Genomic DNA, 107,302 nt, shown 5'->3' with positions numbered 1-107,302 from the left:
CGGCCACCTCCAGGTCGTCGAAGTCGTCCAGGGTCTGGAACGGATAGTTGGTCATGCCCAACTCCTCGCCCTGGTAGAGGAACGGCGTGCCGCGCTGGGTGAGGATCAGGGTGTTGAGGACCCTGGCCGAGCGCTCGACCCAGGCCGGGTCGTCGTCGCCGAAGTGCGAGACCGAACGCGGATTGTCGTGGTTGGACAGGAACACCGTGTTCCAGCCGAACGGCCCGGCCGCCTGGTCCAGCTGGGTGTAGAGCGCCTTCAGCCGGGGCAGGGCCCAGGTCGTCTTGCGCCAGCCGTCGATGTCCATCCGCACGATGTCGAAATTGATCACCAGGTCCAGCTCGCGGCGGCGGCTGTCGATCAGGTCGCGCGCCTGGTCGGGCCGCACGCCGAACGCCTCGCCGACGGTCATCGTGTCGTAGTGGTCCAGCACCTCGCGGCGCATTTCGCGCAGGTAGTCGTGCAGCCTTGGCCCGGCGGCGTAGACGAACTGCGGGGCGTGCAGCTCTTCCGGGGTCAGGTCGGGCAGGCCGGGCGGCTTGGAGATGAACGGGATCACGTCCATTCGGAAGCCCGACACCCCCTTGTCCAGCCAGAACCGCATCAGGTCGTTGACCTCTTGCCGGACTCTGGGATTCTCCCAGTTCAGGTCGGGCTGCTTGGCGGCGAAATAGTGCAGGTAGTACTGGCCCGAGCCCGGATCGAAGGTCCAGGCCGGGCCGCCGAAGAAGGCGGGGTAGTTGTTCGGTGGGCCGCCGCCAGCCTTGCCGTCGCGCCAGATGTAGTAGTCGCGATAGGGGGTGTCGCGGCCCTGGCGGCTCTCGACGAACCAGGCGTGCTCGTCGCTGGTGTGGTTGACCACCAGGTCGATGATCAGCCGGATGCCCCGCGCCTTCATCCCGTCCAGCATGGCGTCGAAATCGGCCATGGTCCCGAACTGGGCCATCACCTTGCGGTAGTCGCGGATGTCGTAGCCGTTGTCGGCGTTGGGGCTGTCGAAGTGCGGGCTCAGCCACACCACGTCGACCCCCAGGGCCTTCAGATAGTCCAGCCGCGCCGTGATCCCCGCCAGGTCGCCCACCCCGTCGCCGTCGGTGTCGAGGAACGAGCGCGGATAGACCTGGTAGACGACCGCGTCCTTCCACCAGGGGCGGTCGATGGCGGCTTCGGTGGACGGCGTCGGTTGGTCATCGTGCACGATCGGTCTCTCCCAGGCGCCTTGGCCGAGATGACGCTAACCGATTTTCGCAACGGGGTTAGTGGCGGAGAGGGTGGGATTCGAACCCACGGTGCCCTTCCAGGCACGCCGCATTTCGAGTGCGGTACATTCGACCACTCTGCCACCTCTCCAGGGGGTCTTCGAGGCCGCCCGGGGGCGCGCCTTGAGTGAGGGCGGGATACCTAGCGGCGTCGCCCGAAGAGCGCAAGAGCCTGTGACAAGCTTTTGTGTCGCGGGGCGCGGTTTCCCGCTTCGGGCCCGGCCGGACCTAGGCCTTGGGGTAGAGAACCATCTGGGTGCAGCGGAAAAGCGCGATGGTCTTGCCGGTCGCCTCGGCGGTGACGGTCGCGTCCCAGACCTGGGTGTTGCGGCCGCCATGCACCAGGGTCGCCGCGCAGGCCACGCCGCCGCCCTCGCGCACCGTGCCCAGGAAGTTGGACTTCAGCTCGATGGTGGTGAAGCCGTTGGCGCCGTCGGGCAGCGACACCATGCAGCCGTAGCCGCAGGCGCTGTCGGCCAGGGCGATGACGCTGGCGGCGTGCAGGAAGCCGTTGGGAGCCATGTGATGCTTGGCCACCGTCATGCGGCCGGTCACGCGTCCGGGGACCGCCTCCCGCCATTCCAGGCCCAGGAGGCCCGGCAGGTTGTCGGCCTGGGCCGCGGTCAGTTCGGCGCTCTTGTCTTCGGCCACGGCGGCGGCTCCCCGGTTTTGGTGCGTCAAGTTGTTCGCGTGCGAAGCATCTAGACGCCAGGACCGGCGCGAGGCAAGTGAGTTTTTAAATGGAACTGATATCGACGGGCGGGAAGCGCTTGCCATCCTCGCCCCGCGGCGGCAGGCGGAAGGCGCGGACGCCGACCTGCAGGGCCGGGGCGGCCAGCGGGCCGGGCGAGGCCACGACGGCGGCGCGGCGGGCGACGAAGGCCTCGGCCGGGACGGCGTCGCCGGCGTCGATGTTGCGGGCCTTCTGGTCGGCGACGGTGGTGTTCCAGGCGTCGGCGTCGGCGCCGGTCTGGCCGACCAGCAGCCGGGTCTGGGGCGGCAGGCCCAGCAGGCGGCGGGCGGCGGCGTGCTGGCCGGCCGCGTCGGCGCCCGGGGCGGCGCTGTCGTCCAGGCCCTGGTCCGGCGGCAGCAGGGCCGAGCCGGCGAACACCACGTCGCCGATCTGGTAGGCGGTGGCTCCGGGCAGGCGGCCGGGCAGGGCGATGGCGGTGATCTCGACGCCGCCCATCGGCAGGGCCTCGCCGTCCTGGGCCAGCTTGTCAAAGTCCCAGCCGTCCAGGTCGACGCCGTCGTCGCCCAGCACGGGGACCAGGCGCCGGAGGCTGTCCAGCACCGGGGCGCCGATACAGATCGAGGCGCCGGTCTCGTATTTCAGGTGGCCGGCCGCCGACAGGTGGTCGGTGTGCAGGCCGGTTTCCAGGATCCAGGTCGGGCCCAGGTCCCTGGCGCGGACGTCGGCGATGATGGCGTCGACGAAGCGGGTGTCGACGGCCTGGGTCAGCGGGTCGTAGTCCAGGACCGGGTCGACGAACGCGCAGAGCAAGGTGGCCGGGTCGGCGATCAGATAGGTCACCCGCCCGGTGGCGGGATGGTGGAAAGCGGTGATTTCCGGCTGCATAGATCGGTCCGATGACGCCTTGAGGCGCGCACCTTGACCGCAAGCTCTTAAGTATCGGCGAACAAGACTATGTCGTCGCGACGATCGGTCTCGGTCTTCGCCTAGGGGCGGTCGGTCGCGGCCGCGCAGCTCTTGTCGCCGCGCATCTGGGTCACCCAGACCGGCTCGACATAGCGGTCTCCGTCGCGGAAGCCGGGGGCGCAGCCGTCCGGCGTGTCGGACTTGGAGCGTCCGCCGCCGCCGCGCATGTCCAGCGACAGGGCCAGGGACTGGGACGTTCCGCCGCGCCGTCCCCAGCCGTAGCCGTATCCGTCGCCATAGCCGCCGTAGCCGCCGCCGTAGCCGCCATAGCCGCCGTAACCGTAGCCGCCGTGCTTGCCGAAGTCGGTCTGGCTGACGGCGACGCCCAGGGTGCCGGTCTCGCCGATGGGGATTAGGCTGGAGACATAGCCGCTGCGATAGCCGCCCGTGCCGACGCTGACGCCCATCTCGCCGTGCACCTGGCGCTTGCCGTCCTTGTCCAGGGGGTAGCCGTTGACGTCGAGCTCGGCGCGCGGCGCATAGTGGATCGGATCGCCCTGGACCGGCGGCGCGTCGGCCATCCAGGCCGACAGCGGATCGACGGCGGCCGGCTTGGCGCGTTCGGCCGCGTCGCGGGCCTGGGCGTCGGCCTTGGCCTTCTCCAGCTCGGCCTCGGTCGGCGGCCGGGTGGCGCGGGCGGCGGCGGTGGTCACCACCTCGTCGTCGGCCGAGCGGGCGAACGCGGCGGCGGGCAGGGCCAGCGGCCCCATCAGAGGCAGGGCGATCAGGGCGGCGAGGGCGATGCGGGACGCGAACATGGACGAAACCTCCGACCCCGCCACAGTGGGCTCGATCTGTAACCGAATTAGGGCCTGAATGTATCGGCCAGGCAAGGTCTAGCTGGGGGCGCGAGCAGGGGCGGCTCGTAGCGACCGCGCTTTGACGTCGCTGCGGTCTGGCGGTGGACGCGTTCAATGTCAGCTATGGGGTGGTTAGCTGTCGTAGCAGAATGACGGGCCGAGCCGCTCGGCCGAGATCGTTCTGTGCACCGTCACCATTGAACGATGCAGTCCCATGTGGCCCGCGCCGCCAAATGGATGGTACGTCCTGCGACCGACAAAAGTGACCAGGATCGGCTGCACCGTATAGCAGTCCCCATTGCTCAGGCTCTTCTCCATGAGCGCTCCCAGACGCGGCTGATCGACCCACTCCAGCCAGTCTGTCGCTTCAGGGGCTGGGTGCTCCCTCGGTATCGCGGTTGCGCCTTCGATAAAGGTCGAACCTTCGAACTCGTAGAGCCAGACACCAGAAAACTGCCGGGTTTGGCCGCCGAAGCCTCCGTCCGAGCACGACGAAAGCGCTAGGCCAAGCGCGACTAGGCCGATCCATCTGAAGGTCATGGTTGAGCTAACCACGTTTCCCGAAGCCCTGTAAGAGACGGGAGTTGAACGTCCGCCATGGGTCGAAGCGGCCTCGGAATCACAAAGCCTCAAGGGCCGCTTCCAGCGCCGTCATGTCCGGCGGCAGGGGGGTCTCGAACCGCAGGGTTTCGCCGGTGATCGGGTGGACGAAGCCCAGCACGGCGGCGTGCAGGGCCTGGCGGGAAAAGCCGATCTCGGTCAGGGCCGCCTTGACCGGCGCGGCCGGGGCGCCGGCGCCGTAGACCGGGTCGCCCAGGCAGGGGCTGCCCTTGCTGGCCAGGTGCACGCGGATCTGGTGGGTGCGGCCGGTCTCCAGCCGGCAGGCGACGCGGGCGGCCAGCGGCTTGTCGCCGCCGAAGGTCCGCTCCACCCGATAGTGCGTGATCGCCTCGCGGCCGCCCGACTTCAGCACCGCCATCTTCTTGCGGTCGCCGGGCGAGCGGCCCAGCTGGGTGGTGATGGTGGCGGCCGGCGGATGCGGGGCCCCGCGGACCAGGGCCAGGTACATGCGGTCGATGTCGTGCCGGGCGAACAGGGCCGACAGCCCCTGGTGGGCGGCGTCGGTCTTGGCCGCCACCATCACGCCGGAGGTCTCCTTGTCCAGCCGATGGACGATGCCCGGCCGGGCTACCCCGCCGATCCCCGACAGGCTGGCCCCGCAATGGAACAGCAGGGCGTTGACCAGGGTGCCGGTCTCGCAGCCGGGGGCGGGGTGGGCGGCCATGCCGGGCGGCTTGTCGATGACGATCAGGTGGGCGTCCTCGTAGAGCACGCGCAGCGGGATGTTTTCCGGCTCGGGCTCGGCGGCGACCGGCGGCGGGACCCGCACCTGGTAGACGCCCGCCGGAGCCTTGGCCTTGCCGTCGGCCATCGGGCGGAGCTCTCCGCCCTCGACGACCAGCGACACCTGGCCGGCGGCGATCAGGGCCTGCAGCCGGGCTCGCGACAGATCGGGGGCGGCGGTCGCCAGGGCCTTGTCCAGCCGCTGGCCGGCCAGGTCCGGGCCCAGGTCGATGCGCACGATCTCGCCGGCCGCTCTTCCCCCCAGGTCGAGGTCCGGAGCGTCGAGGTCGTCGACCTCGTCGTCGAGCGTCAAGATCGGGTCGGGCGAGGGGATCAAGGCGTCTTCACGGCTCCGTCGCGGGCTGTCGCGTCGCGGATGTCGCCCGCGTCCGATGGGGATAGTCGATGCGCGCGTCCCGCACCACCGTCGTCATGACCGGCGCCACCTACGCCGCCAAGCGGATCCCTCATAGGAAAGGGCGGTCACGCCCGAAGTTTTCGCGCGGACTTCAGGGGCCTTCGCTGGACAGGCGCCGTCATCCTACTGTTGTCTCCGCAGGCTAACGCACGAGAAGACCAAGCGGCGCCGTGAGCCCCCGGGGAGTTGAGCATGACCATCGACAGACGCAGGGCCCTGGCCCTCTTCGGCCTGGGCGGCGCGGGCGCGGCCGGCGAGGCGATGGCGGCGGCCAAGCCCCGGGCCTATTTCGCCGGCCGGACCGCCTTCCTGCACGGCGTCGCGTCGGGCGATCCACTGGAGGACCGGGTGGTGCTGTGGACCCGGATCACGGCCGAGGCGACCACCGCCCCGATCGCCGTGCGCTGGGACGTGGCGACCGACGCGGCGTTCAAGGCCATCGTCCGCCAGGGCCAGGCCACCGCGGTCTCGGGCCGCGACTACACGGTCAAGGTCGACGTGACGGGCCTCAAGCCGGCGACGGACTATTTCTTTCGCTTCCGCTACGTGAAGAACGGCAAGCCGTTCGGCAAGGGCGTCGGCGGCCGCACGCGCACCCTCCCCAAGGGCCCGACCCCGGACGTCGTCCTGGCCGTGGTGTCGTGCGCCCTCTACCCCAACGGCTATTTCAACGCCTATGACGCCGTCGCCAAGCTGCCGCGCGTCGACGCCGTGCTGCACCTGGGCGACTACATCTACGAGTACGGCGCCGCGCCCGGCGACTACGGCATGGCCTCGCCGACCGCCAAGACCCGCGTGCCCGATCCGCCGCGCGAGCTGCTCAGCCTGGAGGACTACCGCCGCCGCCACGCCCTCTACAAGACCGACCCGGCCCTGCAGGCCGCCCACGCCCGCGCGCCGTGGATCGTGGTCTGGGACGACCACGAGACCGCCGACAACAGCTGGATCGGCGGGGCCGAGAACCACCAGCCCGCCACCGAGGGCGACTGGGCCAAGCGCAAGGCGGCCGGGATCAAGGCCTATTACGAGTGGATGCCGATCCGCGAGCCGGTGGCCGGGACCCTGCCCGAGGCGTCCTGGCGCCGCTTCCAGTTCGGCGACATCGTCACCCTGATGATGACCGAGACCCGGCTGACGGCCCGCACCCATCAGCTGGACTACGGCCGCGACCTGGCGGGGGCGGACGGCAAGCCCGACATGGCCGCCTTCGCCGCCAAGCTGGCCGACCCCGACCGGCGGATGATGGGCCAGGGCCAGGAGCAATGGCTGGCTCGCGAGATCGACGCCTCGATGAAGGCCGGCACGGCCTGGCAGGTGCTGGGCAACCAGGTGGTGATGGCCCGGGTGGTCCCGCCCGACCTGAAGGCGACCATGGGCGAGGCGGCCTATGGCGCCCTGCTGTCCAAGCTGCCCGACTATGTCGCCAAGCCGGTCGAGGAGAGCCGGGGCCTGTCCCAGGCCGGCCTGCCCGGCAATCTGGACGCCTGGGACGGCTATCCGGCCGACCGGGCCCGGGTCCACGACATCTTCAAGGCCTACAAGGCCCGGCCCATCGTGCTGTCCGGCGACAGCCACGCCTTCTGGGTCAACGAGCTGTGGGACGACGCCGGCGCCGCGCGGGTGGCGGCCGAGTTCGGGGTCACCTCGGTGACCTCGCCCGGCTATGGCGACTACCTGCCCGGCGCGCCGCTGGACCAGGCCTATGCGGCGCGCAACAAGGAGGTGAAGTTCACCGACCAGGCCTCCAAGGGCTTCCTGCTGCTGACCCTTGAGCACGGCAAGGCGACCGGCGAGCTGGTCGCCGTGTCGACGATCCTCGATCCCCAATACCAGACGCGGGTGCTGAAGCGCTTCGTGGTGACGCCGGGCGACGGCGGCGGGGTCAAGGCGCTGGCCGAGGGGTGAGGTTCGTACTCGATTCAAGCCCACCCACAGTTGTCATCCCGGAAGCCTCGCAGAGGCTGTCCGGGACCCAGGGGACTGGGCTGATGCGTTGCGGTTCGCCTGAGTCCCGGCCTTCCGCTTCGCTCCAGCCGGGATGACAACATCTGGATGGGCTCCGCTCGCGCCCCTTCAGCCGATCCGCATGGACAGCTCGACGTCATCGGCGAACGGCGTGGACAGGTAGCCCGACGCCGGCGAGCGCACGCGCGCCAGGTAGTCGGGACTGTAGTCGGCGTTGTCGGCGACGATCAGGGCCCCCGGCCGCAGGCGGCTTTCCACCAGGTCCAGGATGTCGGGATACAGCGCCTTGGCGCCGTCCAGCAGCAGCAGGTCGATGGTCTCGGGCAAGTCGACGCTCAGCGTCTGCAAGGCGTCGCCCTGGCGGATCTCGACCAGGTCGGCCAGGCCGCCGGCCGCCAGGTTGCCCCGGGCCCGCTCGACCTTGGACGGCTCGAACTCGCTGGTGATCAGCACGCCGCCGCCGTTGTCGCGCAGGGCCGCGGCCAGGTAGAGGGTCGAGACGCCGAACGAGGTCCCGAACTCGACGATCGTGCGCGCGCCGCCGCCGCGGGCCAGCATGTAGAGCAGCAGGCCGGTCTCGCGCGAGACGGGCAGCGGGAAGTCCTTCATCTGGCTGTAGAAATCGAGATAGTCGGTCTTGCTCTGCATCAGGCGCCGATGCTGTTCGACCGACAGGGCCGCCGCCAGGGGACTGTTCATCGGCGAGGCGGCGTCGGCCTCCGCGAACAGGCGATCCAGCAGGGGCGCCACCGGGGCGGTGGTCAGGGTGTTCATGGGAAATTCCGGTCTCAAAGGCGCGTCCTTGCGCCGCCTCGAAAAATGCGACTAATTCGTCAGATTGACTATTCGCATCGCCCAAGGCCCCGATGACCGAGCGCTCAAGCCCCCGGATTTCCTCACGAAAGCAGCCTCGCCAGGCCCGCTCGACAGAACTCGTTTCCGCCATTCTGGAGGCCGCTGTTCAGGTTTTGGCCAAGGAGGGCGCGGGGCGCTTCACCACGGCGCGGGTGGCCGAGAAGGCCGGGGTCAGCGTCGGCTCGGTCTATCAGTACTTTCCCAACAAGGCCGCGATCCTGTTCCGGCTGCAGAGCGACGAATGGCGCCAGACCACCCATCTGCTGCGCGCCATCCTTGAGGACGTCGACCGCCCGCCGTTCGAGCGGTTGCGCACCCTGGTCCACGCCTTCATCCGCTCCGAATGCGAGGAAGCCGAAATGCGCGTGGCGCTCAACGACGCCGCTCCGCTCTATCGCGACGCGCCCGAGGCCCAGGACGCCAAGGCGGCGGGCGCCGACATCGTCCAGGGCTTCCTGCGCGAGGTGCTGCCCGGAACCTCGGAGACCCGCCGGGTCCTGGCCGGCGACCTGATCAAGGCCACGCTCAGCCAAGTGGGCAAGGCCTTCTCGGAGACGCCGCGAACGCAGGCCGAGATCGCGGCCTACAGCGACGCCATGGCCGACATGTTCCAGGCCTATCTGCGGGAGCTTGGCGGGTCCCAGGGGCAAGATCCAAATCCATCCCCGCCGTTGTCATCCCGGCTGTAGCGAAGCGGAAGGCCGGGACCCAGGACCACCGCAGTGCGCCGGCCCCTGGATCCCGGACAGCCTCTGCGAGGCTTCCGGGATGACAACGGGGTTTCGGGTCTCTGATTTCTTTCGGATATTCCGCCACTCAACGGAGCAAGCCCCGGCGCCCCTACCGCCGCTCCAGCGCGATCCGCACCCCGAACGCCACGAAAACCCCGCCGGTCGCCCGGTCCAGCCACTGGACCACGCCCGGCCTGCGCAGGGCCTTGGCGATCGGGGCGGTGGCCAGGATCAGGCCGCCGGCCCAGGCCAGGCCCATGACTACATGCATCGCGGCCAGCAGCAGGCCGAAGGCGGCGGGGCTGGCGCCGGTCGGGATGAACTGCGGCAGGAACGACACGTAGAACACCCCGACCTTGGGGTTCAGCAGGTTGTTCCAGAAGCCCTTGGCCAGGGCCGCGGCCAGGCCGCCCGACGGCGGGGTCTCGCCGGCGCCGGTGTCGAAGGCGACGCGCGGCTTGCGCAGCAGGTTGACGCCCAGCCAGACCAGATAGGCCGCGCCCGCCCACTTCAGGATCGTGTAGGCGGCGTGCGAGGCCACCAGCAGGGCGCCGGCCCCGAACGCCGCCGCCGCGCCCCAGGCCAGGCAGCCCAGGCCGATCCCGACAGCCACGGCGGCCGCGCGCCGCCAGCCCTCGGCGGCGGCCGTGCGCAGCACCAGGGCGGTGTCCAGGCCCGGCGTGAGGGTCAGCAGGCCGGCGGCGACGGCGAAGGTGATCAGGGACTGGGCGGTGGTCATGCCGACCTTGTCCGCCGCGTCTCGGCTCGAGGCAAGCGCTCAGCCCGCGATGCGGCCGATGGCGGCGGCGATCGCCTGCCAAGCCGGCGATTCCGCGACCGGGACCTGGGTCAAGTGCAGCACCAGCATGGCCGCTCCGCCGATCAGATAGACCGGATGAGGACGACCGCGGGTGCGCCAGTCGACCCACATGGCCAGGAACAGCAGCAGGTCGCCCAGCAGGGCCGGCGGGACGGCCACGAAGACCGGCGGCGCGCCCACCAGGGGCAGGCCGGGCGGCGGGGTCGGCGGCGGCCCGCCGTGCGGGGCCAGGAAGGTCAGGAACCAGCGGGCGATCGGCGCCCCCAGCATCGAGATCGTGGCCAGCAGCAGCAGGCGCTTGTGGGTCTCCGGCCGGCTGATGTTGACGATCGCCAGGACGAACAGCACGGCGAAGAAGCCGATCCCGCCCATGCTGACCCAGGCGAAGGCGCGCACCTGGTGGGCCAGGCCCTCGGGCTGGCCGGGCAGCGAGGCCTGGGCGACCCGCAGCGAGACGACGGCGGTGACCACGAACACCATGGCGGTGGCGATCGCCACGCCCAGCAGACCCCAGGTGCGGTGGGCGACGGTCTTTCCTTGGGCCACCAGCCAGGTCTGGGCGCAAAACAGCGCCATCCACGAGAACAGCACCAGGCCGTGGATGTGGACCAGCGGCTCGGCCCTGAACCTGCCCTGGGCCATGGGCAGGAAATAGGTCGGCATGAAGCCGAGCACGGCGATGGCCAGGCAGGTCAGCGCCATGGCGAAATAGAATTGGCGCGAGACGTTCGCCCGCGCACCGGTCTGCAAAGCCGCTTCGGCCATGTCCGCCCCCTCGAAACCCCGAAGCGACAATGACACAAATCCAGGCGCGCCCGCAATATTCGTCGAACGCCGTTCCCTGGGGGTTTCTTGACGCGGTCTGCACGCCCCCTGGCCGCCGGCTCCACGCGGGCGACCCAGGATGGCGCGATGAGAAGAGTCCTAGGCCTCGCGCTCGACCAGCCGGTCGTTCTCCCAGACGCGGTAGAAGCACGAGCGGAAGCCCACGTGGCAGGCGCCGCCGTCGCCTTGCGGGCGGACCTTGATCAGCACCGCGTCCTGGTCGCAGTCGATCCGCAGCTCGGTGACGACCTGCAGCTGGCCGCTGGTCTCGCCCTTCTTCCACAGGCTGTTTCGCGAGCGGCTGAAATAGTGGGCGATCCCGGTGTCGAGGGTCAGCTTCAGGGCCTCGTCGTTCATCCAGGCGAACATCAGGATCTCGCCGGTGTCGGCGTGCTGGGCGATGGCGGCGACCAGGCCGTTGGCGTCGAAGCGCGGCGTGATGGTCGTACCGCGCTCCAGGGCGGTCTTGTCGGCGGCGGGCGGGAAGATCTGGGAGGTCATGGGCGCAGATATGGCGCCCCTTGGCCGGGCGTCAAAGCCTGGATCAAGGAACAGGTCGCGGCGTTGGACGCCTGGGCGCGGCCGTGGGCCGAGCGCTCGCGCCTCAACGGCTGGGCCCACGAGTTCCTGCTGTTCGGCCTCAAGCAGGCCTGGGCCTGCCTGTTCGGCGGCTTGATGCTGGCGCTGATCGTGGGAACGCACCTGTGGTGGCCCGCCCTCTTTAAAAGTGGGGGCGCGCCGCTGGCGCGCTACGACTTTCTCGTCCTCGCCGCCCTGGCCATCCAGATCGCTTTGCTGGCCCTGAGGCTGGAGCGCTGGGACGAGGCGGCGGTGATCGCGGTCTTCCACGTCGTCGGCACGGTCATGGAGGTGTTCAAGACCGCCCACGGCTCGTGGATCTATCCCGAGCCCGGCCTGCTGAAGATCGCCGGCGTGCCGCTGTTTTCCGGCTTCATGTACGCCTGCATCGGCAGCTACATCGCCCGGATCTGGCGACTGATGGACTTCCGCTTCGTACGCTATCCGCCGATCTGGACGACCTGGGTCCTGGCGGTGCTGGCCTATCTGAACTTCTTCACCCACCACTATGGGCCCGACATCCGGATCGGCCTGTTCGCGGCCTCGGCGGCGCTGTTCGGCCGCACCTGGGTGGTGTTCACGCCCGACCGGAGGCCGCGCCGAATGCCGCTGCTGCTGGGCTTCGGGCTGGTCGCCCTGTTTATCTGGCTGGCCGAGAACCTGGGCACCCTGGCCGGCGCCTGGGCCTATCCCAGCCAGCGCCACGGCTGGCATATGGTCTCCCCCGGCAAGCTCGGCGCCTGGTACCTGTTGATGCTGCTCAGCTACGTGCTGGTGACCGCGGTGCATCGGCCCGCTCCTCCCCCTGTGGGGGAGGTGTCGGCGCAGCCGACGGAGGGGGGAGTTCGCTGATGTGGGTCTACGCCCCCCACCGGCGCCTTCGCGCCGCCTCCCCCACAGGGGGAGGAGCGTTACTTCCAGATCGGCTTGCCGTCCCCCGGCAGGCCCAGCCGGGCCCACTTCTCGCTGACCGCGTCGATCACCGCCTGGTCCATGCGGATCTCGTTCCCCCATTCGCGATGGGTCTCGGGCGGCAGCTTGTCGGTGGCGTCGAGACCGATCTTCGACCCCAGGCCGCTCTCGGGGCTGGCGAAGTCGAGATAGTCGATGGGGGTGTTCTCGATCACCGTGATGTCCCGCGCCGGATCCATCTTGGTGCTGATCGCCCACATCACGTCCTTCCAGTCGCGGGCGTTGATGTCGTGGTCCACGACGATCACCCACTTGGTGTACATGAACTGGCGCAGATAACTCCAGACGCCCAGCATCACCCGCTTGGCGTGGCCCGGATAGGCCTTCTTCATCGACACCACCGCGATGCGATAGGAGCAGCCCTCGGGCGGCAGCCAGAAGTCGACGATCTCGGGAAACTGCTGGCGGATCAGCGGGATGAACACCTCGTTCAACGCTTCTCCGAGCACGGACGGTTCGTCCGGCGGCCGGCCGGTGAAGGTGGTCAGGTAGATCGGGTCCTTGCGCATGGTGATCGCCGTCACCTGGAAGACCGGGAACTTCTCGACGCTGTTGTAGTAGCCGGTGTGGTCGCCGTACGGCCCTTCGTCCGCATACTGGTCGAGCAGCACGTGGCCCTCGATGACGATCTCGGCGTGGGCCGGGACCATCAGCGGCACGGTCTTGGCCGGGACGAGGTCGACCTTGGCCCCGCGCAGCAGGCCGGCGAACTGGTATTCGGACAGGGTGTCGGGCACCGGCGTCACGGCCGCCAGGATGGTGCCGGGATCCGCGCCCAGCACGGCGCAGGCGGGCAGGGGTTCGCGGTTCCCCGCCTTCTTGTGACGGGCGTAGTGCTGGGCCCCCCCGCGGTGGGCCAGCCAGCGCATGATGCAGCGGTCCTTGCCGATCACCTGCATGCGGTAGATGCCCAGGTTGAAGTCGTCCTCGCGATCCTTGCCCGGGCCCTTGGTCACCACCAGCGGCCAGGTGATCAGCGGCGCCGGTTCGCCGGGCCAGCAGGTCTGGACCGGCAGCTGGGTCAGGTCGATCTGGTCGCCGGTCAGCACCACCTCCTGCACGGGGGCCTTCTTCACCGTGCCCGGCCGCATGGCCATCACGGTCTTGGCCAGGGGCAGCATGTCCAGGGCGTCCTTCAGGTCCTTGGGCGGCTGGGGCTGACGCAGGAAGGCCAGCAACTCGCCGACCTCGCGCAGTTCGCCGGCCGTGGTGCGCGGCTCGCCGCCCAGGGTGACGCCCATGGCCACCCGCTTGACCGTGCCGAACAGGTTGGCCAGGGCCGGCATCGGCGAGCGCGACCCGTCGGGCAGGAGGACGTGCTCGAACAGCACCGCCGGCCCGCCGGTCGCCAGCAGGCGCGTCTGGATCTCGGTCATCTCCAGCACGGTCGAGACGGGTTCGCTCACCCGCACCAGCTCGCCCTGCGCCTCGAGGACGTCGATGAATTCGCGAAGCGAGCGATAGGCCATGCGGGCGGACTCCTGAACGGCGCGGAACCTAGAGGCCGCCCCGCCCCCCGGCAAGGTCGCGCCGGCAAGCTCGACCCTAGGCGCCGCGCCCACGGCGTGATCTCTGGCCCCACGACATTCGAGGTTGCAGCAAGATGACCGACGCCCTGAACGAGACCGCCCCGTCCGATCCCCGCGCCGTGCGCCGCGCGACGATCCTCCGCCTGGCCACCGGCCTGGCCCAGGGCCTGCTGTTGTACGGCCTCTGGCAGGCCGACCAGTCCAAGATCTGGCCGGCCACCCAGCGCGAGCTCTACGGCGCCCTGCTGATGGTCGTCCTGTTCACGCCGTTCGTGGTGCTGGCCGGGGCCTCGGCCCTGCGCTGGCGCACCCTGGCGGCCTGGAAGGGCGTGGCGGCCGTCGTCGTCGCCGGCCTCGGCGCCTATGGCGTGTGGAGCGGCGACCCGGCCGCCAAGGGCGTCGACGCCCTGGGACCGCAGACCTTCTTCGCCGTCGCCGCCCTGGTCTTCATCGGCCATCACCTGGTCGAGCCGGCCGACCTGGAGCGGCGGCGGATCGCCCGCTATCCGACCTATTTCGACGTGACCTGGAAGCACGGGGTGCAGGGCGCGCTGTCGGTGGGCTTCACCGGGGCCTTCTGGCTGCTGCTGTTCCTGGCCGCCGCCCTGTTCAAGCTGATCGGGGTCGAGGCCATCGACAAGCTGATCAAGCACGAGTGGTTCAGCTTCCCCGCCACCACCGTGATGTTCGCCGCCGCCGTCCAGCTGACCGACGTCCGGGCCAACCTGGTGCGCGGCGTGCGGATGGTGGCCCTGACCCTGCTGGCCTGGCTGCTGCCGCTGATGGCCCTGATCGCCGCAGCCTTCTTGGCTACCCTGCCGTTCACCGGGCTGGAACCGCTGTGGAAGACGAAAAGCGCCACGGCCATCCTGCTGACCGCCGACGCCTTCCTGATCCTGCTGGCCAACGCCGCCTACCAGGACGGGACCGAGACGACCGCCGCGGTGCTGCGGTGGGCGGCGCGGCTGGCCGGCGTGCTGCTGGTGCCGATCACCGTACTGGCCGCCTATGGCCTGAGCCTGCGGATCGGCCAGTACGGCCTCAGCCCCGACCGGATCATCGCCGCCGCCTGCGTGCTGGTCGCGGCCGGCTACGCGATCGGCTACGCGGTCGCCGCCGTACGGCCAGGGACCTGGATGAAGGCGCTGGAGGCCACCAACATCGCCATGGCCTTCGTGGTCATCGCGGTGCTGCTGGCCCTGTGCACGCCGATGGCGGATCCGAGACGGCTGTCGGTGAGCGACCAGGTGGCGCGGTTGGACAAGGGCAAGGTGAAGGCGGCTGACTTCGACTACGAGTTTCTGCGCTTCGACTCGGGGCGCTTCGGTCGCAAGGCCTTGGATCGCCTGAAGGTCAATTCCGACGCGGTCGTCGCCCAGCGGGCAAAGGTCGCGGACGCGCTGGAGTACCGCACCGGTAACGGCCGCAGGACGCCGGTCGTGGCCCATCCCCGCATTAGCTTTTATCCGAAGGGCGCTCAGCCTCCGGCGGGCTTCGTCACGCTGTACGGACGTGAGAGCTCGGACGATTGTTTGTTGGGCAACTCCGAATGCGACGCGCGCCTGCTCGACCTGACCGGCGACGGCCGGCCCGAGGTTCTGATCACCCACGGGTGGGAGATCGGAGTCTATGGCGCGGGCACGGATGGCGCCTGGCGCAGGCTGGGCGGCTTCCAGCCTCAGTGCGGGAGCGTCGACACCCGCGCGGCAATCCGCGACGGCACTCTGAGTCTGGCCCCGCCGGCGATCCAGAACCTGGTCTCCCCCAATGGCTCGATGCGCTTCGAGAGAGACTACGGACCTTGTCCGCCGGTGGCCGGGAAGTAGCCGAGCAGCAGCGGAGAGGCTCGTCGCTTCGCAGCGGCCGAGGACACGCTGCGAGGGCATGTCCCCGATCCGGATCTAACCCACGCCCTCGCTCACCGCATTCAGCCGCGCATAGACCCCGCCCGCCGCCTTCAGCTCCCCGTGCCGCCCCTCCTCGACCACGCGTCCGTTCTGGAACACCAGGATGCGGTCGGCGCCGCGCACGGTCGACAGGCGGTGGGCGATGACGATCGTGGTGCGGCCGTGCATCAGGGCCTCGGCGGCCTCCTGCACCTGGCCCTCGGTCTCGACGTCGAGCGAGGAGGTGGCCTCGTCCATGACCAGGATCGGGGCGTCGGTCAGGAAGGCGCGGGCGATGGCCACCCGCTGGCGCTCGCCGCCCGACAGCTTGATCCCCCGCTCGCCGACCAGGGTGTCGTAGCCCTGGGGCAGGCGCAGGATGAAGTCGTGGGCGCGGGCCTTCCTGGCCGCCTCGACGACCTCCTCGTCGCTGGCGTCGGGACGGCCATAGGCGATGTTTTCGCGCAGGGTGCGGTGGAACAGGGCCGGGTCCTGCGGCACCACGGCGATGGCGCGGCGCAGGCTGCCTTGCGTCACCTGGGCGACGTCCTGGCCGTCGATGACGATCCGCCCGCCCTGCAGGTCGTGCAGCCGCTGGACCAGCTTGACGAAGGTCGACTTGCCCGAGCCGGTCGGCCCCACCAGCGCCACCCGCTCGCCCGGCGCGATCTTCAGCGAGAAGTGGTCGTACAGCGGCGCCCCGGCCGACTTGTAGCGGAAGGTGACGTCCTCGAAGGCGATGGCGCCCGGGCCGCGCTTGAAGTCCGGCGCGCCGGGCGCATCGGCGATCTGCGGCGCCAGGCCCTCCCAGGCGGCCAGGTCCTCGGTGTCGTCCAGGCCCTTCTGCAGCATGCGGATGTTCTCGCCCATGTTGCGCAGATAGCCGCTCATCAGCAGGAAGGCGGTGATGGCGAAGGCCACGTCGCCGGGCGTGGCGGTTCCCTTGGCCCAGGCGTGGATCATCGCCGCCGTCAGCCCGCCCTGCAGCAGCACCAGCAGCAGGTTCTGGCCCAGCCAGACATTGGTGAACTTGTGCCAGGTGACCATTACCGCCTCGCGCCAGGCGGCGGTGACCTGGGCGACCTGGGCGCTCTCGCGCGCCTCGGCCCCGAAGCTCTTGACGGTGGGGTTGGAGGTCACCGCGTCGGCCAGGCTGGCGCCGATCCTCGAATCCAGGGCGTTGGACTTCAGGTTGGCGGGCCGCACATAGCGGGTGGTGACCACCAGGTTGACCGTGATGTAGGCGGCGACCACGACCAGGGCGACGATCCCCGCCAGGGGCTGGCGCAGCAACAGCATCACCGACAGCCCGACCAGCACGATCAGGCTGGGGGCCAGCCAGATGGTCACCGCGTCGGTGACGCTGTCATAGCCCCACATGGCGCGGGTCAGCTTGCGCACCGTGGCGCCGGCGAAGCTGTCGGCGTGCCAGTCGGACGAGAAGGCCTGGACGCGGGCGTAGCCCTCGTTGGTCATCTCCTCCATGTTGCGGGCCGCCAGCGGGATCCAGAACCGCATGGCCAGGTTGCGGATCAGCGAAAAGCCCAGATAGACCCCGACGAAGGCCGCCCAGGCGCCCCAGGCCGCGTCGATGGCCGACGGGCCCTTGGTGATCGTGTCGATCAGCCGGCCGGAGGCCCAGGGCAGGGCCAGGTCGAAGCAGATCGCCATCAGGGTCAGGCCGACGCCGGTGAAGAACAGCCCCTTCCGGCGCAGCCAGAAGCGCGCGATGAAGCCCAGCACCCTGGCGTTGCTCAGGGCGCGGCGGGGAGCGCCGGTCTCATCCTCGTCGATCTGGTCGGTCATAGTGGAGGACAGATAGGCGCTCCACCTCCTGGACGCGAGCGGCGGTTCTCAAGCCTGTTTCGAACTGTGGCTTCGGCGCCGCCCGCCGCCGAACGGCCGCCAGCGCAGGTACCAGCGGATGGCCGGACCGACGATCGGCGTGCGCAGCAGCGGCCGCACGGCGTGGGGTCGGGTCTTCAGGAAGCACATCACCGCGCCGATCCAGAACACCGTGGTCGGCAGGCCCGGCGTGACGATGCCGACCGCCCCGATCGCCACCAGCACCGCGCCCAGACCGTCCAGCGCCCAGTGGACCGGGCGGGACAGGCGCTTGCGAGGCGGGCGGGGGGCGGCGGTCATCGGGCTGGAATGTGGGGGATCAGGGGCGAAACGGGAAGACGCGGATTGCACCCTCTCCCGGAGGGGAGAGGGAGGGACCCGCGCCGCAGGCGTGGGAGGGAGAGGGGTGACGCCCTGTCCGGTTTCACGCAGACGCCCTGCCGGCGCGCCGTCGGACTCGGTAGCCCCTCACCCTCCCACCGCTCCGCGGCGGGCCCCGCCCTCTCCCTCTGGGAGAGGGTTCAGAGAGGTCGATGCTCGGCGTTCAGCGAACAAACCCTCGCGATTTCAACGCCCTGAACTTTCTCGACCCGATTTGGTCCTCACCCCTTCCGACCGCGTCCATACTGATCTCACCTGAAGGCATGGGGAGGGCGCACGTACGGCGACCGATGCGGCCTTCGGGGGTGGTCGAGCGGGAAGGCCTTGTCCGCCGTGTCTCCTCGGAGATGTCCAGGTCGGTTCGGAGCAGGTTCGCCTCAGTCGCGACGAAACTCCGGCGCCTGGAGAGGCGGATAGGGCCAGCAGGCATGGGCTGAAATCGCCCATGCGGTCCAGGACGGAGCCAACGTCCTGCCCGTCGGGGGCCTCCATCGGAGCGGGTTAAAAATCCGCGACCCGAAGGCTTCCGGATAACGGCCGCGCGAAGCGCTCGAACTTCGTCGAAACGGTACTCAAAAACTGCAAATCATCCGGGCGAGGCCAGGGCGCTTCGCACCCTTCCCGTCAACTCAGCCGCGAAAGGTCGAGGTCGCCGCCTCATGGCTGGGGACAGGCGCATGCGCCTGTCCCCGTCCGCGTCCAAGATCCCCCGTGGGGGAGGTGGTCCGGAGGGGGCTTGCCGCGCTACGCGAACCGCAGGTGGCTCAGGGTGTCGCCGCGCAGGCCGGCGCGGATGCGGCCGCCGAACTTCGTGCCCGAGGTCAGTCGCGACACCATGCCGGCGTCGCCGGCTCGGTCAAAGGCCCGCGCCGCCGCGGTCCACAGGGCGGTGGTCACCGGATGCGGCGCCACGACGCCGGCGGCCAGGCCGAGGACCAGCAGGGCCCAGGCTTCCACGCGGTCGGCCAGGAGAGCGAGGGACGGACGGATCATCGGAAGCCTTTCGGAACTTGAAGAGAAGGGCCGCCGCCCCGGGGGGAAGACGGCGCCCCTCCTCGGGCTGGCGAACCGGCTGGAGGGGGCCGCCGTTTCGCTGAACACACCTTGGCTGGCGCCGTTCGATCAATCCAATTGATCGTTTTTCTCGGCGAGATCGGAAAACTCTATGCTGGCGTTTGGGCATGGTTGCGCGAGGCGGGAGCCGGGGGCTAAGCCTTGGCCATGAGTTCGCCCGACACCGCCATCCTGCCCGACGCCGCCGCCGGCAACTGGGTCGACCGCCATGCGCCGCCGGCCCTGCGACCTTGGCTGAAGCTGGGTCGGTTCGATCGGCCGGCGGGGATCTGGCTGCTGATGCTGCCCGGCTGGCAGGGCATCGCCCTGGCGGCGGCCGGCCAGGGCCGGTGGCCCAACCCGTGGCTGCTGATCGCCTTCTTCGTCGGCGCGGCCCTGATGCGGGCGGCCGGCTGCGCCTTCAACGACATCGTCGACCGCGACTTCGACGCCCAGGTCAGCCGCACGGCCCTGCGTCCCATCCCCGCCGGCCTGATCAGCGTCAAGCAGGCCTGGGCGTTCGTGATCGGCTGCTGCCTGGTCAGCTTCGGGATCCTGGTCTGCCTGGGCTGGCTGGCCATCGGGCTGGGCGTCGCCTCGCTGGCCCTGGTGGCCGCCTATCCGTTCATGAAGCGGATCACCTGGTGGCCCCAGGCCTGGCTGGGCCTGACCTTCAACTGGGGCGCGCTGCTGGGCTACGCGGCGGCCACCCATCGACTCGATTGGTCGGCGGCGCTGCTCTACGCCTCGGGCCTGTTCTGGACCCTGGGCTACGACACGATCTACGCCATCCAGGACATCGAGGACGACGCCCTGGCCGGGGTGAAGTCCTCGACCCGCCGGCTGGGGGCGCACGTCCAGAAGGGCGTGCTGGCCTTCTATGTCGCCTGTTTCGTGCTGGTCGTCGCGGCGGCCTGGGTCGGGGGGCTGGGGCCGCTGTTCCTGCCCCTGGCCGCCCTGGTCGCCGTCCACCTGTCGCGCCAGGCGGCCCGGGTGCGGATCGACGACCCGGCCGGGGCCCTGGCCCTGTTCAAGTCCAACGCCCAGGTCGGCTTCGTGCTGTTCCTGGCCCTGGCGGCGGGGATGTGGAAACCGCCGGGGCTGTAGGGATCCGGCTCTGCGAGCCCCCACAGCAAGGCGGTTGTCATCCCGCCTCGGGCCGCGTGAGCGGCCCGCCTAACGGCGGACTGGGCGCGAAGCGCGAAGATCCGGGACCGACGCGTGAACGCGGCGCTTGCGGCGGTCCCGGATCGGCGCTCGGCGTTGCCGAGCTTGTCCGGGATGACAGGTTTTTCAGAGCTAATCCGTGGGCGATCGCTCTGCCCGGAGGCGCGGCCGGCCTCAGAACGGCCCGTTGCGATAGATCCGCTCCAGGCCGCGTTCCAGCTCGCCCAGCCGGCGGTCATAGGCGCGGTTCAGGCAGGCGCGGTTGGCGCCGCAGCCCCGGCGGTCGCGCAGCCACTGTTGCTGGGCGTCGATCAGGGCGCCGCGGCCGCCCATGGCCAGGGTGCGCCTGTTGACCTCGTAGAGCACCGACATCCTCACGTCCTTGTCGTTCAGGGCGGTGTTGGCGCAGACCGCCTTCTCGTCGGGAGCCCGGGCGCGATTGCAGTCGAAGCTGGCGGCCCAAGACAGGTTAGGGACGGCCGCCATGGGCAGGGCGAAGGCCAGGGCGAGGGCGGTCAGGATCAGGCGCATGAGGAGTCTCCGAGAGCAGCATGACGTCGGGTCATTCTGTAAGCCGGACGCTGAATGTGGCATGATCGTTCCATGGCCGTCGCGTCCCGCATCAAGCCGCAGGAACTGTTCACGCCGCAGGAATGGGCGCCGCTGTCGGCGCGCTCGTCGTGGCGGGGCCTGCTGATGGTCGCCCACGCCTGGGCGGTGATCGTCGCGGCCGGCGCGCTGTTCGTGATCTGGCCCAATCCGCTGACCTACATCCTGGCGGTGATGCTGATCGGGGCCCGCCAGCTGGGCCTGGCCATCCTGATGCACGAGGCCGCCCATGGCGGACTGCATCCCAACCTCAGGATCAACGACTGGGTCGGCGAATGGCTGTGCGCGGCCCCGACCGGCGCGTCGCTGGCCAAGTACCGACCCTATCACCTGACCCACCACAAATACGCCCAGCAGGCCGAGGATCCGGACCTGGTGCTGTCGGCGCCGTTCCCGACCACCCGCGCCTCGCTGCGCCGCAAGATCGTCCGCGACCTGACCGGCCAGACCTTCTTCAAGCAGCGGTTCGGCCCGCTGCTGGGCAAGCTGAAGGCCGACCAGCCGAAGGGCGCGATCTTCAGCGGCGAGGTGGGGCGGCAGGCGCCGTTCCTGCTGTGGAACCTGGGCCTGCTGGTCGCGCTGAGCGCCATGGGCCTATGGTGGGCCTGGCTGGCGCTATGGATCGTGCCGATGGCCACCTGGTTCCCGCTGGTCACCCGCCTGCGCAACATCGCCGAGCACGCCCTGGTGGCCAAGGACGAGCCCGACCCGTTCCGCCACGCCCGCACCACCCGGGCCAACTGGATCGAGCGGGCCTTGATCGCGCCCTACCACGTCAACTTCCACGCCGAGCACCACCTGTTCATGCACATGCCGTGCTGGAACCTGCCCAAGGCCCACCGGCTGCTGGCGGCCAAGGGCCGGACCGGGGGCATGCTGACCGCGCCGGGCTACCTGTCGGTGCTGAAGGCGGCGTCCAGCCGCTCGCCGGCCTAGGGGCTAGGACCGGGCCGTGCTCTAAGCCGCCCATGATCGAAGCCACCCTCGCCGGCCGCCGCGCCTTCATCCTGGAGAACACCCGGCTCCAGGCCCCGCCGCACACGCCGGAGCTGCGGCTGCACCTGGCCGACGAGATCACCCCGATCTGGACGCTGACCGAGGAGGCCCTGGCCGAGATCGGCCTCCCGCCGCCGTTCTGGGCCTTCGCCTGGGCCGGCGGCCAGGCCCTGGCGCGCCATATCCTCGACAACCCCGAGATCGTCGCCGGCAAGCGGGTCATCGACTTCGCGTCCGGCTCGGGCCTAGTGGCCATCGCGGCGATGAAGGCCGGGGCGGCCAGCGTGCTGGCGGCCGACATCGACGTGTTCTGCGAGGCGGCGATCGGCGTCAACGCCGCGGCCAACGGCGTCGAGGTCGCCTTCACCGAGGTCGACCTGCTGGGCGCCCCGCCGCCGCCTGCCGACGTGCTGCTGGCCGGCGACATCTGCTACGAGCGGCCGATGGCCGAGGCGGTCATGGCCTGGCTTGGCGTGGGGCGGACGGCGGGCGCGACGGTGCTGATCGGCGATCCGGGTCGCACCTACTTCCCCAAGGACGGGCTGGTGAAGCTGGCCGAATACCAGGTGCCGACCACGCGGGAGCTGGAGGACATGGCCGTCAAGCGCACCAGCGTCTGGACTCTGCCCTGACGGCGGTCTAGAACATAAGAAGAACAGATTGAGGGCCGCGACCATGCGCGAAGACGGCAAGATCGACTATATCGAATGGCCCGCCGGCGACCTGCCGGCCACCAAGACCTTCTACACGAAGGCCTTCGGCTGGGCGTTCACCGACTATGGTCCCGACTACGCGGCCTTCGAGGGCCAGGGAACCGACGGCGGGTTCTGCACGCCGCAGGAGGGCTCGACCGACCGGCCGCTGGTGGTGCTCTACGCCCACGACATCGAGGCCATGCTGGCCCGAGTGACGGCGGCGGGCGGCGTGGTCACCCGGGCGATCTTCAGCTTTCCCGGCGGCCGCCGCTTCCACTTCACCGACCCGTCCGGCAACGAGTTGGCGGTGTGGAGCGAGGGCTAGGGTCTTCGGGTTCGTCCAGCCCCGCGCGCCTATCGTCGCCGTCCCGGGCGGAACAACAAGGCCCGGGACGACGGAGGAAAGGACGGAGCGCCGTTCGCCGAGCCTACCAGTCCTGGTGCACCTCGCCGGAGCCGGCGACGTTGGAGGTCAGGACGGCGGGCTTGCTGGTCAGGTAGACGTCGCCGCTGCCGGCCACCTCGATCTCGGCCGCGCCATGCGGGGCGACGTGGGCCTCGCCGCTGCCGGCCAGGGCGATCTTGGCGTCGCCGGTGTCGAGGCCGCGCAGGTCGGCCTGGCCGGAACCGGAGACCCGCAGGTCGACCTTCCTGGTCTTGCCCTGGGCGTCGACGTCGCCGCTGCCGTTGATCTCCAGCACCAGGTTCGGCTGGTCGTAGGCCTTCAGGTGAAGGTCGCCGCTGCCGTTCAGGGTGAAGGCTCGCACGCCCGGGGCGACGATCTCGACCGACAGGCGGTCGCCGTCGCGGTTGATGTGCACGCCGTGGCCGTGGATGGAGATCGAGCCCTCGCCGCCTTCGCCGTCGCGCAGGGCCAGGCGGCCGTTCTCCAGGGTCACCCGGTCGACCAGGCGCTGGGGCCCGACGACCTTGACGCTGGCGCCCGCCCCGGGCGCGGCCTGGGTGAAGATCACCTCGGCCGGCACGTCGATCTGCAGGGCGTCCGAGCCGCTCCAGGCGACATCTCGCGTCGTGGTCTCGCCGTTGTCGGCCTCCGACGAACCGGGCCCGATATGGACATGGTCGTTGTCGTCGTTGACCTCGATGTTCCAGTCGGCCGGGAAGGTCCAGCCGTGCTGCATGATGTCGCGACCGCCGAGCGCGAAGGCCCCGGCGAGGCAGCCGACGAACAGCACGAAGCTGGCGACGGCGACGATGGTCAGGTTGCGGATCATGGCGGTCCCCTCAGACCTGGGTTTCGATGGCCGGCTTCAGCAGCCGGTAGTGGAGGCGGCCGTACCAGATCAGCCCGTTGACCAGGCCGATGGTCAGCAGGGTGGTCACCGCGGCCAGGGCGGTGGCGCCGGCCATCAGGGCGATGCCCAGCAGGAAGGCCACGGCGGGGCCGCCGGGCGGTCCGGCGAACGGTCCCACGGTGGTCACCACCCCGCCGGCCACGAAGACGCCGATGGCGGCCATGAAGAAGGCGAACAGCGTCCCCAGCGCGCCCATCAGCAGGGGCAGCAGGAAGATGATGTCGATCGCCCCCAGGCCCACGACCGCGAAGATCGCGCTGGCGGCGGCCGAGGGGTTCTTGGTCTCCTCCCAGCGCTTGACGCCCTGTTCGGCGCGCTGCTCGCGGGCCAGGCGCTCGGGCTCGCCCAGGGCGGCGGCGACTTCGCTTTCGCTGCGCCCGGCCTCCTGGGCGTCGTTGAAGTGGGCCTCGTAGTCGGCGACGATGTCGGCGATCTGGGCGGCGGGCATGCCCGCCAGCCCGCGCTTGAGGCGGGTGAGGAATTCGGCGCGCGTCATGCGGCGGCTCCCAGGATGTTGTCGACGGCGGAAACGAAGGCCGCCCATTCGGCCTTCTGGGCCGTGAAGCTGGCCCGACCCGCCTGCGTCAGGCGGTAGTACTTGCGCGGCGGGCCGCTCTGGGATTCCACCAGATAGGTCTCGACCTGGCCGTCCGACTGCATGCGGCGCATCAGCGGATAGATCGTCCCTTCCCCCATATCGATGTCCTTGGCGAGCTTGCTGGCGATTTCGTAGGCGTAGCTGTCGGCCTTCGACAGCAGGGCCAGCACGCACAGCGCCAGCACGCCCTTCTTCAGTTGAACTTCAATGGCTTCCGTCACGGCGTCCGCTTCTTTGCTTCTGGCCCGTTGCTGAGCACTCTTGTGACGCAAGGTAGTGTCCAATGCAAGGTAGCTGTCATTACATGTTAGTAATGGTACGTAGCCGCAACCGCGCCGAAATGGCGGTTGTTGAGAGCGGTTCTCAGGTTGGGCGCCTCGGGTCCGCGCAAGGCGTCCGGGCGAACGCCTCAGGCGCTTGGCAACGGGGATTGGAGCGCGTATGCACGCCAGCGACCGGCCAGAGACGCCGGGACCAGCGCTCGATTCCCGTCGCCTGACGAAGTCGATTGCCTAAGTCCCGTGTCGCTGGTCGTATTGTGCATGTCGGCGCGGCGTGGGTTGATCGCGACGCCAAATCGCCGCCGAAACGGGCCGTGAGGGATATGAAGGCGCAAATTCAGGGGATGCGGCGGAAGTTGACGGGCGTAGCCGCCGTCGCCGCCACGACGATGGCCCTTTCGGGCGTGTTCGCGGGGCAGGCCCTCGCCAAGGGCGCCGAACTGCTGGGTCAGCCGACCCCCGGCGCCTACGATCTTCAGAAGGCGGCCTCGCCCCTGAAGTACGAGGCGATCGCCTTCCACAACCACATCCTGATGCCGATCATCACGCTGATCACCCTGCTGGTGCTGGGCCTGCTGATCTGGATCGTCATCCGCTACAACGCCAAGGCCAACCCGGTCCCGGCCAAGTTCAGCCACAACACCACCGTCGAGATCATCTGGACGATCGGCCCGGTGCTGATCCTGATGATCATCGCGATCTTCTCGTTCCGGCTGCTGTTCGCCTACAACGACATGCCCAAGCCGTACCTGACGGTGAAGGCCACCGGCTACCAGTGGTACTGGGGCTACGAATATCCCGACCAGAAGATCAGCGAGATCACCTCGGTGCCGCTGAAGAAGGAAGAGGCCGACGCCAAGGGCGTGCCCTACCTGCTGGCCGCCGACAAGCCGATGGTGGTGCCGGTCAACCAGGTGATCCGCGTGCAGGTCACCGGCGCCGACGTGATCCACTCGTTCGCCCTGCCGGCCTTCGGCCTCAAGACCGACGCCATCCCGGGCCGCCTGAACGAAACCTGGTTCAAGGCCGACACGATCGGCGTCTATTACGGCCAGTGCTCGGAACTGTGCGGCGTCGACCACTCGAACATGCCGATCGAGATCCATGTCGTCAGCCAGCCCGACTTCGACGCCTGGGTGAAGTCGAAGACCTCGCCCGCGCCGGCCGCGACCGCCGCCGCCGCTCCGGCCCCCGCCGCCGGCGCTCCCGCCGCCGCGACGCCGGCCGCCGCCCCCGCTTCCGCTCCGGCCGCGGCTCCCGCCGCGCCGGCGGCCTAAGATACGATTGCAGGATTAAGTCCGATGGCTCACGCCGCTGACATCGATCACCACGACGCGCACGACGACGCCGATCACAAGCCGCCGTTCTTCCAGCGCTGGTTCTTCTCGACCAACCACAAGGACATCGGCACGCTCTACATCCTGTTCGCCATCATGGCGGGCCTGGTGGGCGGCGCGCTGTCGGGCCTGATCCGCTGGGAGCTGGCCGAGCCGGGCATCCAGATCTTCGGTCCCAACTCGTCGATCAGCCTTCTGGGCCTCGTCGAGCAGTCCAAGCACGGCTACAACGCGGTGGTCACCGCCCACGCCCTGATCATGATCTTCTTCATGGTCATGCCGGCGATGATCGGCGGGTTCGGCAACTGGTTCGTGCCGATCATGATCGGCGCGCCGGACATGGCCTTCCCGCGGATGAACAACATCTCGTTCTGGCTGCTGGTCGCCGCCTGGTGCCTGCTGCTGACCTCGATGTTCGTCGACGGCGGCCCGGGCCGCGGCTTCGGTGGCGGCTGGACGATCTATCCGCCCCTGTCGACCACCGGCCACACCGGTCCGTCGATGGACCTGGCGATCCTGGCCCTCCACCTGGCCGGCGCCAGCTCGATCCTGGGCGCGATCAACTTCATCACCACGATCTTCAACATGCGCGCGCCGGGCATGACCCTGCACCGCATGCCGCTGTTCGCCTGGTCGGTGCTGATCACCGCCTTCCTGCTGCTGCTGTCGCTGCCCGTCCTGGCCGGCGCCATCACCATGTTGCTGACCGACCGCAACTTCGGCACCCACTTCTTCGACCCGGCCGCCGGCGGCGACCCCGTCATGTTCCAGCACCTGTTCTGGTTCTTCGGTCACCCGGAAGTGTACATCCTGATCCTGCCGGGCTTCGGCATCATCAGCCACATCGTCTCGACCTTCTCCAAGAAGCCGATCTTCGGCTATCTGGCGATGGCCTACGCCATGGTCGCCATCGGCTTCGTCGGCTTCATCGTGTGGGCCCACCACATGTACACCGTCGGCATGAGCATCAACCTGCGCGCCTATTTCGTGGCCGCGACGATGGTCATCGCGGTGCCGACCGGCGTGAAGATCTTCTCGTGGATCGCCACGATGTGGGGCGGCTCGATCAGCTTCAAGACGCCCATGCTGTGGGCGATCGGCTTCATCTTCCTGTTCACCGTCGGCGGCGTGACCGGCGTGGTGCTGTCGAACGCCGGCATCGACTACAGCCTGCACGACACCTACTACGTCGTCGCCCACTTCCACTACGTGCTGTCGCTGGGGGCGGTGTTCGCCATCTTCGCCGGCTTCTTCTACTGGTTCGAGAAGATGTGGGGCGTGAAGTACAACGAGCACCTGGGCTGCGCGCAGTTCTGGATCATGTTCGTCGGCGTCAACCTGGTGTTCTTCCCGCAGCACTTCCTGGGCCTGCAGGGCATGCCACGCCGCTATGTGGACTATCCGGTCGCCTTCGCGCACTGGAACTACGTCTCGTCGGTCGGCTACGCGATCACGGCCGTGGGCGTGGTGGTGTTCCTGGTGATCCTGCTGGAAGCCGCCATCCGCCGCCGCAAGGCCGAGGCCAATCCGTGGGGCGAAGGCGCCACCACCCTGGAATGGACCCTGTCCTCGCCGCCGCCGTTCCACCAGTTCAGCGACCCGCCGGTCATCAAGGCCGATAGCCACTGAATCTGGTAGACTAGACACGCAAAACGGGGGGCGCGGGCCGGATGAGAATCCAGTCCGCGCCCTTCGCCCATCAGAAGACCCGAACCCTTAAGTAAAATGGCCCGTTCCCCCGTCGCAACGCCTGGAGACGTCCTGACCCCCGAGGAGGCGACCGCCACGGTCCGCCATGCCCGTTGGCAGGACTATTTCCAGCTGATGAAGCCGCGGGTGATGTCGCTGGTCGTCTTCACGGCCCTGACGGGGCTTCTGGCCGCCCGTACCCCGATCCATCCGCTGCTGGGCGCGGTGGCGGTGTTCTGCATCGCCGTCGGGGCCGGGGCCTCGGGCGCGTTGAACATGTGGTACGACGCCGACATCGACGCCAAGATGCGCCGCACGCGCGGCCGGCCCGTGCCCATGGGCCTGGTCAAGGGCGAGGAGGCCGCCACCCTGGGCGTGGTGCTGAGCCTGTTGTCGGTGATGCTGATGGGCATGGCGATCAACTGGCTGGCCGCCGGTCTTCTGGCCTTCACCATCGTGTTCTACGCGGTGGTCTACACCATGTGGCTCAAGCGCTGGACGGCGCAGAACATCGTCATCGGCGGCCTGGCCGGCGCCTTGCCGCCGGCCATCGGCTGGGCGGCGGCCACGGGCCATGCGCCGCTGAACGCCTGGCTGATGGTGCTGATCATCTTCCTGTGGACCCCGCCGCACTTCTGGGCCCTGTCGCTGTACATCAGCACCGACTACGCCAAGGCCGGGGTGCCGATGCTGCCCGTGGTCAAGGGCGCCAAGGAGACCCGCCGGCAGATCCTGCTCTACAGCCTGGTCCTGATCCCGGTCTGCGTCGCGCCGGTGTTCACGGGCCTGGGCGGCTGGCTGTACCTAGCGGTGTCGGGCCTGGGCGGGCTGGTGTTCCTGACATTGGCCTGGCGGGTGTTCGCCAGCACGGCCGGCGACGCCGCCGACCCGCGCCCGGCCGACCGCGACCTCTACGAAGTGGGCGAGACGGCCGAGAAGCGGGGCAAGCCGGTGGGCGACGCCAGGCACGCCCGCAACCTGTTCGCCTTCTCGATCCTCTACCTGTTCGCCCTGTTCGCCGCCCTGCTGGCCGAGGCGGTGCTGGGCCTTAAAGTCCTGGAGCTGCCGCTATGACCCCGCCGCGCAAGGACGACCCGGCTCACAAGGCCCGCAGCGGCCGCAACATCGCCCTGGGCCTGGGCCTGGCGGCGTTCGTCATCCTGGTGTTCGTGGTCACCGTCGTGAAGTTGGGAGGCAATGTTGGGCCCCACTTCTAAGGACGACCTGTCGCCTGAAGATCGGGCCAAGATCGAGGCCGACAACCAGGTCGGCGTCGGGCCCCGGCCCAAGGGACGCGGCCACCTGAAGGTCGCCGTGATCTGCGGCCTGGCCTTCTTCGGCATGGTCGGGGCGGCCTATGCGGCGGTGCCGCTGTACAAGCTGTTCTGCCAGGCCACCGGCTTCGACGGCACGGTGCGCAAGGCCGTGGCCAAGCCGACCAAGGTGCTGGACCGCAAGGTCGAGATCCGCTTCGACGCCAATGTCCGCACCCTGCCGTGGGACTTCCAGCCGATGCAGACCAGCCAGCAGGTCCGCATCGGCGACACGGGCCTCGCCTTCTTCAAGGTGACCAACAAGGGCGACAAGCCGATGACCGGCCGGGCGCTCTACAACGTCGTGCCCGAGCAGGCGGGGGCCTATTTCCAGAAGCTGGAATGCTTCTGCTTCTCCAACCAGACGATCGAGCCGGGCCAGACGGTCGAGTTCCCGGTCGTCTACTTCGTCGACCCCGGCTTCGTGACCGACGCCGACACCAAGGACAAGTCGACGATCACGCTGTCCTACACCTTCTTCCCGGCGGTTGCTGACGCGGCTGGGGCGAAACAGGCGGCGACGACGCCGCGCATCGTTCAACCCCTTGGCGGCAAGCCGCCGAGGGCGCTATAGCGTTTCACACAGGGCGCGTCGGCAGGGGGAACCGGGTCGATGCGCCGGATTTACAGGGTGAGAGCGTGAGGGCGGCCGGCAACGGCTTCCCCTCGGCGATCACGCTCTTGAGGGATTAAAGGGTTAGCACGCACATGGCCCACGGCGCCGTCAAACACGACTATCACATCCTGCCCCCCAGCCCGTGGCCGTTCGTCGGCTCGGCCTCGGCCACGCTGATGGCCATCGGCCTGATCGCCTGGATCAAGGGCGGCGTCTTCGGCATCGAGAAGGGCCAGTGGTGGCTGTTCGCGACCGGCTTCGCCGGCGTGCTCTACACGATGTTCGGCTGGTGGCGCGACGTGGTGAAGGAAGCCAACGCCGGCGACCACACCCCCGTCGTCTCGATCGGCCTGCGCTACGGCATGGTGCTGTTCATCGCCTCGGAAGTGATGTTCTTCGTGGCGTGGTTCTGGATCTTCTTCGAGATGGCCCTGTTCCACCACCACCGCACCCTGTCGGGCATCGAGGAAGTCCGCGCCGCCTGGGCCACCTGGCCGCCGGCCGGCGTCGAGGCCGTCTCGCCCTGGCACCTGCCGCTGGTCAACACCCTGACCCTGCTGCTGTCGGGTACGACCATCACCTGGTCGCACCACGCCCTGCAGCAAGGCGACCGCAAGGGCGCCAAGTGGGGCCTGATCCTGACCATCCTGCTGGGCGCGCTGTTCACGACCATCCAGATCTACGAGTACAGCCACATCAACCACGAGCACCTGTTCTACTCGGAAGCGGCCGCCAATTCGGGCCTCTACGGCTCGACCTTCTTCCTGGCCACGGGCTTCCACGGCTTCCACGTGTTCGTCGGCACCCTGTTCCTGATCGTCTGCCTGATCCGGCTGATGAACGGCGCCTTCACCCCCAAGCAGCACTTCGGCTTCGAGGCCGCCGCCTGGTACTGGCACTTCGTGGACGTGGTCTGGCTGTTCCTGTTCGCCTTCGTCTACGTGATCTTCGGCGCGAGCCACTAGGTTCGACGCCCCGAGAGGGCCCGGATCGGGGACAGGCACATGTGCCTGTCCCCTTTTCTGTTTCTGGACTGGATTGGGGACAGGCGCATGCGCCTGTCCCCGTCCGCGTGTTGCGGTGTAAGGAAGAGGCCCATGACCCAAGTGAACCCCTATTTCGCCGGCGCGACCGGCCGCTGCCCGCACTGCGGCGAGGGGATGCTGTTCGACGGGTTCCTGAAGGTCTCCAAGACCTGCGAGGCCTGCGGCTTCGACCTGGGGGCCTATGAGACCGGCGACGGGGCCTCGACCTTCGTGATCCTGATCGCCGGCGCCCTGTGCGCGTTCGGGGCGCTGTTCTCGATGTTCGCCTTCAACTGGCCCGTCTGGCTGCTGCTGGTGGTCTGGCTGCCGGTCACCCTGGTCCTGTGCCTGGGCCTGATGCGACCGGCCAAAGGCCTGATGGTCGCCGCCCAGATCGCTAACAAAGCCTCCGAGGCCGGCCGCCACGATGTCTGACGCTTCCATCCAGAAGGACCGCCGCTTCCCGATCGGCCTGACGATCGCCACCCTGGTCGCCTTCGCCATCCTCTGCGGCCTGGGCGTCTGGCAGGTGAAGCGCCTGGCCTGGAAGCAAGACCTGCTGGCCCGGATCGAGGTGCTGAAGACCGCCCCGGCCCAACCGCTGGCGACCGTGCTGACCGGCAAGGGCGACGCGTCCTGGACACGCGTTTCGGTGACCTGCGTCCCCGGCCAGCCCGAGACCCTGCCGCTGGTCTACGGCGTCCGCGACGGCGACATCGTCTGGCGCGCCACCGCCATCTGCCGGACCTCGGCGGCGGGTTACGGCGCGATCCTGCTGGACCTGGGCGTGGTCAAGGCCCTGACCGGCCAGCCGACTCCCGCGCCGCTGGCCCTGGGCGCACCGGCCCAAGCCGTCGGCGTGCTGATGGCGCCCAGGTCGCTGGGTGGCGACCGGGCCGCGACGGTGGCCCGCTTCGCCGCCGACAAGCCCGCGCCCTACATCCTGATGGTCGAGTCCGTGACCCCCGCGCCGCCCGGAATCACCCCCGCGCCGCTGCCGGCAGAAATTTCCAATCGGCACCTGGAATACGCCCTGACGTGGTTCGGTCTTGCCGTGACCCTGCTGTTTATCTATGCCGCCATGCTCTGGCGGAAGATGAGATCCTGATGCGCTACGTTTCGACCCGGGGCGAATCCCCCTCGATCGGTTTCCTCGACGCGGTCCTGGCCGGCCTGGCCCCGGACGGCGGCCTCTATGTGCCAGAGCGCTGGCCCACCTTCACGCCCGAAGAGATCGCCGCCTTCGCCGGCCAGCCCTACGCCAAGGTGGCTGCCGCCGTGGTTGGCAAGTTCGTCGGCGACGACGTCCCGGCCGAGGACCTGGCCCTGATGTGCGAGGAGGCCTATTCGACCTTCGCCCACGCCGCCGTCGCGCCGCTGAAGCAACTGGCCCCCGGCCGTCACCTGCTGGAGCTGTTCCACGGCCCGACCCTGGCTTTCAAGGACGTGGCGATGCAGCTGCTGGGGCGGCTGTACGACTATGTGCTGTCGCGCCAGTCGCGGACCATGACCATCATCTGCGCCACCTCGGGCGACACCGGCGGCGCGGCGGTCGAGGCCTTCCGCGGCCGCGCGCACGCCCGCATCGTCGCCCTGTTCCCAGAGGGCCGGATCAGCGAGGTCCAGCGCCGGTTCATGACCACGGCCACCGACAAGAACGTCGCCTGCGTCTCGATCCAGGGCTCGTTCGACGACTGCCAGGCCATCGTCAAGCAGGCCTTCCAGGACGACCAGTTCCGCCACGCGGTCGACCTGTCGGGCGTCAACTCGATCAACTGGGCGCGGATCGCCGCCCAGAGCGTCTATTTCTTCACCGCCGCCGTCGCCCTGGGCACCCCGGCCCGCAAGGTCGCCTTTGTCGTGCCCACGGGCAATTTCGGCGACGCCTACGCCGCCTATGTCGCCACCCGCATGGGCCTGCCGGTGGCCCGGATCGTGGCCGCGACCAACAGCAACGACATCCTCGCTCGGGCCTTCGAGGAAGGCCGCTACGCGCGGGGCGCGGTGGCCGCCACCCAGAGCCCGGCCATGGACATCCAGGTGGCCTCCAACTTCGAGCGCCTGTATTTCGAAGCCGTCGGCCGCGACGGCGTCGAGACCGGCCGGGCCTTCCGCGCCTTCGCCGGCACGGGCGTGCTGGACATCCCGCCCAGCGCCCACGCCAAGATGCGCGAACTGTTCCAGGGCGCTTCGGTCAGCGAGGCCGACACCGCCAAGACCATCCTGTCGACTCTGAACGAGACCGGCGAGGTCATCGACCCGCACACCGCCGTCGGCGTCGCCGCCGCCAACGTGCTGCGCCTGGCCGATCCGGCCACCCCGGTCGTGGTGCTGTCCACCGCCCACCCCGCCAAGTTCCCCGAGGCGGTGTCGGCCGCCGCCGGCGTCACGCCGGCCACGCCCCGCGCCACGCCGGACTTGTCCAAGAAGCCCGAGAAGTTCGACCGTCTGCCGGCCGACGCCGAGACGGTGAAGGCGTTCGTGCGGGTGTTCGCGTCCACGGGTTCGTGATACGGGGCGTCTTTGCTCCTCACCCGTGAAACGGGGGAGGTGGCGCGATGCGCAGCATCGTGACGGAGGGGGCGTCCGGCCGCCTTCCCGACGCCCCCTCCGTCCGCTTCGCGGCCACCTCCCCCGTTTCACGGGGGAGGAGAAAGACTGAATGACCACCACCCTCCACACCCTCGAAAACGGCGTCCGCGTCGTCCATGACCCGATGCCGGGCCTGGAGACCATCGCCCTGTCGGTCGTGGCCGGCCGCGGGGCGGCCTACGAGGACCCGGCCCGGTCGGGCTGGTCGCACCTGCTGGAGCACATGGTGTTCAAGGGCGCGGGCCAACGCTCGTCCCGCGACATCGTCGAGGTGATCGAGGCCCAGGGCGGTCAGATCAACGCCGCCACCGGCTACGAGCGCACCAGCTTCCAGGTCCGCGCCCTGAAGGGCGGGCTGGACCTGGGCATGGCGGTGCTGTCCGACCTTGTCCTGCGTCCTACCCTCGACCAGGGCGACCTGACCCGCGAGAAGCAGGTGGTGGCCCAGGAGATCGCCGAGGCCGCCGACGCCCCCGACGACTACGTCTTCGACCTGGTCCAGGCCGCCGCCTGGGGCGACCATCCGCTGGCCCGACCGATCCTGGGCACGGTCGACAGCGTCAATTCCGCCACCGTCCAGGGCCTGTCGCACTGGCGCGGCCAGCTCTACGCCGCCGACCGATTGATCGTCAGCTGCTCGGGCGCGGTCGCGCTGGACGAGGTGCTGGACCTGGCCCGCCGTGAATTCGGCGCGATGCCCGCCGCGCCTGGGGCCTTGGCTTCCGACCCGGCCGGCTTCGTGGGCGGCCGCAGGAGCCAGGCCCGCAAGCTGGAGCAGGCGCACCTGGTGTTCATGCTGCCGGCCGTCAGCGCCCGCGAGGACGACTATTTCGCCCTGCGGATCTTCGCCGAGGCCCTGGGCGGGGGGATGTCGTCGCGGCTGTTCCAGGAAGCCCGCGAGAAACGGGGGCTAGCCTACAACATCGACGCCTATGCCGACACCTATGCCGACGCCGGGGCCCTGGGCGTCTATGCCGGCTGCGCGGCCGGCGACGCGGCCGAGACCGCCAAGGTCTGCGCCGAGCAGATCGCCCTGCTGGCCACCCGGATCGAGGACGCCGAACTGGCCCGCGCCAAGGCCCAGCTGAAGGCCCATATGTTCATGGCCCGCGAGCAGCCGCTGTCGCGCGCCGAGCAGGCGGCCGGCCAGGCCCTGATGTTCGACCGCCTCTACACCCCCGCCGAACTGGCCGAGGCGGTCGACGCCGTGAGCGTCGACGACCTCCAGCGCCTGGGCCGCGCGATCCTGGGGCCCGGCAAGGCCGCCAGCGCCATCCTGGGCGCCAAGGCGTCCCTGAAGGCGGGCGAAGTGTTCGAGCGGGCGCTGGGATAGGGGAGGGGGCGTCGGCCCAGGCGGCCGAACCCTCCCACCGCCTCAGGGCGCCAGCGCCGGTCCTGGGTCGCCCTTCATCTGCAGCCAGTCGGTGAACGGCAGGTGGTAATAGAGGTCGAAGACCTCGGCCTGCAGCTTGAAGGGCAGGCTGGCCTCGCTGTTCCACAGCATCACCACGCCGGTCTTGGTGGCCGGGTCGAACATCATCGTCGAGCGGTAGCCGTCCACCGCGCCGCTATGGCCGATCAGGCGGTGGCCCTTGTAGCCGAAGCTGCGCATGCCCAGGCCGTAGCCGGGGTGCTCCAGCGATCGGCCCAGGGGCGAGTTGCCGTAGGGACGCCCGGTATCGACCCGCGGGCGCTGGATCTCGGCCAGCACCTCGGCCGGCAGGACGGCGGGAGCCTGGCCCATCTGGGCCTGCATCCATCGCGCGAGATCGACGATATTGGAATTGACCCCGGCCGCGGCCGGGATCCGGTAGTAGGCGTCGGCCAGGGGCAGGGCGCGGCCGCCGCGCGACGGCCGGGCCCAATGGCCGGCGCCGCGCAGGCCGTCGGCGCCGATCGTTGCGCTGGTCATGCCCAGGGGCAGGAACAATCGCTGGCGGGCCTCGTCCGCATAGGGCCGGTGGGTGGCGGTCTCCACAACCTCGCGGATCGTGTCGTAGGCGACGTTCTGGTAGGTGTGGCAGGTGGCCGGCGGACACTGCGGGGCCACCGCCGCCAGGCTCTGGCGGATCGTCCTGGGATCCCGGCCGCCTTCCAGCCACCCGTCATAGGCGTTGCGCGGCAGGCCGGTGCGCTGGGACAGAAGCTGCGCGACCGTCAGGGCGTTCTGGGCGTCGCCGGGCAGGCGCAGGCTGGTGTCGAACTTGCCCAGCGGATCGTCCAGCGAGAACACCCCGTCGCGGGCCAGGCGGGCGCTGAGCGTGCTGGCCACGGTCTTGGACAGCGACGCCCAGCGGAAGACGGTGTCGGCGCCGACCTTCTCGCCGTCGTCGGGAGACGTCAGGCCATAGCCGCGCACGAACGACAGGCGGCCGTTCTCGACCATGGCGATCGCCAGGCCTTGCATGGAACGGTCTGTCATCATCGCCTGGATACGGGCGTCCAGGGCGCGATAGTCGATCTCGCCGCGCCAGGTCTTCGGCTCCAGCGGCAGGGCGAGCGGCGTCGCCGGCGCGGCCGCCGCCTCACGGATCTTGACCGGACGCGGACGATGCAGGGCGGTCCAGCCCAGCGCGCCCAGGCCGGCCGCCAACAGCACCGCCGCCGCGATCCGCCAACCGCGCCGGGGACGGCGGGCGAAGGTGTTTTGCCGGGTCTTGTAGAACTTGGTCAGCCGTCTGTTCCGTCGAATCCGCGTCGCGCGTGATGAAGGTCGTGTCCTACCCCTTTGCCGCGCCGCGACAAGGTGCTTCGGCCCGCAACGTCGCGTCCAAAGGTCACGGGGCGTCGGCGACGGCGCGCCCCTATTGCCTCCGGCGCGTTGACGCTCGAAGGTGCGCCCCTCAACGAGAACCTTCCGCTTGTCCGCCTTTCTCCGCCTCTTCCAGACCGACCCCGGCCCGCGCCTCGAAGGCCAGACGGTGTTCCTGCGCCTGCCGCGCCTGCACGACTACAAGCCCTGGGCCGAGCTGCGCGCCCGCTCGGCCGCCTTCCTCAAGCCCTGGGAGCCGACCTGGCCCGAGGACGATCTGACCCGTCCGGCCTTCCGCGCCCGGCTCAACGCCTACGCCCGCGAGATGGAGGTGGGGGAGGCGTTTCCGTTCTTCATGTTCCGGCGCGAGGACGGCGCGCTGATCGGCGGGGTGCGCCTGTTCCACATCCGCCGCGGCGTGTCGCAGACCGCGGTCATGGGCTACTGGATCGGACAGCCCTACGCCCGCCAGGGCTACATGCGCGACGGCGTCCGGGCCGCGATCGACTTCGCGTTCGGCGAGCTGGGCCTGCACAGGCTGGAAGCCGCCTGCATGCCGGAGAACGAGCCCTCGGCCGCCGTTCTGCTGAAATCGGGCTTCGGGGAAGAGGGATATGCGCCCGCTTATCTGAAAATTAACGGCGAGTGGCGAGATCATCGTCTGTTCGGGATGGTCGCGCCTCCGGTCGGTTAGCCGGTCTTCTCTTCGGGGAAGAACCTCAGCGCGGACCCGGGCGCGGCGCTTTCGGCGCGGGATCAGGGCATGTCGTTCAAGATCAGTCAGCGACGCGTATGGGACGCCACGGCCACGCTGGAGGCCTTGGGCGCCGCCGAAGTCGCGCTGTGGCTCTGGGAACCCGAGGCCGACCGCCTGCGCGTCAACGGCGCTTCACGGGCCTTGGGCCTGGGGCCGCTGGCCCCGGACTGCTCCTCCGCCGCCTTCCGCGCCCTGACCCTGCCCCAGGACCGCGCCCAGGCCGAGGACATTCTCAAGGTCCGCGCGCCCGGCAGCGAGATCGTCGCGCGCCTGCGCATGCGGGGCGGCGGGACCTGCATCTGGCGCGGGACCTGGCTGGAAGACGGGGTGCGCGCCGCCGGCGTCATCGCCCCCGAGGTCAAGTTCGCCGCCTCCGAGCGCGACACCCTGACCGGCCTTCTGGACCGCAAGAGCTTCATCGCCCACGCCCGCGAGCGGCTGGCCAGGAGCGGCGTGCATGAACTGGTGGTCGCCGACGTCGATCGCCTGCGCCGCCTGAACGAGGCCCTGGGCCACGAGCGGGCCGACCTGGTGCTGGCCGCCCTGGGCTCGCGCCTGGCCGCCGCCTTCCCGTCCGAAGCCCTGCTGGGTCGGATCGGCGAGGACGAGTTCGCGGTGCTGTGCGACCCGGCCGGCTTCGAGCCCGCGGAGCTGCTGCGCACCGCCCTGGAGCAGCCCCTGCGGGTGGCGGGCTTCGACATCCATCCGACCCTGTCGATCGGCGCCGTGGCGGCCGAGGGCGGCGAGGACGCCCCCGAGGCGGCCGAACTGCTGCGCCGCGCCGAGCTGGCCGTCGAGGCCGCCGGGTCCGCAGGACGGGGCGGGGCCGCCGCCTACGGCCGTTCGATGGAGACCGACGGCCTGTCGCGCCTGGCCCTGGAGGCCGACCTGCGCGGCGCGATCGGCCGCGGCGAGATCACCCCCTTCTTCCAGCCCGTGGTGCGGCTGTCGACCGGCGCCCTGTCGGGCTTCGAGGCCTTGGCCCGCTGGATCCATCCGCGCCGCGGTATGCTGCCGCCCGACGAGTTCCTCCCGCTGGTGGAGGAGATGGGTCTGATGAGCGAGCTGGGCGAGCACATGATGCGCACCTCGGCCCGCCAGCTGGCCGCCTGGCGCCGCTCGCACCCGGCCGTCGGCGCCCTGACCGTCAGCGTCAATCTGTCGACCGGCGAGATCGACCGCCCGGGCCTGGTCCACGACGTGCGCCAGGTGCTCAAGGAGCACGACCTGCCGCGCGGCGCGCTGAAGCTGGAAGTCACCGAAAGCGACATCATGCGTGATCCCGAGCGGGCCGCGGTGATCCTGCGGACCCTGCGAGACGCCGGCGCCGGCCTGGCGCTGGACGACTTCGGCACCGGCTTCTCGTCGCTGTCCTACCTGACCCGCCTGCCGTTCGACACGCTGAAGATCGACCGCTACTTCGTGCGGACCATGGGCAGCAACGCCGGCTCGGCCAAGATCGTCCGCTCGGTGGTCAAGCTGGGCCAGGACCTGGACCTGGAAGTCGTCGCCGAGGGCGTCGAGAACGCCGAGATGGCCCGGGCCCTGCAGTCGCTCGGCTGCGACTACGGCCAGGGCTTCGGCTACGCCCCGGCCCTGTCGCCGCAGGAGGCCGAGGTCTATCTGAACGAGGCCTATGTGGACGGCGCCGCGCCGGTGAAAGCGCGGGGGTAAGGGCAAGCCAAGCGATTCCCATATCGCGCGGCTGGCTCTAGTGGTTGTGGATAGTTGGCGATCTTGGGCCGAATTCCTCGTCCTTCGACAGGCTCAGGATGAGGAATTCTACTGAACCGTCCTAAAAAGTAGCCCTCATCCTGAGCTTGTCGAAGGACGAGGGCGGCCCACAACGCCAAACGCCTAACTGCCCACAGCCTCTAGTGGTTGGCCGTCGAGGCCGGGATCTGCTCGACCACCGGTTCATGGGCCAGGCCGGCGAGGCCGCCCAGCTGCATCGAGTCCAGCGCCGTGCTGGGCACGATGACGAAGGTCGCGTTCTGCTTCAGCCCTTCGTAGAGCATGTTCATGGCCCGCAGGTGCAGGGCGGTGGGATTGCCCGCATAGCCGCGGGCCGCTTCCTGAAAGCTTTCGGCCACCTGACGCTCGGAATCGCCCAGGATGATCCGGGCCTGGCGCTCGCGCTCGGCCTGGGCCTGCATGGACATCGCGTTCTCCAGGGCCTCGGGGATCAGGACGTCCTTGATCTCCACCGAGATGACGTTGACGCCCCACGGCTCGGTGCGTTCGTCGATGATCCTGCGCAGTTCCTTGCCGATCTTTTCGCGGCCCTCCAGCATGGCGGCCAGCACGGTCTTGCCGATGACGTCGCGCAGGGCGGTCTGGGACGCCCAGGCGATGGCGCTGTGATAGTCCTCGACGTCCATCGCCGCCTTCTGGGGATCGATGACCTTCCAGAACAGCACCGCGTCCACATCGACGGGCACGGTGTCCTTGGTCAGGGTCTTTTCGGCCTTGAACGTGGAGGTGATCACCCGGATGTCGATCCAGTAGGGAATGACATCGACGATCGGGATGATCCAGAACAGGCCTGGGCCGTTGAGGACGCGAAACCGCCCGAGGCGCAGGACGACCGCCCGTTCCCACTGGCTGGCGACCTTGATCGCCGCGGCCAGCAAGGTCGCCGCGACGACGAACGCGGCCAGCAGGGCGGCCGCCGCCGTGACGTCGGCGCGTATCTGCCAGGATATCGCCGCGCCCGCGCCGGCGACGAGGAAGAAGAGGGTGAGGGGGATAGCACTGGGCTGGCGCATGGGCCTGTTCCCGCGATGGATGCGGAGGCCCCGGCGCGGCGCGCCGCGACTTGCATCAGCTAGTGAAACGCCCATCCAAGGCGAAGGTTTCGGCGCGGATGAGGTTTCGCCGCCTCGGGTGTGGGGTCCCCGAATGAGGTCGCGCGGTTTGCTCTAGGCCCGGCCCGCCTGGCTCGACAGGTGGTCGGCCGTGACGCCGATCTTGGCCAGGGCCATGGTCCATTTGTTGTCGTAGTCGTCGCCGAACAGCAGGGCCTCGTCGGCGTCGCAGATCAGCCAGACATTGTCGCGCAGTTCCTGCTCCAGCTGGCCCGGACCCCAGCCGGAATAGCCCAGGGCCAGGATGGCGTGGCGCGGCCGGCGGATCTTGCTGCCCAGGGCGTCCAGGGCGTCGCGGGTCACGGTCAGGGCCAGGCCGTCGGCCACCGGCACGGTGGAGTCGGGCGAGACATAGTCGTCGGTGTGCAGCACGAAGCCGCGCTCGCGCTCGACCGGCCCGCCCAGCATCACCAGGTCGCCGCCGGCCTCGATCTCGGGCGCGACGCCCAGGTTGTTGAGCAGCTCGAACAGGGTCAGGCCCTCGACCGGGCGGTTGACCGCCAAGCCCATGGCCTGCTCGGCGTCGTGGGCGCAGACGTACAGCACGGCGCGCTCGAAGCGCGGGTCCTCGATGCCCGGCATGGCCACCAGCATCTGGCCGGCCAGGAAGCCGGTCTGGCCGCCATTCCGGTCCGAGGCTCCGCGATCCGTGCGAGGTGAGTCCATGACAAGAGGATCGGATCGGAACGCGTCGGTTTCAAGTCCAACCTTCCCTTGGCGATCGGCGTCGGGGCCTTTATCTCGGTTGCGCGTTCTCAACGCGCATCTTCCCTTTCCCCGGGCAACCCACAGGACACCGCACATGGCGATCAAGGTTGGCGACAAGCTTCCTTCGGCGACTTTCATGACCAGCACGGCCGAGGGTCCGGCCCCGGTCACGACCGACGACCTGTTCAAGGGCAAGACCGTGGCCCTGTTCGCGGTGCCCGGCGCGTTCACCCCGACCTGCTCGGCCAAGCACCTGCCGGGTTTCAAGGAGAAGGCCGCGGACCTCAAGGCCAAGGGCGTCGACACGATCGCCTGCGTCTCGGTCAACGATGTCTTCGTGATGAAGGCCTGGGCCGCCGACCAGGGCATCACCGACGAGGTTCTGCTGCTGGCCGACGGCAACGGCGACTTCACCCGGGCCGTCGGCCTGGAGTTCGACGGCAGCAAGTTCGGCATGGGCCTGCGCTCGCAGCGCTACTCGCTGATCGCCAAGGACGGGGTGGTCGAGACCCTGAACGTGGAAGAGGGCGGGGAATTCAAGGTCTCGTCGGCGGATTACATGCTGGGCCAGCTGTAGCGATTTACGATCGGGGACGTACGCATGCGTGCGTCCCCATCAGCAGAAGACCCCCTCAGTCGCTCCGCGACAGCTCCCCCGGAGGGGGAGCATCTGATTGGCGCGGCGTCGGCCGAGATCCTCCCCTTTTGGGGGAGGTGGCCCGGAGGGCCGGAGGGGGGTTAGGCCCCAAGCATCTCCGGCGTCACCGCTTCCAAATCCGCCGACCCTCCCGTCACTGCCGCCACCTGCCCCGGCACGGTCGCCAGCACGTTCTCGCCATAGACCCGCGCCAGGGCCAGCCGCAGCCCCACGGGCTCGGCCAGCGCCCCCTTGGCCAGCATCCAGCCGCCGACGGTGTCGCCCAGCAGCTTCAGATAGGCCGTGGCGCCCGAGAGAGCGTCGGGCATGGCCCGGGCCCGGCGCTCGATCAGCCAGGCGGTGGCCGAACTGGCCGCGTCCAGGGCGGCCTTGAAGCGCAGGGCCACGCCGCCCAGGTCGCCGCCGGCCGCCTCCAACGCCTCCTGGGTGTCGCGCATGTCGTCCATCAGGTCGCCGATCGCCTGGCCTTCCGCCAGGGGGAGCTTGCGGCCGATCAGGTCGATGGCCTGGATGCCGTTGGCCCCCTCGTAGATCGGGGCGATGCGGGCGTCGCGATAGTGCTGGGCCGCGCCGGTCTCCTCGATGAAGCCCATGCCGCCGTGCACCTGCACGCCCTGGGAGGCGACCTCGACCCCGATGTCGGTGGACCAGGCCTTGGCGATCGGGGTCAGCAGCTCCTCGCGCAGCTTGGCGGTCGCGCGCTCTTCCTCGGTGGCGGCGTGGGTGGAGAGGTCGGCGGCCACGGCGGTCGACAGGCAGATCCCACGCGCCGCCTCGATCCTGGCCTTCATCAGCACCAGGGTCTTGCGGATGTCGGGGTGGTCGTAGAGGCGCGCGGGATGGGCCCCCGTCCAGGCCGAGCGGCCCTGAGTGCGCTCCAGCGAGAAGTCCAACGCCTGCTGGTAGGCCCGCTCGGCGATCGCCACGCCCTGGGCCCCGACCTGCAACCGCGCGGCGTTCATCATCGTGAACATGTGGGCCAGGCCCGAGCCCAGTTGGCCGACCAGCTCGGCCTTGGCCCCCTCGTACAGCATCACGCAGGTGGGCGAGCCGTGGATGCCCAGCTTGTGCTCCAACCCGCCGACCCGCAGGGCGTTGACCGCGCCCAGGCCGCCGGCCTCGTTGACCAGAACCTTGGGGGCCAGGAACAGCGAGATGCCCTTGACGCCGGGCGGGGCGTCGGGCGTACGGGCCAGCACCAGGTGCAGGATGTTGTCGGCGGCGTCGTGATCGCCCCAGGTGATGAAGATCTTCTGGCCCGACAGGGTGTAGCCGCCGTCGCCGTCCGGCGTGGCCATCGTCGTTAGGGCGCCCAGGTCCGAGCCGGCCTGGGGCTCGGTCAGGTTCATGGTCCCGGTCCATTCGCCCGACACCAGGCGGGGCAGGTAGAGGGCCTTCTGGCGCTCGGAGCCGTGGTGGGTCAGGGCCTCGATGGCCCCCAGGCTCAGCATCGGGCACAGGCCGAAGGCCATGTTGGCCGCCTGGACCATTTCCAGCACCGCGACCTCCAGGGTCTTGGGCAGGCCCTGGCCGCCGTGCTCGGGCGCGGCCGCCAGGCTGGTCCAGCCGTCCTGGGCGAACTGGCGGTAGGCGTCGGCGAAGCCGGGCGCGGCGCGGACCACGCCGTTTTCGAGCCTCGCGCCGACCAGGTCGCCGCCCCGGTTCAGCGGGGCCAGCACCTCGCTGGCGAACGCCCCCGCCGCCTCGAGCACCGCGCTGACCGTGTCGGCGTCGGCCTCCGGGAAGGCGTCGGCCAGGCGGTCGAACCCGGCCACGTGCTTCAGGGCGAAGGCGAGGTCGCGGACGGGCGCGCGGTAGGTCATGAGCAGGTCCGATCTGGCGGCGGGTAGGTGAACTCTGTTTAGATGTCGCGCCGCCCCCTGCAAAGTCGATGGGATCACGGCTTCGTGAAGGGCGGTCCCTTCCACCCCGGGCCAAGCTTCCTAAGTTGGGGTTCGGCAACCGTTGCTATTACAGTTTGGAGACTGTCCCCCGATGAACCGCGCCCTGAACCGCCGCCTCGCCCCGTCTCTCCTAAAGGGCGCCGTTCTGGCTGGCGCTCTTCTGACCGCGTCCGTCACCCTGCCGGCCATGGCTCAGGCCCAGGTCGCGAGCGATCCGGCCGCCGCCCCGGCCGGAACCTGGACGCTGGACAAGCGCCACGCCAGCCTGACCCTGAAGGTCACGCACTTCGGCACCTCGCACTACACCTTCCGTTTCGCCCAGGGCGCCATCGACGGGTCGTACGCCTACGACCCGGCCAAGCCGCTGGACACCAAGGTGTCGATCACCATCGACGCGACCAAGGTCGACACCGGCCTGCCGGATTTCGACAAGGAAATCGGCACGGACCCGAAGTTCTTCAACGGCGCGCAATATCCGAAGATCACCTTCGTCTCGACCAAGGTCGAGCCGGGCAAGCTGACCGGCGACCTGACCTTCCGCGGCGTGACCAAGCCGGTCACCCTGGACGTCAAGTACAACGGCTACGCCAAGACCCCGTTCGGCTCGCAGATCATGGGCTTCTCGGCGACGGGCAAGATCAAGCGCTCGGACTTCGGCTTCACCCACCTCGTGCCGATGGTCAGCGACGACGTCGACCTGGCGATCGAAGCCGAGTTCAATCCGAAGAAATAAGCTAGACCTCCTCATCCTGAGGCGCCCGCGCAGCGGGCCTCGAAGGACGCACGGCTTTCACGCTGCGTCCTTCGAGGCTCGACCAAAGGGTCGAGCACCTCAGGAAGAGGCGCGCTAATGGATCTACTAAGACCCGAGACGAGGACGACCATGACCGCCGAAGCGCCTATCGAGACCTCTTCGGCGGCGGGTCGTTCCGTCCGCTACACGACCGTCGCCATCGTCCTGCACTGGCTGATCGCCGCCGCCATCGTCTTCCAGATCATCCTGGGCTGGCGGATGGGCGACGAGCCCAAGGGGCCGGCCACCTACGCCATCTTCCAGCTGCACAAGTCGATCGGCATCACCATCCTGCTGCTCAGCCTGGCGCGGCTGGCCTGGCGGCTGTTCCACCGGCCGCCGCCGCATCCGGTGGGGCAGCCGCGCTGGGAGACGATCGCCTCGCAAGTCGTCCATGTCGCGTTCTACGTGATCATGATCGGCCTGCCGGTCACCGGCTGGATCATGGTCTCGGCCAGCAAGCTGAACATCCCGACCCTGCTGTACGGGACCGTTCCCTGGCCGCATCTGCCGCTGCTGCCCGAACTGGCCACGGAGCCCAAGCACCTCTGGTACAAGGCCGGCCAGATCAGCCACGACCTGCTGGTCAAGACGACCTATCTGCTGCTGGCCCTGCACCTGGGCGCGGTGGCCAAGCACCAGATCCTCGACCGCGACGAAGTGTTCGGCCACATGGCGGCCGGCGCCAAGCCGGGGTGGAAGGAGCCGCGGGCCTGGCTGGCCGCCGCTGGCCTGATCGCCGTGATCGCGGCGGGGTACCTGTACAAGCCGGCGGTCAAGGCCAAGGCGCCCGCCGCCCCGGCCGAGATCGCCGACGTCCAGGCCCCGGCGGCCCCGCCGGAACCCACGGTCGCTGGCCCGGCCCCGACTACGCCGGTCACCGAAGCCGCGCCCGCCGCCGCTCCGCCCGAGCCCGACGCGGCCATGAAGGACCCCGTCGCCTGGACGGTGGCCAAGAGCTCGACCCTGAACTTCACCGCCAGCTGGGCCGGCGACGCCATCGAGGGCCAGTTCAAGCGCTGGACCGCCGACATCCTGTTCTCGCCCGAGGCCCTGGACCGCTCCAAGCTGACCGTCAGCATCGACATGGGCTCGGCCGCCACCGGCGACGACCAGCGTGATTCCAGCCTACCCAGCGACGACTTCTTCGCCACGGCCAGCCATCCCAAGGCGACCTTCACGGCCAGCAAGTTCCGCAAGACCGGCGACGGCAAGTTCGTCGCCGACGGGACGCTGGACCTGCGCGGCGTCAAGAAGCCGGTCAGCCTGCCCTTCACCCTGAAGATCGACGGCGACACGGCCACGGCCCGGGGTGTAACCACCCTGGACCGGACGGCGTTCGGGGTTGGACAGGGCGAATGGGCGTCTACGGATCAGATCGGCGGCAAGGTGAAGGTCAGCTTCGCCATCACGGCCAAGCGGAAATAGCGACCGCCGCCAGGGTCCTGGCGGACGGCGGGCTGGTGCTGCTGCCCACCGAGACCGTCTACGGCCTGGGCGCCGACGCCGCGAACCCGGTGGCGGTGGCGGCGATCTTCGAGGCCAAGGGCCGCCCGCACTTCAACCCGCTGATCGCCCACGTCCACGACGTCGAGACGGCCGCCCGCATCGCCGCCTTCGACGACCGCGCCCTGGCCCTGGCCGCCGCCTTCTGGCCCGGCCCGCTGACGATCGTCGCCCCGATCCGCGATCCGGCCGCCGTCTGCGACCTGGCGCGGGCGGGGCTGGACACCGTGGCCATCCGGGTGCCCGGCCATCCGTTGTCGCGCGCCGTGCTGGCGGCGTTCGGCGGGGCGGTGGTCGCGCCGTCGGCCAACCGTTCGGGCCGGCCCAGCCCGACCACCTTCGCCGACGCCTTCGCCGAGACCGGCGACAAGGCCGCCGCCGCCCTGGACGGCGGGCCCTGCGAGGTGGGCCTGGAATCCACCGTCGTCGCCGTGCTCGACGGCCCGGTCCGTCTGCTGCGCCCCGGCGCCGTGACCCGGGCCCAGCTGGAGGCGGTGGTCGGTCCGCTGGCCCAGGCCGACGACGACGCCAAGCGCTCGCCCGGCCGCCTGGCCCTGCACTACGCGCCCGACGCGCCCGTGCGGGTCGACGCCGAGGCTCCGCGCGAGGGCGAGGCGTTCCTGGCGTTCGGGCCGTGGCCGGCGGGGGAGGGCGTGTTCAACCTCAGCCCCTCGGGCGACCTCGTCGAAGCCGCGGCCAACCTGTTCGCGTTCCTGCGCGCCGCCGACCGGACCCAGCCCGCCGGCATCGCCGTCGCCCCGATCCCGGACGAAGGCCTCGGCGAGGCGATCAACGACCGTCTGAGACGGGCGGCTGGGTTCGTGGGATAAGAGCCGATGAAATTCCGCATCATGTATCTCGAAGACAAGTCCAAGGGCCTGAACGGTCCGGCCCGGATCGGGCGCGTCAGGCTCTCCAAGACGGGCGAGACCCTCTACTACGGCGGGCGCACGTTCGAGGCGCTGCGGAACTCCGGCCTGAAAGCCAATTTCAGCGACGTCGAAACCGGTCAGCCCTTCTGGATCGCCAAGGCCCGCAAGGGCGGCGACGACCGGCTCTACAAGGGCGCTGGCGATCCGCCGGTGATCGACGACGACGTGGCCGAGGAATACTGGCGCGACGTTCGGGGTCTGCCGCAACCGGCGGCGGGCTAGCCGAGGGCCGAGCGGACGTCGGTCAGCGGAAAATCATCGCCCTTGTAGAGCAGGGGGGCGTCCAGTTGTTTGGCTAGGGCGTAGGCGAAGCAGTCGGCGAGGTTCAGCTTCGCGGGATGATAGCGCCGGCCGTAGGCGAGATAGGCGCTGAGCGCCTCTGACGAGAGGTTCTCATCCGGCGTGACCTTCACGCCCAGTCCTCTTAGCCAGTCGTCGAGATCTTCCTGCGTCGCCAGGCGTCTTCGGCCGATCAGGATCAGCCCAGTCTCGACGTAATTCACCGCCGCGATGCACGATGCGGTGCGCTCGAGAATTTCCAGGAAGTGGTCAGCTTCGGGTTCTTCGTCACCGATGGCGACCAACGCCGAGGCGTCGACCACGATCACTGAGCGTCGTCCACGTCCGTGACGCCTGGAATTTCCCAAAGCGCATCGAAATCAGCCTTGGTGACGTTAAGCTTGATCTTGTCGAGCCCCGCCTTGCGGCGAAATTCAGTTGTCGCCGCGCGCATGCTTTCCAGGGTTCGAGGCGGCGGCGCCGGCGCTTCCCGTTCCAACGCTTCGCGCGCCAGGGTGTCGATCACCCCGGTGATGGTCTGGCCCCGCAGCGCCGCGATCTCGCGCACGGCTTTCTCTGTCTCGGGGTTCTTGATGAAGATGCCCATGACGGCCTCCGGTATATACCGGAGGATATACTATCCGCGGCGAGCTCGGAAGCGTATCCTCCGCCCCATGACCAAGCCCGTTCCCGCCGACACCCTGTCCCGCCTGAAGGCCGTGCTCGGCGAGGGCGGGTGGAGCCAGGATCCCGACCGCCTGGCCCCCAAGCTGCAGGAGTGGCGCGGCCGCTGGACCGGCGAGACGCCGCTGCTGGCCCTGCCGCGCTCGACGGCGCAGGTCGCGGCGGTGGTCGGGATCTGCGCCGCCGACGGCGTGGCGATCACCCCGCAGGGCGGCAACACCGGCCTGGTCGCCGGCCAGATCCCGCGCGGCGAGATCCTGCTCTCGACCGAGAAGCTGACGGCGGTGCGCGACGTCGACGCCTTCGACGACGTGATGGTGCTGGAGGCGGGCGTGGCCCTGGCCAGGGCCCACGAGGTCGCCCTGTCGATCAACCGCCGCTTCCCGCTGAGCCTGGCCTCGGAGGGTTCGTGCACCATCGGCGGCCTGGCCTCGACCAACGCCGGCGGCACGGCGGTGCTGCGCTACGGGGTGATGCGAGACCAGATCCTGGGGCTGGAGGCGGTGCTGCCCAACGGCGAGGTCTGGAACGGCCTCAAGCGCCTGCGCAAGGACAACACCGGCTATGACCTCAAGCACCTGCTGATCGGGGCCGAGGGCACGCTGGGGATCATCACCGCCGCCAGCCTGAAGCTCTATCCGCTACTGGCGTCGCGCTGCGTGGCCATCGCCGCCGTCGCCACGCCGTACGACGCCATCGCCCTCTTGGCCCGGGCCAAGGACGAGACCGGCGGGGCGGTCGAGGCTTTCGAGCTGATGAGCCGCCTGGGCGTGGCCTTCGCCCTGAAGAACATCCCAGGCCTGCGCGAGCCGCTGGAGGCCGTGCATCCCTGGTACGTGCTGGTCGAGACCGCCTCGGGCGAGCCCGGCGCGGCCGAGGCGGCGATGGAGCGGCTGCTGGCCGGGGCGCTGGAAAGCGGCCTGATCCAGGACGCCGCCGTCGCTCAATCCGCTACCCAGGCCCACGCCTTCTGGGCGGTGCGCGAGAACCAGTCCGGCGGCCAGAAGCCCGAGGGCGCGGCCTGGAAGCACGACGTCTCGGTCCCGGTCTCCAGGGTCGCTGACTTCATCGACCAGGCCACGGCGGCGGTCGAGAGGCTGGCGCCCGGCGTGCGGGTCGTGGCCTTCGGCCATGTCGGCGACGGCAACGTCCATTACGACGTGCTGCGGCCCGACGGCGATTCGGACGACGCCCACGACGCCCTGCGCGACGCGGGCGCGCGGATCGTCCACGACATCGTCGCGGCGATGGACGGCTCGATCAGCGCCGAGCACGGCCTGGGGGCGATGAAGTCGGCCGAGGCCTTGCGCTACAAGAGCGCCGTCGAGATCGAGGCTCTGCGCGCCATCCGCGCGGCCTTGGATCCGCGGCGGATCATGAACCCCCGCGTGCTGTTCTAGCTTTCGGACGGTGCTCTAAGCCGCGTCGTCCGTTCGTTTCGCCGCCAGGGCCGCCTTCCGGGCGCGCCGGACGCTGACACATACGAAGATCGAGGCCAGGGCGCCGGCCGGGATCGTGGCCTTGTAGAAGCCGGGCTGCTGGCCCGGCCCCAGCAGGTTGATCGCCGCCGGCATGAAGCCCCACTCGCCCGTGGACGCCCGCATCCAGAACGCTCCGATGCCGACGAAACACAGCACCGCCCAGGCGATGCGCCACTTCAGGCCCGGCGTGCGGATCACCAGGAACAGGCCCACGAACATCACCAGCGGGCAGGTCAGGGCGGCGATCAGGCCCAAGGACTGGGGAAGAAGCGGGGGCATCGGTCATGGTCCGGCGAAAGGGCGGGCAACATCGCGGCGGGCGGCCCCATTGTCCAGCCTCGCACTAGCCCTGGCCGTCCCGAGCCTCTATCTGCACCGCCATGCTGATGGTCATCTCCCCCGCCAAGTCGCTGGACTTCACCGCGCCCGACCAGGTGCTGCCGCTCACCACGCCCGAGCTGAAGCCGCAGATCGCCGAGCTGGCCAAGGCGGCGCGCAAGCTGACGGTCGCCGACCTGCGCCGGCTGATGCACATCTCCGAAAAGCTGGCGGTGCTGAACCATGCGCGGTTCCAGGACTTCGACGCCCAGGTCGAGGACGGCCTGCAGGCGGTGATCGCCTTCAACGGCGACGTCTATGCCGGGCTGAACGCCCGCGAGCTTGACCGTCCGGCCCTGGACTGGGCCCAGGACCACCTGCGCATCCTGTCGGGCCTGTACGGCGTGCTGCGACCGCTGGACGCCCTGCAGGCCTACCGCCTGGAGATGGGCACGCGGCTGAAGACCAAGCGCGGCAAGAACCTCTACGACTTCTGGGGCGAGACCATCGCCAAGACCCTGACCGCCGCGGCCAGCGACCACGCCGACCCGACCCTGGTGAACCTGGCCAGCCAGGAATATTTCGGGGCCGTCGACGCCAAGGCCCTGAAGCCGCCGACCGTCACCTGCCATTTCAAGGAAGAGAAGGGCAACACCCTGCGGGTGCTGGGCTTCTTCGCCAAGAAGGCCCGCGGCCGCATGGCCCGCTTCGCGATCGACAACCGCATCGACCGGGCCGAGGACCTCAAGGGCTTCGATCTCGACGGCTACCGGTTCCGCAGCGACCTCTCCACCCCCGCCGACTGGGTTTTCGCTCGCCTCCAGCCCTGATTTCACCTACCGATGAAATTAACGCATCGCCAGTGTACTTGGACGAGAGCGAGCTATATGTTGCGTTGCAGCATGATGGGGCGTTGAGCCAGGGAGTTGCCGATGGCCGTGGATTTCGGTTTGCAGGGTCAGGTCGCGATCGTGACCGGTTCGACCAGCGGCATCGGCCACGCCATGGCCGACGCGCTGGCGGCCCAAGGGGTCAACATCGTCCTCAACGGCCTGGGCGAGATGACCGCCATCGAGAAGACCCGCGCCGAACTGGCCGAGAAGCACGGCGTCGAGGTGCTCTACAACGGCGCCGACATGACCAAGCCCGGCCAGATCGCCGAGATGGTGACGGCCGCCAAGGCCGAGTTCGGCGAGCTGGACATCCTGATCAACAACGCCGGCGTCCAGCACGTGGCCCCGATCGAGGACTTCCCGGTCGACCAATGGGACCTGATCATCGCCATCAACCTGTCGTCGGCCTTCCACGCCACCCGCGCGGCCGTGCCGATCATGAAGGAGCAGGGGCGAGGGCGGATCGTCAACATCGCCTCGGCCCACGGCCTGGTCGCCTCGCCGTTCAAGAGCGCCTATGTGGCCGCCAAGCACGGCATCCTGGGCCTGACCAAGACCGTCGCCCTGGAAACCGCCACCTTCGGGATCACCTGCAACGCCATCTGCCCGGGCTTCGTGAAGACCCCCCTGGTCGAGGCCCAGATCGTCGACCAGGCCAAGGCCCGGGGGATCTCGGAAGAGGCGGTGATGAAGGACGTGATCCTGGCCGCCCAGCCGACCAAGCAGTTCGTCACCTTCGATCAGCTGAACGGGCTGCTGCTGTACCTGGTCTCCGACGCGGGGGCCTCGGCCAACGGCTCGGCCTTCTCCATCGACGGCGGCTGGACGGCGCAGTAGCGATAGAAGAACGCCAGGCCCCAAAACCGGTTGTCATCCCGGAAGCCTCGCAGAGGCTGTCCGGGACCCAGGGGACTGGGCTGAGGCCTTGCGGTTCCCCTGGGTCCCGGACAAGCGCTTCGCGCTTTCCGGGATGACAACATTGGGGGCGAGGAAGCGTACTTACTGTCTCGAACGGGAGCCCGCCACGCATGCCCATCCCGCCGTTCAAGAAGAAGCCCGCCGGTCCCCGGCCCATCGCCCTGGCCCTGCAGGGCGGCGGCTCGCACGGGGCCTTCGAGTGGGGCGTGCTCGATCGCCTGCTTGAGGAGGAGGACCTGGAGATCCAGGCTGTGACCGCCGCCTCGGCCGGGGCGATGAACGCCGTCTGCCTGGCCCAGGGACTCCTGGACGGCGGGCGCGACGGGGCCAAGGCGCGACTGGAGCGCTTCTGGAAGCAGGTCAACCGCAACGGCGGCCGCAACGTGTTCGGCGACACCAGCATCTGGACCAGCGCCTTCGCCGGCGGAACCGACTGGCTCAAGAACACCCCCGGCTGGCGCATGGCCGAGACCTTCGCCCTGTCGATGAGCCCCTACGAGTTCAACCCGTTCAACCTGAACCCGCTGCATGACGCCCTGGAAGGCGAGATCGATTTCAAGGCCCTGCGCGAGCGATCGCCGATCAAGCTGTACATCGCCGCTACCCAGGTGCGCACCAGCCGGTCCAAGGTGTTCCGCGAGACCGAGCTGACCGCCCGCCACATCATGGCCAGCGCCTGTCTGCCCCAGGTGTTTCAGGCGGTGGTGATTGACGACGAGCCCTACTGGGACGGCGGTTTCCTGGCCAACCCGCCCCTATGGCCGTTGTTTTACGACGACACGCCCGACGACATCCTGCTGGTCAGCCTCAACCCGTTCGTCCGCGAGGAAACGCCCAAGACCCCGGGCGAGATCATGGACCGGCTCAACGAGATCACCTTCAACGCCGCCCTGGCCAGCGAGCTGCGGGCCATCGGCTTTGTGCAGAAACTGCTGGACGAGGGCCTGCTGAAGGACAACGCCCGCGGCCGCTACCGGCGGATGCTGATGCACGCCATCACCGCCGACAAGGCCCTGGCCGACCTGTCGCTGGGCAGCAAATTCGACACCGAATGGAGCTTCCTGACCGACCTGCGCGAGCGCGGGTACAAGGCCGCCGACGAGTGGCTGGGCGATTGCCTGACGCAGGTCGGGGTCAGCTCCAGCCTGGACCTGAAGGCGGGGTTTCCGTGATGAGGTCGGGGACAGGCGCATGCGCCTGTCCCCAGTCGCCTGTCCCCCAGTCGCTTGACGCGGCCCGAACGGAGCGTATCTGACGCCCATGTCCCGCGCTTCCGCCGCCGTCGCTCCTACAGCTTCCCAATTCCCCGTTCCCACCGTCGGCGTCGTCTGCCTGCGCGGCGACCAGGTGCTGCTGATCAAGCGCGGCACGCCGCCGCGCCTGGGCCAGTGGAGCCTGCCCGGCGGTCGGCTGGAGCGCGGCGAGACCACCGCCGTTGCCGCCCTGCGCGAGCTGGCCGAGGAGACGGGGGTGCAAGCCGAGCTGCTGGGCCTGGTCGACGTGGTCGACGGCCTGTTCACCGCGCGCGAGACCGGCCAGACCACCCGCCACTACGTGATGATCGACTACGCCGCGCGGTGGGTGGCGGGCGAACCCGTCGCCGGCGACGACGCGGCCGAGGCCAGGTTCGTGTCGCTGGACCAGGCGCTGGCGATGGTCGAGTGGGACGTGACGCGCGCGGTGATCAAGGAGACGTTCGAGCGGTTCGGCGGGTAGGCGGGCCGCGCGACCCTTGGCGGACTTGAGCGGCTCTTCTCCTCCCCCGCTTTGCGGGTGAGGAGAGAAACAACAATGCCAACCTCCACCCCTTGCCGACGGCGGACAGGTCCGCTTGTCGGATCGCCTGTCGTCTTGAACCCTCTCCCGCAGGGGAAAGGGTGGGGCTCAAGAGGCGTCCATCCTCGGCGCATGACGAGCGAAGTCCCGCGATTTCAACGCGCAAAATTTTCTCGACCCGACTTGATCCTCACCCTTCCGAACCGCCCGCATACTGATCCCACCTGAAAGCACGGGAAGGGCGTCCGGCCGGCGACCGAGCGGCTCTCAGGGGTGGTCGAGCGGGAAGCGCTCGCCGGTGGTCTTGAGTGACGCTTCGGGCGTCCTGGGCAGGTTTCCCTGAAACATCGGGACGAAACCCAGGCGGCGAAGGATCGGCAAGCGCAACAGGCATGGGCTGAAATCGCCCATGTGGTCCAGGACGGAGCCAACGTCCTGCCCGTCGGGGGCCTCCATCGGAGCGGGTTAAAAATCCGCGACCCGAAGGCTTCCGAATAACGGCCGCGCGAAGCGCCTGCACTTCGTCGAAACGGTACTCAAAACATCAAAGCTACTCCGGGCGAGGCCCGGGCGCTTCGCACCCTTCCCATTCGCTCAGCGGGCCCTTCCGCGTGAGGCGGCCAAGCCGTGTCTGGCAGTCGGTTGCGGATCGGCGCCGGGCGCTGTTCGCCGCCACGCCCGCCGGCCTCTTTCAGAGGAAAGCTGGACTGCTGGGTCCACGAAATGTCCTTAAAAATTGGGCGCTTGCGGAACCCTGTAGCCGATGAGAAGGTTTCCCTGTCGACAGTTCGGGCCTCAGACCTGGGCGTCGCCGGAGGAAACGACAGATGACGCCGCAAGACATCGTGGGCCTGGCCCCGCCCAGAGGCATGCTGGCCCTGATCGCGATGATCCTGACCGCGATGGCGGCCTGTTTCTGGACGTCGGAAGCCGAGGTCCAGCCGGAGTTCGTTTCGCGGGACTAGGTTCGACCGTTGCTCCCTCCTTTCAGCCGTCAGGTTTCAGGACACTGCCCTTGCGGCACGCTCGGTCACGTCGTTGCTAGCAACGCGCCATCTCCCCCGTTTCACGGGTGAGGAAGAAGCCGCGCCGACCCTCTCCTCACCCGCATCGCGGGGGAGGTGGCGCGATGCGGATACGCATCGTGACGGAGGAGCCTCAGGCCTCAGGTCTGCACCTCCGGCAGCATCCGCTGGAAGTGCGCCTCGACCTGGGCGTGGCATTCGCAGGCCCGGCGCTCCAGGCGCGGGCGGTCGAGGATCTCGACGCGGCCGCGGCCGGTGCGGATCAGGCCCTCGTCCTGCAGGGCCTTGGCGACGGCGGTGACCGTGGTGCGCTGTACGCCCAGCATGTCGGCCAGGGTCTCCTGGGTCAGGCGGATGGTCGCGTCATTGGCCCGGTCGTGGGTCGACAGCAGCCAGCGGCACAGGCGCTGGTCGATGCTGTGCAGGGCGTTGCAGGCCGAGGACTGCATCATCTGGGCCAGCAGCACGTCGGCGTAGCGCGAGAACAGGTCGGCCAGGGCCGGCGAGCGTTGCTTGGCCTCCTCCAGCTTGTTGGTGGGAATGGAGAGGGCGGCGCCGGGGATGCGGACCACGGCGCGGCCGTAGGCGGGCTTGAAGCCGGCGCTGACGATGCCGCCGATGGCGCCTTCGCGGCCGATCGAGGCCACCTCGATCTCGTCGCCGTCCCTCGTGACCACCAGCAGCGAGACCATGGTCGAATAGCAGGGCAGGATGGTGTTGACGACGTCCTCGCCGGCCTCGAACAGGGTCTGGCCTGTGGTCAGGGCCAGCGGCGACAGGTGTGGGGCCAGCATCGCCAGGTCGCCCGGGCGCAGAGCGGCCAGCAGGCGATTGCCCGCGCAGCCCGGCGGCAGGGTCGCGCCCACGACGGCCAGTTCGGCGGTATCGGCCATGTTCGCCTCCTGAAAGACAGCCCAGCTTTTTCAGGAGCAAAGCGCATGACGGCGTAATCAGTTTCCTGCCGGCGTCGCGCGCGTTGGAGGGTGATTTGGCCTCAGCTCAGCAAGGTGGGCCTGTGCAGCTGGCCGGTGTCGTCCTGCAGGTGCATGCGGACCGGAAGGCCCACGCCCGTGGTCTGTTCCGCCAGGCGGTGGGCCGCGGTCTCGGCCTGTCGACGGGTGGTGTAGGCGCCGACCCGAAGCTGGTCGCCGATGATGGCCCAGGTTTCCCCGACGCGGACCACTCCATAGTGCACTTCAGCCATGACGACCTCCCTGCGCGTGTTGTTCCCCACGTTATCCACAGGGTCGCTCCGATCGATGGCCTTCGCAAGGCCTGTTGGAGTCTTTTGTGCATCCACACGATTCGCCCGAGACGTGGAGGCCGTGACAGCACCCTTCCCGGCGGTGATAATGCAGCCATGAAACGCCTGCCGCTCACCGCCTTGCTCGCGCTTTCCGCCCTGATCGGAGGCCTGATTGCTGGCGGCGCCGCCCTGGCCCAGGACCGAAGCCCGGCCGAACGCCAGACCCTGCTCGACCTGGCCTTCACCCTGGGCGAAAGCCACGCCCTGCGACAGGCCTGCGAGGGGGCGGGCGACCAATACTGGCGGGCGCGCATGATGCGGCTGACCGACGTGGAAAAGGCCGACCGGGCGTTCGACGGCCAGCTGCGCGACCGGTTCAACACCGGCTTCGCCGCCGGCCAGGGCCAGTTCCCCGAATGCGGCGAGGCCAGCCTTCGGGCCGAGCAGCAGGCGGCCCGCAAGGGCCAGGCCCTGGCGGCCAAGCTGGCCCGCGCGATGCGGGTTCGGCCGCCGTCCGATCAAGCGGCGCCGGAATCCGTGGCGGACAACTGAACCACGCGCTAGGGTCTCTTCCATCGGTTGTGGGAGGCTCTGCAGTGCTGTCTTTCCTTGTTCCGCTGGTGCTCGTGGCGCTGGCGCTGTTCCTTGTCGTCAACGTCATCAAGATCGTGCCCCAGGGGCGCGAGTTCACCGTCGAGCGGTTCGGCCGCTACACCCGCACGCTCAAGCCCGGCATCAGCATCCTTACCCCGTTCGTCGAGAGCATCGGTCGGCGGGTCAACATGATGGAGCAGGTGCTGGATGTCCCCCAGCAGGAGGTCATCACCAAGGACAACGTCTCGGTGAAGGTCGACGCCATCGTCTTCATCCAGGTGATGGAGGCCTCGCAGGCCGCCTACCGGGTCGACAACCTGATGTACGCCATCACCCAGCTGACCCAGACCAACCTGCGCACCGTGGTCGGCTCGATGGAACTGGACGAGGTCCTGAGCCAGCGCGACCTGATCAACACCCGGCTGCTGGCCACCATCGACCACGCCACCAATCCCTGGGGGGTCAAGGTGGCGCGCATCGAGATCAAGGACCTGACGCCGCCGGCCGACATCACCAACGCCATGGCCCGGCAGATGAAGGCCGAGCGCGAGCGCCGCGCGGTGATCACCGAGGCCGAGGGCGAGAAGCAGGCGGCCATCGCCCGGGCCGAGGGCCAGAAGCAGGCCGCCATCCTCGAGGCCGAGGGCCGCAAGGAAGCCGCCTTCCGCACCGCCGAGGCCCGCGAGCGCTCGGCCGAAGCGGAGGCCAAGGCCACCGCCTTCGTGTCGGAAGCCATCGCCAAGGGCGACGTCAACGCCATCAACTACTTCATCGCCCAGAAATACGTCGAAGCCTTCGGCGAGCTGGCCAAGTCGCCCAACGCCAAGACCGTGATCGTGCCGGCCGACTTCGCCGGCCTGACCGGCACGGTGGCCGGTGTGGCCGAGCTGGTGAAGACCCTGGGCGGCAATGGCGGCGCGGCGGCCCGCACCGTGGTTCCGCCGACGCCCAAGCCCCCGCGCGGAGTCTGAGCCGATGCACGGCCTGATGGCGTTCTACGCCACCCATCCGTTCTGGGTCTGGCTGGCGGTCGCGGCGATCTTCTTGGCGGTCGAGGTGGCCACCGGCACCGGCTGGCTGCTGTGGCCGGCCGCCGCCGGCCTAGTGGTCGGCCTGCTGACCCTGGTCCTGCGGCTGGGGGCGCCCCTCGAGCTGGGCCTGTTCGCGGTGCTGACCATCGCCGCCACCTATCTGGCGCGGCGCTTCCTGAAGCCGGTGCTGGACGCGCACAATCCCGACCTCAACGACCCGTCGCTGCGCCTGGTCGGCCGCGACGGCGAGGTGCTGGACGGCTTCCATAACGGCAAGGGCCGGGTGTTCGTCGACGGCAAGGAATGGGCCGCGGTGGTCCAGGATGGCGAGCCGCCGGCGGCGGGCCAGAAGGTGCTGGTCGTCGCCGTCGACGGCGCGGTGCTGACGGTGCGGTAGGCGCCGGGGACATGCACTTGTGCGTGTCCCCATCTCACGCACGGAGGAACGGTGGGGACACGATCGGTGGGGACACGCACAAGTGCATGTCCCCGGTCCGCTCTACACCTTCAGCCGGTACCCGGTCTTGAACACCCACCACACCGCCGTCAGGCAGGCGGCCAGGAAGCACAGCGTCGCGCCGAAGCTGACCACGGGGTTGAGGTCCGACACGCCGTAGAAGCTCCAGCGGAAGCCGCTGACCAGGTAGACCACCGGGTTGAACAGGGTGATCTTCTGCCAGATCGGCGGCAGCATGCTGATCGAATAGAAGCTGCCGCCCAGGAAGGTCAGGGGCGTGACCACCAGCATCGGCACGATCTGCAGCTTCTGGAAGTCGGTGGCCCAGACCCCGATCACGAAGCCGAACAGGCTGAAGGTTATGGCCGTCAGCACCAGGAAGCCCAGCATCCAGACCGGGTGAGAAATCTCGTAGGGCACGAAGATCCGGGCCGTTGCCAGGATCAGCAGGCCCAGGCACACCGACTTGGTCGCCGCCGCCCCGACATAGCCGATCACCGTCTCGATCCACGAGACCGGAGCCGACAGCAGCTCGTAGATCGTGCCGGCCCATTTGGGCATGTAGATGCCGAACGAGGCGTTGGAGATGCTCTCGCCAAGCAGCGATAGCATGACCAGGCCGGGGATGATGAAGGCCGCGTAGCTGACCCCGTCGATGGCCTGCATCCGCGAGCCGATCGCCGAGCCGAACACCACGAAGTACAGCGAGGTCGACAGGACCGGCGAGATCACGCTCTGGGCCAGGGTGCGGAACCAGCGGGCCATCTCGAAGCGGTAGATGGACTTGATGGCGTGGATGTTCATTGCGGCGCCCTCACCAGGCTGACGAAGATGTCTTCCAGCGAGCTCTGGCTGGTGTGCAGGTCCTTGAAGTCGACGCCCTCCTCGGACAGCCGGCGCAGCAGGCCGGCGATGCCGGTCTCCTCGGCCTGGGCGTCGAAGGTGTAGACCAACTCGTGACCGTCGGCGGCCAGCTCCAGCGGATAGTCCGACAGCCGGGCGGGGATGGCCTCCAGCGGGCTTTGCAGCTGCAGGGTCAGCTGTTTCTTGCCCAGCTTGCGCATCAGCACGTCCTTGTCCTCGACCAGGATGATTTCGCCCTTGCTGATCACCCCGATCCGGTCGGCCATGTCCTCGGCCTCCTCGATATAGTGGGTGGTCAGGATGATGGTGACGCCGCTCTCGCGCAGCTTGCGGACCATCTCCCACATGTCGCGGCGCAGCTCGACGTCGACGCCGGCGGTGGGCTCGTCCAGGAACAGGATGGTCGGCTCGTGGCTGAGGGCCTTGGCGATCATCACCCGGCGCTTCATGCCGCCCGACAGCGCCATGATCTTGCTGTCCTTCTTGTCCCACAGGGACAGGTCGCGCAGGATCTTCTCGATATAGGCGTCGTTGGGCGGCTTGCCGAACAGGCCGCGGCTGAACCGGGTGGTGGCCCAGACGGTCTCGAAGGCGTCGGTGTGCAGTTCCTGCGGCACCAGCCCGATCTTGGTGCGGGCGGCGCGGTAGTCCTTGACCACGTCGTGGCCGTCGGCGGTGACCGTGCCGGTGCTGGGATTGACGATGCCGCAGATGATGCTGATCAGCGTCGTCTTGCCGGCCCCATTGGGACCCAGTAGGGCGAAGATCTCGCCCTTGCGGATGTCGAGGTCGATGGTCTTCAGGGCCTGGTGGCCGGAAGCATAGGTCTTGGTCAGACCGGAAACGGAAATGATCGCCATGGGGCCCCTGGTGAGCGGCCGTTCCTCCCTGGAACCAGGCCGCCAGAGCCAGATGGGGCGCAAGCGCCGACTTGGCTAGGGCTCATGAGCGGTATGAGCGCAAAACATTCTCTTTCGCGCGGCGAGGGTCAGGCTCGGCCGCCGGGCGTGAATTCGACCTCGAGCCGGCTGATGGCGTGGACGAAGTTGTTGGGGGCGATGTCGATCTCGCCGGTCCAGCGGATGTCGGGGAAGCGGTCCAGGATCTGGCGATAGGCCTCCTCCAGCTGGATCTGCGCCACCCGCTTGCCGATACAGACGTGCGGGCCGTAGCCGAAGGCGATGTGCTTGTCGGCGTTGGGCCGGGTGATGTCGAGCCGGTCGGGGTTGTCGAACACCGCCTCGTCGCGATTGGCCGCGCCGTAGTACATGACCACCTTCTCGCCCTCGCGGATCGCCTGCCCGGCGATCTCGGCGTCGCGCGTGGCGGTGCGGCGCATGTAGATCACCGGGCTGACCATGCGGATGAATTCGTTGACCGCCCCGCCGATCAGCGACGGCTCGGCGACCAGCCGGGCCTTCTGGTCGGGGAACTCGGTCAGCAGCTTCATCGCGCCCGAAAGGGTGTTGCGGGTGGTGTCGTTGCCGGCGAAGACGATCAGCAGCCACGAGCCGTCCAGGTACTCGTCGCTGAGCAGGTCGCCGTCGACCTGGGCGCGGGCGATGGCGCTCATCAGGTCGGCCCTGGGCTCCAGCCGCCGCTTGTGCAGCATGGTCCGGCCGTAGTCGAACATCGCCTCGACATGGGTGTTGAAGTCCTGGACGAACTGCATCAGCTCCAGGGTCGGCTCGATCGGGGCCAGGTGCTGCTTCAGCGCCAGGTCCTGGGCCCTTTCCAGATAGTGCATCCAGGTCAGGAACTTGCCGCGGTCCTCGGGCGGCACGCCCAGAATCTCGCACAGGGTGAACAGCGGCAGCTTGGACGAAAACGCCTCGACCAGGTCGCTGCGGCCCAGCGGGGCCATCTCGTCCAGCAGCCGGCCGACCTCGGCCCGCACCGCCTCGGTCACCCCGCGCAGGTAGGCGGGGGTGAAGTAGGGCATGTGCTCGCGGCGCAGCTGCATGTGCTCGGCGCCGTCGAGGTTGATCATGGTGTCCATCGAGGCGCGATAGAGCAGGGCGTGGCGCTTCTGCGGATCGCCGTGCGCCATCAGTATGCCGCCCTTGCGCGACGAGAAGGTCTGGGGATCGGCCTCCACCGCCAGGATGTCGGCGTGGCGGGTGACCGCCCAGAAGCCCGGTCCGCCATAGGGCTCGGGATGCCACATCACCGGGGCCTGGGCGCGCAGCCGGGCGAAGTCGCCATAGGGCTGACCGCGGGTGAACTGCTCGATATTGGACAGGTCGACCCCGTCCAGCGTGGAATACAGCGTCGGAGCCCCGGGCCCCGGAACGCCGTCGAAGGCGGTTTCGCTGACAAGCTGCATGGCCATGCGCGTCTTCCCTGTGAGCCCGCGCGCTCCGTCGCGTGACGTCGTGAATAGTTCAGACGACAAGTGTCGTGTCAATCGACTGGTGTTGAATCTGAGGGCATGGCACAAGGGCGAACGGCTGGGTGCGGCTGGGGACAGGCACATGTGCCTGTCCCCGTCCCTGAGCGCGGCGGAGGACGATTTGACGAGAGCTTCGGAACGACCAGGCGGCTTGCGCGAGGCCCAGCGCCAGCTGACGCGCGAGCGGCTGGTCGACGCCGCCGTCGTGCTGTTCGGCGCGCGCGGGTTCCGGGCCGTGACCATCGAGCAGATCGCGGCCGAGGCCGGCGCCAACCGCGCCACCTTCTACCTGCATTTCCGCAACAAGGAGGACGTGGCCAACGCCATCGGCGACCGGCTGGTCCCCCACATCCAGGCCATCTTCGCGGCGCTGGACGCCCTTCCGGACCCGACGGTCGAGGAGGTCCGCGCCTGGCTGGTCCAGGGCCTGGCCGAGCAGACCGAGGAGCGCCGCAACCTGCTGGCCGTGGCCACCGAGGCCAATGTCGCCGACCCGGACCTAGCCGACGACTATCTGCGCTTCATCGACCTGTTCATCGACGCCATGCCCAACTATCTGGCCCGGTTCTCCGACGCCGAGCGGCCGGCGGCGCGCACGCGGATGCTGATGCAGCTCGTGCAGCTGGAACGCCTGTCCTACCTGCTGGTCGTCCAGCGGGCGTCAGCGCCGCTGGAGCCGCTGCTCGACGCTTTGGCGGAGAGCTGGTGGCGGTTGCTGACGGGGAGGTAGGAGGTCAGCTCCTCCCCCTGTGGGGGAGGCGACCCGAAGGGTCGGTGGGGGGCTTTGTTGGATCGAGCCAGATCGAGACCGCCGGCCGACCAATCCCCCCTCCGTCGGCTGCGCCGACATCTCCCCCACAGGGGGAGGGGCTAGAAGGCCGGCGCCTTCACGCCTTCCCCGGCGGATCCACCGCCACCGCTGGATCGACTGCCCGCTTGTAGCCCCAGTCCGTCTTCACCGTCGCCCCGTCCTTGGCCGCGGACTCCAGGATCGCCTGCATCAGGCGCATGTCCTGCAGTCCCTCTTCGCCCGGCGAGACCATCGGCGCCTTGCCGCGCACCACGTCGGCCATCCAGTCCATCTCGCGGGCGAACTGGTCGCCGGGCGGGGCGGGGATCGGCGGCTGGGCCTGGCCGCCTTTCACCACGGTCAGGCGGTTGCCGCCGTAGAAGGCGGCCGGATCTGCGACCAGCCGGCCCTGCTCGCAGATCGCCTCGAAGGCCATGGTCGGGGCGTAGGCGAACGAGGTCGAGCCGTTGGCGATCACGCCCGACGGAAAGCGGAACTGCCAGTTGATCAGGTCCTGCGTTTCCTTGAATCGGGGATCGGCCGGGTCGGTCCAGGCCCAGGCCTGCACCGCGACCGGCTCCTCGTTCAGCAGGTAGCGGGCGGCGCTGATCCCATAGACGCCCATGTCGCCCAGGGCGCCGGCGCCCGACAGCTCGCCGTCCAGCCGCCAGGCGTCGGACGGATCCGACGGATCGGCCTGCCGCCCCATGGTGGTGTTGATCTGCCGCACGCGGCCCAGCGACCGGGCGCGCAGGCGGCGCATGACGTCCAGGTTCATCGGCTCGTAGTGGCAGCGATAGGCGATCATCAGGTGGCGGTTCGCGGCCTTGGCGGCGGCGATCATCGCCTCGGCGTCCTGGATGCGGGTCGCCATCGGCTTTTCGCACAGCACGTGCTTGCCGGCCTTCAGCGCCTTGATCGTGTGCTCGGCGTGCAGCGAATTGGGCAGCACGATGTAGACGACCTGGATGCGCGGATCCTTGGCCATGCGGTCATAGTCGTCATAGCCGTAGACCGCGTCCGCCGGCAGGCCGTTCTCGGCCGCGACGCGGCGGGCCTTGTCGGGATGGCCGCTGACCACGGCGGCCAGCCTGGCGCCCTTGGCGACCTTCAGGCCAGGGATCAGCTGGCCCAGGCTCAGCTTGCCCAGGCCGACGATGGCGAAGCCGATCTTGTCATTGTCGGCCATGGCGGCCCCCTGTGAGCTCGAGACCGTCGGCGCGAGGGCCGCCGTGGCGCCGGCGGCGCCGATCAGGCTGCGTCTGGAAATGGGCATGGGCTCGTCCCCTCTAGGGTTTCGGATCGGCGGCGGTGAAAGGCGAGCAGCAGGGCTTGCCGATGGCCTGGAACTCCATGATCTCGGCCCGCGTGCCGTCCGGGTCGTAGAGGTTCAGCTGCCACTTGGCGTCGCGGCCGATCTTGGGCGTCTCGGCCTGGCCGCGCAGGCGGTCGCCGTTCCACAGCAGGGTGTAGGCCAGGCGGGTGTCGGGCACGCCCAGCGAGAAATGGTCGAGCATGCCGGCCGTGGCCTGGCTCATGCCGGGCGGCGTCCCGCGGCCGTCGGGCGGGGCGACGATCATGTATTCCAGCCAGTCCGAGCCGTCCGGAACCTGCAGCGAGACCCAGGAGGCCGCCTCGTCGGTCATGCCGCCGAACCAGTAGGGCCGAAAACCCAGGACCTGGCGGTAGAAGGCGTCCTGTTTCGCGCGGTCGTGGACGATGAAGCCAACATGGATGATGCGGCTGGACAGCGGATTGACGGCGATGGCGGGCAGGGTCGCCGGCGGCTGGACGAACTGGATTCGCACGCCCTCGGGGTCGACGACGTCGAACCAGCGGCCGCCGTCCGCGCCGGTCTCGACCCGGCCGGGGACGGCCACACCCTTGGAGGCCAGGTAGAGGCGCAGGGCCTCGGCGTCGGCGGTGTTGAAGGCGGCGTGGTCCAGCCGGTCGACCGACAGCGCGTCGGGCGGCAAGGGCAGCACCTCGACGAACTGGGTGGGGCTGAAATAGTAGCGCGCGCCCTTGGGGTTCTCGGGATCGGATCCCTTCACCGCGCCCAGGCCGTGGACGTAGAAGGCCTCGCTCTTGGCCGGGTCGGCGGCGTGGACCGCCAGGTGCGACACCGAGACGATCGGCGGCCGCGCCGGCGCGGCCGCCTGGGCGACGCCGCAACTGGCCAGGATGGTCAAGGCGTAGGCCAGCGCCCGCATGCCGATCGCTCCCATGGTCCTTCGCTCTCGAGGGCGGACGAAGGTTTCCAAGCCGCAGGATAGCGCGGAGTGGTAGCGTTACCAGGATAATTTCAGCGACGTTCGTCGGGCTTGAACGCAAACAGCGCCCGTGCCGAGGGGGAGGGCACGGGCGCTGCGCTTCTAGGACGCTGGGGCCGGCCGGGGGGGAGAAGCCGGGTTGTCCGCGTCGAATAAGAGATTGGGATCCGAACCAGGCTTCGCAACGGCGCGACCAAGGTCATTTCGCGGCCGTTTCGTTTCAGGGCCTCAAACTTGTTGCGCCGCGGCTCCGGCCGGGGCGTGCGGCGCGACCATGATCATCGCCTTGAGCTTGGACGCCAGGGACGCGCGGTCGTCGACGCGTTCCAGCCGGATCGTGTTCTTGGCCATGCCCATCGACATCACCGCGCGGAAGGCCACGACGTCACCAGCAGCGGCGGTGAAGGCTTCCTCGACCGGCCGGTTCTGCGACGCGGCCAGGCCGCCGAAGCCGGCCGACAGCGTGTGCGCGCCGGGCGCGATCGACAGGGCCGTGAACCGCGGGCTCTTCAGCTGGGCGGCCGCGACGCCGTCGAGCACCAGGTTCAGGCCGACCGCCTTGCCGACGAAACCTTCGCGGAACACGATCAGCAGGGCCTGGCCAGGCTCGGCGCGAAAGGCCAGGGCGGCCTCCTTCTGGGCCGGGGTGGCGGCCTTGGAGCCCTTGGTCCCGACCAGGTTGGCCATCACGAAGGCGGTGATCACGCCGAAGATCATGCCGGGCAGCCAGGTCGAAAGGCTGGGCGGCTGGCCGCGCGCCGAGGCCGCCAAGCCCAGGACGAAGCTGATGGCCACGCTGACGACGGAGCCCGTGACGAGGGCGGGGACATACTTGGTCATGGGGTCCTGTCCGAAGCGGAAAGAGCAACCCTAGGGTGGATTCCGCGTCACTCCAAGATCGCGCTGATCCCCGAACCGCGCCCGGTAGCCCTGGGGCGTGGTGGCCAGCGTCTTGCGGAAGTGGTGGCGCAGGGCGGCCGCGCCGAAGCCGACGGCCTGGGCGATCTGCTCGACGCCGGCCGGCGTGGTCTCCAGCAGGTCGCGGGCCCGCGCCAGGCGTTCGGCCAGCAGCCAGCGGGCCGGGGTCGTGCCGGTGGCGGCTTCGAAGCGGCGCAGGAAGGTGCGCGGGCTCATGCCGGCCGCGTCGGCCAAGGTCTTGACCGTGTGCTCGCGGGCGAGGTCGGCGCGCAGGCGGTCGAGGATCGGCGACAGGCGCGAGGCTTCGTGCGCGGTCGGCACCGGACGCTGGATGAACTGGGCCTGGCCGCCGTCGCGGTGCGGCGGGATCACCAGCCGCCGGGCCACGGTGTTGGCCGCCTCGGGGCCGAAGTCGCGACGCACCAGGTGCAGGCCCAGGTCCAGCCCCGCGGCGCTGCCGGCCGAGGTCATGACGTCGCCCTCGTCGACATAGAGCACGTCGGGCAGCACCTCGATGTCGGGATGAAGCGCCCGCAGCGTGTCGACGTGACGCCAGTGGGTGGTGGCCCGCCGCCCGGCCAGCAGGCCCGCCGCCGCCAGCACGAAGACGCCCGAGCAGATCGACATCACCCGCGCGCCTTTGGCGTGGGCCGCCCGCAGCGCCTCGATCAGCGGCCGGGGCACGGGCCTGTCGGCGCCCCGCCAGCCGGGGGCGATGATCGTGCCCGCCTGCTCGACCAGCTCGAGCCCGCCGTCGGCGACCACCTGGACCCCGCCCAGGCCGCGCAGGGGCCCCGGCTCGACCGCCGCCGTGGCGAAGGCGTACCAGTCCGGGCCCATCTCGGGCCGGGGCAGGCCGAACAGCTCGACCGCCACCCCGAACTCGAAGGTGCACAGGCCGTCATAGGCCAGGGCGACCACCCTTCTGTTGGCTGGGCCGGGACGATCTAAAGGCTTTGGCATGATCTTTACGGCCTATGTCAATCGTGCCAGCTAACGCAACGCCGCCGCCTGGGGCAAGTCTTCGGCGCCAACAGAGGAGGCCGCCATGAGCTTTGTTTCCGCCATCCCCGCCGCGCCGTCGCCGGAAGCCGCCGCCCACTTCGCCCGCCGCCTGGCCCTGGAGACCGACTGCGCCGACGTCGCCGCGGCGATGAAGGCCGGCGAGAAGGACTTCGTCCTGCTGCACGTGGTCGGCTCGCGGCAGGCCTATGCCCGCCGGCACGTGCCGGGCGCGATCCACCTGCGCCACGCCGAGATCAGCGCCGAGCGGATGGCGGCGTGGCCGGCCGACACCCTGTTCGTGGTCTATTGCGCCGGCCCGCACTGCAACGGCGCGGACCGGGCGGCGCTGAAGCTGGCCACGCTGGGCCGGCCGGTGAAGCTGATGATCGGCGGCGTCACCGGCTGGGAGGACGAGGGCCTGCCGTTCGCGACGGGGGCGGAGCCGGGGGCGCTGGCGGCCTGATCCCGAGGCCGTCGTCCCTGGAATTTTCTTCGCCCCGGGGATGACGCCGCCGCCGCGGGCGCTACCTATGCCAGGTCGGCCAAATGGAGAGCCCGCGTGATCACCTGTTACCTGCGCTATGTCATCGACCCCTACAAGCTGGCCGAGTTCGAGGCCTATGCGAAGCTGTGGATCCCGCTGGTCAACCGGATGGGCGGGATTCATCACGGCTATTTCCTGCCCGGTGAAGGCGCCAACAACATCGCCGTGGCGCTGTTCAGCTTTCCCAGCCTGGCGGCCTACGAGGCCTATCGCGCCCGCATCCCCGGCGATCACGAATGCCAGGACGCCCTGGCCCTAGCCGATCGGACGCGCTGCATCGTCAGCTACGAGCGCAGCTTCATGCGTCCGGTCCTGGAGGGCTAGAGGCTGCTTATCGGGAGCGGATTAAGGTCATCTGGTCCTGACAGTCTTTGGGCCGAACGATGCACGAATGGCGTGTGCAGATACGTGTTGCATCTTCACTTCGGGTTCACCAGAAAGTCCCGGCCGCGTATCGCGCGTCCTTCTCCAGCGAGGCATCCTTTCCGCATGAAACGATCAAACCACCTCGTCGCGCTTGGCCTGCTGTGCGCGAGCACCTTGTGCGCGACGGTCGATGTCGCGGCCGAGGGCTACAATCCCTTCCCTCCCGCGGGCGTCTACGACGCCAGCGACAGCGCGTTCGAGCGCCTGTTGACGATCCGCAAGGACGGCGGTTTCACGCTGGAGGTGATGCAGAAAGGCCAATCTGGCAGCCTGCGCAGCGGCTCCGGCGAGGGCGTGCTGACGGATGCGCCTGGCGGCTGGCGCTACAGTGAAGGTCGTTGCAGCATGACGCTGCGGCGCGCCGCCGGCGGCATGCAGTTGCACGTCGACAGCTGCGCCAGCGACTGGGGCGATGTGCCCTTCGACGGCAAATACGCGCTCCAAGGCGCGGGTGGCGCGACGTCGCGCGGCGCCGCCGCCACGGCCGCCTTCCCGGCGCCCGACCCGCGGACGGCGTCGCCCGCGACCGCCGGGCCGCCGTCGCGCAGGCAGTTGAACGACAGCTGGTCCAGCATCGATGTCGGCGAGGTGGCCGGAAAGGCCGTGATCGTCATGGTCAAGCCGGTCGAGTCCGGAACCCCCGGCGAGGGTCTCGAGCACTTCTCGAAAGCCGCCTTCGTCATCGATACGACGAGCGACTATCGCGCGCTGTCTCCCGCGAACCTGGCCCGGCCGCCGATCGGGCTCGTCGAGATTCCGCTTCCCCCAACCCGTGGCGACCAGGGGCTGGAGTTCGAGGTCGAATGCAGCGACGGGAAGATCGAGGATGTCGTCGTGATCAATATCGCCAGCCAGGAACACGCGAAGCCGATGACGCGAAAGCGAGCAAGCGCCTGGAGGCTGAACGAGCGTCTGCAGGCGACGGAAATCAAGCCGGCAAGTCGAGTCAAATGTCCGGTGGCGCAACCGGGCTATTGATCGGCAGGTTGGCGCTGGCGCGACCCGTTGGGGGCCAACCTACCGCTCGCCCAGCGCCTTCAGCATGCCCAGCCGCGCCAGCTCGTCGGCGCGCTCGTTATGGACATGGCCGGCGTGGCCCTTGACCCAGCGCCAGTCGACCTCGTGCCGGGCCCGGGCGGCGTCCAGGCGCTGCCACAGGTCGACGTTCTTGACGGGGCTCTTGTCGGCGGTCTTCCAGCCCTTGGCCTTCCAGCCGTGGATCCACTGGGTGACGCCCTTCATCACGTACTGGCTGTCGGTGTGCAGCTCGGCCTTGGTCGGCTTGTTCAGGGCTTCCAGCGCCTGGATGGCGGCCATCAGCTCCATGCGGTTGTTGGTGGTCGCCAACTCGCCGCCCATGATTTCCTTCTTCTTGTCGCCGTACATCAGCAGGGCCCCCCAGCCGCCGGGGCCGGGATTCCCGCGGCAGGCGCCGTCGGTGTAGATCACCAGTTTCGGGGTCACGCGCCGGCTCCGAACAGGCTGAGGCCCTCGCGGTGCACGGCCAGCTTGCGCTCGTATTCCAGCGGGTCCTTCGGCTTGACCAGGGCCCCGGCCGGGGTCGCGCCCCAGTCAGCCAGGCGGGTCAGGAAGAAGCGCATGGCCGCGCCGCGCGCCAGGATCGGGATGGCGTCGCGCTCGGCCGGGCTCAGCGGCCGGCGGCGCTCGTAGCCGGCGACCAGGGCGCGGGCGGCGGTGATGTTGAAGCTGCCGTCGGCCTCGAAGCACCAGGCGTTCAGGGTCACGGCGATGTCGTAGGCGAAGGCGTCGTCGCAGGCGAAATAGAAGTCGATGGCGGCGGCGAACCTGCCGTCCGGCTTGAAGAAGACGTTGTCGGGGAAGTAGTCGGCGTGGATCACGCCGGTCGGCAGGCCGCGCGGCCACGACAGCGCCAGTTCGGCCAGGTCCTTGTCGATGGTGGCGGCCAGGCCGGGCTTGAGACCGTCGGCGGCCTTGCGATGCCTTGAGAACAGCGGCGCCCAGTGCGGCTGGCCCAGGTCGTTGGCGCGGCGGGCCGGATAGCCCTCGCCGGCTAGGTGCAGCCAGGCCAGGCCCTCGCCGGCCTCGCGGCAGTGGGCGACGGTGGGGCGGCGGGCCGACAGGCCGGGCAGGAACTCGACCAGGGCGGCGGGCTTGCCGCGAATGGTCTTCAGGGTCGCGCCGGCGCGGTCGGCGATCGGCTTGGCGCTGGGATAGCCGCGATCGGCCAGCCAGGTCAGCAGGTCGAGGAAATAGGGCAGGTCCTCGGGCTTGGCCCGCCGCTCGTAGACGGTGAGGATGAACCGGCCGCGCTCGGTCTCCAGCAGGAAGTTGGAGTTCTCCACCCCCTCGGCGATGCCCTTGAACGCCACGGCCTGTCCCAGGTCGTAGTCGGCGAGGAAGGCGGCGAGTTCGTCGTCGGTGATGTCGGTATAGACGGCCATGGCGCGGGGATGCGGGACGAGGCGCTGGCGGTCAAGAGCGGCGTCGGTTTTGTGCTAGAATGGCGTCGGAAGCAGACGCCCATGGTCGGTGAACCAGACGGCGATCAACGCCTTATGCCAACCCCATTTCTTGGCTGTTGAAGTTCTCAGCAGGTCGCCATCAGGCCGTACCGGCCTGACGCTCAAGCGCAGGTGCTTGCCGAATTGATCACGGCTTCCAGCTGCAACTTTCGCCCAACTGTTTCGTCGCGATGTCCATACCGTTGAGCTTGAACACGGCAGTAACCGGGTTTTCGTTGTAGGGCGTCGTTTGGAGCACTAGCCGGTCGGCCTTTCCCATCTTCTGGATCAGCGCAACGGGCGAGCCGGGAGCGAAAGTGGCGTTGCTGTCAGTAGAGATGCCCCACCGCTGGGTGGTCGCTTCCGCCGTGCCGACGCGCACGATTACCTGCTTCCAGTCATTGTAGACGTCGTGGCTATCGTCACCCAGATAGTCGTTCCAGTTGACGTAGAGTTCGGTCTTGTTCGACTGGCAACGGATCGTCAGCGTTATCGGCTCTCCGCCAGACGCAGCGCCTTCTTCCGCGATGTGATCTTCCCCCGAGAAAGTGGACGGGGTTAAGCCGCTCTGCGTTCCATCTCGGCGCCCTGCCGAGAAATCCTCATAGTGCGTTGGTAACAAGCGCACGCCCGAGAAACCCCTCAATCGTTTGCGATTGCATACCCACGCTAAGATGGGTCATCCGACCACGCTACGTGGCGCACCAAGGTCCGACTAGGATCCGTGAGCGGATCTAGGTGTCGGCTCGCTAAACGGACGCCGGCTCTAGATCGCGACGCACAGTTGATGTCGGCTCGGGAGCGAGCACGTCCGGGGATTGCAGTTGATCGCGCCTCAGGCCGTCAGCAGCCGCGGCAGCTTGAACGTCACCGTCTCGCGCGCCTCGACCAGTTCGTCCACGGTCACGTCGTAGCGGGTGGCGATGGCGTCGATCACGCCCTGGACCAGGTCTTCCGGCGCGGAGGCGCCGGCTGTGAGGCCGACCGTGGTCACGCCCTCGAACCACGACCAGTCGATGCCGCGCGCGTCGTCGATCAGGTGGGCGTCCTTGGCGCCGGCCCGACGGCCAACCTCCATCAGCCGCACCGAGTTGGACGAGTTCTTCGAGCCGACCACCAGCACCAGTTCCGAGGCCTCGGCCAGCATCTTCACCGCCTCCTGGCGGTTGGTGGTGGCGTAGCAGATGTCTTCCTTGTGCGGGGCGGCGATGCCGGGGAAGCGCTGCTTGAGCAGGTCGACCATCTCGGCGGTGTCGTCGACCGACAGGGTGGTCTGGGTCAGGAAGGCCACGTTGGCGGGGTTCTTGGGGATCCAGGCGCGGGCGTCGTCGATGTCCTCGATCAGAGTCACAGTGCCGGCGGGCAACTGGCCCATGGTGCCGACGACCTCGGGGTGGCCGGCATGGCCGATCAGCACGATCTCGCGGCCGGCGTCATAGTGCTTCTGGGCCTCGACATGGACCTTGGACACCAGCGGGCAGGTGGCGTCGAGATAGACCATCTCGCGCGACTTGGCCTCGGCCGGCACCGACTTGGGCACGCCGTGCGCCGAGAACACCACGGGACGGTCGGTCGGGGCCTCGTGCAGCTCTTCGATGAACACCGCGCCCAGCGCCTTCAGGCGGTCGACGACATGGCGGTTGTGGACGATCTCGTGGCGCACATAGACCGGCGCGCCGAACTTCTCGATCGTCCGCTCGACGATCTGGATCGCCCGGTCGACCCCGGCGCAGAAGCCTCGCGGGCTGGCCAGGACCACGCGGAGCTCGCGGCGGCCGGGGGCGGGGATGGGCGAATGGGCGTTCATGGGCCGAACCTAAGGGTTCCGGGCCGTCCGCGCCAGCATCCGACCGCGACTCGCCGAAATCTGCTGCGCATTGCGACGTCACGCATATGCCTTTATCAGGCTCCATGACGCTGGCGGGGAATCCCGCTCAAGCTTTGCAATCTCGAACCGGACGTTTCATGCGCCGCAATCTTTCCCTCGCCCTCAGCGCCCTGATGGCCCTCTCGATCGCCGCCACGGCGGCGACCGCTCACGCCCAGATGGGTGGCCGCGGCGGCCAAGGGCAGGGCCAGGGCGGCGGCGACGACGACCAGGCCTCCAAGAAGAAGAAGCGCGACGACGAGTGGAACCAGCCCAAGGCGCCGCTGGCCCAGCTGCGCAACGCCGGCCCGTGCCCCTATGTGAAGGTGCTGTACGACGCCAGCCGCTATGTCGAGTTCAAGGACGGCAAGGAGTCCGCCGCCCAGACCGCCTATACCGGCGAGATCCAGGGCCTGTCCTCGGGCTGCGCCTACAAGAGCAACGACCCGATCAAGATGCAGGTCCAGATGCTGTTCGAGCTGGGCCGTGGTCCGCAGGCGACCGGCAATCAGAAGACCTATCGCTATTGGGTCGCGGTGACCGAGCGCAACAAGGACGTCCTGGCCAAGGAATATTTCGACCTGCCGGTGACCTTCCGCGACGGCCAGGACCGCGTCTACGCCACCGAGACCCTGAAGACCATCACCATTCCGCGCGCCGACGAAAAGGTCAGCGGCGGCAATTTCGAGGTCCTGATCGGGTTCGACGTGACCCCCGAGATGGCCGCCTTCAACCGTGACGGCAAGCGTTTCCGCGTCAACGCCGGCCAGACGCAGCAAGCCCAATCCGGGAAGAACTCGGCCCAACCTGGAAACGTCGCCAAGCCATGAGTGATTTGAAGCGGTCCCTGAGCGAGGCGGCCGCGGCCGCCTTCCAGGCCGCCGGACTGCCTCCCGACTTCGGGCGCGTCACCGCGTCCGACCGGCCCGACCTGGCCGACTTCCAATGCAACGGGGCCCTGGCTGCCGCCAAGAGCGCCAAGCGCAATCCGCGCGAGATCGCCGTGCAGGTCGTCGACGTCCTGAAGGCCGACCCGCGCCTGGCGTCCGTCGAGATCGCCGGCGCCGGCTTCATCAATCTGCGCTTCAGCGATGACGCCCTGTCGGTCCGCGCCAACGAAATCGCCGCCGACCCGCGCGCCGGGGCCGAGCCTCTGGCCGCGCCGCGCCGGGTGCTGGTCGACTATGCCGGTCCCAATGTCGCCAAGCCGATGCACGTGGGCCACCTGCGCGCCTCGATCATCGGCGAGTCGATCAAGCGCCTATACCGCTTCCGCGGCGACGAGGTGCTGGGCGACGCCCACTTCGGCGACTGGGGCTTCCAGATGGGCCTGCTGATCGTGTCGGTCGGCGACGAACGCGGTCTGTTCGAGAACAGCTGGATCTCCGAGGCGACGGGCGAGTTCGGCGGCGATGACGCGAGCGGTCAAGTCCATCTGAAGCTGCTCGACCTGGGTCTTGAGGATCTGGACCGCGCCTATCCGATCGCCGCCGCCCAGGCCAAGACAGACGACGTGTTCCGTGACCGCGCCCGCCGAGCCACGGCCCTGCTGCAGGGCGGCGCGCGCGCTTATCGCGCCATCTGGACCCGCTTCGTCGAGGTCAGCCGCGTCGCCCTCGAACGCGAATTCAAGGCGCTGGGCGTGGAGTTCGACCTCTGGAAAGGCGAAAGCGACGCCAACGACCTGATCCCGGGCATGATCGCCGAGCTGGAGGCCAAGGGGCTGCTGGTCGACGACCAGGGCGCCCGGATCGTCCGCGTGGCCCGCCCCGGCGAGACCAAGAAGAAGAAGCTGCCCGACGGCTCGGTGGTCGAGGTCGAGAGCCCCGACCCGCTGCTGGTCGTCTCGTCGGAAGGCTCGGCCATGTACGGCACGACCGACCTGGCCACGATCCTGGACCGCCGCCGGTCGTTCGACCCGCACCTGGTCCTCTACTGCGTGGACCAACGCCAGGCCGACCACTTCGAGCAGGTGTTCCGCGCCTCGTACCTGGCCGGCTACGCCGAGCCGGGCGGGCTGGAGCATATCGGTTTCGGCACCATGAACGGGGCCGACGGCAAGCCGTTCAAGACCCGGGCCGGCGGCGTGCTGAAGCTGCACGACCTGATCGAAATGGCCCGCGAGAAGGCCCGCGAGCGCCTGCGCGAGGCCGGCCTGGGCGCCGAGTTGTCGGACGAGGCTTTCGAGGACATCGCCCACAAGGTGGGGATCGCGGCCCTGAAGTTCGCCGACCTGCAGAACTTCCGCGGCACCTCCTACGTCTTCGACCTGGACCGCTTCACCAGCTTCGAGGGCAAGACCGGGCCGTACCTGCTGTACCAGTCGGTGCGCATCAAGAGCATCCTGCGCAAGGCGGCCGAGCAGGACCTCGCCTCCGGCCCGATCGTGGTCGGCGAGCCGGCCGAGCGCGACCTGACCCTGCTGCTGGACGCCTTCGAGGGCGCTTTGGGCGAGGCCTATGACAAGAAGGCCCCCAACTTCATCGCCGAGCACGCCTACAAGCTGGCCCAGACCTTCTCGAAGTTCTATGCCGCCTGCCCGATCCTGAGCGCCGAAGAGCCGCCTGTCCGGGCCTCGCGCCTGGCCCTGGCGCAGACGACGCTGAAGCAGCTGGAGCTGGCGCTCGACCTGCTGGGCATCGAAGCGCCGGAGCGGATGTAGGGCCTACCGCCAGGACAGCTGGTTCTTGGGCAATCGGCCGGACGGATCGTGGACCGTCACCTGGTGCGGCGGCGCCGGACCCCAGCGCCAGAGCACCAGATTGCGGTCGTCGAGCGTCGCGCCAGGCGCGAAGCTGGGCACGATCGCGCCAGCCTGGCCGTCGGCGATCAGCTGGCGCGCCAGGGTCCAGGTCGGCGGCCTTTGACCGTCACGGACCATCAGCATCCAGCCGCAGACCAGGTCGGGAGCGGCGACGGACAGGCGTTCAAGCGTCGCCGCGTCGCACAGATCGACGATGTCAGCGCAATCGACGGCGTAGCTGCACAACACCAGCGGTTCGATCTTGAAGGCCAGACCCTGGCTCGCCTCCTTGATCGCCGCCATCGGCGTCAGGCCCAGATAGAGGGCCGGGACGCCTTTCGGGTTGAAGCGTCCGCCATGGATCGCCGCGCCGTCGCCGGACAGGGGCTTGAAGGACCACTTGGGATCATGGGCCCGATAGGCCTGGGTCTTGAGGTGCAAGTCGCTCGCCTCAGGCGAAGCCGCCGAGGGCCAGGTGATCCAGATAGTCCCGCACGAGCCCGGCCTTGCCGGACTTGACCAGGGCCTCGGCCGTACGGCCGTCGAGGGCGGCTATGGGCTGGGCGCGGTACCAGGCGAGCGCCTGGCCGCGTCCGCCGGCCCAGGTTTCCAGCCGGCTGAGGATTTCCAGCATCTCGGTCATCCGCGCCTGGGTCTTGGGGGCGTCGCGGCGGGCCGATTTCTGCAAGGTGTCGCTGGCCAGGCCGGCCGTCTCGGCCAACTGGCTCTTGGTCAGGTTGAAGCCAGTGGTGATCCGGTCGAGATCCAGCCGGCCGTCGGCGGCCATGAAATCGACCACGGTGGGCGAAGCTCCCGCCGAGGCGACCGCCGCCTTTGCCGGATGAGCGGCGGGAGGTTTCCGGCGGCTGGCTTGGCTCGGCATGAAATGCCCTTTCCAATGTCCAAATATACGGACAAAATATAGGGCATATGCTGAGCGGCGGCAATCCGTCGGGGTGGATGATCGACCAAACCCCGCGCGCCGCCAAATCCTTCCCCGTTGACTCCGCCCGCCCCCTCGCCCAAACACGCCTCGACCCTCGCGGGAGACATCGGGATTCTGTCCCGAGGCCGAAGGCGCAACCGCCCCGGAAACGCTCAGGCAAAAGGACCGCGCGGGTTTAGGAACGCTGGAAAGAGGCAGTTCGCGAGAGCTGCCCGCCGAAGGAGCAAGGCCCTGTTCACGGGCCGAAATCTCTCAGGTCAAAGGGACAGCGGGGGCGAGACCACCTGGCGAAAGCCGGGCGGCGTCGCCGACCCCGATTGGAGCCCAAAGCGTGTCCGACCAAGATCTCAAGAAGACCCCGCTGTACGACGCGCACGTCGCCGCCGGCGCACGCATGGTTCCGTTCGCGGGCTACCACATGCCGGTGCAGTACAAGGACGGGGTGCTGAAGGAGCACCTGTGGACCCGCGAGCACGCGGGCCTGTTCGACGTCTCGCACATGGGCCAGGCCCGGCTGCGCGGCGCCAATCCCGCCAAGAGCTTCGAGAAACTGGTCTCGGCCGACTACCAGGGGCTCAAGCCGGGCAAGCAGCGCTACGCCGTGCTGCTGAACGACCAGGGCGGGGTGATCGACGACCTGATGACCGCCCGTCCCGACGACGACGGCCTGTTCATCGTCGTCAACGGCGCCTGCAAGGACAACGACTACGCCATCATCGCCAAGGCGCTGGAGGGAGAGGCCACGGTGGAGCGCCTGGAAGACCGCGCCCTGCTGGCCCTGCAAGGCCCCGAGGCCGCCGCCGTCTTGGCCGCCCACGTGCCGGAAGCCGCCGGCATGGTGTTCATGGACACCGCCGCCGTCTCCGCCTTCGGGACCGACGCCATCATCTCGCGCTCGGGCTACACCGGCGAGGACGGCTACGAGATCTCGGTGCCGGCCAGCCAGGCCGAGCGCATCTGGAACACCCTGCTGACCGACGAGCGGGTCAAGGCCATCGGCCTGGGCGCGCGCGACAGCCTGCGCCTGGAGGCCGGCCTGCCACTCTACGGCCACGACATGGACGAGACGGTCTCGCCGATCGAGGCCGGCATGCCGTTCGCCGTCGGCAAGAGCCGCCGCGAGGCCGCCGACTTCCCGGGCGCCGACCGGATCCTCAAGGAACTGGCCGGCGATCTCAAGCGCGTGCGGGTGAACCTCAAGGTGCTGGAAGGCGCCCCGGCCCGCGAGGGCGCGGAGATCGCCGACGAGACCGGCGCCGTGGTCGGCGTGGTCACCAGCGGCGGCTTCGGGCCCAGTTTCGGCGGCGCCATCGCCATCGGCTTCGTGCCGCCCGCCCTGGCGGTGGTCGGCTCGAAGCTGAAAGTCATCGTCCGCGGCAAGCCGCAGGCGGCCGAGGTCGTGACCTCGCCGTTCGTCCCGACCCGCTACGTGCGCAAGATCTAGCTCCAGACACAAAGGGCCCAGACCATGAAGTTCACCAAGGACCACGAGTGGGTCGAAGTCGCCGGCGACATCGCCACCGTCGGCATCACCGCCTACGCCGCCGAACAGCTGGGCGACGTGGTGTTCGTCGAGACCCCGGACGTCGGCAAGACCGTGAAGCAGGGCGAAGCCCTGGCGGTGGTCGAGAGCGTCAAGGCCGCCTCCGACGTCTACGCCCCGGTGTCGGGCGAGGTGGTCGAGGCCAACGCCGAGCTGGGCGACAGCCCCGAGACCGTCAACGCCCTGCCGGAAACCGGCGGCTGGTTCGCCAAGATCAAACTGAGCAATCCGGCCGAGCTCGACGCCCTGATGGACCGCGACGCGTACGAAGCGTTCCTCTCGACCCTTTAGCCCTGCCACGAACCTCGTCCTTCGAGGCCCGCTGCGCGGGCGCCTCAGGATGAGGTTCGAATGCGATCTCAGTAGTCCTCATCCTGAGGCGCCGCGAAGCGGCCTCGAAGGACGAGGGCGGTCCAAGAAAGCCACCGCCTCATGCGCTACCTCCCCCTCACACCCCAGGATCGCGCCGACATGCTCGGCGTCATCGGCGCGGAGTCGATCGACGACCTGTTCGTCGACGTGCCCGCCGTCGCCCGCCGCACGGGCGTGGTCGACCTGCCGCTCCACGCCGGCGAGCTGGAGGTCGAGCGCGAGATGCTGGCCTTGTCGCGTCGTAACCGCGCGGCCTCGGAAGGTCCGTTCTTCGTGGGGGCGGGGGCCTATCGCCACCATGTGCCGGCCAGCGTCGACCACATCATCCAGCGCTCGGAATTCCTGACCAGCTACACGCCCTACCAGCCCGAGATCGCCCAGGGCACGCTGCAGGTGCTGTTCGAGTTCCAGACCCAGGTCGCGGCCCTGACCGGCATGGAGGTGGCCAACGCCTCGCTCTATGACGGCTCCACCGCCACGGCCGAGGCTGTGATGATGGCCACGCGGGTCACGCGCCGCAGCAAGGCGGTGCTGTCGGGCGGCGTGCACCCGCACTATGTCGGCACGGTCGAGACCCTGGCCCACGCGGCCGGCGTCGCCACCGAGCGCCTGGCGCCGGCCGTCGACGCCGAGGACGCGGTGATCGCCGCCATCGACGCCAACACCGCCTGCGTGGTGGTCCAGACCCCCAACGTGTTCGGCACGGCCACCGACGTGACCAAGATCGCCGCCGCCGCCCAGGCCGCCGGGGCCCTGCTGATCGTGGTCACCACCGAGGCGGTGTCGTACGGCCTGCTGAAGTCGCCCGGCGAGATGGGCGCCGACATCGTCGTGGCCGAGGGCCAGTCGATCGGCAACGGCCTGAACTTCGGCGGTCCCTATGTCGGCCTGTTCGCCTGCAAGGAAAAATACGTCCGCCAGGCCCCGGGCCGGCTGTGCGGCGAGACCGTCGACGCCGACGGCCGCCGCGGCTTCGTCCTGACCCTGTCGACCCGCGAGCAGCACATCCGCCGCGACAAGGCCACGTCGAACATCTGCACCAACAGTGGCCTGTGCGCCCTGGCCTTCAGCATCCACATGAGCCTGCTGGGCGAGAAGGGCCTGCGCCGGCTGGCCCTGGTCAACCACCAGAAGGCGGTGAAGCTGCGCGACGCCCTGGCCGCCGTGCCCGGGGTCGAGGTCCTGACGCCGCGCTTCTTCAACGAGTTCGCGATCCGGGTCCCGGCCAACGCCGCCGAACTGGTCGAGACCCTGGCCGCCAACGGCGTCATCGCCGGCGTGCCGTTCTCGCGCCTCGACCCGGCCGCGGGCCTCGACGACGTCCTGCTGGTCGCCGCCACCGAGACCACGCCCGACGCCGACATCACCATCTTCTCCAAGGCCCTGACCAAGGTGCTGGCCCCCAAGGGTTCGAACCAATGAGCATGAACACCGTCGGACGGCCGACCCGTCCCGAAGCCGACCTCAACGACTACGTCCATCCGACCCTGACCGGCGCCCGCGGCCTGCTGCAGGACGAGGCGCTGATCTTCGAACTGAACGCCTGGGACAAGACCGGCGTCGACCTGCCCGACGCTCCTCCGGCCGACGACCTGGGCGATCTGGTCCGCAAGGATCCGATCGGCCTGCCGGGCCTGTCGGAGCCCGAAGCCGTGCGCCATTACGTGCGCCTGAGCCAGAAGAACCACGCCATCGACCTGGCGCTCTATCCGCTGGGCTCGTGCACGATGAAGCACAACCCGCGCCTCAACGAGAAGATGGCCCGCCTGCCGGGCTTCTCCGACATCCACCCGCTGCAGCCGCAGTCGACGGTGCAGGGCGCGATCGAGCTGATGGACCGCCTGGCCCATTGGCTGAAGACCCTGACCGGCATGCCGGCTGTCGCCCTGAGCCCCAAGGCCGGGGCTCATGGCGAGCTGTGCGGCCTGCTGGCGATCCGTGCAGCCCATGAAGCTAACGGACAGGGCCACCGCAAGACCGTGCTGGCCCCGACCAGCGCTCACGGCACCAACCCGGCCACGGCGGCTTTCTGCGGCTACACGGTCGTCGAGATCGCCCAGACCGACGATGGCCGGGTCGACCTGGCCGACCTGGAGTCCAAGTTGGGCGACCACGTGGCCGCGATCATGGTCACCAACCCCAACACCTGCGGCCTGTTCGAGCGTGACGTGGTCGAGATCGCCCGCCTGACCCACGCGGCGGGGGCGTATTTCTACTGCGACGGCGCCAACTTCAACGCCATCGTCGGCCGGGTGCGCCCGGGCGACCTGGGCGTCGACGCCATGCACATCAACCTGCACAAGACCTTCTCCACCCCGCACGGCGGCGGCGGTCCGGGCGCGGGTCCCGTCGTGCTGTCGGCGGCCCTGGCCCCGTTCGCCCCGACCCCCTGGGTGGTCAGCCACGAGTTCGGCTTCAAGCTGGTCGAGGAGGCCAAGGGCCCCGCTGCCCAGGCCTTCGGCCGGATGAGCGCCTTCCACGGCCAGATGGGCATGTTCGTGCGCGCCTACGCCTACATGCTCAGCCACGGCGCCGACGGGCTGCGCCAGGTGGCCGAGGACGCCGTCCTCAACGCCAACTACATCAAGGCCCGCCTCGGCGACCTGATGAGCCCGGCCTTCCCGAACGGGCCGTGCATGCACGAGGCGCTGTTCGACGACGCCTGGCTGGAAGGCACCGGGGTGACCACGCTCGACTTCGCCAAGGCGATGATCGACGAGGGCTTCCACCCGATGACCATGTACTTCCCGCTGGTGGTCCACGGCGCGATGCTGATCGAGCCTACCGAGACGGAATCCAAGCAGGAACTGGACCGCTTCATCTACGCGCTTCGCGCGTTGGCTGGAGCCGTCGCCAAGATCAAGAATGGGGGTGGCGACGTCGACCGCTTCAAGGGCGCGCCCTACCATGCGCCGCTGAAGCGGCTGGACGAGACCCAGGCCGCGCGTAAACCGCGTTTGAGGTGGAAACCTGTGGCCGCCGCGCCACTGGCGGCGGAATAGGCGCCACAGTCGCACGAAAGCGGAACGGGGCGCCTTTACGGAAGGGCGCCCCGTTCTCATATCGGATCCAGTGAGCCGAGAAGGCCGGCCGTCGCCGGGATCGAACGGACCACGGAACCCGTTTCGTCCCGCCATGAACCTCGCCCTCGCCATGCCGCCCGTGCGTTTCTCCGCCGCCGACGAACTCGCCCGCGAGCTTCTCGGGCGGATTTCGCGCATCGTGCTGGTGACCCTGGGCCTGATCCTGATCCTGGCCGGGTTCCTGATCGCGCCGCTGCCCGGCCCGCTGGGCGTGCCGCTGACGGTGGTCGGCCTGATGCTGGTGCTGCGCAACTCGTTCCGGGCCCGCAAGCAGTTCGTCCGCTTCCAGCACGCCCACCCCAAGCTGCTGTTCCCGCTGCGCCGTCTGCTGCGCCGCGAGCCGGAAGTGTTTCCGGTGGCCTGGCAGCAGGTCCTGCGCATGGAGCGGCTGGTCGTGCCGCGCCGCTGGCGCGTGGCCAAGCGCTGGCGCCAGTCGCTCAAGCGCCGGCCTCTCCAGCGCCAAGCTTCCAAGCAGGGCGCGTGAACTCGGCGGCCGAAACGCTCGCCAGGCTGCCTTCGAGGCTCTATCGCCGCCGTCGCCGCCTGGCCCTCGTCCTGCGTGAAACCGCGGGGCGCGTCGCCCGCTGGGCGGCGCTGGCCTTTGGCGTCTTGGTGCTGCTGGCCGGGATCGTCCTGACGCCGTTGCCGGGCCACCTGGGCCTGCCCCTGCTGGTCGTCGGCCTGATGATCGTGCTGCGCAACTCGTTCCAGGCCAAGCGGCGCTTCCTGCGCTGGCAGCGCCGCCACCCCAAGCTGATCTTCCCGATCCGCCGGCTGATGCGCCGCGAGCCGGAGATCATGCTGGTCGCCTGGCAACAGCTGCTGCGGTCCGAGAAGGTGTTCCTGCGCAAGCCCAAGTGGCGTGTGCTGAAGCGCGGACGGAAGTATCTGCGGCGGCGGTGGTTGAAGAAGCAGCCGGTTTAGGGCCAACGCTCCCTAGATCCTCCGCCTGTGGGGGAGGTGTCGGCGAAGCCGACGGAGGGGGGAGTGATCGACAGGCGCCCTGATCCGCGATCTTCGACCCCAAAACTCCCCCCACCGATCGCTGCGCGATCGCCTCCCCCACAGGGGGAGGATCTGGAAGGTGACTCGAAACAAAAAGGGCGCGCCCCGCGAGGAGCGCGCCCTTGATGTTTTCGCCGATCCGAAACCGCTATTGCAGCTTCGAGCCGACCTGGCCGATCGCCGCGTCGACGAGGCTGTCCGAGGCGCCGGTCGCCAGGCGAGCGACCAGGATCTGCTCGGCGGCCTGGGCGGCGAGGTCGACAGCGGCCGACTTGACGTCGGCGGCGGCCTGGGCCTCGGCCTGGGCGATCTTGCGTTCGGCCATTTCGGCGCGGCGCGTGATCTGCTCCTCGAGCCGGGCCTTGGCTTCCGACGCGATCAGGGCGGCGTCGGCCTTGGCGGCTTCGAGCATGCCGGCGGCCTGACGCTCGGCTTCTTCCCGCTGGGCCTTCACGTCGGCGAGCAGGGCCTGGGCCTCTTCCCGCAGTTGCTGGGCTTCGTCGAGTTCGGCCTTGATCTTGGCCGCGTGGGCGTCGAGCGCGCCGAACAGCGCGCCCGGCAGGACCTTGAGCACGACCAGCAGGCCGATGAACAGGGCCAGGCCGACCAGGACCCACAGCTCGGGATTGGCGAGATCGAAGAGGGTTTCGTGTTCCATCGTCGTCTCTCCCTAGGCCATCGAGGCCTTGAGCTCGGCGGCCGAAGCCGCCTTGCCCGTCAGCTTCTCGACGATGGCGCCGGCCGTTTCCGAGGCCACCGCGCGGACGTGGCCCATGGCCTCGTCACGGGCGACCTGGATGCGGGCTTCGGCGGCGGCGAGCTTTTCAGCCAGCACGGCCTCTTCCTTCGCCTGACGCTCGGCGGCCTCGGCCGAAGCCTTGGCCTTGGCGTCCGCCGCGGTCTTCTGGGCCTTGGCGCGCGCCTCGGCCACCTCGGCCGCGGCCGCGCGGGCCTGGGCCTCGGCTTCGTCCTTCAGACGACGGGCGTCGGCGATGTCGCCGGCGATCTTGGCGCCGCGTTCCTCGATCGCGCCGCTGACCCGAGGCAGGAGCGCCTTGGACAGCACCACGTAGAGGACGGCGAAGATGAGCAGCAGCCAGACGATCTGGCCGCCCCAGTGCTGGAACTGCAGCTGGGGAAGCCCGCCGCTTTCCTGCCCGTGGGGGGGCTCGGTCGACTCGACCGTGCCGTGATGTTCCGTCGCCATGGGCGAAGAAGCCTCTTTAGGTTGGAGCATTTCCCGACATGGAAAACGCCCGAAGAACGAGTCCGGGGCGGCGTCGGTCCGGAAGACCGGCCGCGCCCCAGGGTTTTACTTCGAGAACAGGATCAGGAAGGCGATGACCAGGGCGAAGATGCCCAGGGCTTCGGTCAGGGCCATGCCCAGGAACAGCATCGGACGCTCTTGAGCGGCCGCGGTCGGGTTGCGCAGGGCGCCTTGGAAGTAGTTGCCGAACATGATGCCCAGGCCGATGCCCGCGCCGATCATGCCGAGCATAGCCAGGCCGGCGCCGATGAACTTAGCGGCGGAAGCGTCCATGATTGAGACTCCTTGGGAAGTGGTGTGTTGGTTGAAAGACTAAAGGTTGATCAGTGGCTGTCGAGGTGCACGACGTCGTTCAGATAGACGCAGGTGAGCACCGCGAACACGAAGGCCTGAAGGAAGGCCACCATGAACTCTAGGGCCGTCAGGGCGACGACGGAGGTCAGCGACAGCAGGCCCACCAGCCAGTAGGCCGGAGCCATGGCCAGCAGGATGGCCACGAAGGTCGCGAAGATCTTCAGCACCACGTGGCCGCCCAGCATGTTGCCGAACAGACGAAGCGCCAGGGTGATCGGGCGGATCAGGAACGAGATGATCTCGATCGGCACCAGGATGATGTAGAGCGGCCACGGCACGCCCGACGGGGCGAACAGCTTGAAGAACTTGAAGCCGTTCTTGGCCACGCCGACGGCGATCACCGTCAGGATGACCATCATGCCCAGGGTCAGGGTCACGGCCAGCTGCGAGGTGGAGGTGAAGCCCAGGAAGTTGCCGGTCCAGCCGAACAGCATGCCCTGCAGGTTGGCGAACAGCACGAAGGCGAACAGGGTGAACACGAAGGGCAGGTACTTCTTGCCGTCGTGGCCGATGATCGAGCTCGTCAGGCCGTCGGCGATTCCATAGAGCATCTCGCCCACGGTCTGCAGGCGGCCCGGAACCACGGCGCCCTTGCCGGCGAAGGCGTAGAAGGTGACGATCAGGAACGCCGACAGCAGCATGGCGGCGATCGAGTTGGTGATCGACAGGTCGATCGCGCCCAGGCCCGGGACAGTAAAGGACGGCAGCTCCACGATCTTCTGGATCATGAACTGGTGCATCGGGTCGATCGGCGTGGCCAAGGCCCTAGTCTCTCTTCTGCTTGGGGGCGGTAGACCCGCCTCCCGTGTCTCCGTCGGTTACGTCCTTGGCGGACTTGGCCGACGCCTGCGCGCTCAGTTTCGTCGCCTTGCGGACGACGATGTAGATCGAGGATCCCATGCCGATCAGCAGACCGCCGACCATGCCCCAGGGCCCCGTGCCGGCGTAGCGGTCGAGCAGCCAGCCGAAGCCGAGCCCCACCAGAACGCCCCCGATCAGGTCCGCCAGAAGACGATAGCCGTCCTGGGACGATTTCTCGTGCTCGGCGCGTCCCGGCGCTTCCGCCGCCTTCCGCGCCTCGAAAGCGGCGATCCGAGCGTCGAGGCTTTGCGGGGCCTTGTCGTTCGGTTCGTCGGCCTTGGGCATGGGAAGCGGTCAGGTCCGATAACGCCCGCGGCCGCCCCAAAAGAGGCGGTTTTCCGGCCGGCTTGATCGCGGCGGAACCTATAGGGCGCGCTGCGGTGCGTCAAGGTTGGCGGGTATCCCGTCAAGTGGCCGTTTTATAATGGTTTTTGGAGATTTTAGAACCGGGCGCCGGAATCATCGCGCCCTTACGTGATCGGGGACGGTTCGAGGCGGGCGGTTCCGTCGCGGAACGGGGGCGTCGTCGCCCGTGGTTTGGACGCGGTCCACAGATTTCCCTCGCCTCGCCCGTCGCGCCAACCCTATGGTACCGCAACCATGACCGGACGCCTCAATGCGCCGGCGGGCTCATTGAGGGAAGAACCAGTCATGATCCGCGTCCCCCGCAGTCTGCTCGGCGCCGCGGCGCTGTGCGCGCTCCTCGCGCCCGCCGCGCTGTCGTCGAGCGCCCAGGCCGCGCCCGCCGCCAAGCCGCAGCCCCTGCCGGCCTACAAGAACTTCCGGGCCGCCATCTATATCGCCGTCAACAACGCCAAGGAGCTGGCCGACAAGGCCACCTTCGACCGCGAGTTCGAGCGCGCCAGCCGCCAGTTGCACTTCGACAAGGTCTATCTGGAGGTCTATCGCGACAAGAACTTCGCCACCGACGAGCAGATCGAGCGGGTCAAGGGCTGGTTCGAGGAACGCGGCGTCACCGTGGCCGGCGGGATCACCTTGGCGGCGGGCGGCGAGGGCGGCCAGTTCGGCACCTTCGACTACGAAAAGCCCGCCGACCGGGCCGAGTGCGAGAAGGCCGTGCGCCTGGCGGCCAAGCACTTCGACGAAGTGATCCTCGACGACTTCTTCTTCTACACCTCCAAGAGCCCGGCCGACATCGCCGCCAAGGGCGACCGCGGCTGGAGCCAGTACCGGCTGGAGACCATGCGCAAGGTCAGCCAGGACCTGGTGCTGGGCCCGGCCAAGGCGGTCAATCCCAAGGTGCGGATGATCATCAAGTACCCCAATTGGTACGAGCACTTCCAGGGCACGGGCTACGACCTGGAGAAGCAGTCGCAGATGTTCGACGGCATCTATACCGGCACCGAGACCCGCGATCCGGTGGTCACCGACCAGCTGTTGCAGCAGTACGAGAGCTATTCGATCGTCCGCTACTACGACAACATTCGCCCCAAAGGCTCCAACGGCGGCAAGGGCAACGGCGGCGGTTGGGTCGACACCTTCTCGACCCTCTATGTCGACCGCTACGCCGAGCAGCTGTGGGACACCCTGCTGGCCAAGGCGCCGGAGATCACCCTGTTCAACTGGCGGCCGATGAACGAGGCCAAGGCCGTCGAGCCGGGCGCGCGTCCTTGGAAGGGCAAGGCCACCAGCTTCGACTGGAAGGCGATGGTCGCCAGCTACAGGCCGTCGGGCCAGGCGGGCGATCCCGGTCCCGGCTGGGGCCGCGCGGCGGGCTGGTCGCTGGAGAAGATCGACAAGGACCTGGGCCTGCTGGGCAATCCGATCGGCATCGCCAGCTACAAGCCCTACCAGTCGTCGGGCGAGGACTTCCTGCACAACTATCTGGGCAATATCGGCATCCCGATCGAGCTGTCGCCCAACTTCCCCAACGGCGCCGACGTCGCCCTGCTGACCCAGGCGGCGGCCAAGGACCCGAAGATCGTCGAGGAGATCAAGGGCAACCTGCTGGCCGGCAAGACGGTGTTCATCACCTCGGGCCTGCTGGGCGCGCTGCAGGGCAAGGGGATCGAGGACATTCTCGAGGTGCGCGACACCGGCCGCAAGGTGGCCCTGCACGACTTCCTCAACGGCTACGGCGCGGGCAACGGCGAGAGCCTGAACGACCAGGGGCGCGACAACCCGCCGGTGCTGTTCCCGGAGCTGGCCTTCTACACCAACGACAGCTGGGGGATCATCCGCGGCGTGGCCAACGCCAAGGGCTTCCCGATCCTGCTGATGAACCGCTACGGCGGCGGGGTGCTCTACGTGATCACCATGCCCGAAAACCCGGGCGACCTCTACAACCTGCCCCAGGGGGTGACGACCGAGATCAAGCGCTACCTGCAGCGCGACTTTCCGGTGCGGCTGGACGCGCCCGATAGGGTCAGCCTGTTCGCCTACGACAACGGGACCTTCGTGGTGCAGTCGTTCCGCGACGACGACACGGACGTGAACCTGTCGCTGCTGGGGGCGGGGGTGAAGCTGCGCGACATGGCCACCGGCAAGCTGGTCCAGGCCAAGGCGCCCGATGGCAAGGCCGACGCCTGGCGTCGCCAGGGCGTGCCGGCCCGCACCGAGTTCGCCGCCGCGGTCGCGCCGCACAGCTACACGGTCTACCGAATCGAGAAGTGACGCTCGAGATCCCCGGCGCGAATGGTCGCGCCGGGGATCATCAATTGCTTTTTCCGGCGTTTTGGGGTCTTAGGAGCGCACTTTCCACCAACCAGAAGATTCATGTCGCACCTGAAGAACACCGGCTTCGCCGATCGCATCACCGCCGCCGCCGAAGCCAAGAAGGCCATGCTGGCCAAGATGAAGGTGAAGCCCACCGTTCAGGACCCCAATTTCGAGCAGCGCCACGCCGAGCGCGAAGCCGAGCTGGAACGGGTCCGCGCCGAGCGCGCCGCGATCAAGGAAGCCGCCCGCCAGGAAATCCTGGCCCGCGAAGAGGCCGCCCTCGCCGAGAAGCGCGCCGAGCGCAAGGAGCGCAAGGCCCTGACCGCCGCCGAGCAGAAGGCCGCCCGCGACGCCAAGTACGCCGCCCGCAAGGCGCGCCAGAAGTAATCCACGACGAACACCTGCTCGCTCTGTCGCGTGGTCCCGGCCCGTCTTGAGGGCGGACCATGCGAGGGCTGAGAGATGCACGTCGATTTCGCCCTGCTGGCCACGATGTTCGCCGTGGCGGCCGTCGCGGGCGCGTTCGACGCCATCGCCGGCGGCGGCGGGCTGCTGACCGTGCCGGCCCTGCTGCTGACCGGCATGAACCCCGTCGCGGCCCTGGGCACCAACAAGCTGCAGGGCGCGGTCAGCGCGCTGTCCTCCACCACCGCCTTCGCCCGGCGCGGCCTGATCGACTGGAAGACCGCCCTGCCGGTCGCCGGCGCGGCGGCCGTCGCCGGCCTGTGCGGCGCCCTCTGCGCCAGCCTGCTGTCGCCGCGCGTGCTGGCGGCGCTGGTGCCGGTGCTGCTGATCGTCATCGCCCTCTATTTCGGTTTCTCGAAGGGGCTGAAGGGCGAGGACGTCCATCCGCGCCTGACCCTGCCGGTCTTCGCCTTTTGCGTGACGCCGCTGATCGGCTTCTACGACGGGATCTTCGGACCGGGGGCGGGCGCCTTCTACATGGTGGCCATCGTCACCCTGCTGGGCTACGGCGCGCTGAAGGCCACAGCCCACACAAAACTGGCCAACGCCGCCTCGAACCTAGGCAGCCTGTCGCTGTTCATCCTGAAGGGCGCGGTGATCTGGCCGATCGGCCTGGCCATGGCGGCGGGGGCGTTCCTGGGCGCCCAGGTCGGCTCGCGGCTGGCCATGCGGTTCGGAGCCCGGCTGATCCGGCCGCTGCTGGTGGTGATGTCCTGCGCGATGGCGGTGAAACTGCTGAGCGACCCGGCCAACCCGTTGCGGCATGCGGTGGTCGGGCTTTTCACCCACTAAGCCCCTCCCCCTGTGGGGGAGGTGATCGCGAAGCGATCGGTGGGGGGAGTTTTAGGATCGTCGATCGTAGATCTGGCGGCCTGCCAATCACTCCCCCCTCCGTCGGCTTCGCCGACACCTCCCCCACGGGGGGAGGATCTAGAGAATCCTACTGCGCCGCCACCAGCTGCTCCGCCGTGCTGAGATCCACGCTGACCAGTTGGCTGACCCCGCGCTCGGCCATGGTCACCCCGAACAGGCGGTCCATCCGGCTCATGGTCACCGGGTTGTGGGTGATGGCGATGAACCGCGTGCGGGTGCGGCGGCGCATCTCGTCCAGCATGTTGCAGTAGCGGTCGACATTGGCGTCATCCAGCGGGGCGTCGACCTCGTCCAGCACGCAGATCGGGGCGGGGTTGGCCAGGAAGACGCCGAAGATCAGGGCGCTGGCGGTCAGGGCCTGCTCGCCGCCGCTCATCAGGCTCATGCTGGCCATGCGCTTGCCGGGCGGGCAGGCGAAGATCTCCAGCCCGGCCTCCAGCGGGTCGTCGCTCTCGATCAGCTTCAGCTCGGCCTGGCCGCCGCCGAACAGGGCCTGGAAGAGGGTCTGGAAGTTGGCGTTGATCACATCGAACGCCGCCAGCAGGCGCTCGCGGCCCTCGGCGTTCAGCTCCTCGATGCCGGCCCGCAGCTTGCCCACCGCCCCCGACAGGTCGGCCCGCTCGGTGCGCATGGTCTCCAGCCGCGCGGCGTATTCGTTGGCCTCCTCCTCGGCGCGCAGGTTCACCGGGCCGATCGCGTCCCGCTCGCGCTCCAGCGCGAACAGGTGAGCCTCGACCCCGGCGGCGTCCTTGGGCACGGCCACGGCCTCGCCGGCCACGTGCCGGCCCAGTTCCTCCGGCTCCATGCGGGCCTGCTCGCGGATCGCCCCAGCCACCTCGGCGAAGCGGTCGCGGGCGGCGTCCAGGGTGGCCACCAGGCCGGCGCGCTTCTCGCGGGCTTCCGAAGCGGCCTGTTCGGCGGCGCGGGCGGCGCGGTCGGCGTTGAGGCGGGCGGTCTCGGCGGCCTCCAGGGCGTCCGAGGCCTTGGCGCGGCGATCCTCGGCGGCGGCGAACTGCTCGACGATGACCACCAGCTTGCCGGCCAGCACGGTCGGGGCCTCGCGGGCGGCCTCCAGGGCGGCGGCGGCCTTGACCCGGTCGGCGTCGAGGCTGGTCTCGCGCCGGGCCGAGGCTTCGCGGCGCTTGGCCCAGTCGGCGTGGTCGCGTTCCAGGCTCTCCAGACGGCGAGCCCGGCCGGCGGTCTCGCGGGTTTCCTGGTCCAGGGCCGAGCGGGCGGCGGCGGCGGCCTCGCGGGCGGCGGCGGCGGCCTGGCGGGCGGCGGCCAGGCGCGGGGCCAGGTCTTCGGCGCTCTCGACCCCGGCGCTCTCGGCGCGGACGGCGGCCAGGGCGGCCTCGGCCTCGACCCGCTCGGCCTCGAAGCGGGCGATGGTGTCGTCCAGCGACTGGGCGCGGGCCTCGCGCTGGGCGGACTCCCGCTCGTAGCGGGCCACCTGCTCGCGCGCGCCGGTCAGCAGGCGCTCGGCCTCGGGCGGGCCGCGACGCTTGTCGCGCAACGTCTCTTCGGCGACCCGCAGGGCGTCGGCGGCCGTCTTCAGGGCGGCGGTCGCGGCTTCGGCGCGCGGAGCGACTTGGTCGATCTCGGCCTCGACCTCGGCCAGGCGGGTGCGCTGCTCCAGGCGGACGGCGGCCGGCTTGGGCGCATCGGCCCGGGCCGTGAAGCCGTCCCAGCGCCACAGGTCGCCTTCCCGGGACACCAGCCGCGCCCCGACCGGCAGGCCCTTGGCCAGGCGGTCGCCGTCGGCGCGCTCGACCACGGCGACGTGCGACAGCCGGGCGGCCAGCTCCGGCGGAGCCTTGATCAGCGGGGCCAGCGGCCGGGCGCCGTCCGGCCAGGCCACGGGCTTGGGCTCGCCGCCCGCCCAGAACGACGGGGCGCGGGGATCCAGCGCCGCCTCCAGGTCGTCGCCGAGCGCGGCGGCCAGCGCCGCGCCGTAGCCCTTCTCGGGCGTCACCGCGTCCAAGGCGGGCGAGAAGCCGCTCTTGGCGCGCGGGGCGGTCAGCTGGGCCAGGCCCCGGGCCTCGGTGCGCAGCCGCCCCAGCTGGTCCTCGACCTTGCGGGCCAGGTCGCGGGCCTGGGCCTCGGCGGCGGCGGCCTTGACGCGGACGGCTTCGGCCTCCTCGAGAGCCTGCCGGGCTGACGCCAGTCCCGCCTCGGCGTTGGCGAAGCGCTGGCGGGCCTCGGCGGCGGTGGGGTCGACCACGGGACCGACGGCGGCGCGCTCGGCCTTGGCCTGGTCCAGGGCGCGGACGGTGCGGGCCAGGCGGCTCTCGGCCTCGGCCAGCCGCTGGGCGGCGGCGCGGGCCCGGGCGTCCTCGGCGGCGGCGCGGGCCGCCAACTGCTCGACCTCGGTGTCGGCCTTGGCGCGGGCGACCTCGGCGGCTTGGGCGGCGGCAGCCAGCTCAGGACCACGGGCCGGCGCGGCGGCGATCAGGGCCCGCAGTTCGGCCAGTTCGGCGTCGGCGCGGGCCAGGGCCTGGACGGCGTCCTGCAGGCCCTGCGCCTCGCGGGCCCGGTCGTCGTCGATGCGGGCCAGGTCGGCCGACAGCCGCTCGAATTCGGCCTGGGCGGCCTCGGCCTCGCGCTCGGCTCGGTCCTTCTGGATGGCCAGCTGGCCCAGGATCGCCTGGGCGATCGAGGCCTCCTCGCGCAGCGGCGGCATGGCGGTCTCGGCCGCCAGGATCGCGGTCTGGGCGGCGGCGGCGGCGCGGGCGGTGTCCTCGACGGCGCGGGCGGCCTCGGTGGCTTCGCTCTGCGTGCGGTTGAGGGTGTCGCGGGCCTCGGTCCAGCGGGTGTAGAGCACCGCGCCCTGCACCGCACGGATCTCGGCCGACAGGCGCTTGTACTTCTCGGCCTGGCGGGCCTCGCGGCGCAAGCGGCCGAGCGCCGTCTCCAGCTCGCGGGCCACGTCCTCCAGCCGTGAGAGATTGGCCTCGGCGGCCCGCAGCCGCAGCTCGGCCTCGTGGCGGCGGGTGTGCAGGCCCGAGACCCCGGCCGCCTCTTCCAGGATGCGGCGGCGGTTCTGCGGCTTGGCGCCGATCAGCTCGCTGATCTGGCCCTGGCGGACCAGGGCCGGCGAGTTGGCGCCGGTCGAGGCGTCGGCGAACAGCAGCTGGACGTCGCGCGCCCGCACCTCGCGGCCGTTGATGCGATAGGTCGAGCCCTCGCCGCGATCGATGCGGCGCACCACCTCCAGCACCGGATCGTCATTGAACTGGGCCGGCGCCGTGCGGTCGGCGTTGTCGATGGTCAGGGTGACGTCGGCGTGGTTGCGGGCCGGGCGGGCGCCGCTGCCGGCGAAGATCACGTCGTCCATGCCGCCCGCGCGCATGGCCTTGGCCGAATTGGCGCCCATCACCCAGCGCAGGGCTTCCAGCAGGTTGGACTTGCCGCAGCCGTTCGGCCCGACGATCCCCGTCAGGCCCGGCTCGATCCGGAACTCGGTCGGCTCGACGAAGGACTTGAATCCCGAAAGGCGCAGGCGCTGGAATTGCACGGCGCGCGCCCGCCCCTCAGCCCTTGCCGGGCTTGGTTTGCGCCGCCTTGGCGATCGCGCCGGCCAAGGTCTCGATCGGCAGGCCGCCCTCGTAGCGCTGGCCGTTGACGAAGAAGGTCGGGGTGAACTGGATCTTGTCGCGCTCGGCGGCCTTCTCGACCCGGGCGTTGACGGCGTCCAGCCCCGCCTTGTCCTGCAGGGCGGCGGTGAACTGTTCTTCGGTCAGGCCAAAGCTCTTGCCGATCTTCAGCAGGCCGCCCCACAGGTCCTGGCTCTCGAAGATCGCCGCCTGCTGCTTGAAGACCGCGTCGATCACCTGGAAATAGCGGCCCGGCCCCGCCCGCCGGGCCAGCAGGTAGCCGGCGGCGGCGAACTGGGCGGGCTCGGTCAGGAATTCCCTGAACACGTAGCGGGCCTTGCCCGTATCGATGAACCGGGCCTTGAAGGCCTGGAACACCTCGTTGTTCCAGTGGGCGCAGTGGGTGCAGGACAGCGAGGCGTACTCCACCACCTGCACCTTGGCCTTGGGCGAGCCCAGGGCCATGTCGCCCTCGGCCGGCGGCAGCGGCGCGGCGCGCGCGATCGTCGGCGCGGCGACGATCGCCGCGCCCGAGGCCGCTAGACCCGTTCCGATCAAGGCGCGCCGGTCGAGGATCATTTCGCGGCGGCCTCGGCCGCGGCGATGGCGGCGTCCAGCTGGGCCATCGACTGCTCGCCGCCGTCGTCGCCGCCGGCCTTTTTGCCATTGATGACGAAGGTCGGGGTGCCGGTGATCTTGGCGTCGGCCTGGTACTTCTCGACCCGGGCGTTCAGGGCCTTGAGGGCCTTTTCGTCGGTCACGCAGCTGGTGAACTGGGCCTCGTCCATGCCGGCCGACTGGGCGATGCGCAGCAGCACGCCGCGGTAGTCGCCGGTGGTGAACATCTCTTCCTGCGAGTGGTAGACGGAGTCGAGCACCGAGAAATACTTGTCCTTGCCGGCGCAGCGGGCCATCAGGAACGCGGCCGAGGCCACCTGGACAGGCTCGGTCAGGAACTCGCGATAGACGTAGTGCACGCGGCCGGTGTCGATGTACTTGGCCTTGAAGGCCGGGAAGACCTCGTTGTTCCAGCGGCCGCAGTGGACGCACGAGGCCGAGGCGTACTCGACGACCGTGACCTTGGCGTTGGCGTTGCCCAGCGACATGTCGTCGGCGGACACCGACTCCTTCTTGTCGCAGCCGGCGAGCGCGACGCCCAGAGAGGCGGTGAGGGCGACGGCGGTCAGGAGCCGGCGGGTCAGCGGACGCATGTGATCTTCCCTGGAAGAGGCGTGAACAGTGAAGTTAAGCGCGATTCTTTAGTCGCGTGAAAAGGGCGCGGATAAGGCGTCGCATCAGCCTATCGAACGTCCAGTTGTCAATCCAGTGAGGCCTTGCCAGCGAGACGGATCAGCGCGGATCGCGCAGCACGCCGCGGCCCAGCTTCAGCAGGGCGTCCTTCAAGCCGCCGTCCGGCTGGCTGGCCAGGCTGTCGGCCAGGTCGCGCTCCTGGGCGGCGTCCAGCGGCGGCTTGCGGCGCGAGGCGACGGCGACAGGAGCAGCGGGGGCCTTCACCGGTCCCTGGACGATGCGCAGCTTGGTCACCGTGCCCTTGCCCAGCAGCAGGTCCAGGCGCTGAGTGATCTGCGGCGCCTGGTGCTGGATCAGCGAAGCCACCGGCCCGTCGACCCGCAGCTCCAGGGTGCCGCCCTCGCCGGTGCGGCTCTTGATCACGCGCACGGGTTCGGTGCGGCGGGCCAGGGTCTCGCCGACGATCTCGCGCCAGCGGGCCTTCAGCACGGCGGGTCCCTGGCCGAACTTCTCGTCCAGCTGCTTGATCAGCGGAGCCAGCGACTTGCCGGCCGGCGGCGGCGGTCGCCGCTGCGGACGCGTGCGGCGGCGCTTGAGGATCTCGAGGGCTTCTTCCGCGGTGGGCAGGGGGCGACGGCGCATGGCGGGAGGTTAGCAGAGGCGGGGGAAGGTCCCAATGCCGTCATCCGAGTTCGCGGTTGGGGACAGGCCCATGGGCCTGTCCCCGCCAGAGGGGCGGCCCATTCGGGATGACAGGCTCGGGCGCGGTCTGCCATACGAGCCTCATGCTCGACATCCCCGCCCTCCGCGCCGCCCTGCTGGCCTGGTATGACGCCCAGGCGCGGGACCTGCCCTGGCGCACCGGGCCGGCGGCCGGCAAGGCCGGGGCGCGGTCAGACCCCTACCGCGTCTGGCTGTCGGAGGTGATGCTGCAGCAGACCACGGTGCCGCACGCCACGCCCTATTTCCTGTCCTTCACCCAGCGCTGGCCGACGGTGTCGGACCTGGCGGCGGTGGAGGACGGGGAGCTGATGGCCGCCTGGGCGGGACTGGGCTACTACGCCCGGGCTCGCAACCTGCTGGCCTGCGCCCGGGCCGTGGCGGCCGGGCACGGCGGAGTCTTTCCCGACACCGAAGAAGGCCTGCGAGCCCTGCCGGGCGTGGGCGCCTACACCGCCGCCGCCGTGGCCGCCATCGCCTTCGACCGCCCGGCCAATGTCGTCGACGGCAATGTCGAGCGGGTGATGGCCCGGCTGTTCGCGGTCGAGGATCCGGTTCCCGACGCCAAGCCCGAACTCAAGCGCCTGGCCGGCGAGCTGGTCACCGGTGCCAAGGGCCATGGGCGCCCCGGCGACTGGGCCCAGGCGCTGATGGACCTGGGGGCCACGATCTGCCGGCCCAAGCAGCCGCTGTGCGACCGCTGCCCGGTCCAGCCGTGGTGTGAGGGCTTCAGGACGGGCGCGCCGGAGACCTATCCGCGCAAGACCCGCAAGGCCGACCGGCCCCGGCGGTTCGGTGTGGCCTATGTGCTGACCCGGGGCGACACCACCGCTCTGGTGCGGCGTCCGCCCAGGGGCCTGCTGGGCGGCATGTTGGGCCTGCCGACCAGCGACTGGCGCGCGACGCCCTGGACCGACGCCGAGGCGGCCGCCGCGGCGCCGGTCGCCGGCGCCTGGCGCGACTTCGGGACGGTGGAGCACGTCTTCACTCACTTCGCCCTGACTCTGCGGGTGCTGCGGGCCGAGTCCAACGGCGAAGGGGATTTCGTCTGGACCGCGCCGGAGGGCTTGGCCGCCCTGCCCAGCGTGTTCCTGAAGGCGGCGAAGGCAGGACGGGATCGGCTGGTCTAGTATCCTTCTCCCGCAAGGGGAGAAGGAAAAGGGTCAGTTCATCCCCGCCCGCACCTGGCTGCGCAGGACGTCGATCGGGGCCAGGCCCTTGTCGGTCTTGAAGTGCCAGTAGGTCCAGCCGTTGCAGGCCGGGGCCGACTGCACCAGGGCGCCGATCTTGTGGATCGAGCCGGACAGGTCGCCCACGGTGATCGAGCCGTCGGCCCGCACCTTGGCGGCGTGGGCGCCCTTGGCGCAGTAGAGGGTGTCGCCCGGATTGAGCAGGCCGGCCTCGACGATATTGCCGAACGGCACGCGCGGCTCCGAACGCTTGCTGCCCATGACGTCCAGGTCTTCCGGCGCGATCGGCACGACCTTGGCGATGCGCGCCTTGGCGTGGGCGATGTATTCGGCCTCGCGCTCGATGCCGACGAACCTGCGGCCCAGGCGCTTGGCGGCCGCGCCGGTGGTGCCCACGCCGAAGAACGGGTCCAGGATCACGTCGCCCGGCTTGGTGGTCGACAGGATCACGCGGTAGAGCAGGGCTTCGGGCTTCTGGGTCGGGTGGGCCTTGTTCCCGTCCGCGCCTTTGATGCGCTCCTCGCCGGTGCACAGCGGAAGCGTCCAGTCCGAGCGCATCTGCACCTCGTCATTGGCCATCTTCAGGGCGTCGTAGTTGAAGGTGTAGCGCTTGGCCCCCTGGCTCTTGGAGGCCCAGATCAGGGTCTCGTGGGCGTTGGCGAAGCGGGTGCCCTTGAAGTTGGGCATCGGGTTGGACTTGCGCCAGATCACGTCGTTGAGGATCCAGAAGCCCAGGTCCTGCACGGCCACGCCGACGCGGAAGATGTTGTGGTAGCTGCCGATCACCCAGATCGCGCCGTCGTCCTTCAGCACCCGGCGGGCGGCCTTCAGCCACTCGCGGGTGAACTTGTCGTAGACGGCGAAGCTTTCGAACTGGTCCCAGTGGTCGTCGACCGCGTCGACCTTGGAATTGTCGGGACGCAGCAGGTCGCCGCCTAGCTGCAGGTTATAGGGCGGATCGGCGAAGATCAGGTCCACGGACTTCTCGGGCAGGGCGTTCATCGCCTCGATGCAGTCGCCCTGGATGATGGTTTCAGGCCCGAAGGACATGTCCGCTTCCCGTCAAAAACACTGAGCGGAATCATGAGTCTAGCTAGTAAATAGTGTGTTGATGGACATGGTTATCGGCCGTTAACCCTGCGCGTCGTCGGCGAATTGAGTCTGACCGGACTCAGAAAATCCAGCATCGTCAGCGCGATACTTGATGTTCCTGAAATGTTCTGAAATGCTGGCGGCTCGACTTTCGCGCCGGATTTCGAGGGAGCCATGGCCGTCATTCGCGGACTGATCGCCGCCAGCCTGGACGGCTTTGTCGCCGACCCCGACGGAAGCGTCGCGGCGCTGGCGCCGTTCGTCTCGGTCGAGCACGGCTACCAGCGGTTCATCGACCAGGTCGCCACCGTGGTGATGGGCCGGCGTACCTACGACCTGATCCCCAGCCTGGGGATCGGCTGGCCCTATGCCGGCAAGCGCGGCCTGGTGCTGACCTCGGGGCGCGGGGCCAGCGTGCGCGAGAAGACGCGGTTCTGGACCGACGGCCTGCCGGCCCTGGTCGACTATCTGCGCGGTCTGGACGACGGCGACGTCTGGGTGGTGGGCGGCGGCCGGCTGATGGCGGGCATGATCGAGGCCGGGGCGCTGGACCGGCTGGAGCTGCTGGTCGCCCCGGTGCTGCTGGGCGAGGGGCGGTCGCTGTATCCCCGCTGCGCGCGGGGCTTGCGGGACATGCGGCTGAACGGCGTCGAGGCGCTGGAGCGCGGGGTGGTTCTGCTGGACTACGGGCTGAGCTACAGGCCGGTTCGAAAGCTGGCGGTGGTTTCCTAGCGGCTGGTCAGGCGCCCAGCTCGTCGTCGAACGCCGCGTCGCTCAGCTCGCCCAGCCCGAGTTCTCCAGCCAGGGCCAGCTTGACGGGCGCCCAGCCCATCCGGTGGATCGGCGAAGGGCCCAGTCTGCGCAGCCCTTCGACATGGACGGCGGCGTGATAGCCCTTGTGGCCGGCGAAGCCGTAGCCGGGATAGACCGTATCCATCTCGACCATGATCCGGTCGCGGGCTTCCTTGGCCAGGATCGAGGCCGCGGCGATCGAGCATGACAGGCTGTCGCCCTTGACCACCGTCCTGATCGGGCAGGGCAGCTTGAACGCGTAGTTGCCGTCGACCAGGGCCATGGCCGGCTGGACGCAAAGCCCCTCGATCGCCCGGCGCATGGCCAGGCCGGCGGCGTGCAGGATGTTGAGCGCCTCGATCTCCTCGACGCTGGCCAGGCCCACGCACCAGGCGATCGCGACCTGCTTGATCTCGATCTCCAGGGCGGCGCGGGCCTTGGCGGTCAGCTTCTTGGAGTCGTCCAGACCCCTGGGCACCCGGGCGGGATCCAGGATCACCGCCGCGGCGCTGACCGGTCCGGCCCACGGGCCGCGCCCGGCCTCGTCCACGCCGCAGACGTGGCCGGGGCCGCAGGCGGCTTCCAGCATCATGTCGGGGCCCGTGCGGGCGGGGGCGGGGGACTTGGGCACGGCCTGCTCATAGTCCGTTTCGAGGGAACGGGGAAAGAGCGTGCGTGCGCGGCGGTTACGCGAAAACTGTGCGCCGCAAAATAATTACATTCGTAATAAACAATCTTGACCCAATTCGTCGGATCGCGACACTGTAGATTACAGACGTAAGTCGAGGGCGACAATGCAGCACGGTCACGAACGGCGTCAGGCTTACCGACGCGATATCGACGGGCTGCGCGCCCTGGCCGTGGCGGCCATCGTGATCCACCACGCCTTTCCCGCCGTCCTGCCCGGCGGCTTCGTCGGGGTGGACGTGTTCTTCGTGATCTCGGGCTTCCTGATCACCCGCATCCTGGCCGAGGCCCGCGACGAAGGGCGGTTCTCCTGGGGCGGGTTCTACCTGCGCCGGGCGCGGCGGATCGTGCCGGCCTATGTCCTGGTGACGCTGGTCACCGTCGCCCTGGCGGTCTGGATCGAGATGCCGCGCCTGCTGGCCCAGACCGGCGCGGCAGCAGCGGCCTCGGGCCTGTTCCTGGCCAATGTCCTGGCCGCCCAGAGCCCCGGCTATTTCGCGCCGTCCCTGCAGCAGAACCCGCTGCTGCACCTGTGGTCGCTGGGGGTGGAGGAGCAGTTCTACCTGGTCTGGCCGGCTCTGATCGCGCTGCTGTCGCTGGGCGCGTTGCGCCGGGCGCGGGCCGGGCCGGCCCTGGCGCTGCTGGCGGCGTCGCTGGTGCTGGCCCAGGTGATGGTGGCCGGCGGCGGCGGGGTCGCGGCCTTCTTCTACCTGCCGACCCGGGCCTGGGAGTTCCTGGCCGGCGGGATCCTGGCCCTGGGCCTGGTACGTCCGCCCGGCGATTCCCGAGCCGCCAACCTGGCGGCGGCCAGCGGCCTGCTGGCCATCGCCTGGAGCCTGGTCGCGCTGAACCAGGCCAGCCCGTTCCCCGGCCTGGGCGCCGTGCCGGCCTGCCTGGGCGCGGCGCTGCTGGTCTGGAGCGGCCAGGACGCGACGCCCGGCGCGGCGGCGCTCCTGCGGACCGCCCCGGTCGTGGCTCTGGGGCGCGTGTCCTATTCGCTCTATCTGTGGCACTGGCCGCTGCTGGTGCTGGCCGCCGACGTGGCGCAACAGCCCCTGACGATCGTCCAGCGGCTGGGCGTGGTGGCGCTCTCGCTGGGCCTCGCCGTCCTGACCTGGCGCTTCGTCGAACAGCCCTTGCGGCGCGGCCCGGTCGACCGTCCCTGGCGGCGGCTGGGCGGCGTCCTGCCGCTGTTGCTGGCGCCCATCGCGGCCGGAGCGGCGCTGTTCCTCGGCCACGGCCTGCCCCAACGCCTGTCGCCGGACGCCCGGGCCCTGGCCGACCTGGAAGAAACCGACGTCAATCCGGCCCGCAAGGTCTGTTTCGAGGGCGCGGACAAGGCCTCGCCCGACCAATGCCGGTTCGGCGCAACGCCGGGTGTCCGGCCCGGTCCCGGGGGCGACCAGGTGCTGGTCTGGGGCGACTCCCACGCCGACGCCGTCACCCCGGGGGTGGTCGCCTGGGCGCGGGCCCGGGACTGGAGTGTGCGCGAAGTCGCCCGGGGCGGCTGTCCGCCGCTGGCCGGCGTGCGGGTGCGGGTGTTCGGGCGCCTCGACCGGGGCTGCGAAGCCTGGGCCGCCAGGACCCTGGACCAGATCGCCGCTGACCGCCGACTGACCCTGGTGGTGCTGGCCGCCCGCTGGCCGCTCTATCGCGACACGCCGCCGTTCTACGACGTCAATTCGCCGCGCGTGGCGGTCGACACCGCGGCCCGGCTCGGCGCTAGGCCGGAGTTGTCGGCCGCCCTCGGCGCGACGCTGGACGCCATCGCCCGGCGCCGGCCGGACCTGCGGGTGGTGGTGATCGGCCCCGTGCCGGAACTGACCCTGGCCCCGCCCGAATGCCTGGCCCAGCAGCGCCAACTGGGCGGTCGTCCGGAGGTCTGCGCCCGGGCCCCGGCCGGTCCGCCCCTGGCCCGGGCCATGCCCGCCGAGGCGGCGATCCGCGCCGCGGTCGAGGACCGCCCGGGCGTCGTCGCCGTCTTCCCCACCGATACGCTGTGCCGGGACGACGGATGCGCCGGCGTGATCGACGGCCGTCCGGTCTATTTCGACGACGACCACCTCGGCGCCTCGGGGGCGCGGCGGCTGGTCCCGCCCTGGCTGGACGACGGCTGGCGGCGCCTGGCCGCGCCGCTGGGGTCGCCTACAGCGCGGCGTTGACGAGGGGCGGGGCGCGACCGCGCAGGCTTCGGGCGTCGAGATAGTCGAGCAGGGCCGCCGGCCGGTTGGTCTGGATGACGCTGACCCCGTCGTCGACCAGCCGCGCCCAGGTGCGCCGCCCGTCGGCCGCCGCGCCGCCCGCGCGCGCCCGGGCCCAGAAACCCTTCAGGCCCTTGCCGGCCAAGGCGTTGCTCCACAACCGCACCCGCGCCAGGCGTGCGGCGGCGCGCACGGCCTTGAAGTCCGAGCGCCGCAGGTCGCACAGCTCGATCGCCGGGACGCGGTTCTCGGCCGACACCTGGCGGGCGGTGATCCCGGCCGGGTCGCGCGCCGCGCGTCCATTGACGGCGCCGACCATCGGCATGAAGGCCAGGCCGCTATAGGGCGGCAGGTCGGCCATGGGAGCGGCGTCCGGCTCGGGCCGGGCCTTGACCAGCACCTGGCCGGCGGCGCCGCTGGCCAGGACGATCTGGGCCACCTGCTCGGCGATCGGCTCCTTGACGTCGAGATTGACCAGGATGCGACCTTGGGCGCGCGCGAGGAACGCCTCCAGGGTCGGCGGAGCCTCGCCCGACCGGCCGCTAGGTGATTTCAGCCGCAGCGCCTGGACCTGCCGCAGGCTCATTTGAGACACCCGGCCGTGGCCGTCGGTGGTGCGGTTGACGGTCGGGTCGTGCAGCACCACCAGCGCGCCGTCGGCCGTGCGGCGGATGTCGATCTCGACCATGTCGACGCCCAGGGCCAGGCAGCGATCCAGCGCCGCCAGCGAGTTTTCCGGCAGGGCCGCCGTCATGCCGCGCGAGGGGGCCGGCGCATGGCAGGCGCGGTGCGCCACCACCAGCACGCCGTCGGCCCAGTCGTAGAGCCGGCCTCGCAGGTCCGCCCCCGGCGGATCCGCCGAGACCTCGGCGAACGCCGGGCCGGCGCCGGCGGCGAACGCCGCCGCGATCGCCGCGAGGCGTCGGGAAGGGAAACGGGCGGGGCGCATGGTCAAGCTCTCCACTGCGCCCATATGCCAGATTCCCGCAACAGTAGAGCGTCAGAAGATCGACGGGGCCATGACGGGCGCCGACGCCTACCGCGCCAGCTTGCGGCATTGCTCGTGCCGGAAGCAGGTCGTCAGGTGGTCGTTGACCAGGCCCGTGGCCTGCATGAAGGCGTAGACGATCACCGGTCCGCAGTATTTGAAGCCCTTGGCCTTGAGCATCTTGGCCATGTCGACCGCCAGGGGCGTCTGGGCCGGGACGTCGCCGCCGGTCCAGTGGTTCTGCACCGGCTTGCCGCCGACCATGTCCCACAGCAGGGCGGAGAAGTCCTCGCCGCGCTCGCGCATGTCGCAATAGATCCGCGCGCCCGAGATCGCCGCGTCGATCTTGCCGTTGGAGCGGATGATGCCGGCGTCGGCCATCAGCCGGGCGCGGTCGGCGTCGCCGAACCGGGCCACCTTGTCGGGATCGAAATCGGCGAAGGCGGCGCGGAAGGCTTCGCGCTTGCGCAGGATGGTGATCCACGACAGCCCGGCCTGGAACCCGTCCAGCACCAGCTTCTCCCACAGGGCGCGGGAATCGTACTCGGGCACGCCCCATTCGGTGTCGTGATAGGCCTCGTAGAACGGGTCGCCGTTCATGCCCCGCCAGATGCAGCGTTGGAGTTCGGTCATGGGGCGGAGCTTGGCCCGATCAGTTGGAACTTTTCAAGAACATTCTTGGCGCTTCGCGCTCGCCGTGACTTACTGCGACCTCATCCTGAGCTTGTCGAAGGACGAGGTCGTGCACGGCGCCTGAGTCTACATCCTGAAGTGCGCGGACGGCATGTACTATGTCGGCTCGCATCGCGGCGACGATCCGTCGACGCGGGCGGCGGAACACAACCAAGGCGCAGATCCCAAGGCCTTCACCTACAAGCGACGACCGGTCGTTCTGGTCTGGAGCGAATATTTCGATCAGATCGTCGACGCCATCGCTTGGGAGCGCCGCCTGAAAGGCTGGAGCCGAGCCAAGAAGGAAGCGGTGATCCGCGGTGACTGGGATGCGCTGCCAGACCTCTCGCGGAGCCGAAATCCTCGTCCTTCGACAAGCTCAGGATGAGGATTTCTACTGAAGCGTCGTAGTTGAGTCTGGGCGGGGCATATCATTCGACCTCATCCTGAGCTTGTCGAAGGACGAGGTCGTTCATGGCGGTTCAACTGGCTACGATCGCCGGAACCCAGCCGGGCCAATCCACCGTCACAGCGCGGCCGTCCACCGTCAGCGCCGCGCCGGCGACGCGGTCCAGGCGCAGCAGCGCCATGGCGCGGCCGTTGCGGCCCGACAGCACCTCGCCGGCCCGCAGATCTCCTGCCAGCACCTCGGCGCCGAAGGCGGGCGGCGGGCCGTCGAAGGCGATCGGCAGCATGCGGTTCTTGATCGCGCCCCGCCGCTTCATGCGGCTGGTCGTCTCCTGGCCGACGAAGCAGCCTTTCTTGAAGTCGACGCCGTTCAGCAGGTCGAAGTCGGCGTCGATCGGATAGGTCCTGTCGATCCCCCAGTCGGCGGGGCCGGGCACGCCCAGCGCCAGCCGATGGGCTTCGTAGTCGTCCTCGGTGGCGGTGGTTTCGAGGTCGCGGGTGTAGAGGCGCGAGCCTAGGGCGGGCAGGCGGGGATCTGTGTGGCCTTCAGCGGGCCAAGCGGCGAAAACCGTCAAGTTCACGGCCGTCAACTCCACTTTAGCCCGAAGCTTGTACATCGTCAGCCGCATCAGGATCGCATCGCGGTGCTGGGCCGCGACGTCCAGCAGTACGCCTTCCTCCAAGCCTACGACAAAGAGGTCGTAGAGCAGCCGGCCCTGGGGCGTCAGCAGGCCGGCGAAGCGCAGCTCGCCCTGTGCGAGAGTCTCGATCTCCTGGGTCAGCAACCCGTTGAGGAAGCTTTTCGCGTCAGGGCCGGTTACGGCGATGACGGCGCGGCTGGTCAGGGGGGCGATAGCGATCTGGCTCATGCGCCACATGTGGCGCGTCGCACGTGTTCGCGCCACCCCTTCCAGGAACAGAAAGCTGAGCCGTTATCGAGGGATGCGCCGACTCGCCGGACGCCCTATACATGCTCCGATGACACAGCGGGCCTTCCCGATTCTCTTCATCACCGCCACGCGGATTGGCGACGCCGTGCTGTCGTCCGGCCTGATCAAGTTCCTGGCCGACCAGATCCCCAACGCCCGCTTCACCATCGTCTCCGGGCCTCTGGCGGCTCCGCTCTTCGCCCACGTGCCCGGGCTCGACCGGGTGATCGTCATGGAAAAGGGCAAGGGCAAGGGCCACTGGTTCAAGCTGTGGAACCAGGTGCGCCACCGCAAGTGGGGCCTGGTCGTCGACCTGCGCGGTTCGGGCACGGCCTATTTCCTGCGCCGCGAGAAGCGCGCGGTCTGGAAGCGCAACACCGGCGAGCCGATCCACAAGGTGGTCGAGGCCGCCAAGGTGCTGAAGCTGGAAGGCGACCCGCCGGCCCCGCACCTCTACATCACCCCCGACGTCCAGGCCCTGGCCGACCAACTCCTGGCGCCGCGGCCGGGCGAGCCGGCGGGCCCGATCCTGGCGGTCGGCCCGGCCTCCAACTGGGTCGGCAAGATCTGGCCGATCGAGCGCTTCGCCCAGACCGCCCAGCAGCTGCTGGGTCCGGGCGGGGCGCTGGCCGGCGGGCGGCTGCTGATCCTGGGCGGTCCCGGCGACGGGCGGATGGTCGAGGAGCTGCGCATGGCCTCGGCCCGCGGCCGCTATGTCGACCTGACTGGCAAGGTCGACCTCTTGACCGCCTACGCCGCCCTTAAGCGCGCCGACCTGTTCATCGGCAACGACAGCGGCCTGATGCACATCGCCGCCGCGGCGGGCGTCCCGACGATCGGCCTGTTCGGCCCTTCGGACGAGCGCCGCTATGGCCCCTGGGGGCCGCTGACCAAGGCCGTGCGTGGTCCGCGCAGCTTCGAGCAGTTTCTGGCGGTCGATCCCGACCTGTCCCAGGCCATCCGCCACATGAGCGACCTGCCGGTGACCACGGTGGTCAAGGCGGCCAAGGCCCTGCTGGCCGAGGTCAAGGCGAAGGCGGTTGAGGAAGACGCGGCCGAGCCGACCGTCGAGGACGCGGCGGTGACGCCCGAGCTTCAGGCCGTGGTCGAGGACGCGGCGCCCGCGGAAGACGCCGCGACGTCCGAAGACGCCATCGACGCCGACCGCATCTAGGACCCCACCACGAACGGGGACAGGCGCATGCGCCTGTCCCCGGCCATGACCCTAACTTTCCCCCACGCCCGTCATCCTCGGACTTGTTCCGAGGACCCCTCTGTCGGCCGAGCTGTCGCTTGGGCTAAGCCGCGATCTCACCGCTTCACGGATCATCCTTCTTCGCGGCTGAAGCAGGGATCCTCGGAACAAGGATGACGGGTCCTGGGGGCCTAAATCCGCGCCGACCCATCCATGATCGCCGTCAGGGCCATCACGGTCTGGGCCTCCATGGCGCTGTGGCCGGCGTTGGTGCGCACATAGGTGGCCGGGGCGGCGCCGACCGACGCCAGCGCGGCGACCAGCCGCGAGGCCTGGGTCAGCGGGCAGACCTGGTCGAACCGGCCGTGCACGACATGGATCGGCAGCCGGGCGATCCGCGCGACGTTGCGGACGATGTAGTCCGGCTTCAGGAACAGGTCGTTGGCGAAGAAGTGGGCCTCGATCTGGGCGAAGCACAGGGCGAAGTCGGCCTCGCCGAACTTTCCCGGGTCGCCGGTCTCGGGGATCATGTTCGAGATCGCCCCTTCCCAGACCGACCAGGCCAGGGCCGCGCGCAGCTGGGCCTGGCGGCCGGCCTCGTCGCCCGGCGTGGAATCGAAGATCGCCTTGTAGGCGCCCATCATGTCGCAGCGCTGCTCGGGCGGGATGACCTCGACGAAGGCCTTCCACTCGTCGGGATAGGCCACGTAGGCGCCCGGTTCGCTGAGGGCGTAGGGCGTCCTGTCGAACACCGCCGCGTTGCCCTGGTACATGTAGAGCAGGTCCTCGCGCGTCCCCAGGAAGACGCCGCGCAGGACCAGCGAGGCCACGTGCTCGGGATGGCGGATGGCGTAGACCAGGGCCAGGGTGCTGCCCCAGCTGCCGCCGAACACGTGCATAGGACCCTGGATGCCGAGAGCGTCGCGCAAGGCGTTGATGTCGGCCACCAGGTGGTCGGTGTCGTTGCGGACCAGGGCGACGGCCGGGCCGTGCGAGGCCACGGTCGGGGTGCTCTTGCCGCAGCCGCGCTGGTCGAACAGGATCACCCGATAGCGCTCGGGATCGAAGAACCGCGACATCACCGGCGCGCAAGCCCCGCCCGGCCCGCCGTGCAGGAACATCACCGGCTCACCGTCGGGATCGCCGTATTCCTCCCAGTAGAGCGTGTGGTCGGGCGCCTGGTCGACCGGCAGCATCCCGGTGCGGTTGGGCCGGGCTTGCGGATACTTCCACTCGTCCGTGACCTTGCTGGCGGCCTGGAGTCTGGAGAAGTCCATCGGAGCCTCGTCGCTGTTTGAGGAAACGACGGGGAGGTGCGCCCGTCGCGCGCGGCGGTCAATGTCGCAAGCGGGCGATATTTCGTCTTGCGGCGGCTAGGGTGGGCGCCTAGACCGCCTCAGACCTTCCCAAGACCTGGCAGGAGCCGCGCCCATGACCCAGACCTTCGACCTGATCGTGCGCGGCGGCGAGGTGGTCAACCACGCGGGCCGCGGCTTCACCGACATCGGCGTGCGCGGCGGCAAGATCGTCGCGATCGGCGACCTGTCCCAGGCCAGCGCCGGCGAGGTGTTCGACGCCGCCGGCCTGACCGTGCTGCCCGGCGTCATCGACAGCCAGGTCCACTTCCGCGAACCGGGCCTGGAGTGGAAGGAAGACCTGGAGAGCGGCTCGCGCGGCGCGGCCCTGGGCGGGGTGGTGGCGGTGTTCGAGATGCCCAACACCGAGCCGACGACGACCGACCCGGACGCCCTGGCCGACAAGCTGGCCCGCGCCAAGGGCCGCATGCACACCGACCACGCCTTCTATGTCGGCGGCACCCACGAGAACGCGACGTTCCTGGGCGAGCTGGAGCGCCTGCCGGGCTGCTGCGGCATCAAGGTGTTCATGGGCGCCTCGACCGGCACCCTGCTGGTCCAGGACGACGAGGGCGTCGAGAACGTGCTGCGGCACGTCAACCGTCGTGCCGCCTTCCATTCCGAGGACGAATACCGCCTGGCCGAGCGCCGCAGCCTGGCCCGTCCCGGGGACTGGACCAGCCACCCGGAGGTCCGCGACGCCCAGGCCGCCCTGCAGTCGACCCACCGCCTGGTGAACATCGCCAAGCGCCTGGGCAAGCGCATCCACGTGCTGCACGTCACCACCCACCAGGAGATCGACTTCCTGGCCCGGAACAAGGACGTGGCCAGCGTCGAGGTCACCCCCCAGCACCTGACCCTGGTCGCGCCCGAGGCCTATGAGCGGCTGAAGGGCTTCGCCCAGATGAACCCGCCGATCCGCTCGGCCGAGCACGTGGCCGGGGTCTGGCGCGGCATCGAAACGGGGATCGCCGACGTGCTGGGCAGCGACCACGCCCCCCACACCCGCGAGGAGAAGGCCCGGCCCTATCCGGCCTCGCCCTCGGGCATGCCCGGCGTCCAGACCCTGGTACCGATCATGCTGACCCATGTGGTGGACGGCCGGCTGAGCCTGGAGCGCTTCGTCGACCTGACCAGCCACGGGGTCAACCGCGTGTTCGGCCTGGCCGACAAGGGCCGCATCGCCGAGGGCTTCGACGCCGACTTCACCATCATCGACATGAAGGCCCGGCGGGTCATCACCCACGACTGGATGGCCACCCGCTCGGGCTGGACCCCGTTCGACGGCTTCGAGGCCAAGGCCTGGCCGGTGGCGACCATCGTGCGCGGAACCGTGGTCATGCGCGACGACGAGATCGTGGCGGAAGGGACGGGCGCGCCGGTGCGATTCCTGGAGACGCTGGCGGGGTAGGATCCGTAAGCCCTCCCCCTGTGGGGGAGGCGGCCGAAGGCCGGTGGGGGGAGTGATGGGATCGTCGATCCTGGATCCGGCCGCCTTCCGAATACTCCCCCCTCCGTCGGCTGCGCCGACACCTCCCCCACAGGGGGAGGACCTATCCCCTCGACTTTCTTCACCGTCCCTGTCGAATCCGCCCAACCTCGCGCGTCTTTCAGCGAGGGCGCGCGCCCGTGCGCCGACGGAGGGTTCGATGAAGTACCTGCTGATGATCTATTCCAGCGAAGCCGAGTGGGCGCGGCCCGAGACCGATCCGATCAAGCCGGGCGTCATCGCCGCGCACGAAGCGCTGCAGGCGGAACTGCGGGCCGGCGGCACGGCCTGGCTGGGCGCGCGGCTGGTCAATACCCCGTCGGCCCGCACCATCGCCCAGACCGCCGACGGCCACGTGGTCCATGACGGGCCATTCGCCGAGACCAAGGAGCAGCTGGCCGGCTTCTACCTAGTCGAGGCGCCGGACATGGCGGCCGCCGAGGCCTGGGCCCGGAAGATCCCGCAGATCCCGGGCGGCAAGGTCGAGATCCGGGCCATCGCCCACGACGTCGCCTGAGGCTGACGACCGGGCGCGCCGAAAAACTTGCGGGCGAATGTCGAGTCCGGCCAGGCTGCCCCGTCTCTGATCCGAGACCGGGCGGCGCTCCCGCCGACCCGGCCATCGAGGAGGACCGATCCATGCAATACGCCCTGCTGATCTACGAGGACGAGACAGCCTATCGCGACGAGAACGGCCGCGCCTGGAAGGAGATCATCGCCCAGCACCAGGCCTTTGCGGCCGAACTGGTCGAGAAGGGCCTGCTGCGGGGTGGCGCGGGGCTGAAGACCACCAACACCGCCACCACAGTGCGCTGGGCCGGCGGCCAGTGCGGCCTGCACGACGGACCGTTCGCCGAGAGCAAGGAGCAGTTGGGCGGCTTCTACCTGATCGAGGCGGCCGACCTGGACGAAGCCCTGGCCTGGGCCCGCAAACTGCCCCTGGCCGGCGACGGCTCGGTCGAGGTCCGGCCGATCATTGACGGGACGACCTGACCGCGATGGGCAGGGGTCTCCTCGACCAGGCGGCCCGGGCGCACGGCGGCCGGGTGATCGCCGCCCTGGCCGCCAAGTTCCGCGACCTGGACCTGGCCGAGGAGGCCTTCGCCGAGGCCTGCCTGGCCGCGGCCCAGAGCTGGCCTAAAGAGAGCGAGCCGCGCGATCCCGCCGCCTGGCTCTACAGCGTCGCCCAGCGGCGGGCGCTGGACATGCTGCGGCGGCGCGGGGTGCGGACCCGGCTGGTCCCCGACCCGCCGGCGCCGCCCCCCAGCGCGGAGGACGCCATGATCGACGACGCCCGCCTGATCCCCGACGAGCGGCTGCGGCTGATCTTCGTCTGCTGCCACCCGGCCGTGGCGCCCGACGCCCGCGCGGCCCTGACCCTGCGCCTGGTCTGCGGCCTGTCCACCCAGGAGATCGCCCGCGCCTTCCTGGTGGCCGAGCCCACCCTGGCCCAGCGGCTGGTGCGGGCCAAGCGCAAGATCGCCGAGGCCGGCATCGCCTTCGAGGTGCCCGGTCCCGAGGCCTGGCCCGAGCGGATCGGGGCGGTGCTGTCGACCCTGGAGATCGCCTACGCCAAGGCCCACGAGGACGCGGCCGGGGCCGGGCAGCACGCCGGCTACGCCAAGGAGATGCTGGACCTGACCGCGGTGCTGGCCGACCTGCTGCCCGACGAGCCCGAATGCCTGGCCTTCGCCGCCCTGGTCCGCTACGCCGAGGCCCGACGCCCGGCGCGGCTCGACGACGGCGGGGCGATGACGCCGCTGTCCGAGCAGGATCCGGCCCTGTGGCGGCGACCGCTGATCGACCAGGCCGAGGTCCTGCTGCACGCCGCCGCCCGCCGCCGCCGGCCGGGGCCCAGGCAGCTTCAAGCCGCGATCCACGCGGCCTGGTGCTCGCGCGCCAGCCTGGCCGAGCCCGCGCCCTGGCCGGCCGTGCTGGCCCTGTACGACGCCCTGCTGCGGTGGCGCGACGACGCGGTGGTGCGGCTGAACCGCGCCGTGGCGGTGGCCGAGGTGACGGGGCCGGCCCAGGCCCTGGCCGAGGTGGACTGGCTGGACTCCGTCGCCTTCCGCGACTTCGGCCCGTTCCACGCCGTGCGCGCCGACCTGCTGGCCCGGCTGGGCCGCGGCGGCGAGGCGTTGTTGGCTTACGATCGGGCTCTGGCCCTGGACCCGGCCCCGGCGGAACGGTTGTGGCTGGAGCGGCGACGGGGACGGGCGGCCGAGATCTTGGATCTCCCTCTCTCTTAGAGT

The 107,302-nt window shown here is 69.5% G+C and carries 113 protein-coding genes, 1 tRNA gene, 2 pseudogenes and 1 riboswitch (1 of these 117 cut by a window edge); of the genes and pseudogenes, 59 read left to right on the top strand and 57 right to left on the bottom strand.

Annotation, left to right across the window (positions count from 1 at the left end; translation table 11 throughout):
• The 7 genes from ACSQ2G_RS05940 to ACSQ2G_RS05910 form a co-directional block, all read right to left on the bottom strand.
• A protein-coding gene (locus ACSQ2G_RS05940; protein WP_436029130.1) for an alpha-glucosidase crosses the window boundary here: on the bottom strand, positions 1 to 1,198 show its 5' portion. It extends 485 nt beyond the left edge of the window; 1,198 of the gene's 1,683 nt are visible here — the first part of the coding sequence; the start codon lies at positions 1,196 to 1,198; its stop codon lies off the left edge, out of view.
• 62 nt (positions 1,199 to 1,260) lie between these two features.
• Positions 1,261 to 1,350: transfer RNA gene (locus tag ACSQ2G_RS05935), tRNA-Ser, on the bottom strand.
• Between the two features lie 137 nt (positions 1,351 to 1,487).
• Complete coding sequence (locus tag ACSQ2G_RS05930; protein ID WP_436029128.1) at positions 1,488 to 1,910, bottom strand: PaaI family thioesterase; 423 nt, start codon at positions 1,908 to 1,910, stop codon at positions 1,488 to 1,490.
• Between the two features lie 85 nt (positions 1,911 to 1,995).
• Positions 1,996 to 2,838: an MBL fold metallo-hydrolase gene (locus tag ACSQ2G_RS05925; protein ID WP_436029126.1), complete on the bottom strand. Its 843-nt coding sequence runs from the start codon at positions 2,836 to 2,838 to the stop codon at positions 1,996 to 1,998.
• A gap of 101 nt (positions 2,839 to 2,939) precedes the next feature.
• Complete coding sequence (locus ACSQ2G_RS05920; protein ID WP_436029124.1) at positions 2,940 to 3,677, bottom strand: hypothetical protein; 738 nt, start codon at positions 3,675 to 3,677, stop codon at positions 2,940 to 2,942.
• Positions 3,678 to 3,851: 174 nt separating this feature from the next.
• Positions 3,852 to 4,259: a hypothetical protein gene (locus ACSQ2G_RS05915; RefSeq protein ID WP_436029122.1), complete on the bottom strand. Its 408-nt coding sequence runs from the start codon at positions 4,257 to 4,259 to the stop codon at positions 3,852 to 3,854.
• A 79-nt stretch (positions 4,260 to 4,338) separates the two neighbouring features.
• Positions 4,339 to 5,400, bottom strand: coding sequence for an RluA family pseudouridine synthase (locus ACSQ2G_RS05910; protein ID WP_436029121.1), 1,062 nt, complete (start codon positions 5,398 to 5,400; stop codon positions 4,339 to 4,341).
• 273 nt (positions 5,401 to 5,673) lie between these two features.
• On the opposite strand from ACSQ2G_RS05910, the gene ACSQ2G_RS05905 reads away from it, so the two are divergent.
• Positions 5,674 to 7,386: an alkaline phosphatase D family protein gene (locus ACSQ2G_RS05905; RefSeq protein WP_436029119.1), complete on the top strand. Its 1,713-nt coding sequence runs from the start codon at positions 5,674 to 5,676 to the stop codon at positions 7,384 to 7,386.
• 168 nt (positions 7,387 to 7,554) lie between these two features.
• Here ACSQ2G_RS05905 and ACSQ2G_RS05900 read toward each other — a convergent pair whose 3' ends face one another.
• The gene (locus tag ACSQ2G_RS05900; protein ID WP_436029117.1) at positions 7,555 to 8,220 is read right to left on the bottom strand and encodes an O-methyltransferase; all 666 of its coding nucleotides are present in this window, start codon (positions 8,218 to 8,220) and stop codon (positions 7,555 to 7,557) included.
• A gap of 92 nt (positions 8,221 to 8,312) precedes the next feature.
• Between ACSQ2G_RS05900 and ACSQ2G_RS05895 the strand changes: the two genes are divergently transcribed.
• Complete coding sequence (locus tag ACSQ2G_RS05895) at positions 8,313 to 8,990, top strand: TetR family transcriptional regulator (protein WP_436029115.1); 678 nt, start codon at positions 8,313 to 8,315, stop codon at positions 8,988 to 8,990.
• A 151-nt stretch (positions 8,991 to 9,141) separates the two neighbouring features.
• Here ACSQ2G_RS05895 and ACSQ2G_RS05890 read toward each other — a convergent pair whose 3' ends face one another.
• The 3 genes from ACSQ2G_RS05890 to hisI form a co-directional block, all read right to left on the bottom strand.
• Positions 9,142 to 9,771 carry a LysE family translocator gene (locus tag ACSQ2G_RS05890; RefSeq protein WP_436029113.1) on the bottom strand — a complete coding sequence of 210 codons (630 nt, stop codon included), beginning with the start codon at positions 9,769 to 9,771 and terminating at the stop codon, positions 9,142 to 9,144.
• A 39-nt stretch (positions 9,772 to 9,810) separates the two neighbouring features.
• Entirely contained in the window at positions 9,811 to 10,617 is an 807-nt protein-coding gene (locus ACSQ2G_RS05885; protein WP_436029111.1) for a hypothetical protein, read from the bottom strand.
• A gap of 159 nt (positions 10,618 to 10,776) precedes the next feature.
• Complete coding sequence (gene hisI, locus ACSQ2G_RS05880; RefSeq protein ID WP_436029109.1) at positions 10,777 to 11,178, bottom strand: phosphoribosyl-AMP cyclohydrolase; 402 nt, start codon at positions 11,176 to 11,178, stop codon at positions 10,777 to 10,779.
• Positions 11,179 to 11,241: 63 nt separating this feature from the next.
• Between hisI and ACSQ2G_RS05875 the strand changes: the two genes are divergently transcribed.
• Complete coding sequence (locus ACSQ2G_RS05875; protein ID WP_436029107.1) at positions 11,242 to 12,108, top strand: DUF817 domain-containing protein; 867 nt, start codon at positions 11,242 to 11,244, stop codon at positions 12,106 to 12,108.
• A gap of 59 nt (positions 12,109 to 12,167) precedes the next feature.
• On the opposite strand, the gene ACSQ2G_RS05870 is transcribed toward ACSQ2G_RS05875, so the two are convergent.
• Positions 12,168 to 13,697, bottom strand: coding sequence for a UbiD family decarboxylase (locus ACSQ2G_RS05870; protein ID WP_436029105.1), 1,530 nt, complete (start codon positions 13,695 to 13,697; stop codon positions 12,168 to 12,170).
• A gap of 134 nt (positions 13,698 to 13,831) precedes the next feature.
• Between ACSQ2G_RS05870 and ACSQ2G_RS05865 the strand changes: the two genes are divergently transcribed.
• A complete protein-coding gene (locus tag ACSQ2G_RS05865) occupies positions 13,832 to 15,583 on the top strand; it encodes a DUF4153 domain-containing protein (protein WP_436029104.1) in 1,752 nt (583 codons plus the stop codon).
• Positions 15,584 to 15,658: 75 nt separating this feature from the next.
• On the opposite strand, the gene ACSQ2G_RS05860 is transcribed toward ACSQ2G_RS05865, so the two are convergent.
• From ACSQ2G_RS05860 to ACSQ2G_RS05845, 4 genes and pseudogenes are all read right to left on the bottom strand, one after another.
• The gene (locus ACSQ2G_RS05860) at positions 15,659 to 17,449 is read right to left on the bottom strand and encodes an ABC transporter ATP-binding protein (protein ID WP_436029103.1); all 1,791 of its coding nucleotides are present in this window, start codon (positions 17,447 to 17,449) and stop codon (positions 15,659 to 15,661) included.
• Between the two features lie 48 nt (positions 17,450 to 17,497).
• Entirely contained in the window at positions 17,498 to 17,788 is a 291-nt protein-coding gene (locus tag ACSQ2G_RS05855; RefSeq protein ID WP_436029102.1) for a DUF454 family protein, read from the bottom strand.
• Between the two features lie 130 nt (positions 17,789 to 17,918).
• Positions 17,919 to 18,008, bottom strand: a pseudogene (locus ACSQ2G_RS05850) (hypothetical protein); the annotation flags it as partial.
• 605 nt (positions 18,009 to 18,613) lie between these two features.
• Positions 18,614 to 18,862, bottom strand: coding sequence for a hypothetical protein (locus ACSQ2G_RS05845; RefSeq protein ID WP_436029101.1), 249 nt, complete (start codon positions 18,860 to 18,862; stop codon positions 18,614 to 18,616).
• Between the two features lie 228 nt (positions 18,863 to 19,090).
• Here ACSQ2G_RS05845 and ubiA point away from each other — a divergent pair, with 228 nt between their 5' ends.
• On the top strand, positions 19,091 to 20,029 hold the full coding sequence (ubiA, locus tag ACSQ2G_RS05840) for a 4-hydroxybenzoate octaprenyltransferase (protein WP_436029099.1): 939 nt from the start codon (positions 19,091 to 19,093) through the stop codon (positions 20,027 to 20,029).
• 234 nt (positions 20,030 to 20,263) lie between these two features.
• Here ubiA and ACSQ2G_RS05835 read toward each other — a convergent pair whose 3' ends face one another.
• Entirely contained in the window at positions 20,264 to 20,620 is a 357-nt protein-coding gene (locus ACSQ2G_RS05835) for a lysozyme inhibitor LprI family protein (RefSeq protein ID WP_436029097.1), read from the bottom strand.
• A gap of 72 nt (positions 20,621 to 20,692) precedes the next feature.
• On the opposite strand from ACSQ2G_RS05835, the gene ACSQ2G_RS05830 reads away from it, so the two are divergent.
• From ACSQ2G_RS05830 to ACSQ2G_RS05820, 3 genes are read left to right on the top strand one after another with little or no spacing between them, the layout of a single operon-like run.
• Positions 20,693 to 21,634, top strand: a complete 942-nt coding sequence (locus ACSQ2G_RS05830; protein ID WP_436029095.1) for a fatty acid desaturase family protein — start codon at positions 20,693 to 20,695, stop codon at positions 21,632 to 21,634.
• Between the two features lie 32 nt (positions 21,635 to 21,666).
• The gene (locus ACSQ2G_RS05825) at positions 21,667 to 22,326 is read left to right on the top strand and encodes a class I SAM-dependent methyltransferase (protein ID WP_436029093.1); all 660 of its coding nucleotides are present in this window, start codon (positions 21,667 to 21,669) and stop codon (positions 22,324 to 22,326) included.
• A 43-nt stretch (positions 22,327 to 22,369) separates the two neighbouring features.
• Positions 22,370 to 22,714, top strand: coding sequence for a VOC family protein (locus tag ACSQ2G_RS05820; RefSeq protein ID WP_436030522.1), 345 nt, complete (start codon positions 22,370 to 22,372; stop codon positions 22,712 to 22,714).
• 103 nt (positions 22,715 to 22,817) lie between these two features.
• On the opposite strand, the gene ACSQ2G_RS05815 is transcribed toward ACSQ2G_RS05820, so the two are convergent.
• From ACSQ2G_RS05815 to ACSQ2G_RS05805, 3 genes are read right to left on the bottom strand one after another with little or no spacing between them, the layout of a single operon-like run.
• Positions 22,818 to 23,624: a GIN domain-containing protein gene (locus ACSQ2G_RS05815; protein ID WP_436029091.1), complete on the bottom strand. Its 807-nt coding sequence runs from the start codon at positions 23,622 to 23,624 to the stop codon at positions 22,818 to 22,820.
• 10 nt (positions 23,625 to 23,634) lie between these two features.
• Complete coding sequence (locus ACSQ2G_RS05810; protein ID WP_436029089.1) at positions 23,635 to 24,201, bottom strand: DUF1700 domain-containing protein; 567 nt, start codon at positions 24,199 to 24,201, stop codon at positions 23,635 to 23,637.
• Entirely contained in the window at positions 24,198 to 24,524 is a 327-nt protein-coding gene (locus ACSQ2G_RS05805) for a PadR family transcriptional regulator (protein ID WP_436029088.1), read from the bottom strand. Before ACSQ2G_RS05805 ends, ACSQ2G_RS05810 begins: the two co-directional genes overlap by 4 nt.
• A gap of 383 nt (positions 24,525 to 24,907) precedes the next feature.
• On the opposite strand from ACSQ2G_RS05805, the gene coxB reads away from it, so the two are divergent.
• The 10 genes from coxB (at position 24,908) to ACSQ2G_RS05755 (ending at position 34,489) form a co-directional block, all read left to right on the top strand.
• The gene (coxB, locus tag ACSQ2G_RS05800; RefSeq protein ID WP_436029086.1) at positions 24,908 to 25,861 is read left to right on the top strand and encodes a cytochrome c oxidase subunit II; all 954 of its coding nucleotides are present in this window, start codon (positions 24,908 to 24,910) and stop codon (positions 25,859 to 25,861) included.
• 24 nt (positions 25,862 to 25,885) lie between these two features.
• Positions 25,886 to 27,550, top strand: coding sequence for a cytochrome c oxidase subunit I (gene ctaD, locus ACSQ2G_RS05795; protein WP_436029084.1), 1,665 nt, complete (start codon positions 25,886 to 25,888; stop codon positions 27,548 to 27,550).
• A gap of 96 nt (positions 27,551 to 27,646) precedes the next feature.
• Positions 27,647 to 28,684 carry a heme o synthase gene (cyoE, locus tag ACSQ2G_RS05790; RefSeq protein WP_436029082.1) on the top strand — a complete coding sequence of 346 codons (1,038 nt, stop codon included), beginning with the start codon at positions 27,647 to 27,649 and terminating at the stop codon, positions 28,682 to 28,684.
• Positions 28,681 to 28,827: a hypothetical protein gene (locus ACSQ2G_RS05785; protein ID WP_310083650.1), complete on the top strand. Its 147-nt coding sequence runs from the start codon at positions 28,681 to 28,683 to the stop codon at positions 28,825 to 28,827. The genes cyoE and ACSQ2G_RS05785 overlap by 4 nt, the downstream gene beginning before the upstream one ends.
• Before the next feature lie 31 nt (positions 28,828 to 28,858).
• Entirely contained in the window at positions 28,859 to 29,497 is a 639-nt protein-coding gene (locus tag ACSQ2G_RS05780; RefSeq protein ID WP_404979952.1) for a cytochrome c oxidase assembly protein, read from the top strand.
• A 134-nt stretch (positions 29,498 to 29,631) separates the two neighbouring features.
• Positions 29,632 to 30,504, top strand: a complete 873-nt coding sequence (locus ACSQ2G_RS05775) for a cytochrome c oxidase subunit 3 (RefSeq protein ID WP_436029080.1) — start codon at positions 29,632 to 29,634, stop codon at positions 30,502 to 30,504.
• A gap of 132 nt (positions 30,505 to 30,636) precedes the next feature.
• A complete protein-coding gene (locus tag ACSQ2G_RS05770; protein ID WP_436029079.1) occupies positions 30,637 to 30,999 on the top strand; it encodes a DUF983 domain-containing protein in 363 nt (120 codons plus the stop codon).
• Complete coding sequence (locus tag ACSQ2G_RS05765) at positions 30,992 to 31,672, top strand: SURF1 family protein (RefSeq protein ID WP_436029078.1); 681 nt, start codon at positions 30,992 to 30,994, stop codon at positions 31,670 to 31,672. The genes ACSQ2G_RS05770 and ACSQ2G_RS05765 overlap by 8 nt, the downstream gene beginning before the upstream one ends.
• Positions 31,672 to 33,075: a threonine synthase gene (gene thrC, locus ACSQ2G_RS05760; protein WP_436029077.1), complete on the top strand. Its 1,404-nt coding sequence runs from the start codon at positions 31,672 to 31,674 to the stop codon at positions 33,073 to 33,075. Before ACSQ2G_RS05765 ends, thrC begins: the two co-directional genes overlap by 1 nt.
• Before the next feature lie 151 nt (positions 33,076 to 33,226).
• The gene (locus tag ACSQ2G_RS05755; RefSeq protein ID WP_436029075.1) at positions 33,227 to 34,489 is read left to right on the top strand and encodes a M16 family metallopeptidase; all 1,263 of its coding nucleotides are present in this window, start codon (positions 33,227 to 33,229) and stop codon (positions 34,487 to 34,489) included.
• A gap of 42 nt (positions 34,490 to 34,531) precedes the next feature.
• Here the strand turns inward: ACSQ2G_RS05755 and ACSQ2G_RS05750 are convergent, their stop codons facing one another.
• Positions 34,532 to 35,755: a serine hydrolase domain-containing protein gene (locus ACSQ2G_RS05750; RefSeq protein WP_436029073.1), complete on the bottom strand. Its 1,224-nt coding sequence runs from the start codon at positions 35,753 to 35,755 to the stop codon at positions 34,532 to 34,534.
• Positions 35,756 to 36,017: 262 nt separating this feature from the next.
• Here ACSQ2G_RS05750 and ACSQ2G_RS05745 point away from each other — a divergent pair, with 262 nt between their 5' ends.
• From ACSQ2G_RS05745 to ACSQ2G_RS05735, 3 genes and pseudogenes are all read left to right on the top strand, one after another.
• Positions 36,018 to 36,602, top strand: coding sequence for a GNAT family N-acetyltransferase (locus ACSQ2G_RS05745; RefSeq protein WP_436029071.1), 585 nt, complete (start codon positions 36,018 to 36,020; stop codon positions 36,600 to 36,602).
• Positions 36,603 to 36,671: 69 nt separating this feature from the next.
• The gene (locus ACSQ2G_RS05740) at positions 36,672 to 38,339 is read left to right on the top strand and encodes a putative bifunctional diguanylate cyclase/phosphodiesterase (RefSeq protein ID WP_436029069.1); all 1,668 of its coding nucleotides are present in this window, start codon (positions 36,672 to 36,674) and stop codon (positions 38,337 to 38,339) included.
• A 46-nt stretch (positions 38,340 to 38,385) separates the two neighbouring features.
• A pseudogene (locus ACSQ2G_RS05735) lies at positions 38,386 to 38,505 on the top strand (hypothetical protein); the annotation flags it as partial.
• A gap of 34 nt (positions 38,506 to 38,539) precedes the next feature.
• Here ACSQ2G_RS05735 and ACSQ2G_RS05730 read toward each other — a convergent pair.
• Both ACSQ2G_RS05730 and ACSQ2G_RS05725 read right to left on the bottom strand, forming a co-directional pair.
• The gene (locus ACSQ2G_RS05730) at positions 38,540 to 39,433 is read right to left on the bottom strand and encodes a slipin family protein (RefSeq protein ID WP_436029067.1); all 894 of its coding nucleotides are present in this window, start codon (positions 39,431 to 39,433) and stop codon (positions 38,540 to 38,542) included.
• Positions 39,434 to 39,586: 153 nt separating this feature from the next.
• Positions 39,587 to 40,198, bottom strand: coding sequence for a YqgE/AlgH family protein (locus ACSQ2G_RS05725; protein ID WP_436029065.1), 612 nt, complete (start codon positions 40,196 to 40,198; stop codon positions 39,587 to 39,589).
• 136 nt (positions 40,199 to 40,334) lie between these two features.
• Here ACSQ2G_RS05725 and ACSQ2G_RS05720 point away from each other — a divergent pair, with 136 nt between their 5' ends.
• The gene (locus ACSQ2G_RS05720; RefSeq protein ID WP_310083612.1) at positions 40,335 to 40,817 is read left to right on the top strand and encodes a peroxiredoxin; all 483 of its coding nucleotides are present in this window, start codon (positions 40,335 to 40,337) and stop codon (positions 40,815 to 40,817) included.
• A gap of 161 nt (positions 40,818 to 40,978) precedes the next feature.
• On the opposite strand, the gene ACSQ2G_RS05715 is transcribed toward ACSQ2G_RS05720, so the two are convergent.
• On the bottom strand, positions 40,979 to 42,721 hold the full coding sequence (locus ACSQ2G_RS05715) for an acyl-CoA dehydrogenase (protein ID WP_436029063.1): 1,743 nt from the start codon (positions 42,719 to 42,721) through the stop codon (positions 40,979 to 40,981).
• Between the two features lie 172 nt (positions 42,722 to 42,893).
• On the opposite strand from ACSQ2G_RS05715, the gene ACSQ2G_RS05710 reads away from it, so the two are divergent.
• From ACSQ2G_RS05710 to ACSQ2G_RS05695, 4 genes are all read left to right on the top strand, one after another.
• Positions 42,894 to 43,535 carry a YceI family protein gene (locus tag ACSQ2G_RS05710; RefSeq protein ID WP_436029061.1) on the top strand — a complete coding sequence of 214 codons (642 nt, stop codon included), beginning with the start codon at positions 42,894 to 42,896 and terminating at the stop codon, positions 43,533 to 43,535.
• Between the two features lie 150 nt (positions 43,536 to 43,685).
• The gene (locus ACSQ2G_RS05705; protein WP_436029059.1) at positions 43,686 to 45,023 is read left to right on the top strand and encodes a YceI family protein; all 1,338 of its coding nucleotides are present in this window, start codon (positions 43,686 to 43,688) and stop codon (positions 45,021 to 45,023) included.
• Positions 44,954 to 45,931 carry an L-threonylcarbamoyladenylate synthase gene (locus ACSQ2G_RS05700; protein ID WP_436029057.1) on the top strand — a complete coding sequence of 326 codons (978 nt, stop codon included), beginning with the start codon at positions 44,954 to 44,956 and terminating at the stop codon, positions 45,929 to 45,931. The genes ACSQ2G_RS05705 and ACSQ2G_RS05700 overlap by 70 nt, the downstream gene beginning before the upstream one ends.
• A 6-nt stretch (positions 45,932 to 45,937) precedes the next feature.
• Positions 45,938 to 46,255, top strand: coding sequence for a 1-deoxy-D-xylulose-5-phosphate synthase (locus tag ACSQ2G_RS05695; RefSeq protein WP_436029056.1), 318 nt, complete (start codon positions 45,938 to 45,940; stop codon positions 46,253 to 46,255).
• Here the strand turns inward: ACSQ2G_RS05695 and ACSQ2G_RS05690 are convergent.
• Together ACSQ2G_RS05690 and ACSQ2G_RS05685 are read right to left on the bottom strand one after the other, a co-directional pair.
• Positions 46,252 to 46,641 carry a type II toxin-antitoxin system VapC family toxin gene (locus ACSQ2G_RS05690; RefSeq protein WP_436029055.1) on the bottom strand — a complete coding sequence of 130 codons (390 nt, stop codon included), beginning with the start codon at positions 46,639 to 46,641 and terminating at the stop codon, positions 46,252 to 46,254. The two genes, ACSQ2G_RS05695 and ACSQ2G_RS05690, sit on opposite strands and share 4 nt — an antisense overlap.
• Positions 46,638 to 46,919 (bottom strand): type II toxin-antitoxin system VapB family antitoxin, encoded by a 282-nt coding sequence (locus tag ACSQ2G_RS05685; RefSeq protein ID WP_028037444.1) that lies wholly within the window; start codon positions 46,917 to 46,919, stop codon positions 46,638 to 46,640. The genes ACSQ2G_RS05690 and ACSQ2G_RS05685 overlap by 4 nt, the downstream gene beginning before the upstream one ends.
• Before the next feature lie 67 nt (positions 46,920 to 46,986).
• On the opposite strand from ACSQ2G_RS05685, the gene ACSQ2G_RS05680 reads away from it, so the two are divergent.
• The gene (locus ACSQ2G_RS05680) at positions 46,987 to 48,396 is read left to right on the top strand and encodes an FAD-binding oxidoreductase (protein ID WP_436029054.1); all 1,410 of its coding nucleotides are present in this window, start codon (positions 46,987 to 46,989) and stop codon (positions 48,394 to 48,396) included.
• Positions 48,397 to 48,411: 15 nt separating this feature from the next.
• Here the strand turns inward: ACSQ2G_RS05680 and ACSQ2G_RS05675 are convergent, their stop codons facing one another.
• The gene (locus tag ACSQ2G_RS05675) at positions 48,412 to 48,756 is read right to left on the bottom strand and encodes a hypothetical protein (RefSeq protein ID WP_436029053.1); all 345 of its coding nucleotides are present in this window, start codon (positions 48,754 to 48,756) and stop codon (positions 48,412 to 48,414) included.
• A 101-nt stretch (positions 48,757 to 48,857) separates the two neighbouring features.
• Here ACSQ2G_RS05675 and yaaA point away from each other — a divergent pair, with 101 nt between their 5' ends.
• The 5 genes from yaaA to ACSQ2G_RS05650 all read left to right on the top strand — a co-directional run bounded on the left by yaaA (position 48,858) and on the right by ACSQ2G_RS05650 (position 53,347).
• Positions 48,858 to 49,625: a peroxide stress protein YaaA gene (yaaA, locus tag ACSQ2G_RS05670; protein ID WP_436029051.1), complete on the top strand. Its 768-nt coding sequence runs from the start codon at positions 48,858 to 48,860 to the stop codon at positions 49,623 to 49,625.
• A 102-nt stretch (positions 49,626 to 49,727) separates the two neighbouring features.
• A complete protein-coding gene (locus ACSQ2G_RS05665) occupies positions 49,728 to 50,525 on the top strand; it encodes a 3-hydroxybutyrate dehydrogenase (RefSeq protein ID WP_436029049.1) in 798 nt (265 codons plus the stop codon).
• Positions 50,526 to 50,716: 191 nt separating this feature from the next.
• Positions 50,717 to 51,778, top strand: a complete 1,062-nt coding sequence (locus ACSQ2G_RS05660) for a patatin-like phospholipase family protein (RefSeq protein ID WP_436029047.1) — start codon at positions 50,717 to 50,719, stop codon at positions 51,776 to 51,778.
• An 88-nt stretch (positions 51,779 to 51,866) separates the two neighbouring features.
• A complete protein-coding gene (locus ACSQ2G_RS05655) occupies positions 51,867 to 52,322 on the top strand; it encodes an NUDIX hydrolase (protein ID WP_436029045.1) in 456 nt (151 codons plus the stop codon).
• Between the two features lie 887 nt (positions 52,323 to 53,209).
• Positions 53,210 to 53,347, top strand: a complete 138-nt coding sequence (locus ACSQ2G_RS05650; protein WP_310083569.1) for a hypothetical protein — start codon at positions 53,210 to 53,212, stop codon at positions 53,345 to 53,347.
• Between the two features lie 200 nt (positions 53,348 to 53,547).
• Here ACSQ2G_RS05650 and ACSQ2G_RS05645 read toward each other — a convergent pair whose 3' ends face one another.
• Both ACSQ2G_RS05645 and ACSQ2G_RS05640 read right to left on the bottom strand, forming a co-directional pair.
• On the bottom strand, positions 53,548 to 54,300 hold the full coding sequence (locus tag ACSQ2G_RS05645) for a Crp/Fnr family transcriptional regulator (RefSeq protein ID WP_436029043.1): 753 nt from the start codon (positions 54,298 to 54,300) through the stop codon (positions 53,548 to 53,550).
• Between the two features lie 101 nt (positions 54,301 to 54,401).
• Positions 54,402 to 54,611, bottom strand: coding sequence for a hypothetical protein (locus ACSQ2G_RS05640; RefSeq protein ID WP_436029041.1), 210 nt, complete (start codon positions 54,609 to 54,611; stop codon positions 54,402 to 54,404).
• A gap of 156 nt (positions 54,612 to 54,767) precedes the next feature.
• Between ACSQ2G_RS05640 and ACSQ2G_RS05635 the strand changes: the two genes are divergently transcribed.
• Genes ACSQ2G_RS05635 through ACSQ2G_RS05625 form a run of 3 tightly spaced genes read left to right on the top strand, consistent with a single transcriptional unit; the run spans position 54,768 to position 56,675 of the window.
• On the top strand, positions 54,768 to 55,205 hold the full coding sequence (locus ACSQ2G_RS05635) for a TIGR02301 family protein (protein WP_436029039.1): 438 nt from the start codon (positions 54,768 to 54,770) through the stop codon (positions 55,203 to 55,205).
• Between the two features lie 47 nt (positions 55,206 to 55,252).
• Complete coding sequence (locus tag ACSQ2G_RS05630; RefSeq protein WP_436030520.1) at positions 55,253 to 56,218, top strand: SPFH domain-containing protein; 966 nt, start codon at positions 55,253 to 55,255, stop codon at positions 56,216 to 56,218.
• Positions 56,219 to 56,222: 4 nt separating this feature from the next.
• Entirely contained in the window at positions 56,223 to 56,675 is a 453-nt protein-coding gene (locus tag ACSQ2G_RS05625; protein ID WP_436029037.1) for an NfeD family protein, read from the top strand.
• Between the two features lie 102 nt (positions 56,676 to 56,777).
• Here ACSQ2G_RS05625 and ACSQ2G_RS05620 read toward each other — a convergent pair whose 3' ends face one another.
• From ACSQ2G_RS05620 to ACSQ2G_RS05610, 3 genes are all read right to left on the bottom strand, one after another.
• Positions 56,778 to 57,539 carry an ABC transporter permease gene (locus tag ACSQ2G_RS05620; RefSeq protein WP_436029035.1) on the bottom strand — a complete coding sequence of 254 codons (762 nt, stop codon included), beginning with the start codon at positions 57,537 to 57,539 and terminating at the stop codon, positions 56,778 to 56,780.
• Positions 57,536 to 58,459 carry an ABC transporter ATP-binding protein gene (locus ACSQ2G_RS05615; protein ID WP_436029033.1) on the bottom strand — a complete coding sequence of 308 codons (924 nt, stop codon included), beginning with the start codon at positions 58,457 to 58,459 and terminating at the stop codon, positions 57,536 to 57,538. The genes ACSQ2G_RS05620 and ACSQ2G_RS05615 overlap by 4 nt, the downstream gene beginning before the upstream one ends.
• A gap of 128 nt (positions 58,460 to 58,587) precedes the next feature.
• The gene (locus ACSQ2G_RS05610) at positions 58,588 to 59,925 is read right to left on the bottom strand and encodes a cytochrome P450 (RefSeq protein WP_436030518.1); all 1,338 of its coding nucleotides are present in this window, start codon (positions 59,923 to 59,925) and stop codon (positions 58,588 to 58,590) included.
• 187 nt (positions 59,926 to 60,112) lie between these two features.
• Between ACSQ2G_RS05610 and ACSQ2G_RS05605 the strand changes: the two genes are divergently transcribed.
• Complete coding sequence (locus ACSQ2G_RS05605) at positions 60,113 to 60,721, top strand: TetR/AcrR family transcriptional regulator (RefSeq protein WP_436029032.1); 609 nt, start codon at positions 60,113 to 60,115, stop codon at positions 60,719 to 60,721.
• Between the two features lie 157 nt (positions 60,722 to 60,878).
• Here ACSQ2G_RS05605 and ACSQ2G_RS05600 read toward each other — a convergent pair whose 3' ends face one another.
• The 4 genes from ACSQ2G_RS05600 to ftrA form a co-directional block, all read right to left on the bottom strand.
• A complete protein-coding gene (locus tag ACSQ2G_RS05600; protein ID WP_436029030.1) occupies positions 60,879 to 62,057 on the bottom strand; it encodes a Gfo/Idh/MocA family protein in 1,179 nt (392 codons plus the stop codon).
• A 13-nt stretch (positions 62,058 to 62,070) separates the two neighbouring features.
• Positions 62,071 to 63,009: a VOC family protein gene (locus tag ACSQ2G_RS05595; protein ID WP_436029028.1), complete on the bottom strand. Its 939-nt coding sequence runs from the start codon at positions 63,007 to 63,009 to the stop codon at positions 62,071 to 62,073.
• Positions 63,010 to 63,282: 273 nt separating this feature from the next.
• On the bottom strand, positions 63,283 to 63,894 hold the full coding sequence (locus ACSQ2G_RS05590; RefSeq protein WP_436029027.1) for a hypothetical protein: 612 nt from the start codon (positions 63,892 to 63,894) through the stop codon (positions 63,283 to 63,285).
• A gap of 30 nt (positions 63,895 to 63,924) precedes the next feature.
• Positions 63,925 to 64,935, bottom strand: coding sequence for a transcriptional regulator FtrA (gene ftrA, locus ACSQ2G_RS05585; RefSeq protein ID WP_436029025.1), 1,011 nt, complete (start codon positions 64,933 to 64,935; stop codon positions 63,925 to 63,927).
• Between the two features lie 85 nt (positions 64,936 to 65,020).
• On the opposite strand from ftrA, the gene ACSQ2G_RS05580 reads away from it, so the two are divergent.
• The 3 genes from ACSQ2G_RS05580 (at position 65,021) to ACSQ2G_RS05570 (ending at position 66,925) form a co-directional block, all read left to right on the top strand.
• The gene (locus tag ACSQ2G_RS05580; RefSeq protein ID WP_436029023.1) at positions 65,021 to 65,440 is read left to right on the top strand and encodes a rhodanese-like domain-containing protein; all 420 of its coding nucleotides are present in this window, start codon (positions 65,021 to 65,023) and stop codon (positions 65,438 to 65,440) included.
• A 96-nt stretch (positions 65,441 to 65,536) separates the two neighbouring features.
• Positions 65,537 to 65,845 (top strand): NIPSNAP family protein, encoded by a 309-nt coding sequence (locus tag ACSQ2G_RS05575; RefSeq protein WP_436029021.1) that lies wholly within the window; start codon positions 65,537 to 65,539, stop codon positions 65,843 to 65,845.
• 165 nt (positions 65,846 to 66,010) lie between these two features.
• Positions 66,011 to 66,925: a hypothetical protein gene (locus ACSQ2G_RS05570; protein WP_436029019.1), complete on the top strand. Its 915-nt coding sequence runs from the start codon at positions 66,011 to 66,013 to the stop codon at positions 66,923 to 66,925.
• A gap of 39 nt (positions 66,926 to 66,964) precedes the next feature.
• Here the strand turns inward: ACSQ2G_RS05570 and rnhA are convergent, their stop codons facing one another.
• The 4 genes from rnhA to ispH form a co-directional block, all read right to left on the bottom strand.
• Positions 66,965 to 67,411, bottom strand: coding sequence for a ribonuclease HI (rnhA, locus tag ACSQ2G_RS05565; RefSeq protein ID WP_436029018.1), 447 nt, complete (start codon positions 67,409 to 67,411; stop codon positions 66,965 to 66,967).
• Entirely contained in the window at positions 67,408 to 68,370 is a 963-nt protein-coding gene (gene thrB, locus ACSQ2G_RS05560; RefSeq protein ID WP_436029016.1) for a homoserine kinase, read from the bottom strand. The genes rnhA and thrB overlap by 4 nt, the downstream gene beginning before the upstream one ends.
• 208 nt (positions 68,371 to 68,578) lie before the next feature.
• Positions 68,579 to 69,058, bottom strand: a complete 480-nt coding sequence (locus ACSQ2G_RS05555) for a hypothetical protein (RefSeq protein WP_436029014.1) — start codon at positions 69,056 to 69,058, stop codon at positions 68,579 to 68,581.
• Between the two features lie 207 nt (positions 69,059 to 69,265).
• On the bottom strand, positions 69,266 to 70,237 hold the full coding sequence (gene ispH / locus ACSQ2G_RS05550; RefSeq protein ID WP_436029012.1) for a 4-hydroxy-3-methylbut-2-enyl diphosphate reductase: 972 nt from the start codon (positions 70,235 to 70,237) through the stop codon (positions 69,266 to 69,268).
• Between the two features lie 158 nt (positions 70,238 to 70,395).
• Between ispH and ACSQ2G_RS05545 the strand changes: the two genes are divergently transcribed.
• Positions 70,396 to 71,127 (top strand): Tat pathway signal sequence domain protein, encoded by a 732-nt coding sequence (locus ACSQ2G_RS05545; RefSeq protein WP_436029010.1) that lies wholly within the window; start codon positions 70,396 to 70,398, stop codon positions 71,125 to 71,127.
• On the top strand, positions 71,124 to 72,959 hold the full coding sequence (locus ACSQ2G_RS05540; RefSeq protein WP_436029008.1) for an arginine--tRNA ligase: 1,836 nt from the start codon (positions 71,124 to 71,126) through the stop codon (positions 72,957 to 72,959). The genes ACSQ2G_RS05545 and ACSQ2G_RS05540 overlap by 4 nt, the downstream gene beginning before the upstream one ends.
• A 3-nt stretch (positions 72,960 to 72,962) precedes the next feature.
• Here the strand turns inward: ACSQ2G_RS05540 and ACSQ2G_RS05535 are convergent, their stop codons facing one another.
• Both ACSQ2G_RS05535 and ACSQ2G_RS05530 read right to left on the bottom strand, forming a co-directional pair.
• Positions 72,963 to 73,481 carry an RES family NAD+ phosphorylase gene (locus ACSQ2G_RS05535; protein ID WP_436029006.1) on the bottom strand — a complete coding sequence of 173 codons (519 nt, stop codon included), beginning with the start codon at positions 73,479 to 73,481 and terminating at the stop codon, positions 72,963 to 72,965.
• 10 nt (positions 73,482 to 73,491) lie between these two features.
• Positions 73,492 to 73,923 carry an antitoxin Xre/MbcA/ParS toxin-binding domain-containing protein gene (locus ACSQ2G_RS05530; RefSeq protein ID WP_436029004.1) on the bottom strand — a complete coding sequence of 144 codons (432 nt, stop codon included), beginning with the start codon at positions 73,921 to 73,923 and terminating at the stop codon, positions 73,492 to 73,494.
• A 150-nt stretch (positions 73,924 to 74,073) separates the two neighbouring features.
• Positions 74,074 to 74,164, top strand: a riboswitch (glycine riboswitch).
• 138 nt (positions 74,165 to 74,302) lie between these two features.
• On the opposite strand from ACSQ2G_RS05530, the gene gcvT reads away from it, so the two are divergent.
• From gcvT to ACSQ2G_RS05500, 6 genes are all read left to right on the top strand, one after another.
• Positions 74,303 to 75,430 carry a glycine cleavage system aminomethyltransferase GcvT gene (gene gcvT, locus ACSQ2G_RS05525; RefSeq protein WP_436030516.1) on the top strand — a complete coding sequence of 376 codons (1,128 nt, stop codon included), beginning with the start codon at positions 74,303 to 74,305 and terminating at the stop codon, positions 75,428 to 75,430.
• Between the two features lie 24 nt (positions 75,431 to 75,454).
• Positions 75,455 to 75,820: a glycine cleavage system protein GcvH gene (gene gcvH, locus ACSQ2G_RS05520; RefSeq protein ID WP_436029002.1), complete on the top strand. Its 366-nt coding sequence runs from the start codon at positions 75,455 to 75,457 to the stop codon at positions 75,818 to 75,820.
• A gap of 141 nt (positions 75,821 to 75,961) precedes the next feature.
• A complete protein-coding gene (gene gcvPA / locus ACSQ2G_RS05515; RefSeq protein WP_436029000.1) occupies positions 75,962 to 77,323 on the top strand; it encodes an aminomethyl-transferring glycine dehydrogenase subunit GcvPA in 1,362 nt (453 codons plus the stop codon).
• Complete coding sequence (gcvPB, locus tag ACSQ2G_RS05510; RefSeq protein WP_436028998.1) at positions 77,320 to 78,903, top strand: aminomethyl-transferring glycine dehydrogenase subunit GcvPB; 1,584 nt, start codon at positions 77,320 to 77,322, stop codon at positions 78,901 to 78,903. Before gcvPA ends, gcvPB begins: the two co-directional genes overlap by 4 nt.
• A gap of 133 nt (positions 78,904 to 79,036) precedes the next feature.
• Positions 79,037 to 79,468, top strand: coding sequence for a hypothetical protein (locus tag ACSQ2G_RS05505; RefSeq protein WP_436028996.1), 432 nt, complete (start codon positions 79,037 to 79,039; stop codon positions 79,466 to 79,468).
• Entirely contained in the window at positions 79,465 to 79,908 is a 444-nt protein-coding gene (locus ACSQ2G_RS05500) for a hypothetical protein (protein ID WP_436028994.1), read from the top strand. Before ACSQ2G_RS05505 ends, ACSQ2G_RS05500 begins: the two co-directional genes overlap by 4 nt.
• A gap of 229 nt (positions 79,909 to 80,137) precedes the next feature.
• Here ACSQ2G_RS05500 and ACSQ2G_RS05495 read toward each other — a convergent pair whose 3' ends face one another.
• The 5 genes from ACSQ2G_RS05495 to ACSQ2G_RS05475 form a co-directional block, all read right to left on the bottom strand.
• Positions 80,138 to 80,647, bottom strand: a complete 510-nt coding sequence (locus ACSQ2G_RS05495; RefSeq protein WP_436028993.1) for a F0F1 ATP synthase subunit B — start codon at positions 80,645 to 80,647, stop codon at positions 80,138 to 80,140.
• A gap of 12 nt (positions 80,648 to 80,659) precedes the next feature.
• Positions 80,660 to 81,196, bottom strand: a complete 537-nt coding sequence (locus tag ACSQ2G_RS05490; protein ID WP_436028992.1) for a F0F1 ATP synthase subunit B family protein — start codon at positions 81,194 to 81,196, stop codon at positions 80,660 to 80,662.
• Positions 81,197 to 81,301: 105 nt separating this feature from the next.
• Positions 81,302 to 81,529, bottom strand: coding sequence for a F0F1 ATP synthase subunit C (locus tag ACSQ2G_RS05485; protein ID WP_018061086.1), 228 nt, complete (start codon positions 81,527 to 81,529; stop codon positions 81,302 to 81,304).
• 50 nt (positions 81,530 to 81,579) lie between these two features.
• Positions 81,580 to 82,350, bottom strand: coding sequence for a F0F1 ATP synthase subunit A (locus ACSQ2G_RS05480; protein WP_436030514.1), 771 nt, complete (start codon positions 82,348 to 82,350; stop codon positions 81,580 to 81,582).
• A 25-nt stretch (positions 82,351 to 82,375) separates the two neighbouring features.
• On the bottom strand, positions 82,376 to 82,756 hold the full coding sequence (locus ACSQ2G_RS05475; protein WP_057185642.1) for an AtpZ/AtpI family protein: 381 nt from the start codon (positions 82,754 to 82,756) through the stop codon (positions 82,376 to 82,378).
• Positions 82,757 to 83,122: 366 nt separating this feature from the next.
• Between ACSQ2G_RS05475 and ACSQ2G_RS05470 the strand changes: the two genes are divergently transcribed.
• The 3 genes from ACSQ2G_RS05470 to ACSQ2G_RS05460 all read left to right on the top strand — a co-directional run bounded on the left by ACSQ2G_RS05470 (position 83,123) and on the right by ACSQ2G_RS05460 (position 86,407).
• Positions 83,123 to 85,105: a hypothetical protein gene (locus ACSQ2G_RS05470; RefSeq protein ID WP_436028989.1), complete on the top strand. Its 1,983-nt coding sequence runs from the start codon at positions 83,123 to 83,125 to the stop codon at positions 85,103 to 85,105.
• A 102-nt stretch (positions 85,106 to 85,207) separates the two neighbouring features.
• A complete protein-coding gene (locus ACSQ2G_RS05465; RefSeq protein WP_035076867.1) occupies positions 85,208 to 85,537 on the top strand; it encodes a DUF6481 family protein in 330 nt (109 codons plus the stop codon).
• Between the two features lie 75 nt (positions 85,538 to 85,612).
• The gene (locus tag ACSQ2G_RS05460; protein WP_436028987.1) at positions 85,613 to 86,407 is read left to right on the top strand and encodes a TSUP family transporter; all 795 of its coding nucleotides are present in this window, start codon (positions 85,613 to 85,615) and stop codon (positions 86,405 to 86,407) included.
• A gap of 148 nt (positions 86,408 to 86,555) precedes the next feature.
• Here ACSQ2G_RS05460 and ACSQ2G_RS05455 read toward each other — a convergent pair whose 3' ends face one another.
• The 4 genes from ACSQ2G_RS05455 to ACSQ2G_RS05440 all read right to left on the bottom strand — a co-directional run bounded on the left by ACSQ2G_RS05455 (position 86,556) and on the right by ACSQ2G_RS05440 (position 91,974).
• Positions 86,556 to 90,002, bottom strand: coding sequence for an AAA family ATPase (locus tag ACSQ2G_RS05455; RefSeq protein WP_436028985.1), 3,447 nt, complete (start codon positions 90,000 to 90,002; stop codon positions 86,556 to 86,558).
• Positions 90,003 to 90,018: 16 nt separating this feature from the next.
• Complete coding sequence (locus ACSQ2G_RS05450) at positions 90,019 to 90,660, bottom strand: DsbA family protein (RefSeq protein ID WP_436028984.1); 642 nt, start codon at positions 90,658 to 90,660, stop codon at positions 90,019 to 90,021.
• A complete protein-coding gene (locus tag ACSQ2G_RS05445) occupies positions 90,657 to 91,292 on the bottom strand; it encodes a thioredoxin domain-containing protein (RefSeq protein ID WP_310083481.1) in 636 nt (211 codons plus the stop codon). Before ACSQ2G_RS05445 ends, ACSQ2G_RS05450 begins: the two co-directional genes overlap by 4 nt.
• Positions 91,293 to 91,431: 139 nt before the next feature.
• Positions 91,432 to 91,974: a DUF721 domain-containing protein gene (locus ACSQ2G_RS05440; protein WP_436028981.1), complete on the bottom strand. Its 543-nt coding sequence runs from the start codon at positions 91,972 to 91,974 to the stop codon at positions 91,432 to 91,434.
• 143 nt (positions 91,975 to 92,117) lie between these two features.
• Here ACSQ2G_RS05440 and mutY point away from each other — a divergent pair, with 143 nt between their 5' ends.
• Complete coding sequence (gene mutY / locus ACSQ2G_RS05435; RefSeq protein ID WP_436028979.1) at positions 92,118 to 93,182, top strand: A/G-specific adenine glycosylase; 1,065 nt, start codon at positions 92,118 to 92,120, stop codon at positions 93,180 to 93,182.
• A gap of 33 nt (positions 93,183 to 93,215) precedes the next feature.
• Here the strand turns inward: mutY and ACSQ2G_RS05430 are convergent, their stop codons facing one another.
• Complete coding sequence (locus ACSQ2G_RS05430) at positions 93,216 to 94,292, bottom strand: site-specific DNA-methyltransferase (protein WP_436028977.1); 1,077 nt, start codon at positions 94,290 to 94,292, stop codon at positions 93,216 to 93,218.
• A 216-nt stretch (positions 94,293 to 94,508) separates the two neighbouring features.
• Here ACSQ2G_RS05430 and ACSQ2G_RS05425 point away from each other — a divergent pair, with 216 nt between their 5' ends.
• The gene (locus ACSQ2G_RS05425) at positions 94,509 to 95,066 is read left to right on the top strand and encodes a dihydrofolate reductase family protein (RefSeq protein WP_436028975.1); all 558 of its coding nucleotides are present in this window, start codon (positions 94,509 to 94,511) and stop codon (positions 95,064 to 95,066) included.
• A gap of 7 nt (positions 95,067 to 95,073) precedes the next feature.
• On the opposite strand, the gene ACSQ2G_RS05420 is transcribed toward ACSQ2G_RS05425, so the two are convergent.
• Positions 95,074 to 95,718, bottom strand: a complete 645-nt coding sequence (locus ACSQ2G_RS05420; RefSeq protein ID WP_436030512.1) for a ribonuclease HII — start codon at positions 95,716 to 95,718, stop codon at positions 95,074 to 95,076.
• A 202-nt stretch (positions 95,719 to 95,920) separates the two neighbouring features.
• Here ACSQ2G_RS05420 and ACSQ2G_RS05415 point away from each other — a divergent pair, with 202 nt between their 5' ends.
• Entirely contained in the window at positions 95,921 to 97,975 is a 2,055-nt protein-coding gene (locus tag ACSQ2G_RS05415) for an acyltransferase family protein (RefSeq protein WP_436028973.1), read from the top strand.
• On the opposite strand, the gene ACSQ2G_RS05410 is transcribed toward ACSQ2G_RS05415, so the two are convergent.
• Both ACSQ2G_RS05410 and ACSQ2G_RS05405 read right to left on the bottom strand, forming a co-directional pair.
• Positions 97,959 to 98,963 (bottom strand): glycerophosphodiester phosphodiesterase family protein, encoded by a 1,005-nt coding sequence (locus tag ACSQ2G_RS05410; RefSeq protein WP_436028971.1) that lies wholly within the window; start codon positions 98,961 to 98,963, stop codon positions 97,959 to 97,961. The two genes, ACSQ2G_RS05415 and ACSQ2G_RS05410, sit on opposite strands and share 17 nt — an antisense overlap.
• A gap of 87 nt (positions 98,964 to 99,050) precedes the next feature.
• The gene (locus ACSQ2G_RS05405) at positions 99,051 to 99,635 is read right to left on the bottom strand and encodes a DNA-3-methyladenine glycosylase I (protein WP_436028969.1); all 585 of its coding nucleotides are present in this window, start codon (positions 99,633 to 99,635) and stop codon (positions 99,051 to 99,053) included.
• 151 nt (positions 99,636 to 99,786) lie between these two features.
• Here ACSQ2G_RS05405 and ACSQ2G_RS05400 point away from each other — a divergent pair, with 151 nt between their 5' ends.
• On the top strand, positions 99,787 to 100,062 hold the full coding sequence (locus ACSQ2G_RS05400; RefSeq protein ID WP_436028968.1) for a GIY-YIG nuclease family protein: 276 nt from the start codon (positions 99,787 to 99,789) through the stop codon (positions 100,060 to 100,062).
• Positions 100,063 to 100,156: 94 nt separating this feature from the next.
• Here ACSQ2G_RS05400 and ygfZ read toward each other — a convergent pair whose 3' ends face one another.
• The gene (gene ygfZ, locus ACSQ2G_RS05395) at positions 100,157 to 100,951 is read right to left on the bottom strand and encodes a CAF17-like 4Fe-4S cluster assembly/insertion protein YgfZ (protein ID WP_436028966.1); all 795 of its coding nucleotides are present in this window, start codon (positions 100,949 to 100,951) and stop codon (positions 100,157 to 100,159) included.
• Between the two features lie 109 nt (positions 100,952 to 101,060).
• Between ygfZ and ACSQ2G_RS05390 the strand changes: the two genes are divergently transcribed.
• Positions 101,061 to 102,185 carry a glycosyltransferase family 9 protein gene (locus tag ACSQ2G_RS05390; RefSeq protein WP_436028964.1) on the top strand — a complete coding sequence of 375 codons (1,125 nt, stop codon included), beginning with the start codon at positions 101,061 to 101,063 and terminating at the stop codon, positions 102,183 to 102,185.
• A gap of 212 nt (positions 102,186 to 102,397) precedes the next feature.
• On the opposite strand, the gene pip is transcribed toward ACSQ2G_RS05390, so the two are convergent.
• Positions 102,398 to 103,483 carry a prolyl aminopeptidase gene (pip, locus tag ACSQ2G_RS05385; protein ID WP_436028962.1) on the bottom strand — a complete coding sequence of 362 codons (1,086 nt, stop codon included), beginning with the start codon at positions 103,481 to 103,483 and terminating at the stop codon, positions 102,398 to 102,400.
• Between the two features lie 154 nt (positions 103,484 to 103,637).
• On the opposite strand from pip, the gene ACSQ2G_RS05380 reads away from it, so the two are divergent.
• From ACSQ2G_RS05380 to ACSQ2G_RS05365, 4 genes are all read left to right on the top strand, one after another.
• Positions 103,638 to 104,972: a dihydroorotase gene (locus tag ACSQ2G_RS05380; RefSeq protein WP_436028960.1), complete on the top strand. Its 1,335-nt coding sequence runs from the start codon at positions 103,638 to 103,640 to the stop codon at positions 104,970 to 104,972.
• Between the two features lie 238 nt (positions 104,973 to 105,210).
• Positions 105,211 to 105,567, top strand: a complete 357-nt coding sequence (locus ACSQ2G_RS05375) for a YciI family protein (RefSeq protein ID WP_436028958.1) — start codon at positions 105,211 to 105,213, stop codon at positions 105,565 to 105,567.
• Positions 105,568 to 105,689: 122 nt separating this feature from the next.
• The gene (locus tag ACSQ2G_RS05370; protein ID WP_436028956.1) at positions 105,690 to 106,043 is read left to right on the top strand and encodes a YciI family protein; all 354 of its coding nucleotides are present in this window, start codon (positions 105,690 to 105,692) and stop codon (positions 106,041 to 106,043) included.
• 5 nt (positions 106,044 to 106,048) lie between these two features.
• Positions 106,049 to 107,299, top strand: coding sequence for an RNA polymerase sigma factor (locus tag ACSQ2G_RS05365; protein WP_436028954.1), 1,251 nt, complete (start codon positions 106,049 to 106,051; stop codon positions 107,297 to 107,299).
• Positions 107,300 to 107,302: the final 3 nt, after the last annotated feature.

This window comes from Caulobacter sp. LjRoot300, assembly GCF_964253875.1.
Taxonomy (GTDB): Bacteria; Pseudomonadota; Alphaproteobacteria; order Caulobacterales; family Caulobacteraceae; genus Caulobacter.
Note: the sequence above shows the minus strand (reverse complement) of the source record. Positions and strands in the feature narration are given on the sequence as shown.

Coding starts and splice junctions, on each gene's coding strand:
- ACSQ2G_RS05925 (WP_436029126.1), bottom strand. CDS start 2,838: ATGCAGCCGGAAATCACCGCTTTCCACCATCCCGCCACCGGGCGGGTG.
- ACSQ2G_RS05920 (WP_436029124.1), bottom strand. CDS start 3,677: ATGTTCGCGTCCCGCATCGCCCTCGCCGCCCTGATCGCCCTGCCTCTG.
- ACSQ2G_RS05915 (WP_436029122.1), bottom strand. CDS start 4,259: ATGACCTTCAGATGGATCGGCCTAGTCGCGCTTGGCCTAGCGCTTTCG.
- ACSQ2G_RS05905 (WP_436029119.1), top strand. CDS start 5,674: ATGACCATCGACAGACGCAGGGCCCTGGCCCTCTTCGGCCTGGGCGGC.
- ACSQ2G_RS05900 (WP_436029117.1), bottom strand. CDS start 8,220: ATGAACACCCTGACCACCGCCCCGGTGGCGCCCCTGCTGGATCGCCTG.
- ACSQ2G_RS05895 (WP_436029115.1), top strand. CDS start 8,313: ATGACCGAGCGCTCAAGCCCCCGGATTTCCTCACGAAAGCAGCCTCGC.
- ACSQ2G_RS05890 (WP_436029113.1), bottom strand. CDS start 9,771: ATGACCACCGCCCAGTCCCTGATCACCTTCGCCGTCGCCGCCGGCCTG.
- ACSQ2G_RS05885 (WP_436029111.1), bottom strand. CDS start 10,617: ATGGCCGAAGCGGCTTTGCAGACCGGTGCGCGGGCGAACGTCTCGCGC.
- hisI (WP_436029109.1), bottom strand. CDS start 11,178: ATGACCTCCCAGATCTTCCCGCCCGCCGCCGACAAGACCGCCCTGGAG.
- ACSQ2G_RS05870 (WP_436029105.1), bottom strand. CDS start 13,697: ATGGCCTATCGCTCGCTTCGCGAATTCATCGACGTCCTCGAGGCGCAG.
- ACSQ2G_RS05865 (WP_436029104.1), top strand. CDS start 13,832: ATGACCGACGCCCTGAACGAGACCGCCCCGTCCGATCCCCGCGCCGTG.
- ACSQ2G_RS05860 (WP_436029103.1), bottom strand. CDS start 17,449: ATGACCGACCAGATCGACGAGGATGAGACCGGCGCTCCCCGCCGCGCC.
- ACSQ2G_RS05855 (WP_436029102.1), bottom strand. CDS start 17,788: ATGACCGCCGCCCCCCGCCCGCCTCGCAAGCGCCTGTCCCGCCCGGTC.
- ACSQ2G_RS05845 (WP_436029101.1), bottom strand. CDS start 18,862: ATGATCCGTCCGTCCCTCGCTCTCCTGGCCGACCGCGTGGAAGCCTGG.
- ubiA (WP_436029099.1), top strand. CDS start 19,091: ATGAGTTCGCCCGACACCGCCATCCTGCCCGACGCCGCCGCCGGCAAC.
- ACSQ2G_RS05835 (WP_436029097.1), bottom strand. CDS start 20,620: ATGCGCCTGATCCTGACCGCCCTCGCCCTGGCCTTCGCCCTGCCCATG.
- ACSQ2G_RS05830 (WP_436029095.1), top strand. CDS start 20,693: ATGGCCGTCGCGTCCCGCATCAAGCCGCAGGAACTGTTCACGCCGCAG.
- ACSQ2G_RS05825 (WP_436029093.1), top strand. CDS start 21,667: ATGATCGAAGCCACCCTCGCCGGCCGCCGCGCCTTCATCCTGGAGAAC.
- ACSQ2G_RS05820 (WP_436030522.1), top strand. CDS start 22,370: ATGCGCGAAGACGGCAAGATCGACTATATCGAATGGCCCGCCGGCGAC.
- ACSQ2G_RS05815 (WP_436029091.1), bottom strand. CDS start 23,624: ATGATCCGCAACCTGACCATCGTCGCCGTCGCCAGCTTCGTGCTGTTC.
- ACSQ2G_RS05810 (WP_436029089.1), bottom strand. CDS start 24,201: ATGACGCGCGCCGAATTCCTCACCCGCCTCAAGCGCGGGCTGGCGGGC.
- coxB (WP_436029086.1), top strand. CDS start 24,908: ATGAAGGCGCAAATTCAGGGGATGCGGCGGAAGTTGACGGGCGTAGCC.
- ctaD (WP_436029084.1), top strand. CDS start 25,886: ATGGCTCACGCCGCTGACATCGATCACCACGACGCGCACGACGACGCC.
- cyoE (WP_436029082.1), top strand. CDS start 27,647: ATGGCCCGTTCCCCCGTCGCAACGCCTGGAGACGTCCTGACCCCCGAG.
- ACSQ2G_RS05785 (WP_310083650.1), top strand. CDS start 28,681: ATGACCCCGCCGCGCAAGGACGACCCGGCTCACAAGGCCCGCAGCGGC.
- ACSQ2G_RS05775 (WP_436029080.1), top strand. CDS start 29,632: ATGGCCCACGGCGCCGTCAAACACGACTATCACATCCTGCCCCCCAGC.
- ACSQ2G_RS05770 (WP_436029079.1), top strand. CDS start 30,637: ATGACCCAAGTGAACCCCTATTTCGCCGGCGCGACCGGCCGCTGCCCG.
- ACSQ2G_RS05765 (WP_436029078.1), top strand. CDS start 30,992: ATGTCTGACGCTTCCATCCAGAAGGACCGCCGCTTCCCGATCGGCCTG.
- thrC (WP_436029077.1), top strand. CDS start 31,672: ATGCGCTACGTTTCGACCCGGGGCGAATCCCCCTCGATCGGTTTCCTC.
- ACSQ2G_RS05755 (WP_436029075.1), top strand. CDS start 33,227: ATGACCACCACCCTCCACACCCTCGAAAACGGCGTCCGCGTCGTCCAT.
- ACSQ2G_RS05740 (WP_436029069.1), top strand. CDS start 36,672: ATGTCGTTCAAGATCAGTCAGCGACGCGTATGGGACGCCACGGCCACG.
- ACSQ2G_RS05730 (WP_436029067.1), bottom strand. CDS start 39,433: ATGCGCCAGCCCAGTGCTATCCCCCTCACCCTCTTCTTCCTCGTCGCC.
- ACSQ2G_RS05725 (WP_436029065.1), bottom strand. CDS start 40,198: ATGGACTCACCTCGCACGGATCGCGGAGCCTCGGACCGGAATGGCGGC.
- ACSQ2G_RS05720 (WP_310083612.1), top strand. CDS start 40,335: ATGGCGATCAAGGTTGGCGACAAGCTTCCTTCGGCGACTTTCATGACC.
- ACSQ2G_RS05715 (WP_436029063.1), bottom strand. CDS start 42,721: ATGACCTACCGCGCGCCCGTCCGCGACCTCGCCTTCGCCCTGAAGCAC.
- ACSQ2G_RS05710 (WP_436029061.1), top strand. CDS start 42,894: ATGAACCGCGCCCTGAACCGCCGCCTCGCCCCGTCTCTCCTAAAGGGC.
- ACSQ2G_RS05705 (WP_436029059.1), top strand. CDS start 43,686: ATGACCGCCGAAGCGCCTATCGAGACCTCTTCGGCGGCGGGTCGTTCC.
- ACSQ2G_RS05700 (WP_436029057.1), top strand. CDS start 44,954: ATGGGCGTCTACGGATCAGATCGGCGGCAAGGTGAAGGTCAGCTTCGC.
- ACSQ2G_RS05695 (WP_436029056.1), top strand. CDS start 45,938: ATGAAATTCCGCATCATGTATCTCGAAGACAAGTCCAAGGGCCTGAAC.
- ACSQ2G_RS05685 (WP_028037444.1), bottom strand. CDS start 46,919: ATGGGCATCTTCATCAAGAACCCCGAGACAGAGAAAGCCGTGCGCGAG.
- ACSQ2G_RS05680 (WP_436029054.1), top strand. CDS start 46,987: ATGACCAAGCCCGTTCCCGCCGACACCCTGTCCCGCCTGAAGGCCGTG.
- ACSQ2G_RS05675 (WP_436029053.1), bottom strand. CDS start 48,756: ATGCCCCCGCTTCTTCCCCAGTCCTTGGGCCTGATCGCCGCCCTGACC.
- yaaA (WP_436029051.1), top strand. CDS start 48,858: ATGCTGATGGTCATCTCCCCCGCCAAGTCGCTGGACTTCACCGCGCCC.
- ACSQ2G_RS05665 (WP_436029049.1), top strand. CDS start 49,728: ATGGCCGTGGATTTCGGTTTGCAGGGTCAGGTCGCGATCGTGACCGGT.
- ACSQ2G_RS05660 (WP_436029047.1), top strand. CDS start 50,717: ATGCCCATCCCGCCGTTCAAGAAGAAGCCCGCCGGTCCCCGGCCCATC.
- ACSQ2G_RS05655 (WP_436029045.1), top strand. CDS start 51,867: ATGTCCCGCGCTTCCGCCGCCGTCGCTCCTACAGCTTCCCAATTCCCC.
- ACSQ2G_RS05650 (WP_310083569.1), top strand. CDS start 53,210: ATGACGCCGCAAGACATCGTGGGCCTGGCCCCGCCCAGAGGCATGCTG.
- ACSQ2G_RS05645 (WP_436029043.1), bottom strand. CDS start 54,300: ATGGCCGATACCGCCGAACTGGCCGTCGTGGGCGCGACCCTGCCGCCG.
- ACSQ2G_RS05640 (WP_436029041.1), bottom strand. CDS start 54,611: ATGGCTGAAGTGCACTATGGAGTGGTCCGCGTCGGGGAAACCTGGGCC.
- ACSQ2G_RS05635 (WP_436029039.1), top strand. CDS start 54,768: ATGAAACGCCTGCCGCTCACCGCCTTGCTCGCGCTTTCCGCCCTGATC.
- ACSQ2G_RS05625 (WP_436029037.1), top strand. CDS start 56,223: ATGCACGGCCTGATGGCGTTCTACGCCACCCATCCGTTCTGGGTCTGG.
- ACSQ2G_RS05620 (WP_436029035.1), bottom strand. CDS start 57,539: ATGAACATCCACGCCATCAAGTCCATCTACCGCTTCGAGATGGCCCGC.
- ACSQ2G_RS05615 (WP_436029033.1), bottom strand. CDS start 58,459: ATGGCGATCATTTCCGTTTCCGGTCTGACCAAGACCTATGCTTCCGGC.
- ACSQ2G_RS05610 (WP_436030518.1), bottom strand. CDS start 59,925: ATGCAGCTTGTCAGCGAAACCGCCTTCGACGGCGTTCCGGGGCCCGGG.
- ACSQ2G_RS05600 (WP_436029030.1), bottom strand. CDS start 62,057: ATGCCCATTTCCAGACGCAGCCTGATCGGCGCCGCCGGCGCCACGGCG.
- ACSQ2G_RS05595 (WP_436029028.1), bottom strand. CDS start 63,009: ATGGGAGCGATCGGCATGCGGGCGCTGGCCTACGCCTTGACCATCCTG.
- ACSQ2G_RS05590 (WP_436029027.1), bottom strand. CDS start 63,894: ATGACCAAGTATGTCCCCGCCCTCGTCACGGGCTCCGTCGTCAGCGTG.
- ftrA (WP_436029025.1), bottom strand. CDS start 64,935: ATGCCAAAGCCTTTAGATCGTCCCGGCCCAGCCAACAGAAGGGTGGTC.
- ACSQ2G_RS05580 (WP_436029023.1), top strand. CDS start 65,021: ATGAGCTTTGTTTCCGCCATCCCCGCCGCGCCGTCGCCGGAAGCCGCC.
- ACSQ2G_RS05570 (WP_436029019.1), top strand. CDS start 66,011: ATGAAACGATCAAACCACCTCGTCGCGCTTGGCCTGCTGTGCGCGAGC.
- thrB (WP_436029016.1), bottom strand. CDS start 68,370: ATGGCCGTCTATACCGACATCACCGACGACGAACTCGCCGCCTTCCTC.
- ispH (WP_436029012.1), bottom strand. CDS start 70,237: ATGAACGCCCATTCGCCCATCCCCGCCCCCGGCCGCCGCGAGCTCCGC.
- ACSQ2G_RS05545 (WP_436029010.1), top strand. CDS start 70,396: ATGCGCCGCAATCTTTCCCTCGCCCTCAGCGCCCTGATGGCCCTCTCG.
- ACSQ2G_RS05540 (WP_436029008.1), top strand. CDS start 71,124: ATGAGTGATTTGAAGCGGTCCCTGAGCGAGGCGGCCGCGGCCGCCTTC.
- ACSQ2G_RS05530 (WP_436029004.1), bottom strand. CDS start 73,923: ATGCCGAGCCAAGCCAGCCGCCGGAAACCTCCCGCCGCTCATCCGGCA.
- gcvH (WP_436029002.1), top strand. CDS start 75,455: ATGAAGTTCACCAAGGACCACGAGTGGGTCGAAGTCGCCGGCGACATC.
- gcvPA (WP_436029000.1), top strand. CDS start 75,962: ATGCGCTACCTCCCCCTCACACCCCAGGATCGCGCCGACATGCTCGGC.
- gcvPB (WP_436028998.1), top strand. CDS start 77,320: ATGAGCATGAACACCGTCGGACGGCCGACCCGTCCCGAAGCCGACCTC.
- ACSQ2G_RS05505 (WP_436028996.1), top strand. CDS start 79,037: ATGAACCTCGCCCTCGCCATGCCGCCCGTGCGTTTCTCCGCCGCCGAC.
- ACSQ2G_RS05495 (WP_436028993.1), bottom strand. CDS start 80,647: ATGGAACACGAAACCCTCTTCGATCTCGCCAATCCCGAGCTGTGGGTC.
- ACSQ2G_RS05490 (WP_436028992.1), bottom strand. CDS start 81,196: ATGGCGACGGAACATCACGGCACGGTCGAGTCGACCGAGCCCCCCCAC.
- ACSQ2G_RS05485 (WP_018061086.1), bottom strand. CDS start 81,529: ATGGACGCTTCCGCCGCTAAGTTCATCGGCGCCGGCCTGGCTATGCTC.
- ACSQ2G_RS05480 (WP_436030514.1), bottom strand. CDS start 82,350: ATGCACCAGTTCATGATCCAGAAGATCGTGGAGCTGCCGTCCTTTACT.
- ACSQ2G_RS05475 (WP_057185642.1), bottom strand. CDS start 82,756: ATGCCCAAGGCCGACGAACCGAACGACAAGGCCCCGCAAAGCCTCGAC.
- ACSQ2G_RS05470 (WP_436028989.1), top strand. CDS start 83,123: ATGATCCGCGTCCCCCGCAGTCTGCTCGGCGCCGCGGCGCTGTGCGCG.
- ACSQ2G_RS05465 (WP_035076867.1), top strand. CDS start 85,208: ATGTCGCACCTGAAGAACACCGGCTTCGCCGATCGCATCACCGCCGCC.
- ACSQ2G_RS05460 (WP_436028987.1), top strand. CDS start 85,613: ATGCACGTCGATTTCGCCCTGCTGGCCACGATGTTCGCCGTGGCGGCC.
- ACSQ2G_RS05450 (WP_436028984.1), bottom strand. CDS start 90,660: ATGATCCTCGACCGGCGCGCCTTGATCGGAACGGGTCTAGCGGCCTCG.
- ACSQ2G_RS05445 (WP_310083481.1), bottom strand. CDS start 91,292: ATGCGTCCGCTGACCCGCCGGCTCCTGACCGCCGTCGCCCTCACCGCC.
- ACSQ2G_RS05440 (WP_436028981.1), bottom strand. CDS start 91,974: ATGCGCCGTCGCCCCCTGCCCACCGCGGAAGAAGCCCTCGAGATCCTC.
- mutY (WP_436028979.1), top strand. CDS start 92,118: ATGCTCGACATCCCCGCCCTCCGCGCCGCCCTGCTGGCCTGGTATGAC.
- ACSQ2G_RS05430 (WP_436028977.1), bottom strand. CDS start 94,292: ATGTCCTTCGGGCCTGAAACCATCATCCAGGGCGACTGCATCGAGGCG.
- ACSQ2G_RS05425 (WP_436028975.1), top strand. CDS start 94,509: ATGGCCGTCATTCGCGGACTGATCGCCGCCAGCCTGGACGGCTTTGTC.
- ACSQ2G_RS05420 (WP_436030512.1), bottom strand. CDS start 95,718: ATGATGCTGGAAGCCGCCTGCGGCCCCGGCCACGTCTGCGGCGTGGAC.
- ACSQ2G_RS05415 (WP_436028973.1), top strand. CDS start 95,921: ATGCAGCACGGTCACGAACGGCGTCAGGCTTACCGACGCGATATCGAC.
- ACSQ2G_RS05410 (WP_436028971.1), bottom strand. CDS start 98,963: ATGCGCCCCGCCCGTTTCCCTTCCCGACGCCTCGCGGCGATCGCGGCG.
- ACSQ2G_RS05405 (WP_436028969.1), bottom strand. CDS start 99,635: ATGACCGAACTCCAACGCTGCATCTGGCGGGGCATGAACGGCGACCCG.
- ACSQ2G_RS05400 (WP_436028968.1), top strand. CDS start 99,787: ATGTACTATGTCGGCTCGCATCGCGGCGACGATCCGTCGACGCGGGCG.
- ygfZ (WP_436028966.1), bottom strand. CDS start 100,951: ATGAGCCAGATCGCTATCGCCCCCCTGACCAGCCGCGCCGTCATCGCC.
- ACSQ2G_RS05390 (WP_436028964.1), top strand. CDS start 101,061: ATGACACAGCGGGCCTTCCCGATTCTCTTCATCACCGCCACGCGGATT.
- pip (WP_436028962.1), bottom strand. CDS start 103,483: ATGGACTTCTCCAGACTCCAGGCCGCCAGCAAGGTCACGGACGAGTGG.
- ACSQ2G_RS05380 (WP_436028960.1), top strand. CDS start 103,638: ATGACCCAGACCTTCGACCTGATCGTGCGCGGCGGCGAGGTGGTCAAC.
- ACSQ2G_RS05375 (WP_436028958.1), top strand. CDS start 105,211: ATGAAGTACCTGCTGATGATCTATTCCAGCGAAGCCGAGTGGGCGCGG.
- ACSQ2G_RS05370 (WP_436028956.1), top strand. CDS start 105,690: ATGCAATACGCCCTGCTGATCTACGAGGACGAGACAGCCTATCGCGAC.
- ACSQ2G_RS05365 (WP_436028954.1), top strand. CDS start 106,049: ATGGGCAGGGGTCTCCTCGACCAGGCGGCCCGGGCGCACGGCGGCCGG.